This window comes from Pelagibacterium sp. 26DY04, from assembly GCF_031202305.1.
GTDB lineage: Bacteria > Pseudomonadota > Alphaproteobacteria > Rhizobiales > Devosiaceae > Pelagibacterium.
The window spans coordinates 2385034-2494499 of the sequence record NZ_CP101731.1 but is presented as its reverse complement, the minus strand read 5'-3'; the positions used below and the strand labels follow the sequence as shown (position 1 = coordinate 2494499).

The following is a 109466-nucleotide window of genomic DNA, read 5'->3' as shown; positions in this document are numbered from 1 at the left end:
TTACCGCCGATTTCGGTTTGGCCAACGCCGCCATTCATGTTGCCATTGGTAAAACCGCTCATCTGCAGGGCGCTGGTCGAAAGATTTTCGATGCGCAGACGGCCGTTGTCATTGGAGGCGCGGACTGAACCCTTGAGGTCGGGATTACTGTTGAGCGCGTTGACGAAATCGTCGACGGTGCGGGGGCGGGTGCTGACGGTGGTGCCGGCGCCGTCGGCGATGCCGGTGGCGGTGCCAGTGTAGTTGCTGATCTCAATGTCTGCGGTACTGGCAGCGTCTGCCTCGGTGGTGGTGAAGACGAGACCGGTTGCCCCGACCGTAACAGCGGCTCCGACGTTCTGGTTCTGCAGCTTGGTGTTAATCAGCGCGGCCAGTTCGTCAGCCGTGACAGCGCTGGGGTTGTTCACAGCACCGGGAGAACCGATGTCGGCATCGGTAACAGTGATGGTAACCGGCGAGCCGCCGTTGACGGCGATCTCGAAGGAAAACTGGTCGCCCGCAGTGTCCATATCCACACCGGCGGGAGGAAAAGCGCCCGCCTCGAGCTGGCTCTGCGCCTTATAAAGATCGATATCGAAATCTGCGCCTTCGGGAAGCGAACCGCCGGACAGGTTGAGGACGGAGTCGCCATCCGGGTCCTCAGGCGTGGTGACGTTGTAGCTCTCCATCTTGAAGGAGTTATCTTGCCGGGCCTGACGCAAGACTGACTGCATGGATTCGAGCGTCTTTGTCATAGAGGTGAGGCCGTTGTCGGCGGCCTCGATGGTGCGGATGCCGCTGCCCATGGCATCGAGCAGGGCCGAGATATCCGCCGCCCGGCCATTCAGCGAGGCGGCGGTGAAGAAGTTCGTCGGATTGTCGAGGGCCGAGTTGACCTTCTTGCCTGTAGCCAACCGCTCTTGGGTCACGTCCATCATCTTGGCGGTGTTCTGAAGATGCAGAAGATTGGAGCGGACAGCTTTCGACAGCGTCACATCAGACATGATCAGAACCCCCGTCTGAATGGCGTTAAACAGAATCACTCCGTTAGGAGCGCGTTAACCATAGAGTGCGGGGTGAAGTGCTACCGAATGGTTAACAAACCCTAATCATCGATCTGCAAATTAACGATTGGACCTAGGCCTTGCGGTCGCGGAGGGGGAGGCTGGAGAGGGGCGGTTGCCATGGGGCGGCGCGCAGGGGCGTCGCGGTGAAACCGGATTGTTCGGCATTGACGAGCGTCGAGGCGATGAGGCTCGCTTCCAGGAGCGTTGCGGGCGCGACGCGGGGTTCAACCCCTTGCTCCGGCTCGTCGTTTTGTCGGCGAGGGCGATAAGCGGTGGCGCGGTTTGGGAGGGAGGCGCAGAGGCGGGGGCCGGTGGAATCGGAGACGCGCAGCCGATCTCGCGCCTCCGGCTTTTCAACCGGGCGCGTGACGCATGCAGCGACCCCGTACAGGCCCTGTTGCGGTGAAAGGGCGCCTGTCACCTGTTAACCACTCTCCTACCCAAAGCGGCAAAATCTGCCGGGCAGAATGTGCCGGCAGGGGTGGAGGGCAAGTTAGGAGGGAGGGTGGAAATTGATGCAAATGCGGGGCTATCGATGCGCCAACCTCTCCGTTCGTCATTGTCGGGCTCGACCCGACAATCCGCAACGTTGCTGCAATCGCGGTAGGCGTTTGGGGCATGAAGCGGAAGCGAGACCCACCTCTTCTGCGGTTGCGGAAGCCTTGCGTGTCTCCGGGTCGAGCCCGAAGACGACGAGGTGGAGAGGGAGAGGTTAGCTACGAGAGTTGCGCGGCTCCATGCAATCAAAGCGCCCGGTTGATCGAGATGCCTTTCATGGCGTCGGCGGACTGTTGCGGGGCCTGGCCGGAAGCGCCGTAAATTTTGGGCTTGGCGGTGTTGCCGGCGGCGCGGGCGACGTCGGAGAGGAGGTGCTCGGTGACCGTTTTGGCCGTGGCGAGAACGCGGAGGTTTTCGGCCATCTGGGTGGCGAGGGCCTCGTGGCCTCGGCGCAGGGCGTCGACGCGTGTAGGCGCTTCGGCCTTCAATCGCGGCGCGGCGCGCTGCACGGCGCGAGCGAGGGCCACGTAATCCTGGGCGAGCTGGGTCTTTTCGCCGGTCAATGCGGTGGCCTCGCGCACATGGCCGGCACGCAGGAAGGTGGTTTCGCGGTTCATGACCTCGACAAGGGCAGCCAGAGCCGTTTCGGCGCGGGAGCAAAGGGTTTCGGCATCGAGCGATTCAAGCGCGACAAGGCGTTCGGCTGCGGTCATTTGTTGTAAGCTCCCATGGATAAGAGGTTCGGCTCTGCGGCCATGGACCCCTGCGTTTCGATAAGGGCGGCGACCATCTGATCGGCAATGCCGATGCCGCCGGCCCGGGCCATTTCAGCCGCATATTCTTCAGCCATCATGCCGCGCCAGGTTTCTTCGGCATGGCCACCGCCGAACAGCGAGGTATCGGTTTCAAGACCCTTGAACATTTCCGAGACGAGGGTGTTCAGGAATACGCCCTCGAGTTCCACAGCCTTTTCGCGCAAGGCGGCATAGCCGGACATGGTTGTGTGGGCGGGGTTGATCGCGAAGGCCATCAGATCACCTCGATTTCGGCCTGAAGGGCGCCGGACGCCTTGATGGCTTGCAGGATGGCGATGAGATCGCGCGGGGAGATGCCCAGCGCATTGAGGCCATCGACCAGCTCCTGCAGCGAGATCGATTCCGGCACCACGGCGAGTTGGGTGCCGTCTTCGGTGACCTCGATCTGGGTGCGCGGCTCGACGGCGGTGACGCCGTCGGTAAAGGGCTCTGGCTGCACGATATTGGGGTTCTCGGCAATCGAGATGGTGAGGTTGGCGTGGGCGATGGCGACCGCGGAGACGCGGACATCGCGGCCGATGACGATGATGCCGGAATTCTCGTTGATGACGATGCGGGCGGCCTGGTCAGTCTGGATGACGAGCTGTTCGATATCGGTCAGCAGGTCCACGATGTTGCCGTTGAAATTGTTGGGCAGCGACAGGCGGACATTGGCCGGATCGGTCGGGATGGCGACGGGGGTGCCGATCAGATCGTTGATCGCTAGGGCGATGCGGCGCGAAGTGGTAAGGTCGGGGTTTTTCAGCGACAGGCGCACGGAATGCTGGGCGCCAAGGGTGAAATTGATCTCGCGCTCGATGAGACCGCCCGAAGACACCAAGCCGGTGGTGGGAACGCCGGAGACAACGGAAGCGGCTTCGCCTTCGGCGGAAAAGCCGTTGATGAGCACCGAGCCCTGGGCGATGGCATAGGCTTCGCCGTCAGCGCCGAGCAGGGGTGTGACGAGCAGTGTGCCGCCCTGCAGCGATGTGGCATCGCCCATGGCGGAGACGTTGACGTCTATGCGGGTGCCCTGGGTCGCAAAGGGCGGCAAATTGGCGGTGACCATGACGGCGGCGACATTGGCCGTGCGCAGGGTTTCGCCGCGGGTATTGACCCCCATGCGTTCGAGCATGGCCGTGAGCGATTGGCGGGTGAAGGGGGAGTTGTTGAGGCTGTCGCCGGTGCCGTTGAGGCCCACGACGAGGCCGTAGCCCACGAGTTGGTTGTCGCGTACGCCTTCGATATCGACGATATCCTTGATGCGGGCCGGCGCGGCATGCGCCGAGGCGATGCCGGCAAACCCGATCGCGGCGGCGGCCAGTAGAGTCAGTGTCCTTTTGAACAGTCCTGTGGTCATCAACCCGATTCCCCGTTTCCGGGCGGTGCGCTTCGTCCCCACGAAGGCGCGCCGCGTTGTGCAAAGGGGGTTGCGAAAAGCGTGCCAAGTGCGCGTGTTCCGAGAAAATACGTTGATTTACACGGACTTGGTGGGGCGGTTGTGCGGCGACGCTCATTATGGTGGGCAGTGTTTGCCGGGTGGTTAAGGTAAAATTAACGTATGGCGGCAAAATCTGCCGACAACGAAATGTTAACCACGAGCAGCCGGCACGATGCGGATCGACGGAACAGGGCGGATCATCACGACGAACCGGCCGGGAGCGGCGGGCAAGGCGTCGGGCGAGGCATTCCGGCTCGATGGCGGACAGACGGCCGGACGCGCGACGCAGACCTCGGCGCCGATCGCGGCGGGGGGAATCGATGCGCTGCTGGCGCTGCAGGCGGTGGACGATGCGACGACGGGGCGGCGCAAGGCGGTCAAGCGGGCCAATCTGCTGCTCGATGCGTTGGAAGATATCCGGGCCGACCTTCTGGCCGGGCAGGTGAGCGAGGGGCGGCTCAATCGCGCGATCGCCCTGCTGCAGCAGGCCAAGGGGCAGGTCGATCCCGAACTTGAGGCGGTGGTGGCCGATATCGAGTTGCGGGTGCGGGTGGAGCTGGCAAAGCTCGGGCGCTTTCCGCCGCTGTAATCAAACTGCAGCATTGGCCGCATCATATCGCGCCCGGACGCGGTGGTGCCGATTCGATTGCTGTTGCAGAACTGTTATGCGCTCACGGCGAAGTTAACAGAGGGTGCAAAATACAATTGCCCGGTCCTTGCGTCCCCACTATATAGGCGGCACCTGTTGCCAAGGGGAGTGAGTCTTACGATGTCGGTAGAGGCCCTTGCTGACGACTATCGTCCCTCCGAGGACGAGGAATTCATGAACGCGCGGCAGCGCGAATATTTCCGCAAGAAGCTCAATGCCTGGAAGGACGAGATCCTTCGCGAAAGCCGGGCGACACTGGAAAATCTCCAGGAAGAGAGCACCAACCACCCGGACATGGCCGATCGCGCATCGTCGGAAAGCGATAGGGCGCTCGAATTGCGCACCCGCGACCGGCAGCGCAAGCTGATTGCCAAGATCGACGCGGCTTTAAAGCGTATCGAGGATGGGTCGTACGGCTATTGCGAGGAAACCGGCGAGCCGATCGGCCTGGCACGGCTCGATGCGCGACCGACCGCCACGCTGAGCCTGGAAGCCCAGGAGATGCACGAACGACGCGAGAAGGTTTATCGCGACGATTGATTTGATGAGTCATTCAAAATGATTACGGCGGTCTGTTGAAGGAAAACTTCAGCGGGCCGCTTTTTGTTTGGCAGATGAGTTCACGTCAGCGCAACCTCACGCGTCACGCCGATCGCTTCCAGGAACGGGCGGTCGTGGCTGACGACGAGCAGGGCGCCGTCATAGGCGGAAAGCCCGACCTCGACGGCCTGTATGGAATCCAGGTCGAGGTGATTGGTGGGCTCGTCAAGAATCAGGAGCTGCGGCGGGGTTTGCGTGCCGAGCACGCAGGCGAGGCCGGCTCGCAGAGTTTCACCGCCCGAGAGCGTATTCACGATCTGAAGAGCGGCCTCGGCGCGGAACTTGAACCGGGCGAGGGCGGCGCGGCAGGCGTTTTCCGTCGAGCTGGAGTTGAGGGCAAGAAAGTTGTCCCGGATGGTCAGTGCTGGATCGAGAATAGATACCTGTTGATCGAGGAAGGCGTGAGGGACGTGGATGCTCACAGTGCCCGAGATCGGCGCCAGGCTTCCGGTTATGAGCTTCAAGAGCGTGGTTTTGCCCGACCCATTGGGTCCGGTGATCGCGATACGCTCGGGACCGGTGATCGCAAGTGAGAAATTCGACAGAACAGGTTGGCTAGGATCGTAGCCGGCCGAGACGGCATCGAGGGTGAGCACCTTTCTGCTCGGAGGCAGATTGGCCGGCGGGACCGAGATGGTAACGGGCTGGAGGATTTCGATCTTCTCGCGCGCCGATTGGGCGTCTGCCTGGGCCTGCTCACGGCGACGATCGGCGAGGCGGGCATTTTCGCCGGTGGTGTTCTCGGCATTGTTCTTCATGCCGCCCAGCAGAATACGCGGCAGATCGCCCTTGGCCTTCTTGCATTTGCCGGCAGCGTCGGAGCGGGCCTGACGCTCTCTGGTTTGCTGGGCCTTTCTTTCGACTTCGGTGATGCGGCGTTCGGCGGTGGCCAGATCATGCTCGGCGGCGGCGATTTCGATGGCCTTGCGTTCGCGATAAAAGGTGTAGTTGCCGCCATAGGCGGTGGCGCCGAGGCTGGTGAGTTCGACAATCGCGTCCATCGTATCGAGCAGTTCACGGTCGTGGCTGACCACGACCACGCCGCCCCGCCAAGAGGTGAGAAGGGTGAGCACCGCGTCACGACCGTCGCGGTCGAGATTGTTGGTGGGTTCGTCCAGGAGGAGGAAGTCCGGTTCCGCGAAGACTAGGGCGGCGAGCATGGCGCGGGTGCGCTGGCCACCAGAGAGGGTAGCGAGCGAGGTATCGGCATCAGTGGCGAGACCGAAGCGGGCGAGGGACCCGGCAAGGCGGGCGTCGAGGGTCCAGTCGGCATCGGTCAGATCCTCGGCGCTGGCGGTGCCAGCTTCGGCGCGGGCAAGGAGCGCCAGGGCGTTGCGGACGCCGAAGAGGTCGGCGATCGTTTCACTTGGGCCGGCCTGGAGCGACTGGCGCAGCATGCCGATAGTGCCATCCACGGTGACCGCACCCGACTGAGGAGCGAGGGCGCCGGTTATGAGCTTCAGGAGAGTCGACTTGCCTACGCCATTTCGGCCCACAAGGGCGGTACGCTGGCGGGAGAAGGCGAGATCAAGATTGGAAAAGAGCTGGGTGCCGTCAGGTGTGGCGTAGCTGAGGGCGGAAAGCGTGATGTGTGCGGGCATGGGAAATGGTCTGCGTGCTGACGTTGCGGAAAAGGGCTTGCGTCAGACGGAAATCCATTTGGGCACACATCCTGTTGGTGTTGCGGATGAACGGAAGATAGGGGTTGAGGGCGCGGTGTCAAGTTCAGGTAGCTACCGTCAAAGACACATTTTGCGATGCGCAGAGCCAGAATCTAATAACGGACAGATGACGTTTGAACAGCTCTACTTTATCGTCGGCGGCCCGCTGATCGCGGTGGCGCTGGTCTATGCCCTGTCGAAGGTTTTAAAGCCCAAACACCCGCATCCCGGCGAGTGATTGCGGAGACCCTGCGCGCCCGAACATTGCGGATCGGCGCTTTTGCTATCGTGGGGAGCCAGTTGCTCACCCGTACCGCTTCTTTAAGTGCGCGATGAAGATGTCGGGGTTGAGCGTTTCGCCGGTGGCACGCTTGAGAAGGTCCGGCGTGGAGTAGCGGGAGGCCTGTTGCCAGATGTTTTCGGCTCGCCAGGCGTTGACGCCGGAGAAATCGCCCGCAGCGATCTGATCGAGGACATTAGGCATGGCTTTCTCGATCGATTGCCATTGCTGGGCGGCGATCAGGGCGCCCAGGGTGTAGGAGGGGAAATAGCCGAAGAGGCCGGCGGACCAATGGACATCCTGCATTGGGCCGTCCTTGGGATTGTCGATGGTCGAGAGGCCGAGATATTCGGTCATTTTCGCGTCCCATGCCTCGGGGACGTCGGTGACTTCGAGCGTACCGCCGATCAAAGCCTGTTCGAGTTCGAAGCGCAGGATGATGTGGAGCGGGTAAGTCACCTCGTCGGCATCGACGCGAATGTAGCCACGTTCGACCTTGTTGACCTCGGCCACTACGTCCTCGACATCCCAGCTCGCCAACGCCCCTTCGCCCAGATGAGTGGCGACGATGGGCATGGCCCACTCCCAGAATCGCGGGGCATGGGCGAGTTGCTGTTCGACGAACAGAGATTGGCTTTCATGCATGGCCATGCCGCGGGCTTGCCCCACCGCCATATGGGAAAGCGCCTTGGGGAGACCCTGTTCGTATAGGGCGTGGCCGGTTTCGTGCAGCACACCCATGAGCGAGGTCAGGAACTCGTCGGTGCGATAGCGCGTGGTCATTCGCACATCTGTGGGAACGCCGCCGCAGAAGGGGTGGTGGGAGACGTCGAGCCGGCCATGGGTGAAATCGAAGCCGAGGGCCTGCATCATCGAGAGGCCGAGTTCGCGCTGTTTTTCGATAGCGAACGGGCCTTTGACCGTCTTCGGCGGGCGCGCCTCGTGGCGGCGGGCCTGGGCCTCCAGTGCCTCGGGCACGAAATCGATGAGGAAGGATTTGAGTTTTTCGAGCACCGGAGCGACGTCGGCGACGCGGTTGCCGGGGTCGAACTGTTCCATCAGCGCATCGTAGGGCGCAAGGCCGAGAGCATCGGCGCGCATTTGTGCTTCCTCGCGGGCCAGCGCCACGACGCCTTCAAGCGCGGGGGCGAAATTGGCCCAATCGTTTTTAGCGCGCAAGTCGCGCCAAAGCTGTTCGGAGCGCATCTCGGCCTGGGACTTGCGGCGCACGAAATCGGCGGGCAGGCACGTGGCGTTTGTGTAGACGCGCTTGAATTCGCGCAGGGCGAGTTGCTGCTCCTCCGAAAGGTCCTCGCTTTCGGCTTTGGCGATCCAATCGCCGATTTCGGGCGCCGTCGCCGTCTCGTGCCGCAGGCCGTGGAGGAAGGACACGGACTCGGCGCGCTTTTCGCCGCCGCCCACCGGCATGTTGGTCGCCTCGTCCGCAGAAAGGATTGCGATGGCGTGCTCGATGGATTCGAGCTTGCGGCCAAGAGCTTCGAGATCGGCGAAGGACATGAGGGGGCTCCAGTAAGAATTCGCATTCTTGTAGCGATCCAGGTGAGCCAAGGGAAGCGCCGCAGGTTTTGCTTCCGCAGGCGTCAGGGAAATGTCAGGCACAAAGGCGTAAAAAGCCGGGATGGCGGGATCAAAGGAGTATGCAATGACAAACATAAAGTTCGCTCTCGTCGCCAGCCTGTTGATCGCAGCGCCCGGCGCGGCGCTGGCCCAGGAAGCTCCCGAGACCTGCGAGCCGCAGACTGTCGCGCAATGGCTCGGTCTCGAAACTATTTCCGGCTGCATCGATGAGGGAACCGAAGATGGCGATGAGACTGCCGAATCGGAAGGACCGCTCCAAGGGCTTCTCCAGGCCCATGAATCTTCAGGCGGCAAATCGACTGCCGCGCTGGAACACGCCAACTCCATGAGCGGCGGGGCCGTACTCGCGGCACACTCGCAGGCAGGTGCGGAGGATGAGGACGAAACCGAGGACGACGAAGAGACCGAGGACGAAGAAGATAATGGAAACGGCCGGCCCGACAATCCTGGGCGTCCAGATGGCGTCGGCGGTGGGCGTCCTTAACCGGGATTGCTTCGGCTTTTCCCATGCATGAGAGCCGAAACAGGAAAGGCGCAGCGGGGAGCTGCGCCTTTCTCATATACGGTCCGACGGGGAGGACGGACCGGGAGCCGGCTGCCGCAAGGTTGGGGAACGGCAGGCGGCTGGGGAGGAGCCGAGGATGAGCTAGGGGCTCACCCCGATCTTGTTTAGAACGGCAGGATAGCGTCGAGGATCTGCTGGCCGTAGCGGGGTTGCTGGACATCGGTGATCTGGCCGCGGCCGCCATAGGCGATACGGGCCTCGGCGATTTTCGAGGAGTCGATGGTGTTGTCCGAGGCGATATCCTCGGGACGAACGATGCCGGCGACGATCAGGTCGCGCACTTCGAAATTGACGCGCACTTCCTGGCGGCCTTCGATGACGAGGTTGCCGTTGGGGAGCACCTGGGTGACCACGGCGGCGACCTGGGTGGTCAGGCGTTCCGAGCGGTTGACCGAGCCATTGCCCGAATTGGTGATGCCCGAATTGGTGCCGATAGCGGCATCGGCGGTGACATCGGCGGGGGCGACGGAGTTGAAGATCGAGCCCAGAGCTCCGCCCAGACCGGCCTCGTTTGACGACGAGCGGGTGGCGGTGGTGGTGTTGCCGATCTGGGCGCGGTCGTCGATGGTGACGACCACGGTGAGGATGTCGCCCACCTTGCCGGCGCGCTGATCCTTGAAAAAGCCGCGGGCATCGGAGCGGAACAGCGAGTTGGGCTGGTAGACGGCGGGCTCGGCGGCGGGCATGGGCATGGTGACCGGACGATAACCGGCGGTGACCGTGGGGTCGACGATTGGGCTGAGGGCCGGAGCGCGGCCCACATTGGCGAGGCGATCGGAAGTGGTGGCGCAGCCGGCGATGGCCGAAACCAGCATCAGGCCAGCCATGATCTTGAAAAATGCGTTCATTTTGGTTCCCCGTTGGTAGAGCCACGCTTCCCCAAGCGCGGCGATTGCAAGGTTAGAGGCCAGCGACCTGCTGGCTGCCGGAAACGACGGTGACGGTGCCATCCTGCGTGGCGACGCCTTGCAGGACTTTGTTGCTCATGGTGTTGAGCACGGTGACGGGCTCAGAAAGGCTGGCGGCGTTGAGGGCCTTGCCGGTGGTGGTGAGGGTCAGCGCGCCCTGCTGATAGATGACGGTCACATTCTCGTTGCGCGAGATGATCTTGGGCGCGGCGATATCGGAGGGGCGCAGCATGACGCCGGCGCGGGTCTGGCGCTGGAGTTCCTTGCCCACCAGTTCCTCGACGGCGACCAGGCCCGTGGATTCCGCATAGGCCAGCGGGATCATGCGCATCTCGACATCGTCATGCGAGAGGATGGTGCCCTGGGGCAGGGTGCGGGTGAGGTGGGGGGCGGCGACCAGCAACTGGATCTGGCCCGAAAGATCGAGCGGACGATCGATGCCGGAAATCTGGAAGCGTGCCGAAAAGGTGGATGAACCCGGCATGTAGCGCAGGATGGTGAGAGTCGCGGGCGTGGCGGTGTCGGTAGCGACCAGTTCGGGCAGGGGGACATCGAGCGCCAGATCCATGTCCATGTTGTCCGAGAGGATGCCGCGGGCGCGCAGATCGTCGGCGATGAGGTCCGAGAGAAGGGGCAGGTCGACCTGAGCACCGGCGCGAGCGACGCGGATGGTATCGAGACCGGCGGTTTCGAACTCATCGACACCGGCCGAACGCAGAGCCGCGGTGATGTCCTCGACCGATAGCACGCCCGAGGTGCCGGGGGCGGGTGCGCGGAACACGGCGGTTTCGGCCATAAGCCCGGCATTGTCGAAGAGATCGCCGACCGTGACGATGGCGGCGTTGACGGTGACGTCGCCGCGCAGGAGCGGTTCGGCCTGGGTGGTGGTGGCCAGCGCGGCGAGGGTGAGGGCGAGGCCGGTGCGTTTGAGAAGCGAAGCGATCATCGTTCTTTGTCCCTATGCCGGATCAGCGGAGTTGGGCGGTGGCCTGCATCATCTGGTCGGCGCCAGAGATCACGCGGGCATTCATTTCGTAGGCACGCTGGGCGGAGATGAGATCGGCCATCTCGGTCACGGCGTTGACGTTGGCGCTTTCGAGGTAGCCCTGGAGCAGGCTGCCCATGCCTTCCTGGCCGGGAAGCCCGACCTGGGCTTCGCCCGAGGCGGCGGTTTCGAGAAAGAGGTTGTCACCCATCGATTCCAGGCCGCCCTTGTTGACGAACCGGGCCATCTGGATCTGGCCGAGCTGCACGGGCTCGGTGGCGCCGTTGATGAAGCCCTCTACGATGCCGTCGCGGCTGATGGAGACCGAGGTGGCATCGGCGGGAATGATGATGCCGGGCTCGATCTGGTAGCCATCGGTGGTGACCATCATGCCGGTGGCATCGCGCTCGAATGTGCCGTCGCGGGTGTAGGCGGTGCGGCCATCGGGAAGGGTGACCATGAAGAAGCCCTCGCCATTGATGGCAAGATCGAGCTCCTTTTCTGTGATGGCGGCGCTGCCCTGGCTCATCACGCGGGAGGTGGCCGAAAGGCGTACGCCCGAGCCGATCTCGATGCCGACCGGCACCTGGGTGCCGTTTTCAGAGGTCGAGGCGCCGGAGCGGCGGTAGGATTGGTAGAGCAGATCCTGGAATTCGGCGCGCTGGCGCTTGTAGCCCGTGGTGCGCATGTTGGCGATGTTGTTGGAGATGACCTCGACATTGCGCTCCTGGGCGGCCATGCCGGTCGATGCGATATAGAGTGCTTTCACGGTAGCTGCTCCTTGGAACTATGCCTGGGTGTCGCCGAGCCGCTGGATGGCGGAGCGACGCAGTTCGTCCTGCTTGTTCATGAGGTCGGCGAGCGAGGAGTAAGCTCGCGTCACGCGGATCATTTCGGTCATTTCACCCACCCCCGAGACATTGGAGCGCTCAAGAGCGCCCTGGACGACCGCCGTGGCGGTGGCCGGGAGTGGCGTGCCGCCGGCAAACATGGTGTCGCCGGTGCGGGTGAGTTCCTGGGCGTTTTCGAATTCGACCACCTGGAGAGCGCCCTTGTTGCCGGCGCTGGAGGTGACGGCCCCTTCGGGGGTAATGGCGATGTCGATTTCTTCCGGCGCAAAGACGATCTGGTTACCGCCATCGGTGAGCACCGGATAGCCGTTCTGGGTCACCAGCACGCCGTCGGAATTGATTTCGAAGGCGCCATTGCGGGTATAGCGGATGCCCTCGGGAGCCTGGACGGCAAAGAAGCCTTCGCCGGCGAGCGCCAGATCGAGCGGATTGCCGGTCTGGGTCACTGCGCCCGGGGCGAGGTCGTGCATGGTCGCCCAGTCCTGCACGTAGGAGAGTTCCTGACTGCCGCGCGGAAAGGTGCGGTCGGCGGCGACCGGCATGATGTATTCTTCGAAAAGGATCGCCTCGGCCTTAAAGCCGGTCGAGTTGATGTTGGCCAGGTTGTTGGCCACCACATCCATCTGCCGCTGCAACGCCATCTGGCGCGACAGTCCGATCAGTTGCGCGTTCTCGATCATGCGCGGTTCCCCGTTGTTCGTCGTAAGCCACCTGCTTCCCCAAGCGGGCGGCTCGTTCGGGACAATGCAGGGAGCATGCCAGCTTAGGAAATGCAGCGATCTCAAATAGTTAGCTGATGGGAAGATTGGTTTGCGCTGGAATATGGTTAACCGGCGGGAAAAATCTACCCGGCAATAACTGCCGCCCCGTATCCAAATCGTAACCATTCGTTAACCCTGTGGGCATTAGCTGGGCGAACGGAAAAAGCGCCGGAAACCGGGGGATTCGGAAGGCCTGCCATGAGCGATGTGACCGAAACGGACGTTAACGCCGCATCCGCTGCCGGCAAGAAGGGCCTGCCCCGGATCGCCTTGATCGGCGGCGGGGTGGCGCTGGTGCTGATCCTGGGTGGGGCTGGCGCTTTCTTTTTCACCCAGTTCGGGTCGTCCGGCGGCCATGAAGAAGCAGCCGCCGCGGCAGCGACGACGGCGTTCTACGACCTGCCCGACATTACGGTAAATCTTAATACCGATGACGGTGCGCCCACATTCCTGCGGCTCAAGGTGGCGCTGGAAGTGCGCGACGAAGCGATGATCGCGATGATCGAGCCCAAGATGGCGCGGGTGCTCGATGCCTTCCAGGTCTATCTGCGCGAGCTGCGCCGCTCCGACCTGGAAGGATCGGCGGGCATCTACCGGCTGCGCGAGGAATTGCAGCGCCGGGTCAACCTCGCCGTCTATCCGGCGAGCGTCGACAATATCCTGTTCAAGGAAATCCTCATTCAGTAGGGCATGATGGCCAACGAAACCGGAAATGGAGACGGCGGCGGGCTGGGCGACGATTGGGCCGCCATGCTCGAAGCGGAAGCGGGGGGCGGCGACACTGCCGGCCGCGTGCTCAACCAGGACGAGATCGACTCGCTCTTGGGCTTCGACGCGAGCGCGAGTTCGAGCGTCGAGTTGACGGGCGTGCGCGCGCTGATCAATTCGGCGCTGGTCTCTTACGAACGCCTGCCGATGCTGGAAATCGCCTTCGACCGGCTGGTGCGGCTGGCGACGACGACGCTGCGCAATTTTACTTCCGACAATGTGGAAGTCTCGCTCGATTCGATCACTTCAGTGCGGTTCGGAGACTATCTGAACTCCATTCCGCTGCCGGCCATCCTGTCGGTGATCAAGGCCGAGGAATGGGACAATTTCGGGCTGCTGACCGTGGACAGCTCGCTCATCTACTCGATGATCGACGTGCTGCTCGGCGGGCGGCGTGGAACGAGTGTCATCCGCGTCGACGGGAGGCCCTATACGACCATCGAGATGGCCCTGGCGCGGCGAATGATCGAGCACATTCTCGATGACATGCGCAAGGCGTTCGAGCCTTTGGCGCAGGTGACGTTCAAGCTCGACCGGATGGAAACCAATCCGCGCTTCGCTGCCATCTCGCGGCCCGGCAACGCGGCCATCCTCGTCGAGCTGCGGATCGACATGGACGATCGCGGCGGCAAGATCGAGATCATGCTGCCCTATGCCACGATCGAGCCGATCCGCGAACAATTGCTCCAGATGTATATGGGCGAAAAGTTCGGTCGCGATCCGATCTGGGAAGGGCATCTGGCGACCGAGATCTATGCCGCCGATACCGAGATATCGGCGGTGCTGCATGAACTCGAACTGCCGCTCTCCAAGGTGCTCAAGCTCGCCGAGGGCGATACGATCATGTTCGACCGCACGCCCTCTGATCCGGTGACGCTCAGATGCGGCGATGTCGATCTCACCAAGGCGGTGATGGGGCATATTGGGAAGAACGTTTCGGTCCGGGTGACCCGACCGCTCAACCCGCCAAAGGTGACGATGGCGGCATTCGAGGCGATGGAAGAAAGCGCGGAAGGCAAATAAAATGGGGTTGCCGCTGGGATTGATGATCGAGATTGCCGTTGCTGTTCTGCTCGCGACGACAATTGGTTACTGCGTGGTTCTCAACAGGCGAATCAAGATGCTGCATGCCGATCGCGCGGCCCTGCAGCAGATGATCGCCGATCTGGTGCAAGCCACCACCATGGCCAACGGGGCGATCAAGGGCCTCAAGGAAACCGCGATCGAAGCCGACGAGCGGCTCAATCAGCGTTTGAACGATGCCGAGCGCTTCGCCATCGAACTGGCCAATCACGTCAATGCCGGCCAGGCGGTGATGGACCGGATCGCCAAGATCACTCAGGCGGCGCGCTCGCCCAATGGCGGTGGTGACGGCAACCGTGCGGGCTCGGCACTGCGCACGCTGCAGGAGCATCAGCGGCGGCGGGAGAGCGCGGCGTGAAGCAGATCCGGCTACTCCCCGTCGTCGTCCTGGCCGCTTCGGCGCTGCTGGTGCTCAAGACCTTCGGCATCGTGTCGGGGCAGGGGTATATTCTCGGCGGGGTGAGTGCGGCGCAGGCCGCGGGCGCCGGAACAGCGCAGGCAGAAGTGGCATCCGAATCCGTCGAGGCCGAGCATGGCGAACTCAGTCCATCCGAAGCGGCGGCTGAAGCTCTTTTCGATGCGGTGCCATCCCATGTCGCGCAGGATGGCGAAGTCAATATTCTCGAGGCGGCCAATGACGGCGCGGCTATGCCGGTTGATGCCCTTGCAGGATCGAGCGAGGCGGTGATCCTGGAGAGGCTCACGGAGCGGCGGGCCGAACTCGATGCGCTGGCCGCCGAGCTCGAAACGCGGCTCGCCGTGGTCGAGGCGGCGGAGCTGCGTATTGAGGAGCGCATGGCGGAACTGAGCGCCATGGAGGCTGAAATCAATGCCTTGGTCGATGCTCAGGAGACGGCAGAAGCCGAGCAGTTCGCAGCTATCGTCGCCATGTATGAGAACATGCGTGCCGGCGATGCGGCGACGATCTTCAACGATCTCGACCGCGATGTGCTCGTGCGCGTGGGCCGCGCAATGAGCCCGCGCAGGCTGGGTCCGATCATGGCGGAGATGGACACGTCCAAGGCGCAGGAGCTGACCGTGCTGCTGGCTCAGACCGGGCCGACAGGCCCCGCTGGCCTCGCCGAACCGGCAACACCCGACTATGCCAATCTGCCGCAGATCGTTGGGCAATAGCCGGCTTTTCCGGTAAGGCCATCTTAAGCGCTGGTGACTAGTCTGCCTCCGAAGTTAGGGCGGCAGGCAGAATGCTTTCGACCACACAGAAACGTGGACGCTCAAATATTGTGATTTTCGACGCCGCGAGAGCTATCTCGCTGGCGTTTTTGTTGCTGGCCGGGTTTCTGGTTTCGACAGCGGCGCGTGCTGAGGAGAGAATTACGCTCGAAGCGCAGCGGCACGAGAATTACGGCCGGCTGATCCTCACCTTTACCGACCGGCTGACGCTGCCCGAGCATGCGGTGTCCAGCGACAACGGCGTGCTGGTGATCGAGGCGCCTGGCGAGCCGATGAGCGGGTTCCTACCCGATGTGGGCACGATTCTGAGCGAATATGTCGCCGTTGCGCGGTTCGACCCGGACCGGACCAGCATTCGGATGGGGCTGCAGGGCAGTTTCCAGGTCAATACCATCGCCGCCGGAGAACAGCTCTATATCGACCTTCTCCCCGCCGATTGGGTGGGGCTGCCCCCGGCTCTGCCGCCCGAGGTGGTGGCGCGGCTGGCCGAGCGGGCCGAAGAGGCGGCACGGATCGCCGAGGAGCGGCGGCGGGCCGAGATGGCCGCCGAATACGATCCGCAGCCGGAAATCCGGGTGGGGCGGCATCCCACATTCTCGCGTATCGCGTTCTCCTGGAATGTGGGTACCAAGGCCGAGTTTATCCGCGAGGGCGGCGCGGCCTCGGTGCGGTTCGATTGGCCGGTGCCGGTCGATCTTTATCCGATCCTTTCGGACAAGCCGGTCGAGTTGGGAGAAGTCGAAAATATCGTCCATGGGGCCGATACCGAAATCACGTTCGAGGTGGCTGAAGACGTCGAGGTCCGCTTCTATGAGCAGTCGAGCAGTGAGTTCATTCTCGATGTCGGCATTCCCGGAAGCGATGAGGAGACCTTCGATATCGCCGCGATAGCGGCGGAGCTCGAGGGAACTGCAGGACCCGACGCGCAAGGTGCGACTGATCCGGCGGATTACAGCGAACCGGAAAATTCGGGCGTCGTGCGACCGCATGTCAGCACGGTCGGGGCAACGGTTCGGGTGGTGTTCCCCTTCACCGAGGAAACGCCCGCAGCCGTGTTCCGGCGCGGCAATGTCGTGTGGATGCTGTTCGACACACGGACCCAACTGGCACGGCCGGACGAGCAATCGAGCGAAATCCTGGACGGGATGGCGAGCGACTTCACCGTCGAAAGCACCGGGGCGGCCTATGTGGTGCGCATGGTTCTCAATGAGAACCGGCTTGCAACCCTGGCCTCCGAGGGCAGGGCATGGGTGCTTTCGCTGGGGGACATCCTGCTTTCGGCGACGCGGCCGGTGACTCTGGAGCGGCGCAAATCGCCCCAGGGGTTGTACGAAATGCTGGCCGATCTCGAACGGCCCGCGCAGGTGCATCAGTTGCGCGATCCCGAGGTGGGCGACATTCTCGATGTCGTCACCGTCTATCCCCCGGCGCGAGGCGTCGTGCGCGATCTCGAATTCGTTGATTTCCAGGCGCCTCGCTCGGTGCATGGGCTGGTCGTCAAGCCACTGCATGAAGGCGTGAGTGTTTCGATCGAGGACCGATACGCGGTGATCGCCGCCGACTCCGGGCTGATACTTTCGGCCGATGACGGGGTGCGCTATCGCACGCCGGAACCATCGAGCCAGAGCGCTCTCGATCTGGTTTCCGTCATGGCGCTCAATCCGGAAGCGTTCAATACGGCGCGTAACGACCTCCTGGCGCAGATTTCGCGAGCCGAGGGACGGGCATTGGACCGGGCACGGCTCGATCTGGCCCAGTTCTACCTGGGCAACAACCTGACTTTCGAAGCCATAGGCGTTATCGAGGTCATGGAGCGGGAATTGCGGCAGGAGGCCCTGACCACGCAGATGAATGCGACGCTCGCGGCGGCAAACGCGCTGGCCGGAAGGGAGGAGGACGCGCTGGCGCTGCTCAATAGCAATGCAATGCGCGACGAAGCCGATGCCATGGTGTGGCGCACCATCGCCAAGGTCGAAAGCGGTGATTTCGCCGGCGCGCGGCTCGATGCGTTCGGGGCCGACACCGTGGTGGACAACTATCCCAACTGGATCCGTTCGCGCTTCCATCTTGCCGCCATCCGTGCGGCGGTGGAGGAGGAAGACGTTGAGATGGCCACCGACATGTTGGGCATCGTCGATCTCGCGACGCTCTCGCGCGATCAAGTGGCCGAATATGAGTTGCTCGCCGGCCGGCTCGACCAGCTCAACGGGCGCTATGCGGAGGCGCTGGAAAGCTATGGACGGGTGATCGCGTCGGACCGGCGCATGGCGTCGACCGAAGCGGTCCTGCGCACGATCGAGCTGCTCGATGAGATGGGCAGTCTCGACATGGCGCGCGCCATTGATACGCTTTCGGTGCAGTCGACGATCTGGCGCGGCGATCAACTCGAGATCGACATCGTCACAAAGCTCACCGATCTGCAATACCGCAACGGGGACTATCGAGACGCGTTCGTCCTCACGCGGGAAATGGCCGACAGTTTCGAGGACGCAAGCCTTCTCGATCCGTTGCTGGCACGGGCACGGGTGGAGTTTTCCGGGCTGTTCCTCGATGGACAGGCGGATTCGCTCGACCCTGTCGCGGCGCTGGCCATCTACTACGACTACCGCCACCTCACCCCGCCGGGTGCGGAGGGCGACATGATGATCCGCAACCTGGCCCAGCGGCTTATCGAGGTCGATCTGCTGGCGCAAGCCGCCGAATTGCTGCGCTATCAGGTGGACAATCGCCTGGAGGGCGCGTCACGGGCCCAGGTCGCGGCCGATCTGGCCGTGGTCCACATCGCCAATCGCGATCCCAATTCGGCGTTGCGCGCGCTCTACGATACGCGGCTGGCGGGGCTGCCGCCGGGATTGCAGCGCCAGCGGCGGGTGCTGGAGGCCAGCGCGCTGATCCAGGCCCACCGGCAGGATCTGGCGCTCGACTTGCTCTCGAGCCTTTCGGGGCGGGACATCGAATTGCTGCGCATCGATGCGCTCTGGAAGGCGCGGCGCTATTCGCAGGCGAGCGAACTCATCGAAGCGCTTTATTCCCCTGATCTCGCTAACGGCGAACTCAGCCCGGTGGGGCGTTCCAACGTGGTCAAGGCGGCGGTGGGCTATGTTCTGGCCAACGACCAGATCGGCCTCTCACGGCTGCGCAGCCGGTTCTCGGGCGTAATGGCGACCACGCCGGAATGGCCAATGTTTGCTTTCGTCTCCGAAGAGGTCAACTCGGAGGGTTCGACCTTCCGCGAGATTGCGCGGCAGGTGGCCGATACCCAGGCGATCAACGGATTTCTGAACGCTTATCGCGAGATTTATGCCGGGCAGGACGCGGTGACACCGCTGCGAGCCGCACCAGAGGCAGGAGCGGTGGCGAGCTTGTAAGGGATTCGGTCCGGCGCTGATCCGGCCATCGCTTATGCTTCGATTGACCTCGCTTTGCGAGGTTGGGCCTCACCCCGTAAAGCTCCGTATCAGCGATCCCGCCACCAAGTGCCAGCCGTCGACGAGGACGAAGAAGATCAGCTTGAAGGGTAGGGAGATGATGACCGGGGGGAGCATCATCATGCCCATGCTCATGAGCACCGAGGCCACGACCATGTCGATGACCACGAAGGGCAGAAAGAGCAGGAAGCCGATCTCGAAGGCTCGGCGCAACTCGGAGATCATGAAGGCCGGGATGAGGATGCGCAGTTCGAGCTCTTCGGGATTTTCCGGGGCAGGGGTCTCGGTGAGATCCATGAACAGCATCACGTCCTGCTCGCGGACATGGGTGCGCATGAATTCGTGCACAGGGCCGGCGCTCAGCTCGAGCGCTTCGGCCATCTCGACTTCGCCGGCAATCAGGGGAGCGATGCCAGCGTTATAACTGGCTTCGAGGGTCGGCGCCATGATGAAGGCGGTCAGAAACAGCGCGAGCGAGATCATCACCGAATTGGGCGGCGCTGTCTGCAGGCCGATGGCGGTGCGCAGCAGCGAAAGCACAACCACGATACGCGTAAAGCTCGTGACCATCACCAGGATGGAGGGAGCCAGCGCGAGAACGGTGATGAGCGCGATCAACTGGATCGCGCGCTCGGTCAGTGTGGTCTCGTCGCCGAAATCGATCGAGATGTCCTGGGCGAGGCCCACGCCAGGAAGGAGGAGAAGGGAGGCTGCGGCAAGTCCGAGGCCCAGCAGCAAGGCCGCGCCGGGGCGAAGGCCACGGCGCGCTGGCGCGTCAGGACTTGGAGGTGGCGTCCTCGTAATCTTTATCCCTCGCCTCAAGCAGCGGTTCGGGTTCCACCGTGGTGGTCGCCGTCATCGCTACGCTTGTAGCTGAGTCGGAAGAGCCGCGGCCCGGTTTGTCGGTCTTTCCCCCATCGAGTTGGGGTTCGGTATCGACCGGGCGCAAAAGGCCGGTGTGGCGCAGGGAGCTAGTATTAGGCCGAATGGGCGCCACGGGCTCGGGTGCGACGACGGGAGCATGTTCTGCCGGCTTGCGGCGCTGAGGACGCTGAACCTGCTGGACCGGGGGAGCGGAAAAGCCGGATTCGACCACCAGATCGTTGGGGCCGCCGATGACGATCAGGTGCTCTGTTTCGTCGCGGCGGACGATCACGGCCTGGCGCTTGTTGTCGATGGCGATCGAATCGATAACGGCGAGGCGCCGGTTACGGCCGCGTCCCACATTGCGCGAGGCATCGCCCACCAGCTTGATCAGCCACACCGCGAGCACGATGAGGACCACCACGATGGCAAGCGCGATGAACATGGTGACGTAATTGGTTTCGCCGCCGAACAGGCTGGTCAGAAATCCCACAAGCAAGCTCCAAATGATTGGCCCCTATCGCCCGACACATAACGGCAGGCGCGATGGCGGGCAACACTTGCCTAGCATAGGACACCATAGGGCCAAAATAGGGAGAATTCGGCAGCGCATATGATCCATGGTTAACGGCTCATTAACCATGTGATGGGCAGAATTTGCCCAGTTAACAAAGTCTGACCGGATTCGCACTTTCCATGGCCATTGGCGACCTGCCGATTTTTGCGGCGCTCAGGAACAAAATGCAATGGCACCAGACGCGCCAGACGCTTTTGGCCGAAAACGTCGCCAATGCGGAAACGCCTGGCTATCGCGGGCGCGATCTTACGGCTTTCTCCACCGATGATGCAGTGCGCGGGACGGCGAGCGTTACCACGCTCGCGACCAATGCACGGCACTATGCCGTGGGCACCGACCCGTCGCGCGCAATGGGTGCTCGGACGATGAACAGCTTCGAGATCATGCCCGAGGGCAATGGGGTGACGCTGGAAGAAGAGATGATGAAGGTCACCACCAACCAGATGGATTACCAGGCGGCAACGACGCTTTATTCGCGCTCCATGCGCGTGATCAAGATCGCGCTCGGCAAGCAGGCGTAAGGAATACCCAATGAATGACTTCATGACATCGATCAAGATTGCCGGCTCGGGGCTCAACGCCCAGACGGCGCGCATGCGGGTGATCGCCGAAAACATGGCCAACGCGGATTCGGCTGCCCGGACGCCTGACGAGGACCCGTATCGGCGCAAGATTCCGACCTTTCACGCCATGCTCAACCGCGAGCTGGGTGCTTATGAAGTGAGCGTAGGGCCGCTTTCGCCGGATATGAGCGATTTTTCCTCGCGCTACGAGCCGGGACATCCGGCAGCCGACGAGAACGGTTATGTAAGCTATCCCAACGTCAACACGCTGATCGAGAGCATGGATATGCGCGAGGCGCAGCGGACGTATGAGGCCAACCTCAATGTGGTGACCGTAGCGCGGCAGATGCTGGGCCGGACGCTGGACATTCTGCGCGGGTAGGGCGCCGTGCCACCCGGCAGCGCGACAAGGATCCAAGGGGATTATTAAATGGCAACTCCGTTCAACGCCGCCGCCGCGGCTTATGGCAATGTCTCGCGGCTGATTTCCGATCAGGCGGCGGGCAAGCTCCCTGCGCCGAGCGCGGGCGCGGCGGGACCTGATTTCGGCCAGATGCTGACCGAGCAGCTCAACTCGGTGACTGAGGCTGGGCAACGGTCCGACCAGCTCGCCATCGACATGGTGAACGGCAAGGCCAATGTCATCGACGTGGTGACGGCACTGGCCGAAACCGAGACGGCGATGGAAACCATGGTGACGGTGCGGGATCGGGTGATTTCCGCCTATGAAGAAATCATGCGGATGCCGATTTGAGATTGCGTGAGGGTGGGCTGCAAATGGCGTCCACCTGCGCTTCCGGTGCTCACGTACCTCAAGTACGCTCCGCTCCGGTCCTCGTTGGACACCATTTTCGCCGCACCCTGACGCAATCTCGGCCTCACGCGACTGCACTGACGCGGCGGACTGTCAGGTGTAAACTCTTGTTAACGAATCGCGTGGGGCCGAGATGACAGGGGCAGAGACGCTCGACATTGCTACGTCCGGCATCTGGACGCTGATCATCATTTCGGCACCCATGATGATCGTGGGGCTGGTGATCGGCGTGATCATCGCGCTGTTCCAGGCGCTGACCCAGATCCAGGAAATGACGCTGGTGTTCGTGCCCAAGATCATCGCGATCTTCGTCACCATGCTTTTGACGCTGCCGTTCATGGGGGCGACGATGGCGGCCTATATGAACGAGATCGTCGATATGATCATCATGGGCTTTTAACGGGCCATGACGGTCAGTCTGGGTCCCGAGATCGCCTATTATTTCTTCCTGATCTTCGCGCGGCTCGGGACAATTCTGATGCTGCTGCCAGCGCTAGGGGAGCAGACCATTCCGGCGCGGATGCGGCTGACCTTCGCGCTGGCCTTTGCCGTCATCCTCTATCCGCTCGTCGCGCCGCAACTGGGTGGTGTGCCCGAAACGGTGGCCGGACTAGCCGCCGCGGTAGGTCATGAGCTTGCCGTGGGCTTCATCCTTGGCGGGCTCATCCGGCTGATCCTTTCGGCTGCCCAGGTGGCGGGGGCGGTGATCGCCTTCCAGATGGGCCTCTCGATGGCGCAGACGACCGACCCCACCCAAGCGGGCGTGCAGGGCGCGGTGGTGGGAAATTTTCTCGCCATGCTTGGGGTGACGCTCATCTTTGCCACCGACCTGCATCACATGCTGCTTGCCGGCGTCTATGCCAGCTACGACTATTTCCCGCCCGATGCGCCGTTGATGCTGGGGGATGCGGCGGAGATGGCCGTGCGGATCATCGCGCAATCCTTCGTTATCGGCATACAGATGAGCGCGCCGCTTCTAGTGTTCGGGCTGGTGTTCTATCTGGGCCTCGGCATCCTGGGGCGGCTGATGCCGCAGATCCAGGTGTTCTTCATGGCCATGCCGGCCAACATCATCATCGGGTTGATCATCTTCGCGCTGCTCCTGAGCCTCACCATGACGCTCTATATCGGCCACCTCGAAGATCATTTCGCGCAGTTTCTGGGGTAGTCCATGAGCGACGACAAGCCGGAACAAAGCGAAAAGACGGAAGACCCTTCCCAGAAACGTCTCGAAGACGCGCACAAAAAGGGCGACGTGGTCAAAAGCCAGGAGGTGACGACCTGGTTTATGGTGCTCGGTTCGGCGCTGGTCTTTGCGTTCGTCGCGCCGATGACCAGCGGATCGATCCTCTCGACGCTGAGCGAGTATCTGGCACGGGCCGACCTCTATGAGGTGGGTGGTCCAGGGTTCAACCAGTTCGTTTATGGCGCGACGACCACGCTGCTCGGCGCGCTGCTCGTGCCGATGACGCTTCTGGCGCTGTGCGGCGTGATCGGCAACATGGTGCAGCACCGGATGGTATTCTCGGCGGAAAACCTCAAGCCCAAACTGTCCAAGATATCGCCGCTCGCCGGCTTCAAACGGCTGTTTTCCACCGAAGGGCTGGTCAATTTCGCCAAGGGTCTGTTCAAGCTCGTCGTGTTCTCCACCATCATGGTGATGGTGGTCTGGCCCGACAGGGACCGGCTATCGACCATCATGACCGCCGACCCGATCGTGATGCTGGAGCTGTTCCAGGAGATCGGGATCAAGATCTTCATCGCCACGCTGATCGCCATCACCGTGGTGGCGATGCTCGATTATCTCTACATGCGCCACAAATGGTGGCAGCGGCAGATGATGACGGTCAAGGAAGTCCGCGACGAGTATAAACAGATGGAGGGCGATCCGCAGCTCAAAGGCCGCATCCGCCAGATCCGGCTCGAGCGTAGCCGCAAGCGCATGATGGCCGCCGTGCCCGAGGCGACCGTCGTGGTGACCAACCCCACCCACTTTGCCGTGGCGCTCAAATATGATCGCGAGATGGCCGCGCCGCAGGTGGTGGCCAAAGGGGTGGATTCGATTGCCCTACGCATCCGTGGGCTGGCAAAGGATCACGATATCCCCATCGTCGAGAACCCGCCGTTGGCGCGGGCGCTCTATGCCGGTGCGGAGGTGGGGGAGACCATTCCGGCCGAACATTTCAAGGCGGTGGCGCAGATCATTGGCTACGTGATGCGGCTGAAACAGCGTTCGGGGTGGAAGAGCGGAGGGTGATGCAGGGTCCCAAAACGTCGGGGCTGCTGTGCCGGGCAAAGGCTGCTGGATTCCGGATTTATTCCCCGAATCCCGTGCAGCATTTGGCGCGAATTCAACCTGGATTGTTAATACGAGGTTAATCCGCACTACCCAAGCCAAAGGCGCGTTTGCTACCAATAGAAGCCCGATTCGCCGGGTGAGCGTTTGAGACGAGGAACAGAAGAGATGGCGATGGCCCGGATGGACGAGGACAGCTATCCCGAGCCCGTGGTGGCGCGGCCATCCTCGAACGCGGCCTTTTGGCGTGTGGTCATCCTTTCACTGTGTTTCATTGCGATCGCTGTGGCGTTTTCCTTTATGGGAGAAACCATCTCGCCCGAGATGATCGTGCTATTGCTCGGCATTCTCGCGGTGATCGGCGTCTTCTCGCTGTTCGCACTGGCGGCCGGGCTGTTCCGGTTCGTGGGCGGCACCGAAAAACGTACCCTGGCACGAGCCATAGTCGACAGCCTGCCCTACGGGGCGGTCGTAACCGACAGAGAGGGCAAGATATTTTACGCCAATGCCCAATATTCGGAGTTCTCGAAGGGAATTTCCAAGGGCATTCCGGTGGGCGTACCGCGGCTTTTCGCCAGCCAACCCGAGGCGAGTGAAGCGGTTTACCGCCTGTCGCGCGCGGCGCGGGATGGGCGATCGATCGTCGAGGACATCCGCATCGCGCGCGGGCAATCTGCGGCGCACTGGTTTCGGGTGACGGTCCGGGCGCTGCCCGACTACGATGGGGCGCCAGGGAAATCGGTGATCTGGACCGTCGAGGACGTCACCCGCGATCGCGAGGCGCAGGAGAATTTCTACGTCGAGCTGCAAAAGGCGATCGACTATCTCGATCATGCTCCGGCCGGGTTCTTTTCGGCCAATGCACGCGGACGCATTCAGTACATTAACTCGACCCTTGCCGACTGGCTGGGCTATGACCTTGCCGCTTTCGAAGCCGGCGATCTCGATTTGGGAGAGATCGTCCACGGAGACGGCGCCGGCCTGCTGATGGGCGGCGGGCAGGACGGGGCGGTGAGGACCGAGATCATCGACCTCGATCTGGTACGCCAGGACGGCACAAATCTGCCCGTGCGGCTGCTGCATCGCGCGGCGCGGCTGGCGGAAGGCGAGTTGGGCGAAACGCGCACCCTGGTGCTCGACCGCTCACGCGGGGTGGATGGCGAGGAAGCGTTGAGGGCGGCCGAAGTGCGGTTCTCGCGGTTCTTCAACAATACCCCGATCGCCATCGCGGCGCTCGATGCCAGCGGCAGGGTGGTGCGCACCAACGCGCCGTTCACGCGAATTTTCGGCCTGACTTCGGGTGAGCGGGGCATCGAAGGGCTCGAAGTCGCGACCCTCATCGATACGGACAATCGCGAAAAGCTGGCGGCGGCACTGTCTGATGCGCGGGCGCATAAATCGGAAATCGCGCCCGTGGATGCGACCATTCCGGGCGAAAAGGCGCGCAGCGTCCGCATGTTCATTTCCGGGGTCGAGCAGGGCGGTGAGAGCGACGAGGCGGCAATCCTTTATGCCCTCGACATGACCGAGCAGCGTCAGCTTGAAGAGCAGTTCGCGCAGGGCATGAAGATGCAGGCCGTGGGCCAGCTTGCCGGCGGGGTGGCGCATGATTTCAACAACGTTTTGACCGCCATCATTGGGTTTTCGGACCTGTTGCTTTTGAAGCACAAGCCCTCCGATCCGTCGTTCTCGGATATTATGTCGATCAAACAGAGCGCCAATCGCGCCGCTGGGCTGGTGCGACAGCTCCTCGCGTTCTCGCGGCGGCAGACATTACGCCCGCAGGTGCTCGAAGTGCCCCAGCATATCGACGACCTCACGGTGCTGTTGAAGCGGCTCATCGGCGAAAAGGTGACGCTTGATGTCGAGCATGGGCGTGAGGTTTGGCCGATCCGCGCCGATCTCGTTCAACTCGAGCAAGTGATCATCAACCTTGCGGTCAACGCTCGCGACGCAATGCCCGAGGGCGGACAGATTACCCTCAGAACGCGCAATGTGGATGTGGCCGAGGCCGAGACGCTGACTTATCCGGGCTTTGTACCCGCAGACTACGTGCTGATCGAAGTGGCCGATACCGGCACGGGCATGACGCCGGAAATCATGGAAAAGATCTTCGAGCCGTTCTTTTCCACCAAGGAACTGGGCAAGGGCACCGGGCTGGGCCTTTCGATGGTCTATGGCATCATCAAGCAGACCGGCGGCTATATCTATCCCGAATCCGAAGTCGGGGTCGGAACGACGTTCCGCATCTTCCTGCCGCGTCATATTCCGATCGAAAAGGAAGAAGTGGCCAAGGCCGCGGCTGCGCCCGTCAAGGATCTCACCGGTAACGAACGCATCTTGTTGGTCGAGGACGAGGAAAGTGTGCGCATGTTCTCGGCGAGGGCCCTTTCCACGACCGGCTATGAGGTGTTCGAAGCGGGATCGGGCGAGGAGGCCCTGGAGGTGATCGAGGAAGTCAATGGCGAACTCGATCTCATCATTTCCGACGTGGTGATGCCGGAAATGGACGGGCCGACGCTGCTTACCGAGGTGCGCAAGCGCTATCCGGAGCTCAAGGTGATCTTTGTTTCCGGCTATGCCGAGGAAAGCGTGCGGCAGGGCCTGGAAGACGACAGGAGCGTGGAGTTCTTGCCCAAGCCCTATACGCTTGACCAGATCAATTCCAAGGTCAAGGAAGTGCTTTCAGGCAAGCGGGAGTCCCGGGACGACTAGGATTTGTCCTCAGGCTCGTCGGCTTCCCCGTTCGTTGCCGTGAAGGACGCGCCGAGCCCGGCTCCGATGGCGACGCCAATGCCGATACCCAGGGCAAGATTGTCGAGCGCTATGCCGATGGCAGCGCCGATGGCGATGCCCAATGCAATGGCAGTTCCCATATTCATCCTCGATCCTTTCCACGGCTTTGACGAGGCAAACCGTCGACACGGCTGAGATGTTCCCTAGGGTACAATGTTCTTATTTTGTCCCTTGACACAACTGAAACAAAATGGGAACAAATCAGACATGGGAAATCGATGTCGGCCGCGTTGCACGGGCGGGGCTTTGGTGGAATAAGGAGAGCGAGAAATGGCAGTTTCACAGCTTCGCGTTGTAGACGGGGGTTCGATGGACAAGAACAAGGCGCTCGAGGCGGCACTGGGCCAGATCGAGCGCAATTTCGGCAAGGGTTCGATCATGCGGCTGGGGGAGAACACCTCGGTCAATGTCGAATCGATCTCCACCGGCTCGCTCGGGCTCGATATCGCGCTGGGCATCGGTGGTTTGCCGCGCGGGCGCATCGTTGAAGTGTTCGGGCCGGAAAGCTCGGGTAAAACGACCCTGGCGCTGCATGTGGTGGCCGAGGCGCAGCGGGCTGGCGGCATTTGCGCGTTCGTAGACGCCGAACATGCTCTTGATCCTGTTTATGCGCGCAAGCTGGGCGTCAACGTCGATGATCTCCTAATCTCCCAGCCTGATGCCGGCGAGCAGGCATTGGAAATCGCCGATACGCTGGTGCGCTCGGGCGCCATCGACGTTCTGGTCGTCGACTCGGTTGCCGCGCTCACGCCGCGCGCCGAACTTGAAGGCGAGATGGGCGATTCTCTGCCGGGGCTGCAGGCGCGCCTGATGAGCCAGGCGATGCGCAAGCTGACCGCTTCGATTTCCAAGTCGAAGGCGATGGTGATCTTCATCAACCAGATCCGCATGAAGATCGGCGTGATGTTCGGTTCGCCAGAGACCACGACCGGGGGGAATGCGCTCAAGTTCTATTCCTCGGTTCGCCTGGATATCCGCCGTATCGGTTCGATCAAGGATCGTGAGGAGGTCGTGGGCAACCAGACCCGGGTCAAGGTGGTCAAGAATAAGCTGGCTCCCCCGTTCCGTCAGGTCGAGTTCGACATCATGTATGGCGAAGGCATCTCCAAGACCGGCGAGTTGCTCGACCTCGGGGTCAAGACCGGGATCGTTGAAAAATCGGGTGCCTGGTTCTCCTATGACAGCCAGAGGCTCGGGCAGGGGCGCGAGAATGCGCGCCAGTTCCTCAAGGACAATCCCGAGATCGCCAACCAGATCGAGAACGGGGTGCGCGAGAGTGCGGGCCTTTTGGCTGCGGAACTGATTACCGCCGGCGAGGATGGCGGCGACAGCGACGATTGATGTCGGTGAAGAAGCGGAAACGTCGAGTGGTTGAAATCGAGTGGTTCCGACTCTACCTTTAGCGATGACCTCCTTGGCGCCGGGCGACCGGCGCCTTTTCTTGTTTGGGTGGACGCCTGTTCGCATTGCGCTTGCCCAGTGCACGCGTTATTAGGCTTGCTCAGGTTTTCGGGCCGGCAGGCGGAGGCGAAACTCCTTCTATCCGGCGCGCATAGAACAATAATTTCGGTGTGGCGCGTTCTGCCGCAGACAGGTTCCGGGCTCGATCATGACAAGCGTAAACGACATTCGTTCGACCTTCCTCGACTTCTTTGCCAAGAATGGTCACGAGAAGGTCGCCTCGAGCCCGCTGGTGCCGCGCAACGATCCGACGCTGATGTTCACCAATGCCGGCATGGTGCAGTTCAAGAACGTCTTCACGGGCCTTGAAAAACGCCCCTACAGCCGTGCGACCACCTCGCAGAAGTGCGTGCGCGCCGGGGGCAAGCACAACGACCTGGACAATGTAGGGTTCACTGCACGGCATCTCACCTTTTTCGAGATGTTGGGCAACTTCTCGTTCGGAGATTACTTCAAGGAACAAGCGATCGAACTGGCCTGGAACCTTGTGACCAAGGAGTTCGGCCTGCCCAAGGACAAGCTGCTGGTTACCGTCTATCATACCGATGACGAAGCAGCCGAATATTGGAAGAAGATTGCCGGCTTTTCCGACGACAAGATCATCCGCATTCCAACATCGGACAATTTCTGGACGATGGGCGACACTGGTCCGTGCGGTCCTTGCTCGGAAATCTTCATCGATCGTGGCGAGCACATCTGGGGCGGTCCTCCGGGCAGCCCGGAAGAAGATGGCGACCGGTTCCTCGAGTTCTGGAACCTGGTGTTCATGCAGTACGAACAGTTCGGCGACGGAACCCAGGAGCCGCTGCCCAACCCGTCTATCGATACGGGCATGGGACTGGAGCGCATGGCCTCCATCCTGCAAGGTGTTGAAAGCGTCTTTGAAACCGACATGTTCCGGCACGTCATCGATGCGACGGCGTCCGCCGTCGGCAAGGCGCCGACCGCCGAGACGGTTGCCTCTTATCGCGTGATCGCCGACCATTTGCGGTCCATGTCGTTCTTGATCGCCGACGGCGTCCTGCCGGCCAATGAAGGGCGCGGCTATGTGCTGCGGCGTATCATGCGCCGCGCCATGAGGCACGCCACTCTGTTGGGCACCAACAATCCCACGATCTACAAACTGGTCCCCGCTCTAGTGCGTGAAATGGGACAGGCCTATCCCGACCTCGTTCAGGGTGAGGCGATGATCTCCGAGACCATCCGGCTGGAAGAAGAGCGCTTCCTCAAAACCTTGAGCCGCGGACTTCAAATTCTGGAAGAAGAGACCGCTGGGCTGAGCCAGGGCGATACGCTTGCAGGCGATACCGCGTTCAAGCTCTATGACACCTATGGCTTCCCGCTCGATCTGACCCAGGACGCACTGCGCCTGCGAGGCGTTTCGGTCGATCAGGCCGGATTCGACCTGGCGATGGCCCGCCAGAAGGAAGAGGCGCGCAAGAGCTGGTCGGGTTCGGGAGATGCGGCGACAAGCGCCGTCTGGTTTGCGGTGGCCGACAAAGCCGGGCCGACCGAATTTCTCGGCTACGAAACCGAGGAAAGCGACGGCGCGGTTGTAGCGTTGGTCAAGGACGGTTCGCGGGTCGATACGCTCAATGCCGGTGAAGAAGGATTCATCGTTCTCAACCAGACCCCGTTCTACGGGGAGAGCGGCGGTCAGGTCGGCGATACCGGCGCGATGCAGAGCGAGGACGGCGCACGTGTCGCGGTGCTCGAGACCACCAAGCAGGCTGGCGGGGTTTTCGCTCATCGGGTCAAAGTCGAGAATGGATCCGTGGCGGTCGGTGATGCCCTGACGCTCAAGGTCGATCATGGCCGGCGCTCATCCATCCGTGCCAACCACTCGGCCACGCATCTGTTGCACGAGGCGCTGCGCGAGGTGCTGGGCACACATGTCGCCCAAAAGGGGTCCTTGGTGTCGCCCGATCGCCTGCGTTTCGATTTTTCGCACACTAAGCCGATGAGTGAGGCTGAAATCGCCGAGGTCGAACGCCTGGCCAACGCGATCGTGCTGCAGAACGCACCTGTCGAGACCCGCCTTATGGCGGTAGACGATGCCGTCGAGGCCGGGGCGATGGCGCTGTTCGGCGAAAAGTACGGCGACGAGGTGCGTGTCGTGTCCATGGGCACGGCACTTGAAGGCGCAAAAGCGGGCAAGACGTATTCGATGGAGTTATGCGGCGGCACGCATGTGCGGCGCACCGGCGATATCGGGCTGGTCAAGATTGTTGGCGAAAGTTCGGTTGCCGGCGGCGTGCGGCGTGTCGAGGCACTGACTGCCGATGGCGCGCGCGCTTACCTCAATGCCCAGGACGATCAGCTTAAGGCAATCGCCGCCTCTCTCAAAGTTTCGCCGCGCGACGCGGCGGCGCGGGTCGAGGCGCTGGTCGAGGAGCGTCGCGCGCTTGAGCGGCAACTCGCCGAGACGCGACAGAAGCTGGCGATGGGCGGCGGCGCTGCTGCAAACGGGGCGGCAGGCGAAACCGTCAACGGCGTGACCTTCATGGGGCGCGTGGTCGAAGGGCTGCAACCCAAGGATCTGCGCGGCCTCGTCGATCAGGGTAAAAAGCAGCTTGGGTCAGGTGTCGTCGTGATCGTAGGAACCACCGAAGACGGCAAGGCGGGTATAGCGGTCGGGGTAAGCGATGACCTCGTGGCGCGCTACAGCGCCGTTGATCTGGTGCGCGTGGGTTCTGCCGCGCTGGGCGGGCAGGGCGGCGGCGGCCGGCCGGATATGGCCCAGGCCGGCGGTCCCGATGGTGCCCAGGCGCATGCCGCAGTGGATGCGATCAAGGCGCAGCTCTCCGCCTAACGGTAGCACAGACGCGGGTGAGCGTCGGGGCGGGGATCATCGCGTGCGCTGGGATTGGCAGTGGGCAGAAATATACTTCTGCAACCTCGTCGGCCCGCGCTCGTAATCGGTGGGCTGGTCCGACGCCTCATCGATTACTGTTGCCGTCATGCACGCGTAAGAGTTGGCCGCGGGTTCAGAAAAGCCAAGTCCCAGAAAGGTCCGCTCCCAATTTTTTCGTGGAATTTCCTCCACGTTGACGGTGATGCCGAGGACTTCCGCGAACGCGGCGGCGACGTCGCGCGAGGTATAGCGTTGGGGCCCTTCGACATGGATGATGCCGACGTCTGTTGCCGGGGTCAGCAGGCGGCGCGCGGCAGCGGCGCCGAGATCGTCCGGCGCAACCATGGGAATGGCGAGATCGGCAGGAAAGAAGCTGGGTAACGTTCTGCTCTCGCGCACCGCATCGAGCATCCCGATCCAGTTGCTCATGTAATACGCGCCACGATTGATGGCGACGGGAATAGGCAATGCTGTGATGAGCTGCTCGAATTCATAGAGCACCGTGAGGTCGCCGCACCGCTCGCCGGGCCGAGCGCCATAAGTGGAGGCGAGGACGATCTTTTCAAGCGCGGCGCCTTGGAGCGCTTCGGCGATCGCGGCGATGTTGGCGCGTTCTTCGGCGTCGGTGTCGGTCGCCGGATCGGCAGGCGGGTTGAGCAGAAAGGCGCGGGTGGCGCCGGCGAACAGATCACGCAGCCGTTCAACGTCGCGAATATCCGCCTCAACGATAGTCGCACCTTCGGCTTTCAGCGCCGCTGCGTGAGCGGCATTCCGCGACAGGATGGTGGCAGGCTCGCCATGTCGCAGCAATGCTCGCGCGGTTGCGGAGCCGACTTGCCCCGTTCCTCCGATAATGATGTTCAAGGCGATTCTCCTTGGTTCCTATAGCGCCGGAATAGCCGCCAGCGATGTCAGGTTCCGTCAGGAGAAGCGACGAGCACAAAAGAAAATGCCCCAAAGAGGGGTCATTTCCGCTTCGCTCCGGGAGGAATCAGAACGAAGCTTTGAGACTGGCGCTGATGGCCAGAACGCTGCCGCGATCCCAGCTTTCGCCCAACATGTTGGTGCCGTCGGCAAGGGTCGAATAGGATATGCCGCCGGAAAGCTCCATGCTTTCGGCGAAAGTATAGGCGCCGCCCAGCGTCACGCCCCACCGGTCGGTCAGCGTGCCGTTTTCAAGGACGCCATCATCGTTGACCTTGGACGTGCCGCGATCCCAAGTGACGGTTCCCAACACCGTGAAATCTTCGGTAACCGCATGACCCACGCCGCCGGTGACGGTCCAGCCATCGCGGTAATTGAGGGTCGTCGAAATCGGCGTGGGGGAAACGGAAGTGACGTCTAGCGTGTCAAGGACAGACCAATCCACCCATTTGACCGACGCAAGAGCAAGCCAGCCGGGAGCGATGCCCGTCTGTGCCTTGATCTCGAGCGATTGCGGTGTGGTCACGCTTGCGCTGGCCGGAGCACCGAAAAACGATCCATCGAGATCATAGTCGATGGGTGCGTTGTAGATGGCGCTGACGCGGAGGGCGATTTCCTCCATTTCATAGGCGATGCCGGTGCGCAATCCGACACCTGAGCCTGCCAAATCGAGAGGGGAGGTGTCGGTGAGACTGATCGGAATGTCAGCGTCATAGCCCAGCGTCTGAGCCGAAATGCCGCCGAGAACGCTAAAGACGCCGCCGCCAACATCGAAGCCGTAGCTACAGGTAAGGCCGGCGTCGAACGAGGTGACGCGCTCGCTTGCAGCCTGCCTGGTAAGCGCTGCATAGGTGATGTCACGATCGGTGCCCGATCCCCAAGGGTTCTGGGCGGAAATCATGCAGCTTGCCGCTTCGTTGAAGTCCGCTTTGACCGCGAGGTTGTAATGAATGCGGTTAGCCGATGAGGACACGGTGCCGGGCACCATGAAACCCAATGGCGGTAGGGGATTGGGATTGCTCACTTCGTGATCGATATTGACATGGGTGATCGTGCCCTTGGCTGCATATGTTGCCGGGTCGAAGATCAGATCCCAGTTGTAGCCATTGGCTTCGAGACCGCCGGCATGGGCCGACGATGTCACCATTGCCGCCAATGCGGCAATGGTGAAGACGCGGGTGCGCTTAAGCCTCATAGATTATCCTCCTCCATTGTGTTCGGAGCGCTCCTCCAGCGCTCGCGTCGCCAGCCATGCCTCACCTTTGAGGAGGGCTATTGACGTTTGCGTCAACGATCACCGTATTCGCGCCTGCGGTCAATCCGTGCGACGTCCAATAACGACGAAAATGTGACAGTGAAGCGCAACTGCAACAGGCTGGACACGGCATGAAAAAGGCGGCGTCCCGGAGGACGCCGCCTTTTCGGTTTCCGGTGAGAACCGCTACTGGCCCATGGCCTTTTGCAGGTTCTGGTCGATGGCGTCCAGGAAGCCCATGGTGGAGAGCCAGGGCTGGTCTGGACCCACGAGAAGGGCGAGGTCCTTGGTCATCTTGCCTTCTTCGATCGTGTCGACGGTCACCTTCTCGAGCGTTGCTGCGAATTTGGCGAGTTCGTCATTGCCATCGAGCTTGGCGCGGTGCGCCAGGCCACGGGTCCATGCGAAGATCGAGGCGGTGGAGTTGGTGGAGGTTTCCTTGCCCTGCTGGTGCTGGCGGTAGTGACGGGTCACCGTGCCATGCGCGGCTTCTGCCTCGACGGTCTTGCCATCAGGGGTCATCAGCACCGAAGTCATCAGGCCAAGCGAGCCGAACCCTTGCGCGACGGTATCGGACTGCACGTCGCCATCATAGTTCTTGGCGGCCCAGACATATCCGCCTGACCATTTGAGGGCGGCGGCAACCATGTCGTCGATCAGGCGGTGTTCGTACCAGATCTTCTTGGCTTCGAACTGCTCCTTGAACTCGGTGTCGTAGATCTCCTGGAAGATGTCCTTGAAGCGCCCGTCATAGACCTTGAGGATGGTGTTCTTGGTCGAGAGGTAGCAGGGGACGCCGCGATTGAGGGCGTAGTTCATCGACGCGCGGGCGAAATCGCGGATGGAATCGTCGAGATTGTACATGGCCATGGCGATGCCGGCACCAGGGGCCTGGAACACTTCGTGCTCGATCTCGGATCCGTCCTCGCCCACGAACTTGATGGTCAGCTTGCCCTTGCCGGGAAATTTGAAATCGGTGGCGCGGTACTGGTCGCCAAAGGCGTGACGGCCGACGATGATCGGCTGGGTCCAGCCGGGAACGAGGCGGGGCACGTTCTTGCAGATGATGGGTTCGCGGAAGATCACGCCGCCAAGAATATTGCGAATGGTCCCGTTGGGGGACTTCCACATCTTCTTCAGCCCAAACTCTTCGACGCGGGCTTCATCGGGGGTGATGGTGGCGCATTTGACGCCGACGCCGTGCTTTTTGATGGCGTTGGCGGAATCGATGGTCACCTGATCGTCGGTGGCGTCGCGGTTTTCGACCGAGAGATCGTAATATTCAAGATCGATGTCGAGATAGGGATGGATCAGCTTGTCCTTGATGGCCTGCCAGATGATCCTTGTCATCTCGTCGCCGTCGAGTTCGACGACGGGGTTTTCGACTTTGATCTTGCTCATTAACGTCTCCTCGGTGGTGCTTTTCGCTCGCGCCCCTATAGCATTGGCCGAACAAAGCGCAAAGCTGTCCGAGAGGTCTATTTGGGCGGCAGGCTGGAGGCGAAGGCGAGGCATTCGTTGAGCCAGGCGATGAGCGCCGCGTCGTCCTCGATCACCTCGGCAGCCACGGCGACAAACCCCGACATCGTCTTTCCGCCCATGGTCATCGGCGTGCAGCCGGGGCGGGCGAGGGCGGTGTCATAGCCGTCCTTGCCAACGCGGGCGAGAAGCGCACCCTCCTTCATCACGGCGACCACCATGTTGCCATCCAGCATGAAGGCGCTGCCGCCGAACATCTTCTTTTCGGCGAGGCCCGGCAGGGGCGCGAAATGCTCGCGGATGCGGTCAGCCAGGGTATGGGAAGCTTCACTCATGGTTTCAAAACCCGTTGGCGTCGCGATAGGTGTCGTAGCGGGGCAAAGCCGGGTCGAGCACGTCCCAATCGAGATGGCTGCGCGAAAAGATCGCCTGGGTGGGCGCGAACCAGGCGGGATCGTCGAAAAGTCCCGCGGGCAGCAGGATCAGCTTTGGTGCACGGGCGGTGCGTGCAAAGAGGGGAGTGCCGCAATGGGGGCAGAAAGAGCGGGTAATTTCGGAGCCCGAGGCTGCGATGCGGGTGTGGCCCTTCACCTCGCCGGAGATCGTCACGGCTTCGGATGGTACCAGTACAACCGTCGAGTGACCGGTGCCCGATGCTTTGCGGCAATCGCGGCACGAACAGACGAGCATCGATAGTACTGGACCGGCGACGGTCATGGTCACGGCGCCGCATGCACAGGTCGCGGTTTCATCGAGCGATAGGCGTGTCATGGCGAGAGGCTGGCACGGCACGGGGCGGCAGGCAATCTTGATTTGTCGGCGGGTCGCGCGTAAGCGGGCGGCAAACCTATTTGGAATGGGATCATGGCCGGTACCGACACCAGCAGGGAATTCGTTTTCCGCCCCACACCCGCGATCATTCTCGTCGAACCGCAACTGGGCGAGAATATCGGCGCGGCGGCACGGGCCATGGCCAATTTCGGGCTTTGGGACCTGCGGCTGGTCAACCCGCGCGATGGCTGGCCCAATGAAAAAGCCGTCGCCGCGGCATCCAAGGCCGATCACGTGATCGAGCGCACGCAGGTGTTCGATACCCTCGCCGAGGCGATGGCGGATCTGCATCTGGTTTATGCCACGACGGCGCGCAGCCGGGAGATGTTCAAGCCGGTGATCGGGCCCGACGAAGCGGCGAACCGGCTGTCGGCGCATATCGGGGCGGGTCACAAGGCGGGAATTCTGTTCGGGCGTGAGCGCTGGGGGCTCAACAATGACGAGGTGGCACTGTCGGATGCCATCGTTACCCTGCCGGTCGAACCGGCTTTCGCATCGCTCAATATCGCCCAGGCCGTGCTGGTGCTTGCCTATGAATGGCGGCGGGCTGCCCTTTCCGATGAACCGCTGCCCTTTGCCGGCGAAGAGGGCGAGCCCGCGCCGCGCGAACAATTGGTGGGCCTCACCGAACAATTGGGTGAAGCGCTGGATCGGGCCGGTTTCTTTAAGACGCCGGATAAGCGTCCGGGCGTAATGAACAATATCCGCTCGATGTTCGCGCGCGCCGGGTTCAATGCCCAGGAGGTGCGGACGCTGCGCGGTATCGTGGCGGCGCTGGATCGGCGGCACGAACGGGCCAATCCGACGCGTAACCAGCCGAGCGACGAACCGGATCTACAATAGTCCGCACGGTTGCAGCGGCGCATTGCCGCCGATAGGCTGCGGTCAAGGAGAACCAGCTCCACCCCGCCTCAAACCTTCTCTCCAGGTCCGTCCATGGCAGCGCCCACATCGTCGGCTTCGAGCCCGAGCATCGGCACACCGGAAAGCGGCATGGCGTTCATGATCGTGGCGGTGCTGCTGGTGCCGCTCAGCGATGCGCTTTCGAAAAGCCTGACCGGATTGCTCAACCCATTCGAGATCGCCTTCTGGCGCTTTCTGTTCCAGATGCTGGTGCTGGGCATGGTGATCCTGATTATGCGCCGGCGGCTGGTGCGAGGGCCCTGGCATCTGCTGATCCTGGGCGGCCTCACCTCGGCGGCGACGCTGGCGGCGCTGATCGGGGCGTTTGTTACGATGCCGATCGCGACGGCCATTGCGATCTTCTTTGTCGAGCCTTTGATCCTCACCGTGCTTTCGGGATTTTTTCTCGGCGAGAAGGCCGGCAGCCGCCGCTATATTGCGGTTGGGGTGGGGCTGGTTGGTGCGGTAATCGTCATTCGGCCAAGCTGGGACATCTTCGGCTGGAGTTCGATCCTGCCGCTGGTGGCGGCGACCGCGTTTGCCGGCAACGCGATCGTTATCCGCAAGTTATCGCCGGTGATGGATGCGATTTCGATCCAATTCTGGTTTGCGCTGGTGGCGGTGGTGACCATCGGCGGAGGCCTTCTGGCTCTGGGGCGATTCGACCTCATCAGCCTTACCGGCGGCTTTGATCCTGATGGGCCTTGGGGGCAGCTCTTGTTCATGGGCACGCTTTCAGCGTTCACCTTTTTCCTTTTTTCCGAAGCCTTTCGCCGTACCCCTGCCTCTACTCTGGCGCCGTTCCAATATATCGAGATCATCGGCGCAACGATCGTGGGCTATGTCTTCTTCGGCGATTTCCCCGATCTATGGACGTGGGTGGGGACGGCAGTGATCCTGGCTTCGGGGCTCTATGTGTTCCAGCGCGAGCGCAAACAGAGCCAGATCGATGCGCGCGCGGCCCGTGCACGGGCCAAATAGCCGGTTGCGCTTGACTTTGCCGCAATTGACCCATAGAACCCGCCCATCCTGATCGGCTAAGCCATCAGGAAGCACCCGGGACCGTCGGTTTGCGATTTTCCGGTTCGGCCAAAAGGTTGAGCCAGAGCTTTTACGTTTTTCGCACGGTCTGTCGGCTCCGCTTCACAAGCGGAGCAGAGGAGGGCGCTGTCTTTGATCGTTATTAGAAAGGACATGCGATGTCGAAACGTCATACGCAGAAGCACAAGATCGACCGCCGCCTTGGCGAAAACATCTGGGGTCGTCCCAAGAGCCCGCTCAACGCCCGCGCCTATGGTCCCGGCCAGCACGGCCAGCGCCGCAAGGGCAAGCTTTCGGATTACGGCATTCAGCTCCGCGCCAAGCAGAAGCTGAAGGGCTACTACGGCTCGATCACCGAAAAGGCCTTCCGCCGCGTTTACGAAGAAGCCGCCCGTCGCCGTGGCGATACCGGTGAGAACCTCATCGGCATTCTCGAAAGCCGCCTGGACGCCATCGTCTACCGTGCCAAGTTCGTGCCCACCGTGTTCGCCGCGCGTCAGTTCGTGAACCATGGCCACGTGACCGTCAACGGCAAGCGCGTCAACATTCCGTCCTACAACGTCAAGCCGGGCGACGTCGTTGCGATCCGTGAGCGCTCCAAGCAGCTCACCATCGTGCTCGAAGCCACCCAGCTCGCCGAGCGTGACGTGCCGGACTATGTCGACGCCGATCACTCCAAGATGACCGCGACCTATGTGCGCGTCCCGAACCTGGGCGATGTGCCGTACCCGGTTCAGATGGAACCGAACCTGGTCGTCGAATTCTATTCGCGCTAAGCGAAAGCCAAGAGTTCAAGAAGAAGGGCCGCCGGTTGGGCGGCCCTTTTTTGTTTCAGGCAACGATTTCGGTATGTGGACGCGGGCTTTGGGGAATGTCGGCATCCACGATCAGCGGTGTGTCGGGTGGAAGATGGCTCTCGAAAGCCTTCAAGCGCTTATGAATGGAGAGCAGTTCAACCACTGTCGGCCAGGACGAAGCGAAGAACTGGAACGAGGCCGCCACACGGTTGAAGGCGAGAACCACCTGTTGGTAAACGCCCAGCGTCATGGCCCCGCCCACGATTGAGGGAGCCATCACCAGCATCGGCACGAGGCTGGCGGCATTGCCATAGGAATAGCGGGCAAGGTTAAAATAGGTGTAGTGCCAGTAGAGCCGGAAGTAGTTCTTCTGCACTCCGGCGAACAGTTCCTTGACGGTGGGCGGCTGGGCTCGTTCGGAATGATCTTCGCCGTAGACCAATTCCTTGCGAAGCGCCGCTTCGACGCGCTGGTTGTGGAACTCGAGGCCAGGGAGACGGAAGCCAACGATCGCCAGAAGCGCGGTGCCGAAGGCGGCCGAGACCAGTGCGACCCAAACCAGAGCCCCATCGACCTCGCCGAATATCGGAACCTCGGTGATGTTGGCTGAAAGCCCGTAGAGCAGCGGCAGGAAGACAACGAGCGTGAGCATGGCGTCAAAGAAGGACACCATAAGCCGCTCGAGAACCGATGCCAGACGCATCGTGTCTTCTTGAATACGCTGCGAGGCGCCTTCGATATGGCGTAAGCGCTCCCATTGGCTCATGAAATAAAAGGTCATGGCGCGGCGCCAGCGGAAAACGTAGTGCGATGTGCCGAAGGCGAGCAAAACAAGTAGAACGATCGATGGCGCCATGACAAAGGCGTAGATAAGCGCTTGTTCCATGATCTGGTCGACAGTAACAGCCCCCGGTTGGGTCAGGGCGGTCTGGATGAGGTTGAAGAACACCCCGTTCCACTCATTGGTCCAAGCGTCGATCTGGACCGAAAAGAAAGTCGCCAGCAGAATGGTCACCGAACCGAAAACCGACCACCAGTACCAATAGTGCCGCTTGTAGAAATACCAAAAGGCGCAGAACGAGTAGCCGGTCAGCAGGACATATTGGTAAAGCCAGACCTTATCGGAGGAAAAGAATGGTGCAGGTTGGCCTTCGGCAGCCGGTACGCCCAGCCATGGCCCTAGACTAAGCACCGATTGCAGCGCGCCGCCAAACAGGAACCAGATGGCCATGGAGGCGATCACCCAAAGAAGGGCTGATGGAAAGAAGATTTTGGGTTCGGGAAAAAACGATCGGAACATCGCGACCTCTAGTCAGGGGCGGCGCCGCTGGCGTGGCGCCCGAAGTGTATGATCTAAGCGCTGCTTTTGCTTCCATGACAAGCATGTGAAAGCGCTGGCTCACCCCAATAGCGGGCAATTGATCGGATTTTAAGGCGAATCCCGAGGGGCGGGTTCAAGGCAGGGCAAGGGTTGGCTGTCAGGGTGAATGTGGACCGAATGGCTCTATCAAACGGAGAGCGGTCCAAAGGTTCAATGAACCTTGTTCTGCGTCACTTAGAAGTCGTTCAGCATTTCTCGAAGCGCTGAACGACTTTCTTTCTCGCCTGCGCCTCTTTCCCCGATCGGTGGCTGCATGTATCAAACCCCTGCGTCGGCCCCCCTGGCCGGAGCATGAAGGGTGTTGAGATGAGCATTGCCGAACCGATCGCCGAAATCGACGAGTCCTGTCCAGCGCTACTGCGGAATGCGCCGGGAAGCGTCGAATTCAACAAATTGCGGAAGCGGCTGATCCGCCAGGTGCGCGAGACACTCGACACCTACGGCATGGTCAAGCCCGGGGCCAAATGGCTCGTGGCGCTCTCCGGCGGCAAGGACAGTTATGGGCTGCTCGCAGTGCTGATGGATCTTCAATGGCGCGGACTGCTGCCCGTCGAGATCCTCGCTTGCAATCTGGATCAGGGACAGCCGGGCTTTCCCAAGCACATCCTGCCCGATTTCCTCAACCGCAACGGCATTGCGCATCGCATCGAATATCAGGACACCTATTCGATCGTTACCGACAAGCTGCCTCAAGGCGCGACCTACTGCTCGCTGTGTTCGCGGCTGCGGCGCGGGCATCTCTATAGGATCGCGCGGGAAGAGGGGTGCTCGGCGCTGGTTCTGGGCCACCACCGCGAGGATATTCTCGAGACCTTCTTCATGAACTTCTTTCATGGGGGCAAGCTTGCGGCCATGCCGCCCAAGCTGCTCAATGACGAGGGGGACGTCGAGGTGTTGCGGCCGCTGGCGCTTTGCGCCGAAGCCGATCTCGCCAAATTCGCCGAGGCGCTGGCGTTTCCCATCATCCCCTGTGACCTCTGCGGCAGCCAGGACGGCCTGCAGCGCAACGCCATGAAGGCGATGCTTGAGGATTTCGAACGCAAGATGCCGGGGCGCAAGGATGTGATGATCCGCGCGCTTGGCAACATCAATCCAAGTCATATGCTCGATCCGCGACTGTTCGATTTCGCGGCTCTTGCTGCGGGGGAGCAGGGCAAATGAATATCGATCGCCTCACCGCAATCTTGCGTGAAGCCGCCAAGACCGAAATCATGCCGCGCTTCCGCAAGCTCGATGACGGCTCAATCCGCACCAAATCGCATGTGCACGATCTGGTGACCGAGGCCGACGAAGGGGCTGAACGTGTCATCACGGCGGCGATCAACGCGGCCGCACCGCATATGGTGGTGATCGGCGAAGAGGCGGTAGCGGCCAATCCCAAGCTCTTGGAAACCCATTACGAGAACGAGACGGTGATCTATGTCGATCCCGTCGACGGCACCTGGAATTTTGCCGCCGGGTTGCCGCTATTCGCGGTAATGGCGGCGGTGGTGCAGAAGGGCGAGACGGTCGCCGGAGTGATTTACGATCCGATCGGTGACGATTGGATCATGACCGAGCGCGGCTGCGGATGCTTTCAGGTTTTTCCTGACGGCCGGATGGTGCGGCAGAAATTCGCCGAGCCCACGCCATTGGCGGAGATGGCAGGGACGGCATCGGTATCCTATATCGATCCCGACCAGCGCCCGGCGATCCTGTCCAATCTCGCCAAGATCCACACGCTGGCCGCGTATCGCTGTGCGGGGCACGAGTATCGGCTCGGGGCAGGCGGTAGTCTGGACTTCCTGATGTACAACCGGCTGATGCCCTGGGACCACGCGGCGGGAACGCTGATGATGGAAGAGGCGGGAGCCTATGTCGCCCATTTCGACGGTTCGGCCTATAAGCCCACCCATCTGACGGGCGGACTTCTGATCGCCTCGGATCAACAGTGCTGGGATGAACTCCGGCGCGAGGTCTTTACGATTTAGCGCCGGAGCGGCGTTTTAGTGTACGTCGGCGGGCGGGCCGTCCTTGTATTCCTCGCCCACGCCGAACAGCTTTCCGTTTTCAGCAATCAGCACGCAGCCGATGGCGAGCAGGCCCATAACGAAATAGCCCGCCGCGATAGGCACGATGGTGCCGTTGAAAAAGCTGCCGGTAATGGTGCCCAGAATGGCGCCGCCCACGGTCTGGATGAAGCCAAAGACCGAAGAGGCCGTCCCGGCGACCGAGCCGAGCGGTTCCATGGAGAGCGAGTTCATGTTCGAGGCCGTCCAGCCGAACATGAACATAATGACGCACAAAAGCGTCATGAACAGCCAGAGCGGCATGGGAACCGTAAGCGCCAGGAGCAGCCACAGCCCGCTCATGGCGGTGAACACCAGAATGGCTGTGTGACTCAGCCGGCGCATGCCGACGCGGCGCACCATGCGCGAGTTCGTGTAGGACGAAACCGACATCAGCGAAGCCTGAAAGGCGAAGGCGAGCGGAAAGAGGGCTCCGAGGCCATAGACGTCCACATAGATCTGCTGGGACGTGTTGATGAACCCGAACAGCGCGCCAAAAATGAAGGTGCCGGCCAGCCCGTACATGATGGCCATGCGGTTGGTCAGAACGATGCGGAAACCATCCAGAACGACAGCCGGGCTCAGGGGGCGGCGGTTCTCTTCAGCGAGCGTTTCAGGCAGGCGCATGAAGGCCCAGGCGGTGATGACGAGCCCCAGGCCACCCATGAACAGGAAGATGTATTCCCACGGCCCGGTCAACAGGATCACCTGGCCGATGGCCGGGGCGATCACCGGGATGATCATGAACACCATGAAGACCAGCGACATGACCTCTGCCATCGCGCGACCGCCGAATTTGTCACGGACCACCGAGGTCGCAATCACGCGCGTACCAGCGGCACCAAGGCCCTGCACGAATCGAAGGGCCAGGAGCGTTGCAAAATTGGGAGAGAACACGGCTGCGAACGCCGCCACGATATAGACACCCATACCGATGAGCAGGGGCGCGCGGCGACCGAAGCGGTCTGAGAGCGGACCGAAAGCCAATTGGGCGACGCCAAAGCCGAGCATATAGGCCGTCAGCACGAAATGGCGGTCATTCTCGTTCATGACGCCCAAGGCCTCGCCCATATAGGGCAGGGCGGGAAGCATGACGTCGATCGCAAGCGCATTGAGCGCCATCAAGCCTGCAATGAGGGCAATGAATTCGGGCCGGGAAATATCCCGGGTCGCTGAAACTGTGGTCGTCATGGGAATACCTTGAAATAGCAAGGCCGGGACTCGTGGCCCGGCCTTGTGGCTAAAACTTGAACCCCAATAATGGTTTTGGCAACCCCTAAATCGTCATCAGGCGATAGAAGGTGCCTGCGGTGCGATGAATGCCGGGGCGCGGACTTCCTTGATCGGGATGTGTATGGCAGCCGAGAAGAGGCCGATGAGGATACCCAGATACCAAACAAGATCGTATGAACCTGTCATGTCAAAGGATACTCCGCCCAGCCAGACGCCGAAGAATGAGCCGATCTGGTGCGAGAGGAATGCTACCCCATAGAGCATGCCCATATAGCGTGGGCCGAAGAACAGGCTGACCAGCCCGGCCGTCAGCGGCACGGTGGCCAGCCAAAGCATGCCGAGCGTCGCGGCGTAGATATAGGCACTCACCTCGGTGATGGGCAGCAAAAGGAATGCTGCGGTGCCGATGGCGCGAAGGAGATAGATCACCGAGAGGAGGATCTGCTTGGGTAGACGATCGCCCAGCCAGCCAGCGAGCAGCGAGCCGGCGACGTTGAACAGCCCGATCAGCCCCAAGGCCCAGGAACTGGCTTCCGGCGTCAAACCGCATTGGACGAGGAAGGCCGGGAAATGGACGGTGATGAAGGCCAGGTGGAAGCCGCAGACGAAGAAACCGATGACCAGCAGGCGATAGGAGCCATGCCCCATGGCCTTGGCGAGCGCCTGCATGAAGGGCATATCCGCTTCGCCCGGCGCGCTGTTGGTGCGGCCGCGCAGCATGGTCGAGAGCGGTACGACCATCAGGATGATCAGGCCGAGATAGACCAATGCCATCTGCCAGCCGAAATTGGAAATAAACGCCTGGCCCAGCGGGGCGAAGACGAACTGGCCGCCCGATGAAGCAGCCGTGGCGATACCGAAGACGAAGGAGCGCTTTTCCTGGGGAACCACGCGGCCGAAGGCGGCCATAACGATGCCGAACGATGCCGTGCCGATGCCGACGCCCATGAGGACGCCGCCGGTGAGCATGAACAGGCTTTCGGTCGGTGTGACCGACCATAGGAACAGGCCGGCGGCATAGACCACCGCACCGATGGCGAGCGTGCGTCCAGTGCCGAATTTATCGGCAAAGCCCCCCGCAAACGGCTGGGTGATGCCCCAGACGAGATTCTGTATGGCGAGGGCCATGGCGAAACCTTCGCGCGACCAGCCGAGGTCCTCGGTCATTGGCAGCAGGAACAGGCCCGACGAGGAGCGTGCTCCGAACGTCACCATGGCGATGAAACACCCGGCGATGATGATCACCGGCAATGGCACCGGCAGGGCGGCGGGACGGGGGGAGGTGATGGCTGACATGGTCGGAGTTTCCGAGTGATCGTCGGATGACGATAGAGCGTCCAGCATACGCCGCAAAACGAAAAAGCAAAATACCAGCTATCAAAGGGATTGATGATGGGCCGGAATAGCAAAGGCCCGCGCGGTGCGCGGGCCTTTGCACGAACCTCAAAAGCGGATCAGGCGGTCTGCTTGACCGGAATGCCGGCCTGCTCGAAGTGAGTCTGCAACTCGCCGGCCTGGAACATCTCGCGGATGATGTCGCAACCGCCCACGAACTCGCCCTTGACATAGAGCTGGGGAATGGTCGGCCAGTTGGAGTAATCCTTGATGCCCTGGCGAAGATCGTCGCTTTCGAGCACATTGGCCGAATTGTAGTCGACGCCGAGATAGTTGAGAATCTGGACCACCTGGCCCGAGAAGCCGCATTGCGGGAAATCGGGGGTGCCCTTCATGAACAGGAAGACGTCGTTGGACTTGACCTGCTCATCGATGAAATTGGCGATGTCGCTCATCTGAATTTGTCCTTTCGGCCCGGCGGGAGGGCGTTTATCGGCTTTTCCCGATAGATAGGGGATGATCGGGGCGATGTCGAGGCCAATGCGGGGACTATAACGGGTCCGCACAGCGCGTGGATAAGTCGTTGCTAGGAACGCATCGCGCCCAGGCCATTGAGCACTTCGCGGGGAATGGCGAAGGCGGCGATCACGTCCTGGTGGCGCTTGAAGCCGCAGAGTTCGCGCTGGACGAAATAGGCCCAGACAGCCTTTTGCGCCGCCATAAGTTCTTGGGTGCGCTCAGTTTTTTCTGAATGATTGTAAGCGGCAACCGTCTTGGCGACGCGCTGTTCGGCAGCGCTCAACGAGGACGCGCGCTCGGCGAGGATCTCGTGCTCGAGAACGGCATATCCGCCTTCGGGATTGACGGCCTTGATGAGATCGAGGCTGTCGCGGAGAGTCATTGGCTCAGTCCGGAGCGCTGGTTTGCAGGGCGAGGGCGTGCAATTTGCCGCCCATGTCGCCCTTAAGGGCTTGATAAACGAGCTGATGTTGCTGCACCCGCGACTTGCCCCGGAACGCCTCTGAGACCACGCTGGCAGAGTAGTGGTCACCGTCGCCGGCGAGGTCGCGGATCTCGACTTTGGCGTCGGGAATCGCGGCCTTGATGAGGCTTTCGATTTCGGCGGCATCCATGGCCATGGTGAGGCTCCGCTTCTTGTGGCTGTCAGTTGATTGTACTGCCCATGAAGGCTGGAAACCAGCCTTCGTAGGCATCGCGCAAATCCTTGATGGATATGGGTTTTGTTTCTCCCAAGGTCAAGGTGTCGCCGCCGGTAACCCCGATCACGACGGCGGAAACCGGCGAGTCGGCGACGATCTTTTCGGCTTCTTCACGCGATGCCGTGACGATGTAGCGGCCCTGATCCTCACCGAACCATGCTGCCTGTGTTGAGGGTGATATTGCCTGTATTGAAGCGCCGATTGAGCCCTTGATTGAACATTCGGCGAGCGCGAGCGCCAATCCGCCGTCCGAAAGGTCGTGAACCGAGGCGACACGACCGGAACGGATAAGGGAAAGAACGTAGAGGCCGGTCTTCTTCTCGTGATCGAGATCGACATGGGGGGCGGTGCCCTCGCGGCGGCCGAGCACGTCACGCAGATATGCGGATTGGCCGAGATGGGTGCCCCAGCCCTCCGGCGCGCCGATCAGAACGATGGCGTCGCCCTGGCGGGTGAAGCCGGAGCGGGCCATTTTGGCATGGTCTTCGATGAGGCCAACGCCGGCGATGGTGGGGGTGGGCAGGATGCCCCGGCCGTTGGTCTCGTTGTAGAGCGAGACGTTGCCCGAAACGATGGGGAACTCGAGCGCCGTGCAGGCTTCGCCGATGCCTTTGATGGCGTGGACGATCTGGCCCATGATCTCGGGGCGTTCGGGGTTGCCGAAATTGAGATTGTCGGTGGCAGCCAGCGGTTCGGCGCCGGTGGCGATGAGGTTGCGCCAGCATTCGGCGACGGCCTGCTTGCCGCCCTCATAGGGGTCGGCTTCGCAATAGCGCGGGTTGACGTCGGAGGAGAAGGACAGGGCCTTGGTGGGGTGGCCTTCGACGCGGATGACGCCGGAATCCCCGCCGGGGGTCTGGAGCGAGTTGCCCTGGATGAGCGTGTCGTACTGCTCATAGACCCAGCGGCGCGAGGAGTGGTTGGCCGAGCCCAGGAGCTTCAGCAGAGCATCGGCGATATCGCCATCCGGGATGGTGGCCGGATCGAGCGGGGCAGGGGGCGTGGGCGCGACCCAGGGGCGGTCGTATTCGGGGGCCTCGTCGCCCAGCTCCTTGATGGGCAGGTTGGCGACTTCCTCGCCCTGGAAGAGCACGCGGAAGCGGAGGTCGTCGGTGGTCTTGCCGACGGTGGCGAAGTCGAGCTCCCACTTTTCGAAGACGGCGCGGGCTTCGGCTTCCTTTTCGGGGTGAAGGACCATGAGCATGCGCTCCTGGGACTCGGAGAGCATCATCTCATAGGGCGTCATGCGCTCTTCGCGGACCGGGACGGCGTCGAGATTGAGCTCGATGCCGAGATCACCCTTGGCGCCCATTTCGACCGCCGAGCAGGTGAGGCCCGCCGCGCCCATGTCCTGGATGGCGATGACCGCGCCGGTGGCCATCAGCTCGAGACAGGCTTCGAGCAGGCGCTTTTCGGTGAAGGGGTCACCGACCTGAACGGTGGGGCGTTTTTCCTCGATGTCGTCACCGAATTCGGCCGAGGCCATGGTCGCGCCGCCGACGCCGTCGCGGCCGGTCTTGGCGCCGAGATAGACGACGGGAAGGCCGACGCCTTCGGCCTTGGAATAGAAGATCTTGTCGGCATCGGCCAAGCCCGCCGCAAAGGCGTTGACGAGGATGTTGCCGTTATAGCGGGCGTCGAACTGGACCTCGCCGCCGACGGTGGGCACGCCGAAGGAATTGCCATAGCCGCCGACGCCAGCGACGACGCCGGAAACGAGGTGTTTGGTCTTTTCGTGGTCCGGTTCACCGAAGCGCAGCGCGTTCATGGCCGCGACGGGCCGGGCGCCCATGGTGAAGACGTCGCGCAGGATGCCGCCCACGCCGGTCGCCGCGCCCTGATAGGGTTCGATGAAGCTCGGGTGATTGTGGGATTCCATCTTGAAGACGACCGCCTGGCCATCCCCGATATCAACGACGCCGGCATTCTCGCCCGGACCCTGGATGACGCGCGGGCCCTTGGTGGGCAGCGTCTTGAGCCATTTCTTCGAGCTCTTGTACGAGCAGTGCTCGTTCCACATGGCCGAGAAGATGCCGAGCTCGGTGAAGGTCGGCACCCGGCCGATGAGGTCCAGGATCTTCTGGTACTCGTCGGGCTTGAGCCCGTGGCTGGCGACGAGGTCGGGCGTGATTTCGATATCGTTGCGAAGGGTCATGGGGGCGGTGATCGGCAATCAGTGCTGCGGTGCGTGGTCGGGCGTGGGCTTCTTTTCGGTGTCGAACCCGACGGCAAAGACCGAAAGCATCAGGAACGCAGCGATGAAGGTGAGATAGTTGATGGCAACGGCGCCCCAGCCATCGGCGGCAACGTTGAGAACGTCATAGGCATAGATGCCGGTGACGGTGCCGAGCAGCAGGGTCCAGCAAATGAAAAGGGCCGGGAACAGCAGCCAAGGCGCGACGTGGTGCAGGCGCAGCGAACCGGTGGTGAGATAAACCATCCAGTACGAGACGAAAAGCGTCGGGGCGACATAGCCGAGAGCCACGTTGGAGATGAGCGCCAAGCCTTCGGGGTGGAGCTGGTCGGCCGCAACGAGATGGTAGAACAGCATGGCAAAGGCCATGGCGGTCGCGGTCATGCCCTGCATGCCCTTGGTGCGGAAGGCCGAGAGCGCTGCCGCATTGGTGAGTTCGCCAGCATAGACGAGAACCGCGAGCAGATTGGCAATGACCAGGAGCGAGGTCACGTAGCCGATTGCCGCCTCCGCACCGCCGGCCGAAACGGCGACGACCAGTTGGAGCACCAGGGCGGCAGCGCCGAGGATAAGACCGAGGAGAGCGAGGGGCTTATGCATGAAAAATACTCCTAAAGAACAGGCGCCGCCCTTAGCTCTTATGGGCGGGAGGCATAGGTCCGCTTAACCGAGAAGTCCCGAGAAAATACCCTTGCCGTCCTCGCCGCCATGAGCGGGCTCGATGAGGTTTTCCGGGTGGGGCATCATGCCCAGGACATTGCCCTTGGCATTGGTGATGCCGGCAATGTTGTTGATCGAACCGTTGGGATTGGTTTCGGCGGTGTAGCGGAATACGACCTGCCCGTTGTCCTCGATGGATTTGAGGGTGTCGGGCTCGGCGAAATAATTGCCGTCATGGTGAGCGACGGGGCAACGGATCACCTCGCCCTGGCCGTAGCGCTTGGAAAAGGGCGTGTTGGCGTTGGCGATCTCGAGCTTGACTTCGCGGCAGACGAATTTGAGCGAAGCGTTGCGCATCAGGACACCAGGGAGAAGGCCGGCTTCGGTCAGAATCTGGAAGCCGTTGCAGACGCCCAGAACATGGACACCCTTTTCGGCGCGCTCACGGATCACGTCCATCATGGGCGAGCGGGCGGCGATGGCGCCGGCGCGAAGATAATCGCCATAGGAAAAGCCGCCGGGAATGACGATGAGATCGACATCGGGAAGCTCGGCGTCCTTGTGCCAAACGACGGCCGGCTTGGTGCCGCCGATCTTTTCGAGCGCGGCGACCATGTCGCGCTCGCGGTTGAGGCCGGGAAAGACAACGACTGCGGACTTCATCGCGCGGGGTCTCACTCTCGAATGTGGGGCTGTGCCGGATTGGCCGCTTGTCGGGATTCTGGGATCAAATTGCAAGGGGAATCTGGGAAGTGCGCGATTTTGCGCGGGTGAGCGGTGCCTGGGCTGGAGGTGTGGACACTCTTCCGATGAGGTGCGGGAAGCCTGGCGGGCCCGAAGATGGCGAGGGGGAGGGGTGGAGACACGTTTTGAGAACCGGGTTTGCGGCAGCTCTGCGCACCCTCATCCGACCTTTCGCTTTCAGCGAAAGCCCACCTTCTCCCTCAAGGGGAGAAGGGTGCCGGGCAAGGGTTGCGGCAAGAACTTCTTTCTCTCCGTCATCCCCAATCCCTCCTCATCATGGTCGGGCGTGACCCGACAATCCGCAAGATTTCCGGTGCTGCGAGAGAGGTAACGGTAGAGTGAATTCTGGCGATGCGCTCACTCCGCAGGGGCGGGGACCGGACGGCCTGCCCATCGGCTGCCGGGGGCGCCGGGGAGGTGGGCCCAGGAGGGGCGCTCGAAGAGGAACTTGCCGAAGCCGATACGGCTGATGATCCAGTAGACGATGATCGGGCTGACCACCGAGACGATCAGTGTCGCAAGGCTGGCAAGGCCGGCGTCGATATTCGGCATCATCGCGAGCAGGACCGTGCGGAAGCTGCCCATGGGAATGACGAAGCTGAGATAGATGACGATGGAATGAGCGCCGATCCAGCGCAGCCAGTGGAACCCGGCAAGGCGGGCGAGGAGGACCGAGGCCGCGCAGATGGCCAGGGCGCCGGCCATGGCCATCACGAAATTGGCGCCGGGAATGTGAGCGGCGCCGCTGGTGACCACGCCATAGGTCACCGAATGGCCGGGCGAAAAGACCAGAACGGCATTGAGCACTGCCCACGCGGCCAGGCCGAGCAGGGCAAGACCGGGCCGGGCTTCGACTTTGCCGGCGAAATCGAAGATGGCCGAGGCAAGGGCGTAGCCGGCGTAGAAATAAACGAAATACTCGGCGACGTAATTGACGATCGAGACCGGCGTGGCGATCGGGGCGATGGAGACCGCCGCGGCGACGAGCAGCACGGGAATGTGCGGGGCGCGCAGGTGATAAAGCAGCTTGGCGATCAGTCCATAGACGGCGAGCGCATAGATGAACCACAGGATGGAATAGGGTTCGTAAATCGCGCTCGCCAGAAGCGCTGCCGCCCCGGCGGGATCGCGATCGATCAGCAGGTGCTTGAAGCCGATGAGGATCACGGCCCAAAGGGCATAGAAATAGAGATAATGGACCACGCGGCGATCGGCGAAATGCAGCCAGGGCCGGGCGATGACGGCCGAGAGGAACAGGCCCGAGACCAGGAAGAACTCCGGCATGCGGAATGGAGTGGCAAAGCCCAGCACATAATGCATGAAGCCAACCCGCTCGGTGGCTTCGCCGACCCCATAGGTCGAATGCATCATCACCACGAGGATGATGGAGATGCCCTTGGCCACATCGACCCAGGCGTGGCGTTTTTCGGCAGAGCCGGTCATGTTCGCGTCCCCCAAAGCGAGAAATCAGGGGCGATCCTAGCCGGATTGCCGGTGCGGCGTGATTAACGGACGGGCGGAATTGAAAGCGTGGTTAAAAACGCGAAAAGGCCGGATGGAAAATCCGGCCTTTTTCTCCGCCTGGAGGGGCGAGGAATCAGTTTTGTCTCAGACCACCGGCACGGTGCCGTAGGCTGCGATCATCACGCCCAGGGCGAGAAAGAACAGGGCCGAAAGGGATACGGTCTTCAGCATTTCAGGACATACTCCAAGAGCGCGCTCACGCACGCAATTTGTGCAAAAGTTAAGTTAAATGGGAGAGGTTAACCGATAATCTCTACAGCGAAATTTTCGATCACGGTATTGGCGAGAAGCTTCTCGCACATCCTCTCGATTTCTGCTTTGGCGGTAACGGCATCGGTGGCCGAAAGTTCCAGATCGAACACCTTGCCCTGGCGGACAGACTCGACGCCGGCAAAACCAAGACCTTCGAGGGAGCCTTCGATGGCCTGACCCTGCGGGTCGAGCACACCGTTCTTCAAAGTGACGATAACACGAGCTTTCATAACGATCCGTTCGGTTGTGTGGACATTCAGGTGATGGCTGGCTGCAAATGGCGCCTTTCTGCGCTTCCGGTACTCACGTACTCAAGTACGCTCCGTTCCGGTTCTCTCCGTCACCATTTTCGCTTCGCCCTGACCTGACTGTCCACACAACGTGCCTTTCGTGGCCAGGCGGGCAGTTGATTTCATTATTGCACGAGGCGCGGGCCGGTGGTCAGCGCGTTGTCGGCCTCCACAAGAATGCCCAGGCGCTGGGCGACTTCGCGATAGGCATCGACCAGGCCGCCGAGATCCTCGCGGAAGCGGTCCTTGTCGAGCTTGTTGCGGGTCTTGATGTCCCACAGGCGGCAATTGTCGGGCGAGAGCTCGTCGGCAAGAACGATGCGCATCAGATCGCCCTCATAGAGGCGGCCGCATTCGATCTTGAAATCGACGAGCTGGATGCCGACGCCCATGAACAGGCCGGTGAGGAAATCGTTGACCCGCACGGCCAGCGCCATGATGTCGTCGAGCTCCTGGGGAGTGGCCCAGCCGAAGGCGGTGATGTGCTCTTCGGAAACCATGGGATCGCCCAGGGCATCGTCCTTGTAATAGAATTCGATGATCGAGCGGGGGAGCTGGGTGCCCGATTCAAGGCCCAGCCGCTTGCAGAGCGAGCCGGCGGCGACGTTGCGGACCACCACCTCGATCGGAATGATCTCGACCTCGCGGATCAACTGCTCGCGCATGTTGATGCGGCGCACGAAATGGGTGGGGATGCCGAGCTGGTTGAGCTTGGTGAAGATGAACTCGGAAATCCGATTGTTGAGCACGCCCTTGCCGTCGATGATCTCGTGCTTGGCGCCATTGCCGGCGGTGGCGTCGTCCTTGAAGTGCTGGATCAGGGTGCCGGGCTCGGGACCCTCGTAGAGCACCTTTGCCTTGCCTTCATAGATCTTGCGACGACGGTTCATTTCGCGGGTATCCCCGTAGAGTTTCGCGCGGTTAAGCGGGATCGGAATTGGGCGCACTCATGCGCCTTTTTGGGTGGCCAATGCAAGCCCTTTCATGGGACGCGGGGCCACGCACGGCACCTACATATAGCGATTCCGCCCCCTGTTGCGCAAAAACCATCCAAAAGGGTTTACGGGGAAGGGGCACGGCGCGCTCGCACGTTGATTTCGCAAGCCGAACCGCATATTTGGGGGACTGGATAACCCAATCAGGCTGAGGGATCGACATGTCTTCATTCGACGAACGCGAAAAAGGCGAGGAAGCCAAGTTCGCCCATGACGCATCGCTGCGGTTCAAGGCCGAAGCGCGCCGCAACAAGCACCTGGCCCATTGGGCGAGCGCGCAGATGGGCGTCGAGAACGCCGACGAGATCGCCAATTACGTCGCCGAAGTGATCGCGGCCGACATGGTCGAAGGCGGGCATGGGGACGTGGTGCGCAAGATCATGGCCGATTTCGAAGCCAAGGGCGTTTCGGTGGACGCGAACGCCGTCGAGGCCAAGATTGCCGAGTTCGACATTCAGGCGCGCCGCGAGATTCTGGCGGAAATCTGAGCCTTTACACGGCGATTTTAACCCCGCGCTTTAACCGCGGGGTTTTTTGTTGCATGACAGATAAGTGTATGCTTATCTGTTTGCATGGATGACGATTCGATCTTCAGGGCCCTGTCCGACCCGACGCGGCGGGCGATTTTTGAGAAGCTTGCCAATGGCAGCCGCAACGCGAGCGCCCTGCGGGAGGGCTTTGGCATCAGCCAGCCGGCGATGAGCCAGCATCTGGGCGTGCTGGTCGGTGCCGGATTGGTGCGGCAGGAGCGGGAAGGGCGGTTCGTCAACTACGAGGTCGACCCCGAAGGGGTCGGGCGGATCGGGCGGTGGCTGGCGCGGTATCGGGCTTATTGGCCGGCGCGCATGGCCGATCTGGGTGAGGTTTTGAAGGAGATGGACCAGTGAGCGACGAGATCGACATGGAATTTACCTTCGACGCGCCGCCGGAAAAGGTGTGGCGGGCGGTATCCATCGCGCAATATCGCGAGCGCTGGCTGCCGGGCACCGACCTTGCCCAGGAGGAACCGGTGGCGGTGGAGGAGGGAAGCGCGGTGAGCTATCGCATGCGCGATGCCCTGCCGCCGCATGAAGAGAGCGTGGTGACCTTCTCGGTCACCGCCGATGGACGGGGCGGAACGCGGCTGGGGATCGTCCAGCAGATGAGACCGGCGCCGGCGAACGCCAACGATACGGTGATGCTGGCGGCTTAGGGTGTGCCGATCTGAATCTCAACACACCCTACTAAAATCGAAACAAGGCAATGGAGGGTCGCCCATGCGCGACGCGATGCAACTCGTCCCCATGGTGGTCGAGCAGTCCCAGCGCGGCGAGCGCGCTTTCGATATCTATTCGCGGCTGCTGCGCGAGCGGATCGTTTTCGTCAATGGCGAGGTCAATGACGATATGGCGGCGCTGGTGTGCGCGCAGCTTCTGTTTCTGGAGGGCGAGAACTCGAAAAAGCCGATCCAGATGTACGTCAACTCCTATGGCGGCGTGGTGACGAGCGGGCTCGCCATGTACGACACCATGCAATTCATCCGCGCGCCGGTGCATACGCTGTGCATGGGGACGGCGCGATCGATGGGCTCGTTCCTGCTCATGGCGGGGGAGCCGGGCTATCGCGCGGCGCTGCCCAATGCGAGCCTGCACGTGCATCAGCCGCTCGGCGGCTATCAGGGTCAGACGACCGACATGCTGATCCATGCAGGCGAGATGGAGCGGACCAAGAAGCGGCTGATCGAGCTTTACGCCAAGCATTGCGGGCGGAGCTACGAGGAGGTCGAGCGAACGCTGGACCGCGACCGGTTCATGACGGCGGAAGAGGGAATGGAGTGGGGGCTGATCGATACGATCATGACCGAACGGCCGCCATTTGAGGCGTAGCGTTAAATCCGGCTCATCAGGCGGGTGAACATCAACAGGCCCTCGGGCCAGGGGCCGTGGCCGGATTCGACGTTGATGTGGCCGGCATCGCCGGCGATGTGGAAATCCGAACCCCAGCAGGAAGCGAATTCGGCGGCACGTTCCACGGTGCAATAGGGGTCATTGGCGGACGCCACCAGCATGGAGGGGAATTTCAGCGGGTCGCGCGGCAGGCCGCGAAAGGGCGAGGTTTCGGCGGGCACATCGGGATGCTCGTCCACATCGGGCGGGGCGACGAGGAAGGCGGCCTTGACCTTGGTGTCGGTGAGCGTCTGGCTGGCCGCGACGATGGCGTGGACGCCAAGCGAATGGCCGACGAGCACCACGGGCCGGGTGGCCATCATGATCTCACGCTGAAGCGTTTCAAGCCAGCCGGCGAGCGTGGGCGCGTCCCACTCGTCCTGTTCGACGAAGCGGGCGTTGCGAATCTTTTCGACCCAGCGGTGCTGCCAGTGCCCGGGGCCGGAATGGCCCAACCCGGGAACGATGAGGATGTCGGCGTCGGCGGTTTTCATAGCTCGCTTACTTGGGGGATTTCGGAGGCCGGCGCAAGGGCCGATCACTGCTGACACAAAATGTCATCATGTTGCTGTTATGTTCTTGTTCCAACGGAGGACGATGAGATGGTGGACTGGACCGCAATCCCGGCAGAGGGGAACAAGGGCAGCAGGATCGAGGCCGTGGTCGGCTGGATCAGACGCCGACCCGGACGGACGAAACGGCCCCAGGCGGTGCCCGATACGCTTAGAAACGATATTGGTCTGGAGCGTGCTACGCCTCCGCGGCCGGGGTGGTGGGAGTATCGGTAGGGCAAGGAGTGCTCACGGCGGTTCTTTTCGCAAGCTCAGCGCCCCCTCATCCGCCCCTTCGGGGCTGCCATTCGAGCCCCCGCCTTCGCGAAGGGCACGCTCCGCTCTCATGGCCTTCTCACCTCCAATCGGGCCACCGGCACGATTGGCCAGACGGCTCGAAGTCTCCCACCAGGGGAGAAGGGTAAGAGGGGCAAACGCTAGCGCAGGATTTTGGGCCAAGGCGAGCATGGGGTTCCGGGCTTCTCTCAGGGTATGCCTCAAGAGCCCTTCTCCCTTGGTGGAGGGGGCTCGGCATATCCACGGCGCCTTGGGATTGTTGGAGCTCAGCGCACCCCTCATCCGACCCGGCTTCGCCGGCCCACCTTCTCCCTCAAGGGGAGAAGGGTAGATTTGGCAGCGCTTCGGCATGAACTCGGGCGGTGTAAAAAGAGTCCTTCTGCCTTGGTGGGATGGGGATAAGGCAGGCGCTGAGCTGGCGGCGAGCGCGGAACTCTCTGTCGCTACTCGCCGAACACCCGGCGGAAAATGGTGTCGACGTGCTTCAAATGATAGGCGTCGTCGAAGCTGGCGTCGATTTGCTCGTCGGTGAGCTTTGCGGAGACTTCCGGATCGGCCTTCAAAAAGTCGGGGAAGGCGCCTTCGCCGCGCCAGACTTTCATGGCGTTGCGCTGGACGGCCGAATAGCTTTCCTCGCGGCTCATGCCGGCCTGGGTCAGCGCCAGAAGGAAGCGCTGGGAATTGTGGAGGCCGCCGAGCTTGTCCATGTTGGCCTTCATGTTCTCGGGGTAGACGACCAGGTTTTCGATGACGTTGGTCAAGCGCGCCAGCGCGAAATCCAGCGTCACGGTGGCGTCGGGGCCGATCATGCGCTCGACCGAGGAGTGGGAGATGTCGCGTTCGTGCCAGAGGGCGACGTTTTCGAGCGCGGGGGTTACCATGCCGCGCACCAGGCGGGCGAGGCCGGTGAGGTTTTCGGTCAGCACCGGGTTGCGCTTGTGCGGCATGGCCGATGAGCCCTTCTGGCCCTTGGAGAAATATTCCTCGGCCTCGAGCACTTCGGTGCGCTGCAAATGGCGGATTTCGACGGCGAGGCGCTCGATGGACGAGGCGATGACGCCGAGGGTCGCGAAATACATGGCGTGACGGTCGCGCGGGATCACCTGGGTCGAGACAGGCTCGACGGCAAGGCCCATCTGTTCGGCGACATATTCCTCAACCGAGGGGTCGATATTGGCGAAGCTGCCCACGGCGCCGGAGATGGCGCAGGTGGCGATTTCTGCCCGCGCATTGACCAGCCTCTCGCGGCAACGGGAGAATTCGGCGTAGGCCTGGGCGAGCTTGACCCCGAAGGTGGTGGGTTCGGCATGGATGCCGTGGCTGCGGCCAATGGTGATCGTGTCCTTGTGCTCATAGGCGCGCTTCTTGAGCGCTGCGAGCAGGGCGTCGAGATCGGCCAGCAGCAGGTCGGCGGCACGCGAGAGCTGGACCGAGAGCGTGGTGTCGAGCACGTCGGACGAGGTCATGCCCTGATGTACGAACCGCGCTTCGGGGCCGACGATCTCAGCGAGATGGGTCAAGAACGCGATGACATCATGCTTCACCTCGCGCTCGATCTCGTCGATGCGATCGACATCGAACTTGGCATCCTTGCCCTTGGCCCAAACCACTTCGGCAGCTTCGGCCGGAATAACGCCGAGCCTGGCCTGAGCGGTCGCCGCATGTGCCTCGATCTCGAACCAGATTTTGTACTTGGTCTCGGGAGACCAGATATCGACCATCTGGGGGCGGGAATAACGCGGGATCATTGGCTTAGGGTCCGTTGGTTCAGAAATTGATTCAGGTCGTTGCAGCAGCGGCGTCGCGAATGGCCTCGATGCGCGCGGCGTAGGTGGCCGGATCGTTGCCTTTATAGATAGCCGAACCGGCAACCAGGGCCGTTGCGCCGGCAGCGGCCAGCTTGCCGGCATTGGTGGGATCGACGCCGCCATCCACCTCGATCTCGATGGGGCGATCGCCGATAAGCGTGTTGGCGTCGCGCACCTTGCTGATTGCCTCGTGGATGAAAGCCTGCCCGCCGAAGCCGGGATTAACACTCATGATCAATATAAGGTCGAGCTTATCAAGGACGTGCTGGATGGTCGAAACCGGTGTTGCCGGATTGAGCGCGACGCCGGCCTTCTTGCCCAAAGCCTTGATGGCCTGGAGCGAGCGGTCGAGATGCGGGCCGGCTTCGGCGTGAATGGTGATGATATCGGCGCCAGCCTTGGCAAAGGCTTCGAGATAGGGATCGGCCGGGGCGATCATCAGGTGCACGTCGAGGATCTTCTTTGTTACCGGGCGGATGGCCTCGACGATCAGCGGGCCGATGGTGATGTTGGGGACGAAATGGCCGTCCATGACATCCACATGCACCCAGTCGCAGCCAGCTTCGTCGATGGCGCGGACTTCCTCGCCCAAGCGGGCGAAATCGGCTGAAAGGATCGAGGGGGCGATCTTGATGGGATGGACCATGATGAGTTCCGCGCTGCCGGTGGGTTGGGCGCTTCTTAGTATGCGCGGGCGAGGAATCCCAGTCCCCAAAGGTCTAAATCCTCAGCGTTTGCGGCGCTCGGCGGCGAAAAGGGCCAGAGCGACGCCGCCGAGGATGCCCGCAGAGGCAAGGGCAAGGCGCAGAGTGATCGGTTCGGCGAGCAGCAGCACCCCGCCCAGCGCAGCGATTGCCGGCACCGTGAGCTGCACGGTGGAGGCGGTGATGCGGGAGAGGCGGGGCAGGGCGAGATACCAGACAGCATAGCCGAGGCCCGAGGCAATGGCGCCTGAAAGCACGGCGTAAAGAATGCCTGGGGCCGAGGGCGTTGCCGCTGCCAATCCGAGTGCGAGAAGAAGAAGAGCGAGGGGCAGGCAGCGGATGAAATTGCCGGCGGTGTCGATAAGGGGCGATTTCGAGCCGCGTCCGATGAGGGAATAGGCGGCCCAGGCGGCGCCCGCTATCGCCATGAGTAAGGCGCCCAAGGGACTGGGCGCCGTGAGGCCGGGGAAAACCAGATAAGCGAGCGCGGCGATGGCCAGTCCGATGCCGAGCCATTCGAGGGCGCCGGGCCGGTCTCCCTTGGCTATCGCCCAACCGAGCATGGACATCTGGACGCTGGCAAAAAGGATCAAAGCGCCCATGCCCGCGCCTACCATGAGGTAGGCAACGGAAAAGGCGATGGCATAGGAAAATAGGGCGGCGGCTCCCGCCCAACTGCCGCCCAAGGGGCGGAGGCTGCCGTTGCGTCTGCTGAACTGGACCATAGCGAAGAGGAGAAGCGCGCCGGAGGCGAGGCGGATGCCGGTGTAGCTCAGCGCATCGATGGAGTCGGAGGAGAGGGCAAGGCGCGCGAGCACGGAATTGGCTGCGAACGCAACCATGGCAATGGCCGTGAGCAAGACGATGTGCATGCGATTCTCCCTCGTGGCCAGATTACAGGGCGGGAGAGGGATGGGCTATCGGTGCGTATGGATTCACTTAGCCGCGATGCGACCGGGCTACGCATTGCGGATTCCGCTCAACCCGATAGAAGTGCGGCCAGCTTTGACGCGGGAGCAGTTATGTTCGGATTCGAATTGCCGGTGGTGTTCGGGGCGGGGATACTGAGTTTCCTTAGCCCCTGCGTGCTGCCTCTGGTGCCGGCCTATCTCACCTATATGTCTGGCGCGACCTTCGAGCGGCTGCGCGAGGAAGGGGTGGCCGGCGGCAGGCTTTACGGGCGGACGGCGATCACCGCGCTCGCCTTCGTGCTCGGTTTTTCCTTGGTCTTTATCGCGTTCGGCGCCACAGCGACGTTCTTCGGGCAAGCGCTGCGCCGCGCGCTGCCGGTGCTGATGCCCCTGGCGGGCATCGTCATCATCGTCATGGGGCTGCATTTTCTCGGAATCTTCCGGATTTCCTGGCTGTATCGCCAGTTCCGGCTGGAGGGGCCGAAGATGGCCAGCGGACCGCTCGGAGGCTTCCTGCTCGGGCTGGCGTTCGCCATCGGCTGGACGCCGTGCATCGGCCCGGTGCTGGCGGCGATCCTGACCGTGGCGGCCAATCAGCAGACAGCCTGGGAAGGGGCGGGGCTGCTGGCGGTCTATTCGGCGGGACTTGGCGTGCCGTTCATTCTGGCCGCTCTGGCACTGGGACCATTCCTATCGTTTTTCGATGGCTTCAAGAAGCACCTCGAAACCGTCGAAAAGGTGATGGGGGCGCTGCTCGTCGTTGTGGGCATCCTGTTTCTCACCGGTAATTTCACGCGGCTGGCCTTCTGGATGCAGGCCAATTTCGAGGTGCTGAACCAGTTCGGGTGAGGCGGCTATCGGTCCTCGGTTGAGCGGTGGATTCCGCCAAGCGCCTCAAGCCGTTGCAATCAAAACAATTTCATGCCGCGCAATGATGTGTGGGTGGATTTGCCCACGATGATGTGGTCGTGCACCGTAATGCCGAGCGGGCGGGCGATATCGGCGATCTGGCGGGTCATCTGCACGTCGGCCGAGGACGGTGCGGGATCGCCCGAGGGGTGGTTGTGGACGAGGATCAGCGCGGTGGCGGAAAGCTCCAGCGTGCGCTTGATGACCTCGCGCGGATAGACCGGCGTGTGATCGACGGTTCCGGTCTGCTGCACCTCGTCGGCGATGAGCTTGTTCTTCTTGTCCAGGAACAGGATGCGGAACTGCTCCACCGTTTCATAGGACATCGAGGATTTGCAGTAATCGATCACCTCGGTCCATGAGCCCAGAACCGGGCGGTTGTGGATGGCGTCCTTGCCGATGCGCTGGGCGGCCGCGAGGATGACCTTGAGATCGGTGATCGCCGTGGGCCCAAGGCCGTCGATCTCCTCGAGCAGATGCGGCGGGGCGCCGATGGCTTCGGAGAAACTGCCGAAGCGGTCGAGCATCGCCTTGGCGATGGGCTTGGTGTCGCGGCGGGGCAGGAGGCGGAAGAGCAGCAACTCCAGCAGTTCGTAGTCCTGCAAGGCTTCCGCGCCGCCCTTGGCGAAGCGCTCGCGCAGGCGGTCGCGATGCCCGTGATAATGCGGCCGGGCTTCCGCAAGTCCGTCCATTTCGGCCGCCCCCCGCTTCCGCGTCATCGATTCTGACGGGCCGCCAATGGGTTGAACAGACCGCGCGGGGAGAGCGTGAAGATCTCGTTGCCGGTTTCGGTGATGCCGATCGAGTGCTCGCACTGGGCCGAAAGCGTGCGGTCGCGCGTCACGGCGGTCCAGCCGTCGTTGAGGATCTTAACCTGCGGCCGGCCGAGATTGATCATCGGCTCGATGGTGAAGATCATGCCCGGCTTGAGTTCCACACCGGTGCCCGGATTGCCGAAGTGCATGATGTTGGGTTCGTCATGGAACAGACGGCCCAGGCCGTGCCCGACGAAATCGCGCACGACCGAAGCGCGCTCGCCTTCGGCGTAGCGCTGGATGGCCGCGCCGATATCGCCGGTGGTGTTGCCGGGCTGGGCGGCTTCTATGCCCAGCCGCAGGCTTTCATAGGTGATCTCGATCAGCCGCTCGGCCTTGCGGGAAATCTCGCCCACCGGATACATGCGGCTCGAATCCCCGTGCCAGCCGTCGACGATCAGGGTGACGTCGATGTTGACGATGTCGCCCTCGCGCAAGGGGCGCTCGGACGGCATGCCGTGGCAGACGACATGGTTGATCGAGGTGCAGGTGGAATAGCGATAGCCGCGATAGTTGAGCGTTGCCGGCATGGCGCCGTTGTCGCGGGCAAATTCGTAAATGAAGCGGTCGAGCTTGGCGGTGGGAACGCCCGGTTCGACCATCGGGGTCAGAAGATCGAGCGCTTCGGCGGTGAGAGCGCCAGCCTTGCGCATGCCGGCAAAGCCGTCTTCCCCGTGCAGGGGAATGACGCCGGGCATGCGCTTTTTCTTGGCTGTCGCTTCGACATAGGTGGTCATGGGATTCTCCAAGAGCTGGAGGAAAGGTAATCGCCTCAATGGCTGATGGGAAGAGGCTCGCCGAGCGTGATCTGCTCGTTGCTGATCACCGTTGCGTAGCAGAGCGCTTCGACGCCGGCGGCGCGGGCGGAGGTTAAGGCGGCGGCATAGGCCTTGTCGATGTCGGCGGCGAGGCTGAACCGCGTGCAATCGCCGCGCTGGACGAGGTAGAGCATAACGGCGCGGTGGCCGGCCTGGACCATGCTGGCGAGGTCTGCGAGATGGCGGGCGCCGCGCAGGGTCACCGAATCGGGAAACTCGGCAAGGCCGGCGGCGCGGACGAGGTGGACGTTCTTGACCTCGAGATAGCAGTCGGGCAGGCCCTCGCCGGTCAACAGGAAGTCGACGCGGCTTTTTTCGGCGTATCGGACTTCGGGACGCACGCAATCATAGGCGGCGAGCTCGGGAATGGCGCGGGAGGCCAGAGCCTCGGCGACGATGCGGTTGGGGTGGGCGGTATTGATGCCCACGATGCCGGTCGGGAGTTCCACCAGTTCAAGGGAATAGGCGAGCTTGCGTTTGGGATCATCGGACTTTGAGAGCCATACGGGCAGGCCGGGCATGTTGAGCCCGGTCATGGCGCCGGGATTGGCGCAGTGAGCGGTGATCGCCTCTCCGGTTTCGAGGATCACGTCGGCCAGGAAACGCTTGTAGCGTTTCACCAGAGTTCCGCGCACCAGAGGACTGGAAAAGTGCATAACTTACCGATTTGCTTGATTTTGCGGGGCGGGAAGGGCATCCATGGCGCTTCATCTAGAGCATCGTGTCCATGAATGAAACCGTAGTGACTGCCGGCCTCGTGGTCGTTGGCGATGAAATTCTTTCCGGTCGCACCCGCGACGTCAACATTGCGACCACTGCCCAGTTCTGCACCGATCTGGGGATCGAACTGCGCGAGGTGCGCGTGGTTGCCGACGAGATCGACGCTATTGTCGAGGCGGTGAACGCGGTGCGCGAGCGCTATACCTATGTGTTCACCACCGGCGGCATCGGGCCCACCCATGACGACATCACCGCCGATGCCATCGCCAAGGCGTTCGGGGTGGACCTGCCGATCAACGAACAGGCACGGGCCATGCTCGAAGCGCGGTGGGCCGAGATGGGCACCGAGCCGACACCGGCCCGATTGCGCATGGCGCGCGTTCCGGTGGGTGGCGAGTTGATCGTCAACGGGGTCACCGCGGCGCCCGGCTTCAGGATCGGCAATGTGCATGTGATGGCTGGCGTACCCAAGATCATGCAGGCCATGCTCGAAGCCATCGCTCCCACGCTCAAGGGCGGCCGCAAGGTCGAGAGCCGCTCGGTGCCGGCCGGAGTGGGCGAGGGGGCGATCGGTGATCCGCTCGCCGAAATCCAGTCGCGTTACCCCGACGTCAAGATCGGCTCCTATCCGCAGATGGGCCATGCGTCGGTCATGACCTTTCTGGTGATGCGCAGCCATGACATGGAGCGCCTTGAAGCTGCGACTGCCGAGGTGCAGGCGCTTGTGGATCGGCTGCACGCCCAAAAGAACATCGTTTTGCCCAAGGAACCCTACGCATGACCCCCCAGAACAAATCCTTCCCCGTTTCCTGGGACCAGTTCCACCGCGATTCGCGTGCGCTGGCCTGGCGGCTCACCAGCGAGGGGCCGTTTCACGCCATCGTCGCGATCACGCGCGGCGGGCTGGTGCCGGCGGCGATCATTGCGCGCGAACTCAACATCCGTGTGATCGAGAGTGTTTCGGTCAAATCCTACGATCATCAGAACCAGGGAAAGATCAACATCCTCAAATCGATCAACTCCGATCTTCTGGCCGCCGACGCGGCGGGCGAGAAGCTGCTGATCATCGACGATCTCGTCGATACCGGCGCGACGGCCCGTGTGGTGCGCGACATGCTGCCCAACGCCCATTTCGCCACGGTCTATGCCAAGCCGCAGGGACGCGAGATGGTGGACACCTTCATCACCGAAGTGAGCCAGGACACCTGGATCTTCTTTCCCTGGGATCTGGACTTTACCTATGCCGCGCCGATTGCCGGTGGCACCGACTAGATTTGGGTGAGGCTGGGCTGCAAGCGGCAGTTTGCTTTCGCCTCAGCCTGACCCAAATCTCCTGAGAGGGACAACCGACATGCTCATCAAGCTCGAAGTGCTCGAGAAGATCAAATCGGGCGAGATCACGCTGCAGTTCCGGCGCTGGCGGCGGCGGACCGTCAAGCCCGGCGGAACGCTCAAGACCAAGGTGGGCGTGCTGCAGATTGGCGACATCACACCCATTACCGCCGACGAGGTGACCGAAGCGGATGCCAAACGCGCCGGATTCAGGGACGTCTCGGACTTCCTCAAATGGCTCGACACCATGAAGCCGGGCGAGCTCGACCGGATCGAGGTCAGCTACAAGGGCGAAAGCGCCTGACGGTCATTCAGGCCCGCAACGGCTGGAATGCCGCGTCGCGGCAAAGCCTTGAGTCGTAACCCTCGAGAACCGCAGGGCGCTCGTTGCCGCGCAGCATGACCACCACGTCATAAACCCCCGATGCAGCCCTTGGGGCGAACAAATCCTCCACCTTGCTCTGGATGGTGCCGGATTCGTCGGGGGTCCCCTTCGCCTTGATGCCGCGGATGCAGACATACCAGCGCTGCGGGGCGAATGGTGTTTCGCCGATCATGGTGCGCGGCTGCGAGACTTGCAAAAGGACCGTCCGTTTCGCGGCCCTGTACCGCGTCGGCCGCTAACTCGAGGTGGTTTTCGGGCAGCGGCTCGGCGTCGAAATTGAACTGCAGCGATCCTGTGCTGTGATTGACGGTCGAGCAAGCCGACAAAAGGGAAGTCGCGGCTATGGCGGCGAGAATGGCTCTCATCGTGTCCCCCGGATCGTGCGTCCGGGGGAACCATAGGAAGCATCTCACGTGAGCACAACCTGCGTTGGCCTGCCAATATTGCATGGCAGCTTCCAGGCGGCGGCAATCTCAGCGCAGCGCGAGTTCCGAGAGAGCCTCCATATCCGACGGCAGGGGTGTATCGCCGGCTTCCAGCCCATTTTCGCTGAGGATGAAAGCCACGAGATTGGCGTAGGTTTCCGCGCTCAAGCGGCCAGGCCGATCAGGGGGCATGGCCGCTGACGTGAAGCCGTAGAGCCCGGAGGCGGGAAGATCGAACCATTTGTCCCGGAAATTGACGCCGATCAGAGGAGGTCCGCCGAATTCGCCGTCGTCCAGATTGGCGCCATGGCAGTCCTGGCAACTCCGGGTGTATTCGCGTTCACCGGCGGCGACCTGTTCTGCGGTGAAGCTGGCGATCTGGGCCGGCTCGTCCTGCGCCTGGGCCGAGAGCGGCAGCCAACTTGCCAAACACAGGCCAATGCCGAAAACGGCGTGTAATTTCATAGTTTTTACTCCCATCGAGCGCTGCTTCCTCAATTTCCCGTGCCGCGCGAATTTCATCCTGCTCGATAAAACAAGACGCGGCAAGTCCCCGCGATGTCCGTCCATTTTGCGGTGCTTTCATGGATTGACCGGCCAGAGAATTCGGGTGCAAGATTGAAATCCCGGTCCTGGAGGGTGCCGGTTTCTGGAGGAGAAATTGCTATGAAAACTGTGCTTTTGGCCTCATCAGCATTGATGATCGGCCTGATCCAGGCTGGGTATGGTCTTGCCCAGGAGGACAGTCCACTGTCGTCCATTTCCGATGTGACGGACGAAATGCTGCTCAATCCCAGCGACGGGGATTGGCTGCATTGGCGCCGGACCTACAATGGATGGGGTTATAGTCCGCTCGACGAGATCAACCGCGACAATGTCGGCGATCTCACGGTCGCCTGGAGCTGGTCGCTGACCCCGGGGGCCACCGAAACCACGCCGATCGTTCATGATGGCGTGCTGTTCATCCACAACAACCTCGACAAGGTCCAGGCGCTGGATGGCGCGACGGGAGACCTGCTCTGGGAATATGTGCGGGACCTGCCCCAGGAAGTGATCGATGCGGGGACGGGCAATACCGCAACCAAGCGCAACATGGCGATCTATCAGGACAAGCTGATCGTCGCGACCACCGACACCCATATCATCGCGCTGGACCTCGCGACCGGGCAGGTGGTCTGGGATGTGGCGGCCGCCGAATGGAGCGACGGGTTCCGCTATTCATCGGGACCGCTGATCGCTGACGGCGTGGTGGTTCAGGGAATGACCGGGTGCGGCAACGCGCAACCGGGCGGGTGCTTCATCACCGGCCACGATCCCGAGACCGGCGACGAGCTCTGGCGTTTCAACTCGATCGCCCAGGAGGGCGAGGAAGGCGACACCTGGAACGGACTGCCGATCGAAAGCCGCCACGGTGCCTCGGTATGGTTGGCGGCGACCTATGATCCGGAATCGAACACGATTTTTTCCGGTGTGGGCCAGCCCTATCCCTGGATTGCCGAGATGAGTGGGCTGCTGCCGCTCAGCGAGGAGGAGGGGATCACCAACGATGCCCTTTATTCAGATTCCACGCTGGCACTCGATCCGCAGACCGGCGAACTCAAATGGTACTTCCAGCACCTGCCGAACGATACATGGGACCTCGATTACATCTACGAGCGCATTCTTGTCGACCTGCCGGTTGATGGGGAAATGCGCCAGCAGGTGGTGACCACCGGCAAGCTCGGCATCATCGAGGCGTTGGACCGCAATGACGGAAGCTGGCTGTGGCACGTGGAAACCGTGCCGCAGAACGTCGTGGAATCGATCGATCCGGAGACGGGCGAAAAGACCATCAACGAAGAGTCGGTCCCCCACATCGGGGAGACCACGTTCAACTGCCCGGCTGATCCCGGCGGACGCGGCTGGCCGGCGACCGCATACAGCCCGCGCACCGAAACGCTCTATCTGCCGCTGGCCGAGTTCTGCTCCAACACCACCCCGCAGCCGCTCGATCCGGGCCAGGCCTATACGGGCGGTGGGCGCGCCACCTTCGCGCGTGTGCCGGTCGAGGGCAGCGACGGCAATATCGGACGGCTCGATGCGATCAATCTCAACGATCAATCGACCGAATGGAGCTATCGCCAGCGTGCGCCGATCACCAGTGCCGTGTTGCCGACAGCGGGCGGACTGGTGTTTGCCGGTGACTGGAACCGGTGGTTCTATGCCTTCGACGACGAAACCGGCGATGTGCTCTGGAAGATCCGCACCAACAATGCGGTCAACGCCTTCCCCATCAGCTATGAGGCCGATGGCAAGCAGTATGTCGCGGTGGCGGTCGGTAACGGGTCGAGCCAGGCTCGCGCTCTGGCAACCCTGACACCTGAATTGCTCAACCCCACGGCCGGTTCGGTGCTCTGGGTCTTCGCGCTACCGGAAGAATAATCGGAAACCGGGGCTGCGGCTGTTGCCGTAGCCCCGGCTCAACGGCAGAGTGTGATGGTGCATCGCCTGTTCTTTGCTGCCCTGCTCCTTGCCTTTGTTCCCTTGGCTGGCATTGGGCAGGACCGGCCGTTCCTCTACAATGAGGAAGAGTTCGGGCAGCCCTCCGATGCCAACGAACTTCGCATTTGCATAGACCCGCGTGATCCGGCCTGGGAAATCGATCGGGCGATCGCCGAAGAGATCGCCTCTGTGTTGCTGCTCGAGCCGGTGATCCACATGATCGAGGACACGCGGGCCAGCGTGCCGCTCGACGACGTCTATTACTATCTGCGCGCCAATTGCCGCGTTTATTTCGGGTTCCGCCTCATCGCCGATCTCTATCCGACATGGGCAATGGCAACGCGCCCCTATTACGAAGCCCGATATGTGTTCGTCACCGACGACGCTGACTATTCGCGCCTGGCCGATCTGCCGGCAGGTGCTCCCATTGCGGCGACCCTGGCATCGAGCGCCGATTTTCGCTTCACCCAGTTCAATAACGCGCTGCCGGCGGCTCAACGCTGGAGACGGGTGCCGTTCGGCACCGACACGCAATCCCTCGATGCGCTCGAACAGGGTGTCGTGGAGGCAGCGCTGATCTGGGGACCGGCCCTTTTGGCCGAGCAGCGCCCTGGGCTTGCGATCATGTCACCCGAGCCGCTGGCTTTCGACCCCATGCCTGTGGGCGGATTGCTGCTTTCCACCGACACGTTCCTGCGCACCAGCATCGATGATGCCATTGCGGCCTTGAGCGCGGCGGGGACGCTGGAGCGATTGGTGCGGGAGTATCCTTATCTCTCGCCCCCTTGAGCCGGGGAATGGTGCGGACGACGGGACTCGAACCCGTAAGCCCATACGGGCGACAGATTTTAAGTCTGTAGTGTATACCAATTCCACCACGTCCGCATGCCGGCCGTTCATCTCATAAGTTTTTCGGCGTGGCAATCGGCAACGGCTGGCGCGACTACTCGCAGCGCGAGAAGATCGTCGCTTCGGTGCCCCGGTCGGGCCAGGTAATGGCAATGTCCTCGCCGGCCTGGGCGATGGAGATGGGTTCCTCGACCGTATCGCCCTCGGCGGTGCAGGAAAGCTGCGCGGTGACCCCGCCTTCCGGCGTCGGCTCGATCTCGCTCATGTCGCAGACATTCTCCCGGCCGTTGAACTCGGTCTCGGTGATTGTGATGGGAAAGCCCTCGGACTGGTCGGTGCACCAGGCCGGATCGGCAGCCCACTCGCCGACATAGAAGGGAGCAGGCTCGGGAGAAGCGGCGGCTGCGTCGGCTTGCGAAGGCGTTTCGGAGCTGTCCGAGCAGGCGGCCAGGCTCGCCGCGAGCGCCAGGGCGAACAGGATGGTCTTGGGCTTGGTCATCTCGGTGCTCCTTTTTGCCCCACCGGTTTATAGAAAATCGACCGCCCCGCGCAAGCGGAACGGCCGATCGGGAGGAGGTCAGTTGTTGGAGCCGCCACGGCCCGTGCAGGTGCGGCGGCTCCCTTCCGGCTTATCGAAGCGCTTTGGGCTCGCGCTTCGGCAAGCCCGAAGCTTTATTGCATCGGGGCAGCTTCGGGGGCGGCCATGCCATCGGTCGCCGGCGCAGCCGGGGCCGCGGGGGCTTCCGTGGCCGGGATCAAGGCAGCGAATTCTGTGTCGGAGAGGGCGCCGCTTGCATCGGTATCGAGCATCGCGAAGCTCTCGGCGGTGAGATCGGGAATCGCGGTCTGCAGCTCTTCCATGCTGATTTCGCCGTTTGCATCGGCATCGAGCGAAGCGAAATCGAGGCCCTGGGCGAAAGCACCGCCGGTGGCCGAAAGTCCGATAAGGGCAGCAAGAGTGATAACGGTCTTGTTCATGGGTTTCTGTGCTCCATGTGATCCTGGCGCCGGCCGAAACCGGGCCTTTTCCGTCCGACCGACGGCGGTCCCGCCGGTCGCCGATCTCGCCTGATCGCGAAACCGTGAGGAGAGCGTGAGCGTGTCGGGTGGCGAGGTTGGGACCCGCAAGGGGCCGCCCGAAGGAAATTGTTTGAGGATTTTTAGGCCGCAACCAGCGAGTGTGGCAGCAATTCGATCACGGAAACGTGAGCAACCGCCCGTCAACGGTTGATGAAGCAGGCATCGCCTCGGGAAATGCGGCGGAGCGATGGCGCAGGGCGCCAAATTCTTCAGGCGGCGAGGCCGGCCGGCTTTCCATCCGCTTCGGCGATGGAGAGGCTGCACATGGGCTGGGCGAGCATATCGCACAGCAGTATCAAGCCGCGTGTCCAGCGTGCGAGGGCGACGGGATCGGAAGGGGGAACATTGCCCGAGCGGGCGTGATGGACGATCGTGGCCGCCTCGGCGACGGGCAGCGCCATGACGTTGCAGTAGAGCGTTAGCGCATCCCCGTGCGGCTTTGCCGCCGCTTCCACCCGCTGATCGCGGAACGCCCATACCAGCATCAGCGCCAACTCGTTTCGCGTCAGGGTCTTCACTGTCGCTTCTCCCCAAAGGACGACTGATGGACAGCTCCAAGCTATGCCTTGGATTCTCCCAACCGGTAAACACAGCCCGCCTCGCGGTCCATTATCGGGCAGCACGGTAAACGGGTGGCTGAGGGAAACGATAAATAGAATGGAAAGGGTGCCCCATTGTAAAAGAGCCGCGGCGAACCGCGGCTCCTTGTCAGTCTTCCTCGACGAACACCTCTTGGCGCTTCCTGCGGATGGAAGGCAGGACCGCGACGAGAATGGCGGCGACGGCCAGGGCGAGCAGCGTTGCTGAGATCGGCCGTTCGATGAAGACCATCGGGTCGCCGCGCGAGATGATCATGGCGCGGCGCAAATGTTCTTCGAGCAGCGGCCCAAGCACGAAGCCCAAGAGCAGCGGAGCGGGCTCGCAGCCGAAGCGGATGAGCAGGTAGCCGACGATCCCGAAAAAGGCGATGGCATAGACATCGAACAGGTTCTGATTGATCGAATAGCACCCGATGCAGGCGAACAGCACGATGGCCGGGAACAGGATGCGGTAGGGGATGGTCAGCATCTTCACCCACAGCCCGATCAGCGGCAGGTTGAGCAGAACCAGCAGGATGTTGCCGATCCACATCGAGGCGATGATGCCCCAGAACAGCGCGGGCTGTTCGTTGATGACGTTGGGGCCGGGTGTGATGCCCTGGAGGATGAAGGCGCCAACCATCAGCGCCATCACCGGATGGGCCGGGATGCCGAGGGTCATAAGGGGAATGAACGAGGTTTGCGCCGCGGCGTTGTTGGCCGATTCCGGGCCGGCAACGCCTTCGATGGCGCCCTTGCCGAATTCCTCGGGGTTTTTGGAAAGCCGCTTTTCGGCCGAATAGGAGGCGAAGGCCGAAAGAATGTGCCCGCCGCCCGGAAGAACCCCCAGCAGCGAACCCAGCACCGTTCCCCGCACCACCGGGGCGGCGATGCGCTTGAAATCGTCCTTGGTGAGCCAGAGGTTCTTGACCGTCTTGACCAGCACCTGGCGGGTCTGCTCGTTCTCCAGATTGCGCAGGATTTCGGCGACGCCGAACACGCCGACCGCGACCGAGACGAAATTGATGCCCTGGAACAGTTCGCGGAACCCGAAGGTGAAGCGCGGCGTGCCGGTATAGATGTCCTGGCCGACCATGCCGAGCAGCAGGCCGACGACGATCATGGCGAGCGCCTTGAGGATCGAGCCATGCGCCAGGGCGATCGAGACCAAAAGGCCCAATACGATCAGCGAGAAATACTCAGCCGGCCCGAAATTCAATGCGGCTCGCGCGAGAGGTGGCGCGAAATAGGCGAGCAGCAGCGTGGCGACGGTGCCGGCGAAGAACGAGCCAAGCGCGGCGGTGGCCAGCGCCGGGCCGGCGCGGCCCTGCCTGGCCATCTGATAGCCGTCGATGGCGGTCACCGCCGATGAGGATTCGCCGGGCAGGTTGATGAGGATCGCTGTCGTCGAGCCGCCATATTGAGCGCCGTAGTAGATGCCGGCGAGCATGATGAGCGCCGAAGCCGGGCCGAGCGTAAAGGTGATCGGCAGCAGCATGGCGATGGTGGCCGTCGGGCCGATGCCGGGCAGCACGCCGACCAGCGTGCCCAGCAGCACACCGATGAAGCAATAAAGGATGTTGACCGGATCGAGAGCGACCGAGAAGCCGAGGGCGAGGGAAGAAATGAGATCCATGGTCGCGCTCCTAGAACTGCAGCCAGGGGCCGAACCAGGGCACGATGAGCCCGAGGCCAATAACGAAGATCAGAGTGCAGAGCACCGTCAGGGCAATTGCGATGATCGCGGCCGAGAGCCAATTGTTGTCGCGGCTCGAAAGCGCCGTCGCAAAGGCCGCCAGGAACACGGTGGGCAAAAAGCCCAGGCCACGCAGGACCGCGGCGAAAAAGACGATCGAGCCCAGAATCAAAATGATGCCGCGCCAGGGGAAGGGTTGCGGCGCGTCCGCATCGGGGCCACGCAGGCCGACGACGGCGATGGCGAGCCCTAGAACCACGAGTACCGAACCGAGCAGCACGGGCATGAAGCCCGGTCCCATGCGCAGCGGCGTGCCGAGATCGTAATTCATCGCCTCAAGGGCGAAATAGGCGCCGATCGCCACGAACATCGCGGCCGCGCCCAAATCCTTGCGTGATGCTTGTAATGCCATTGGTATTCCTCCGGAGCGCCTGGATTGGACAGGCGACTTCCATGATCGGGTGGCCCGCGGGCCGGCCCTTTCGCCCCGTACGGCAGTCCCCGGCCCGAGGGGCCGGGGACCAGCTTGGACGGGATCCGTAGATTGTTACTGCGCGGTGACGCCGGCGGCGGCGATCACTTCGCCCCAGAGCTCGATCTGGCTCGAAAGCGTCTCGGCCAGACCTTCAGGTGTCGCTTGACCTTCGGTCACCGGAGCGGTGCCCAGCTCGGCAAAGCGGGTGATGACGGTCTCGTCGACCAGGGCAACCTGGAGCGCTTCGGTCAGACGCTCGATGATCGCCGCATCGGTTCCGGCGGGAGCATAGAGTCCGTGCCAGATACCGACCTCGAGATTGAGCCCGCCTTCGCTGGTGGTGGGGATATCGGGCAGATTGTCGAGGCGCTCCGGCGAAGTCACGGCGTAGGCCTTGATCTCGCCGGCCTGGATCTGGGTGGTGGTGTTGGTGGTCTGGTCGCACATCATGTCGATCTGGCCGCCGAGCAGGTCGGTCATGGCCGGGCCGGTGCCCTGATAGGGCACTTCGGTCATCCGCACGCCCAGGGCATCCTGAAGCAGCAGGCCGCAAAGCTGGCTGGCCGCGCCGATGCCGGCATTGCCGTAAATGACGTTTTCGCCGTTTTCCTGAATGTAAGTGACGAGCTCTTCGAGCGTCTCGGGCTCGAAATCGGCGCGGGCCACAAGGGTCATGGGCACTTCGGTGATCAGACCGATCGGCTCGAAATCCTCGATGGGATCGAAGGGCAGATCGGCATAGAGCGCCGGGGCGGTCGACATGCCGATGTGATGCAAAAGCAGGGTGTAGCCATCTGGCGCGGCGGTCGCGGCCTGGCCGGCGCCCAGGGTGCCGCCGGCGCCGCCCACGTTCTGGACCAGGATCTGCTGGCCGAGTTCATCGCTCATCGCCTGCGCGACAAGGCGCGCCACCGTATCGGTCGGCCCGCCGGCCGAGAACGGCACGATGAAGGTGATGGGCTGGGTGGGGTAGTCCTGCGCAAAGGCAGAGCCGGCCATAAGGCCGAGCGCGGCGAAGGTCGCAAGCGCGGTGCGTGGAAGCAGTGACGTCATCGAAATTCCTCCCAGGAGTACGGACATCAATTCAGCATTTTTCCCGGCCGCTCCTCGAGGCCGGTGTGCTATTGAAAAGGGGACCGGATAATGGCGTCTGGCAACCGGGCAGGCAGGAGCAAGCCGAGTTTTTTAACGTGGGCGCAACAGCGATGGGTGGAAACGGTAACATTTGGGCGCTGTGGTGGGTGGAAATCCCCACATGGACCGCGTGAATTAGATGTCGCTGTCTTGCCCGCCGAAATATCGGGCGCGGTCGAGGCCGTATTTCTGCATTTTTTCGTAGAGCGATTTCCGCGAAAGCCCAAGTGATTCATATACCGGCTTGAGGCTGCCGCCATGGGCGATCAAAGCGTTCTCGATGATGCCGCGCTCGAACGCGGCGACCCGTTCCGCAAGCCTGGGGCTGGCGTCGGGTCCGGCATCGTCCTGCGGAGTGTCGAGGAAGGGCAGCCCCAAATCGAGGATGAACCGATCGGCGGCATTGCGCAGTTCACGGACGTTACCGGGCCATTGCTGCTCGCCCAGCGCCGACAGCACGCGCGGCGGGACGGAAACGGGATCGCGCCGGTAGCGCGAAGCGGCTTCGGATACCAGTTGCAGAAACAGAAGCGGTATGTCCTCCCGGCGCGCGTCCAGCGGGGGGATTTCGAGAGTGATGACGTTAAGCCTGTAGAGCAAATCGGCGCGGAAGCGTCCCGCAGCCACATCGGCCTCCAGCGGAGTGCGCGAAGTGGCAATGAAACGGACATCGAGCGGCAGCGGATCGTTCGAGCCCAGCCGCGTGATGGTGCGATCCTGAATGACGCGCAGCAGGCGCCCCTGAACGTCCATGGGCATCGAGCCGATGTCGTCGAGCAGGATGGTGCCGCCCTGGGCCAGCTCGAACTTGCCGAAGCGGGCGCGCATGGCGCCGGGGAAGGCGCCGACTTCGTGGCCGAACAGCTCGCTTTCGATGAGGTTGGCGGGGAGGGCCGCGCAGTTGATCGCGACGTAGGGCTTGGAGGCGCGCTGGGAGAGGTCGTGCAGCGCGCGGGCGGTGACCTCCTTGCCAGAGCCCGTGTCGCCGATGATCAGGACGTCGGTGTCGGTGGGGCCGATGGTGCGGATCTTGCGGCGCAGTTCCACCATCACGTTGGAGCGGCCCAGAAGGCGCTGTTCGAGATCGTCGCTCTGGCCGGCGGCGGCGCGGAGCACGCGGTTTTCGAGAACGAGCCGGCGATAGTCGAGCGCCCGTTGGGCCAGTTCGGCGAGTTGGCTGGTGACGAACGGCTTTTCGAGGAAATCATAGGCCCCCTCGCGCATGGCGCGGACGGCGAGCTGGACGTCGCCATGGCCGGTGATGAGGATCACAGGTATGTCGCGGTCGAGCTCGTGCAACCGGTTCATGAGCGTCAGCCCGTCCATCCCCGACATGCGGATGTCGGTGATCACGATGCCACGGAACCCGAAACCGGCCAGGTGAGTGGCGCGTTCGGCCGAAGCGAAATCGAGCACGTCGAAGCCGGCCAGTTCGAGCGCTTGCGCGGTGGAGTGGCGCAACTCGTCTTCATCGTCGACGAGGATGATCTTTTCGGCGCTCATTGGGCGGCTTCCGTCATGAAGTCCCCGGGCATGGCGCGCAACTCAACCGTAAAGAGCGCCCCGCCATCGGGATGGTTCCCGACGCGAAGATCGCCGTCGAAATCCTTGATGATGTTGTAGGAAATCGAAAGCCCGAGCCCCAAACCCTTGCCGACGCCCTTGGTGGAGAAGAATGGATCGAAAATACGCTCGGCAAGGCCCGGAGGAATGCCGGGGCCGTGATCGCGGATGATTATCGCGACCCGTTCGCCCTGGCGCCTGGCGGCGAGCGCGATCCGGCGATCGGTGCCGGTCTCGACGGCATCGATCGCGTTGGTAAGGATGTTGACGAGCACCTGTTGCAGCCGCACCGGCCCGGCCACGACCTCCAGCGGCTCGCCGGGCAGATCGACGGTCAAGTCCACGTCTGCCGCCTTGATGCGCCAATTGAGGATTTCCAGCGTATCGCTCACCACCTGTTCGAGCGGGACCGGGGCGAGCTTTTCGTTGGGCTTGCGTGCGAAGTTCCGCAGATGACGGGAAATGGCGCTCATGCGATCCATAAGGCCGGAGATGCGGTTGACGTTGACCCGTGCATCCTCGATCCGGCCACGTTCGATCAGCACCAAGGCGTTATCGGCATAGTTCTTGGCGGCGGCGAGGGGCTGGTTGAACTCGTGGCTGAGGGCGGCCGACATCTGCCCCAGAGCCGCGAGCTTGCCGGCCTGGACGAGATCGGACTGGGTCTTGCGCAGCATCTGCTCGGTGGCGCGGCGCTCGGCGACCTCCTCTTCGAGCTTGAGGTTGACGCTGGCCAGTTCGGCGGTGCGCTCGGCCACGCGGCGCTCGAGCAATTCCTTGGTTTCGCGTTGGAGGTGCAGGCGCTCGCGCAACCGGGCGCGGCGCTGGATATAGATGGCGGCGGCCAGCGTTCCGAGCGCGATGGCCAGAACCGCGATGATAGTGGTCGTCGCCGCCTGGGCGCGGGCCGAGGCGGTATCGAGCAGCACGCTCACCCTCCAGTCGGCCTCTGGCATGGCCTCGGAAACCACGAGATATTCGCCCGCGGTCTCCGGCTCCTCGATGCGCATCAGGCGGTGCTGGTCGTCGTTGGCCTCGGTGTAGGGCAACTCCCGCAACTCGGTTTCGGCGTAGCGGCGGGTTTCAGCGGTGCGGGCAATGCGCTCGGGGGTTAGCGGCAGCAGGGAATTATAGAGCCAGCCGGGATGGCTGCTCATGAAAATGATGCCTTCGGGGTCGGTGACGACGATCTCGAAATCGCCTCCGCGCCAAGTCTCTTCGATTGAATCCACATCGGCCTTGACCGCCACGACGCCACGCGGTTCGCCATCGATCACCACCGGCGCGCCGAAATAATAGCCGCGCTTGAACGACGTGGTGCCCAGCGCGAAGAACCGGCCCTCGCCGCCGTCGATGGCATCGTAGAAATAGGGGCGATAGCGGAAGTTCTCGCCTACGAAGGGCACGGGGGTGTCGAAATTGGAGGCGGCGATAGTCGTCCCGTCATCGGCCATCAGATAGATGTCTGAGGACTCGAACTGGCTGTTGATCTCCTTGAGGTAGAGATTGACCTCATCGATCAGCTCCGGATTGTCGGGATCGGCGATAAGCGCCTCGATCTCCTCGAAATTGGCGATGACTTCGGGCAGGTTTTCATAGCGCGCCGTCTGTCCGCGCAGCACGGCAAGCGCCAGACGCAGCGTGTTGGTGCCGCGCGCATTGGCCTCGTCGAGATAGAAGCGATGCGCGTATCCGCTGCCCCATATGGCCACGGCCGCCATGGCCAGCACGGCAAAGCCCGCAGCGGCAAGCCAGCGGCGTTTGTACGGCTGTTGCCAGGGAGCGCTGATGGCTTGGGCGAGGGTCATGGGACCATATTAATTGCCGTCCAGACTTTGCGAAACCATTTCTTGATGTAAGGGTTGACCCTCGGCCGCACGCAAGGAGCACACATATGAAGTTCGGACGAAGCACGTTGACGATGGCTGCCGCGCTGGCCCTGGGATCGGTCGCCGCGCCCGTCGCCGCCCAATCGCCCGAACCTCCGATCTGGGTGGTCGAGGACGAGGATTCGACCATCTATATGGTGGGAACCGTGCACATGATGCGCGACGGGGTGGATTGGGAAAGCCCCGAGCTTACCGCCATCCTCGAAGAGGTCGATGAGGTCTGGCTCGAACTCGACAGTTTCGAGCCGCCAGCGAACATCGGGACGCTGATCATGCAGTCGGGGGTGTCGCCGGAGCGGCCGCTTTCATCGCTTCTGAGCGAAGACGAGATGAGCCAGCTCGAAACCATTCTTGCCGGGCATCAGGTGCCGCTCGAGAGTTTCGACGCCTTGCGTCCGTGGTTCGCCTATCTGCAGATTTCGGCGCTGATGTTGATGGAGGCCGGCTTCGATCCGCAGGGCGGCATCGACCTCCACATCAAGGGCCGCGCCGACGAGATGGGCATTCCGGTCAACGGGTTCGAGACGTTCGAGGAGCAGTTCGAGGTGCTCGCGGGCATGCCCGAGGACGTGCAGCTCGATGTGCTGCGCGAGACCATCGTCGAATATGACGAGGCGCGGGAGGATCTGGTGGTCCAGCTCGAAAGCTGGATCGATGGCGATCTGGCCGGGCTCGAAGCGGAGACTGCTGAAATCGCCCAGGAGATGGAAGTCTTTTACGAGGAGCTGTTCGTCAACCGCAACCACGGTTTTGCCGACGGCATCGAGGACATCCTGGGCGGCGAGGGCAACGCGCTGGTGGCGGTGGGGCTGGGCCATTATGTGGGCCCGGATTCGATCCCGACCCTGCTCGAAGACCGCGGCTATTCGGTCGAGCGGCGGTAGCTCAGCGCCTTTTCCGCCTGATCGACGATTTCGTCTATCGACAGCGCGACATCGAGCACGATGCCGTGCTCGTCGGCGGCGAAGGGCTCCAGCGTCGCGAACTGGCTTTCGAGCAGGGCGGCGGGCATGAAATGGCCGGGGCGATTGGCCTGGCGCGCGGCAATCACCGCTTTCTCACCATGGAGCAGCAGGTAGGCAATGGGCTCGCCCGCCCGCGTGGTGAGACAGTCGCGATAGGCGCGCTTGAGCGCCGAGCAGGCGCAGACGACACGGCCATTCGTGTCGGCGGTGTTGCGCATGGCGTCGGCGACGATTTCGAGCCACGGCCAACGATCGGCATCGACCAGCGGCGTGCCGCCGCGCATCTTTTCGACATTGGCGCGAGGGTGGAGATTGTCGGCGTCGATGAAGGGAACGCCGAGCCGATCGGCCAGGGCCTCGCCGATCGTGGATTTGCCCGCGCCCGAAACACCCATGACGACGATGAGGCGAGGCTGGGCAGCGGGCGTGGGGGTCATGGCCATCCGATCCGATTGAGGGACGTCAGAGTTACTGGCATGCGAGGGGGCATGGCAGCAAGGCCACAGACGCGCGGCAACCGTATGAAGAGGAAAGGTTTTCCCTTTATGGCCTTTGGCAATTATGCTGGCATACGACTTACAAGAACACTGTTGAGAGGCGCTGGGCATGGCTGAGGCTGATATCGGGCTGATCGGGTTGGGAGTGATGGGCGAGAATCTGGCCCTCAACATTGCCGACCATGGCTACAAGGTAGCCGTCTACAACCGCACTGCCGCGAAGGTGGACGCATTTCTCGCCAATGCCGGCGAGCTCGAGCCCAACGTCATGGGCAGCGGAGATCTTGGGACTTTCGTTTCCATGCTCAAGCAGCCGCGCTCGGTCATCGTCATGGTGCAGGCCGGCGAGCCGGTCGACCAGGTGATCGCCGAGCTCAAACCGCTCCTCGACGAGGGCGATGTGATCATCGATGCGGGCAACGCCAATTTTCACGATACGGTCCGCCGGTTCTCCGAGCTCGACGGCACGGGTATCGGATTTCTCGGCATCGGCGTCTCGGGCGGCGAAGAGGGCGCGCGGCACGGTCCTTCGATCATGGTGGGCGGTTCCGAAGCCCAATGGGAGAACGCAGAGGCGGTGCTGACGGCGATCTCCGCCAAGTTCAATGGCGAGCCCTGTTGCGCTTATCTCGGCACGGGCGGCGCCGGGCATTTCGTAAAGACCATTCACAACGGCATCGAATATGCCGACATGCAGATGATCGCCGAGATCTACGGCGTCATGCGCGACGGGCTGGGCATGTCGCCGTCCGAATGCGCCAAGGTTTTCGCCGATTGGAACAAAGGGCCGCTCGATAGCTATCTCATCGAGATCACCGGCCATGTGCTCGACGCGGTGGACGCGGATAGCGGGCAGCCACTGGTGGAGGTCATCCTCGATGCCGCCGGACAGAAGGGCACCGGCCGCTGGTCGGCCATCGAAGCGCTTAATCTGGGCGTCTCGGCCACCACCATCGAGGGTGCGGTGGCGGCCCGGTCGATCTCGGCGATAAGGGACGAGCGCGTCCGGGGCGAGGAGATTTACGGCGCCGGGGTCAAAGGCAATGCGACCATCTCGCTCGAGGCTTTGGAAAAAGCCCTGCTCGCCGGCAAGATCGCGGCCTATGCCCAGGGCTTTGCCGTGATGGCCAAGGCGTCGGAGGAAAACGGCTGGAATCTGCCGCTCGATACCATCGCGAAAATCTGGCGCGCCGGCTGCATCATCCGCTCGCGGTTCCTCGACCAGATTTCACAGTCTTTCGCTGGCGGCACGTCATCGAACCTTCTCACCCAGCCCGCCTTTGTCGACATGATGAAGGAAAGCAACGGTGCGCTACGGGCCGTCGTTGCCACCTGCGCCATCAATGAGTTGCCGGCCCCGTGCCTATCCTCGGCGCTGGCCTATTTCGATGCCTACCGGCAGGGAAGGGGCACGACCAATCTCACCCAGGGCCAGCGCGACTTCTTCGGTGCGCACGGTTTCAAGCGGCTCGATCGCGAGGGCGATTTCCATCACGAATGGCCGAGCCTGAACCAGGCGGAAAAGGCCGAGGCTAGTTTTTCGTAGCGGGGGCTTCGGCCTCCGCCTCGTCCCCATTTCCATCCTCGTCCTCGGGAATTTCGGTTTCAGGCGGGTTGACTGCCTGCCCACTCGGCTGGGGATACCGCGGCTTTTCGCGGCGCTCGTCGAACGGGCGGTGCCGCAGGTCGAATTTGATCGCCGCGAAGATGAAAAGCGCCATGGCCGCGGCGACGATCAGCCCGGCGGCAAAGAACGGGGCGCCGGGAAAGGTGATCGGGCGCAGCGGATTGTCGGTGAAGAATGAAAAGAGCTGCGTTGCCGCAAGCGGCGCGATGATCGCGGTCAGCGAGTTGGAAGCATTGACCGCCCCCTGCAGTTCGCCCTGCTGATTGTCGCGCGCATTGTTGGCCAGAAGCCCGGTAAGGGCGGGGGCGGCAATGCCGGAAAACGATCCGATGACAAGGAACGTCCAGAGCCCCAGTTCTGTGTGGATCATCGAAACACCGATAAAGGCCACGGCGGCCAGAGAGAGGCCGATGATGACAGTGGCCGTGACCCCGAGATAGCGGGTGGCGAACCCCACCAGCAGCGCCTGGGAAATGGCGAACAGGATGCCGAATATGGCCAGCGAGCGGCCGACCTGGGCCGGGCCCCAGCCGAATTCCTCAATGGTGAAGAAGTTCCAGACGTTGGGGTAGGTCTGGCCGGCCAGCGAAAACAGGAACAGCGCGCCCAGCAGCACGAAGATGACCGGCGCGTGCCGGAAGGCCCAGAGGGCGCCGAACGGGTTGGCGCGCTTCCAGTTGAAGCGCCGGCGACGGAATTTCGAAAGGCTCTCGGGCAGGACGAAGAACCCGAACACCACATTTGCGGCTGCAAGCGCGGCGGCAAGGTAGAATGGGGCGCGGGGGCCGAATTCACCCAATTCACCGCCGATCACCGGCCCGACAATAAACCCGAGCCCGAAGGCCGCGCCGATCAGGCCGAAGCGTTGCGAGCGCTTCTCCTTGGGGGTGATGTCGGCGACATAGGCGGTGGCGGTTCCCATTGCCGCGCCGCAAATCCCGGAAAGAATGCGGCCCACGAACAGCCACAAAAGCGTGGGCGCCCAGGCCATGATAAGATAATCGAGAGAGAGCCCGACCAGCGAGAGCAGCAGGATTGGCCGCCGGCCCCACCTGTCGGAAAGATTGCCCAGGATCGGCGAGAAAAAGAACTGCATCGAGGCATAGACGAAAACGAGATAGCCGCCGATGACCGCGGCGTTGGTAACGCTTTCATGCGTCAGCTCGCGGATGAGCCCGGGCAGGACGGGGAGGATGATGCCCAACCCCACGATGTCGAGAAACACCGTGATGAGGATGAAGACCAGCGTCAATCTCGACTGGGGGCTGACTCGCATTGAATTTCGCTTGCCGCTTTTGAGAGGGGTTCAGTTGGCACATCGGCTGGGAGAAAGGCAAGGACAATGGCCGAAGTTCCGTTACGAGCCCAAGACGTGATCAGTCTGACCCGCCGGGATCGTAGCCATAAAGCCAATCGAGGCGCTTGAAGTGCCCGCGCGGCCCTTCCATGCGGATCACGGCGTTGCGGGCGAGCTTTGAGGGAAAGCGCATGTGGAACACCTTGCCGTTCTGGCGGGACACCTCCTGCACACGCCGAACGCGCTGGTGCCGGAGCGCGAAAAACCGCTTAAAGGCGTGCTCGGCGTTGGGGGACGCGGCGAGCAACGGAGCAAGAATGGCTGCGTCCTCGATCGCCATGGCCGCGCCCTGCGCCTGAAAGGGCAGCATGGCGTGGGCAGCGTCGCCGATCAGCCCGACGGCCCCCTTGTGCCAATTCTCGAGTTCCACCGTCGAGAGGACCCAGGGCGTCCAGCCATCTCCGACGGCGCCAAGGATGGCTTCAAGGCGGCGATTGCCTTTGGCCCGAACGCGTGGCGCACGCTGATCGAGGACCGCCAGGTCGCTTTGTGCTTCCTGTGTAAAGAGCGCCAGATTGACGGCGCCGCGATGGGGCAGGGGATAGACAACCATGTGGAAGTCAGATCCCAGCAACAAGCTGGTGCGGTCGAGACGCACCGAACCTTGCAGCCGATCCGGCGGAACAAGCGCGCGCCAGGCGACCTTGCCCATATACCGTGCCTCGGGGCCATCCAGCACGTCTGTCCGGGTTTGCGACCGCACGCCATCGGCGCCGACAAAGGCAAAGGGCTGGGTGCGCCGCATCTTGCCGTCGGGCTCGGCGGCGGTGACGGTCACTGCGCCGCCCTGAGATTGTACCGCGATATCGGAGACCCCGAAAACCACGTCGATATTGGCAAAGCGCCGCGCGGCGGCATGGAGGATTTCGACGAGATCGGCCCGGTGCATCACAGCATAGGGCGCGCCGAACCGGTCGGCGATTTCCGATCCCAGCGTAAGGGTCTGGAGCGGTACGGCGCGCCCGTCCGGGAAGATGTCTATTCCTTCGGGAACAAAGCTCTTTTCGGCAATCGCTTCGCCCAGCCCGAGATTGTCGAGCACCTTGCGGGCATTGGGGCTGATCTGCAGCCCCGCGCCGAATTCGCTGATCGCGCTATTGCGTTCGAGAACGACGACCTGCAAGCCGAATTTGGCTAGACCGAGCGCCAGTGTGAGGCCGGCTATCCCCGCGCCGGAGATGTATATGGTGCGAGGAGTGCCCACGGGCTGGAAGGCCCTCAGGCGTGTTCGATGTCGTAGACCGCGCTCGCCGGATTGGCCGCGCCGAACGGCAGGCCCGGATTGAACACGTACAGCGTCGAGCAATAGGGGCAGACCGCTTCGGAATCGGCGCCCATATCGATGAATACGTGCGGATGATCGAAGGGCGGCTTGGCGCCGACGCACTGGAATTCCTTGGCGCCGATCTCGATACGGGGCAGACCTTCGGTATTGTGAAAGTGCGGTGTTGCGTGCTGTGCCATGGAGCGACATCCGGCTGGTTCGGAATCTGGCCGGACCATAACCACTTGGCCCTGTCATGACCAGAGGAGATATCGGTCCGGTTGGCTGCTCTCGTGCGGCTTGTTAAGACAGGGAAATTCCAGAGTCGAAAGAGTCTCTTATGCCCAGTTTTCAATCCGAAGGTTTCGAAATCGCCTACGAGATTTACGGCGAGGGGCCGCCTATCATCGCCGTCCACGGTTTCGCCTCCTCGGGTACGGTCAACTGGGTCGCCACCGGCTGGGTCGATACGCTGACCGAGGCCGGCTATCAGGTCATCACCATCGACAACCGGGGGCATGGCGCTTCGCAAAAGCTCTATGAACCCGATGTTTATGGCGCTCGGGACATGGCCCGCGACGTCGTCAATCTCATCGACCATCTTGGCTTGGAAAAGGTCGCGCTGATCGGCTATTCCATGGGCGCGCGGATCAGCGCCTATGTGTGCATCCAGAACCCTGAAAAAGTCGCCTGCGCCATTTTCGGCGGGCTGGGGGCCAATATGCCCACGCCCATGCTTGATGCTCCCGAGATCATCGAAGGGCTCAATGCCGGCTCACTTTCCGAGGTCACGCACCCGTCGGCCCGGCAGTTCCGCATTTTTGCCGAGCACACGAAAAGCGACCTCAAGGCGCTGGCGGCGTGCATGGCCGGATCGCGGACCCTGGTCGCGGTGGAGGACTTGCAAAAGATCGACGTGCCGGTTCTCGTCGCCGTCGGCAGCGAAGACACGGTAGGCGGCCCCGCCCAGCCTCTGGCCGATCTGCTGCCGCGCGGCGAAGCGCTGACCATCGAGCGCCGTGACCATATGCGCGCCACGGGCGATCCCCAGTTCAAGCGCGGGGCGCTGGAATTCCTGGGGAGGGTTTATGCTTCAGGATCGGTGTAAGGCGATGATTGACATCTGTCAGGTCTTTCCTTACATAAGCGCATGATCAGGTCGTTTCGCAGCAAGCCGCTGCAGCGCTTCTTCGAAACAGGAAGTCCGCGCGGCCTGAGCGTTCAGGACAGCAAACGCGTGGCGCGCATATTGCTGGCCTTGGACGCCGCGCCTAACCCTGAGGCCATGGATTTGCCCGGTTACCGCTTTCATGCCCTGATTGGCAAAGACAAGGGCCGCTATTCGGTTCGTGTCACGGGAAATTGGCGTATCACCTTCGGCTGGGACGATGAAGGCGCGATCGAAGTCGATCTGGAGGACTATCACTGATGGCCAGGAATGCGATAAAGCGCGGTTTGCCCGCGATGCATCCAGGTGAGCTTTTGCGCGAGGATATCCTTCCCGCTTTGGCACGGCCGAAGACGGAAATCGCTGGCCTCCTCGGTATCTCCCGGCAGACGCTCTATGACATTCTCGATGAGAAGCAGCCAGTAACCGTTCCCATGGCCTTGCGTCTCGGTAAGCTCATTGGCAACGGGCCGGTGTTTTGGCTCAATCTCCAGCGCAGTTACGATCTGGAGAAAGCGGAACGCGAAGTCGACGTTTCGGCAATTCCGACCCTGGATGTGGCTTGATACCCTCGTTGAGGCAAATGTGAACCAATTTGCCACTGAACCCTTTGTTTGAGACAATGGGTTCGCCTATACCTGTCCGTCCGAAAGTCCCGTTCGCGGAGTACATGATGTCGTCCAGCGCCAAAAAGCCCGGCACACTCAAGACCGTCGATCCCATCTGGGATGCGATGACCGCCGAGGCCGAGCGTATCTGCGCGGACGAGCCGTTCATGACGCAGATGGCGATTTCGGGCGTGCTCAATCATTCCGGGCTCGAACCGGCCTTAGCCTATCGGCTGGCGGCTCGGCTCGGCCATACGGACGTGCCGGCCGATCTCATTCGGCAGGCCTTCGAGGAAATGCTGGACCGCCATCCCGAGATCGGGGCGGCGGCGCGTGCCGATCTGGCCGCCACGCTCGAACGCGATCCGGCCTGCCATCGGGTCATCGAGCCGTTCCTGTTCTTCAAGGGATTTCAGGCGATTCAGACGCATCGGTTCGCCCATGCGCTTTGGCATGCGGGGCGGCGCGATTTCGCGCTTTACCTGCAGAGCCGGTCGAGTCAGGTGTTCCAGGTGGACATCAACCCTGCCGCCCGGATCGGCAAGGGCATCATGCTCGATCATGCCACCGGCTTCGTGGTGGGGGAAACGGCGGTGATCGGCGATCACGTCTCGATCCTGCATTCGGTGACGCTCGGGGGCACCGGCAAGTCCGACCAGGATCGCCACCCCAAGATCGGTAATGGCGTTCTGATCGGGGCGGGGGCCAAGATCCTGGGCAATATCCGGGTGGGCGATTGCTCGCGCATCGCTGCCGGTTCGGTGGTGCTCAAGGAAGTGCCTGAGCGCACCACTGTCGCCGGCGTTCCCGCCAAAGTGGTGGGCGAAGCCGGCTGCAACCAGCCCGCGACGGTCATGGACCAGATCGTCATGGTTCCGCGCGATTAGAGCATTTCCGCTTTTCTTCGAATCGCTCCAATTGCTCTAAGTCCTTGTTTGGTCGCGTGTCCGAACCGCAAAACCGTTTCCACTTTTGCTGGACACGCTCTAATTTCGGGCAGAGCGGGGAAATCTTTTCCCTGTCCTTGCGTTATGGTCTGTGATGGCTAAAGTCGCGCCAATTCAAACCATGAGATCGCGTTTTGGCGGCGGGACAGAACGGTTTCGCCGGTCGATAGCGCGCAACGGAGAATTTTGTGAAGCACGAAGAAATCATCAAGCTGCAGAAATACCTGCAAAAGAAGTTCGGCAATCCGGCCATCGACATACGGCCGCGGCCCAAGCAGGACGACTCGGTCGAGATCTATCTGGGCGATGAATTCTTCGGACTGATCTATGTGGACGAGGACGAGGGCGAAAAGTCCTACATGGTCCAGATCTCCATTCTGGACATCGACCTCGACGAAGTCTGAGGGTTCACAGTCGAACAATTAGGGGCTCCCGGCGGGGCCCCTTTTTATTTGCGCAGGGACATCAGGGCCTCTTCGATCCGCGCATCGAAAAGCCGCCAGTTGCCGAGCGCTGACGGATCGAAGGAGACAACCGCCGTGTTGCGATCCGAGAGTGCCAGGACGCGCAGGCAGGTACGGGCATCGATGTTCTCTGCAACCGGCGTCATGCATTTGGCGACGAACGGGTTGGCGGTCAGCGGATCGTACCACACCGTCTCGCCCTGCGTTCCTGCGTCGTTTTCAAGCGGCTTGCCCACCAGCCCGGCTATCCCTGAACGCTGGGCACCTGCGAATTGATGCACATAGACGCTGTCGAGAAGGGCAGCGCTGGTCCGCATTCGGCCGCGCGGCATAATGGTGATGGCCACTTCGCTCAGCCCATCCTGGGCAAGCGGAAGGGCGAGAACGAGATCGAGCCGCTCGGCAAATCCGTCCCGGCGCTGCATCGGATCGGCCATGAGCGCGGCGGGCACCACATAGGGCTGGGCGCCAACCGTAATGATATGGCTGGCCGTCAACTCAGGCTCCACTGTTCCAGTGGCGACGGCGTCGAAATAGGCGCGCGCGCCATAGGCAAGGCCCAGACCGGCCAGGGAAACGATCAGCGCGACGCCGGCGATGGCGTAGAGTACCGACCCCAGGGGGCGGGCAGGCGGCGGCAGGGCAGGTTGGCTGTTCACATTAACCATCACAGCGCTCGGGCGATGACAGCCAGTTTGGTGCTGGCTATGCTTAACAAACCGTAAATACCGCGCTTTGCCGGAGGAAGAGACGTGAGCGAACTGGTGCTGGCTGTGTTTCTCGTGGCCATCGGCATGAGCGTTGCCGGAACCGGCACGCATCTCTACCAGCAGGTCGCCCGCAAGGTCGCCGAGTTCCGCGTCGACAGCCGCAATGCGATGGCGAGCGTCGTCAGCCTTTTCGTGGTGTTCATCTGCGGTCCTTACATGATGCTGCGCCTTGGGTGGCGGGCCGATGCGAACGGGCGCGCCTCGGCCATCAACGTGCTTCTGGCCGCGTTCATCGCCTTTAGCTGGAGCTTCGTCACCGGCCTCATGGTGATGGGCACCTATGTCTCGATGCTGAGGGCGGCCGCCTGAGGCCATGTGCCACTCGCATGGCTGATATAGGCTTGCGTCGATTCCGGTTTGCGTTCAAACAGGACGCACGAACCTCGGACCCGGTGAAAATCCGGGTGGCTCTTCCGGCCGCCGATCCGCCGGACAACTAAATCACCTCCAGCCTTTCTGGAGCAGGGCGAGCCCTGCTGGTTTGGTTTTCATTTATTCGGAAAATTTCATGTCCTCACTCAGCGCATACCGCGCCCAGTGGTTCTCCAACGTGCGCGGCGATCTTCTCTCCGGGCTCGTCGTCGCCCTGGCGCTTATCCCCGAAGCCATCGCCTTTTCGATTATTGCCGGGGTCGACCCCAAGATCGGGCTCTATGCCTCGTTTTCGATTGCGGTGATCACCGCCATAGCCGGTGGCCGGCCCGGCATGATCTCGGCTGCAACGGCTGCAACGGCGGTGCTCATGGTGACGCTGGTCCGGGACCACGGATTGCAATATTTGCTTGCCGCAACCGTCCTGGCCGGCCTGATCCAGATCGGCATGGGCATGCTCAAGCTGGGCAATCTCATGCGGTTCGTTTCGCGGTCGGTGATGACCGGCTTCGTCAACGCGCTCGCCATCCTCATTTTTATCGCGCAACTGCCTGAGTTGATCGGCGTTCCGATGCTGACCTACATTCTGGTCGCCGGCGGGCTGGCCATCATCTATCTCTTCCCCATGCTGACCAGGGCCATTCCTTCGCCATTGGTCTGCATCCTGGTGCTGACCACGCTGTCGCTCGTCCTGGGCTTCGATGTGCGCACCGTGGGCGACATGGGCGAATTGCCCTCGACCCTGCCGGTCTTTCTTATTCCCGACATTCCGCTCAACCTCGAAACGCTGATGATCATCCTGCCCTATTCGGCGGCGGTGGCGGTCGTGGGCCTTCTGGAATCGCTGATGACGGCACAGATCGTGGACGATCTGACCGATACGCCTTCCGACAAGAACCAGGAATGCATCGGACAGGGGCTCGCCAACACGGTCACGGGCTTCATGGGGGGAATGGCTGGCTGCGCCATGATCGGGCAGTCGATGATCAACGTGAAGTCGGGCGGCCGCGGGCGCCTTTCCTGTTTTGCGGCCGGCGTGCTCTTATTGTTCATGATCGTCGTCCTGGGCGATCTCGTGTCGCAAATTCCCATGGCGGCGCTGGTGGCGATCATGATCATGGTTTCGATCGGCACATTCTCCTGGTCCTCGATAAAGAATCTGCGGACCCACCCACGCTCGTCCTCGATCGTGATGATCGCGACGGTGGCCGTAGTGGTTTACACGCACAATCTCGCCATCGGCGTGCTGGTCGGTGTGCTGCTCTCGGGCATTTTCTTTGCCTGGAAGATCGCACAATTGTTTGCGGTTTCCTCGGTTCTCTCCGAAAATGGGCGGCATCGGACTTATATCGTGGAGGGCCAGTTGTTCTTCGCTTCCTCGGACGACTTCATGGCGGCGTTCAATTTCAAGGAAGTGCTCGACAAGGTGACCATCGACGTCAGCCGTGCTCATATCTGGGATATATCCAGCGTGGCTGCGCTCGACATGGCCGTGCTCAAATTCCGGCGCGAAGGCGCCGAGGTCGAGATCGTGGGGCTCAACGAGGCCAGCGAAACGATCGTCGACAGGCTTGCGGTGCATGACAAGCCCGGCGCGCTCGACAAGCTGATGGCACATTAGGAGGAGGGATCATGTCTGATAAACTTTTGGCTCTGGTCGATGGCTCCATTTATTCCAGGAGCGTTTGCGATCACGCCGCATGGCTTGCGGATCGGGCAGGGTGGGGTGTCGAAATCCTTCACGTCATCGGCCGCCGCGACATTGGACATCTCGATCTGAGCGGTTCGATCGCGCTCGGTGCCCGATCGGCGCTTCTGGCCGAGTTGAGCGAACTCGACGAAACCCGGGCCCGCCTTTCGCGGGAAAAGGGCCGCGCCATCCTCGAAGATGCCGAGGCGATCGTGAGGCAGCATGGGGTCAGCTCCGTCAGCTCGCGTCTCATGTCGGGCGATCTCGTCGAGACGCTCGTGGAGGCCGAAGCGGGTGCGGCTATCGTGGTCGTGGGCAAGCGGGGCGAGGCGGCCGATTTTGCGAAGATGCATCTGGGCTCCAATGTGGAGCGGGTCGTGCGCTCCTCCAGCCGCCCCGTGCTGGTTGCCTCGCGTGCCTTCCAGCCCATCCAGTTGGTGCTCGTGGCGTTTGACGCCGGCCCTAGCGTCATGAAAGCCATCGACCATATCTGCGGCAACAGAGCCTTCGCCGGCCTTGATATTCGTCTGCTCACCGCGGGCAACGAAAACGCGGAGGTGCGGGCCAAGCTCGAAAGCGTTTCGGCAAGGCTGCGGGGGGCCGGTCATTCAGTGGTCGCGGAGGTCAAGCCCGGCCAGCCCGAACAGGTGATTGCGGACGAGGTCGAAAAAAGCGGCGCCGACCTGCTGGTCATGGGGGCTTATGGCCATTCGCGCATCCGCAATCTCTTCATCGGTTCGACCACGTCCGAGATGATCCGGTCGTGCAAGATTCCGGTTCTTCTGTTCCGCTAGCAGGAAAAAAGGGCCAGCACTCGAAAACGAGGCTGGCCCAAAGTTTCACTCCTGTCGGGGAGTGGATCTGTTGCCCGAATAAGGGCTGAATTCCTCAGTAGCCGGCGGTCGCGGTCACGGTCACGTTCTGGCCGTGGAGAATGTCGACCCACTGGCCCGCATGGGCCTGGGACTGGCGCTTGAGGAAGGTATAGGGCGTATCGTTCCAGAGCTTAATCAGCCCTTCCTGGTTGTCGAGAACCAGATCGCCACGGTCGGTGCGCACCATGAGCACGGCATGACCTTCGCCATTGGGCTGGCGCACCACGGAAATCAAAAGGTTGGCCGGTTCCCAGCCACGCTCGATCAGCGCCTGGCGCTTGGCCAGCACGAAATCCTCGCAATCGCCATAGCCCGAGGTGGGGTACGTCCAGAACTCGCCGACGCCGTAGAGGTCCTGATCGGAAACGGCGGTGACGGTGGTGTTGAAATGGTTGTTGACGTCCTGAAGCTCGCGCCACAGATCGTCATTGAGGGCCACCGGCGTTGCCGAGGCCATAGGCTGGCAGTCATAGGGCCGCTTCTGGCAGTATTCGAGGTGGCCCACAGGGATGGAGGTCTGCACGGCGGCCACTTCGGCATAGGCGGTCTGGATGCGGGCCTCCTGGGCGGCCGCTCCGGTTGCTGCGATGAGGGCGACAAGGCCCGAAATTAGGATCGATGTTTTTTTCATTATCGTGATCTCCCCGACGAAGATCACGATAGGGGGCGGCAATTGCCCCGATCGAAAAATTGCCACGCAGTTTTTATGCGTGTTTTATCGGCTTGATTTACAAGCCGTTAGGCATAAATCCTGCGGGATCGATTCAGCGCCGCGCGTAAAATGCGTTGCCGCCCGCCACCAGCACATAATGCATGTTGCGGTAGGGGAAGCTCAGTCCGGCGGTGTGGAAATACATGGCGTCATAAACGCCGGGATGGCGCTCGCCGCGCAGCACGCGCGAAGCCATCTGCGATGCCAGCGCCACGGAACGCTGCTCGGTCATTTTCCGCTGTAGCACGCCATCGGCGAATTGGTTCTTCTGTCCAACCACCGAGCACACATCATTGGGGAATTGGTGCGAGGCGACGCGGTTCATCACCACGGTGCCAACGGCCAGCATCCCGTCCGGGCTCGAGCGATTGGATTCGAAATACATGACGCGCGTCATGCACTCATGGGAACTCTTTGCGCCCAGCCCGAACAGCGAAACGCAGCCGGAGAGCGAGGTGAGGGCGGTAAGGCTGACCAGTACGGCGGAGGCCTTTTTGGAGATACGCATGACTAAAACCATCCAGAATACGCGGGTGGTTGCGCCGTCCGAACCCGCCCCCGCGACCGGACATGCGCGACTGGCAGCTACAATACGAGCGTCAGGGTTAAGGATCGGTTCACTACGAATCGCTCGTTGCACCGCCGGCCCGTTGCTCTAAAGTCTTGAGTACGGAGGAGGCGATGATTGCATCCGCATACGTTCGGGTCGGGATCGTGTGGGTGGCCATGGTCGCCATCTGGTTACTGCTGTCGGCACTGCGCGACATCATCTGGGGCACCGGCCCGGCTGGCTATTCGCTTGGCGGACACGTAACAAGCGCAATTCTTGCCACCCTATTGGCCGTTCCGATGGTCGTTATGGCTCGTCTTGTGGTCGACGGAAAATCGGTGGCCAGCCTGGGGCTGGATCTGTCCCCCACCGCATTTCGCAACTTCATCGTCGGCGCGCTGGCGTTCCTGCTGCCATCGGCGCTCGGTTTTCTCATTGTGTTGTCCACCGGATGGGCGAGCATAACGCCGACCGCACCGATCGGCGAGATCGCGCTGTTCGTGCCTCTGCTCATCACCCTCGTCTTCCTCTACGAGGCCTTGCCCGAGGAACTGGCGTTTCGCGGTTATATCCAGGTCAATCTCCAAGCCCGGCTCGGCTATTGGGGCGCCATTTTCGCGCAGGCCGCGCTGTTTGCCCTTTGGGGCGCCGCGCTCTGGACTGTCGGGACAGGCGCTCCCGCGCTCGACCGGTTGGTCCTGTTCTTCTTTATCGCCCTTGTGCTGGGAATGGTGCGTGGCGCTACGGGATCGGTCTGGACCGCGATCGGCCTGCATGTGGCGTTCCAAACGGTCGCTCAGCTTCTCCTCAACGCGGAGCGTGGGCATTTCGCTGTCGAGGGCGCCGACATGCTTCAACTGATCGCCCTCGGCGTGGTCCCGTTCTCGCTGGCCTTGATGGTGGTTGACGCTTTGAACCGTCCCGCCCGGAGCCAGGCGGAGGTCAGGTAATCCGCAGGTTCTGCTGCACCACGGTCAGCATCTCCTGCACCGAGGCGAATTCCACGGCGATGCCATCGGAGAAATGACGGACCACGCGGGCCCGCATGCGACCCAGCGTGATGGGCGTGCCCAGCGCCGGACGCACATCGATCTCGACGGCGGCCCCCGAAAGCGAGATGTCGGTGATCTTGCAATTGTAGCGCCGGCCATCCTCGAGCAGGATGGAAGAGTGGCGAATGTCGGGCACCACACGTTCGTGCCGCCGATCTTCGGGCAGGTTCAGGAGGTCCTTGTTGGCCAGCCAGGTGAGCTGTGCGGCAATCTTCTCGCGCTTGCGGGGCGAGGCGACCACGTCCATGCGGAAGCCGCCATCGGCAAGCTCGAGGATCGTGCCCTCAACGCGGCCCAGATGATCGAGATAGATGATGATCTTCTCACCTACCCGGCCGGAAACCGGCGCGACGACCAGCGCGTCGCCGGGCGACATCTCGATGATCTGGCAGGGAAATTCGCGGCGGTCGACCAGCATGTAGCGGCCCAGGATCGAGACGCGCACGCGCTGGAAACGTCCATCGTCTTCGCCGGTCGGCGAGACGACGGGATTGGGCCCGTGCGCCGTATTGTCGATGAGCATTGCCGCGTCCGCCCTGATCGCTGCTGGTTTTCGTTCCAACAATATCCGTCACAGCGTTAACGGACGGTAAGGTCTCTGGCGCGTCAGGCTTTGCCGCCGTCGATCACGGCCAGATGGGCATAGCGGCGCGCCGAAAAGCCCGAGACGGTGGAGGGTAGGGGAGTATGGGTGTCGTTCACCACCGCGGCAATATCGTCGGCCATAGCCTTGCGATAGCCCTCGGGGGTCATCGTGTCCCTGTCATCTGGCCAGATGAGCCGCAGTCCGGTGATGCGCTGATCGATTATGGGGTGGATGCCCAGCCAATAGGGCGCATCGAGCGCCGTGAGCCCGCCGAGCATGCGGGTGGTGGTGACACCATTGTGCCGCAGCGGGAACAGCGCCATCTCGAAGCCGAGCTTTTCGCCGCGTTCGGTCTGGCCCTCGAACGTCACCAGCGCAACCGCGTGATCTTCGGTCACGGCCCGCATCAGGGTTTCCAGCGCATCATGGTCGCCCAGGGCCCAGAGGGACGAAAAGGGGCGGGTCTTGAGCTCGCGGCAATAGGTGGCGCAGATATGGCTGCCGGCAAGCCGGAAGGAGAACTCGATGCCGTCGATCGATTCGAGGATGAAGGTGTGGGCCAACGCGTCGCGAATCCGTGTAGGGTCGATGTCCCGGCGTTCGGGAGTCGAACGGGCGCCACGGATCTCGTTCCAATAGGAGTAGAGCGTTTTCGTTGAGCGCTGTTGCATTTTAGTCCTGGCTGGTCCCTGGATCGATGGCACGGGAGCCCTTAGATGAGCTCTCGCCGATGTAACGCAACACTGCCAAATTCGCTGCGCAAAAGCGCTCTTAAACAATCATTAAGGTTAATTTCCACGCCACCCATGTGGATAAGCGGTGGAACCTTAGGCAAGCGACCGCAATATAAGGGAATTTAGATGTCCGACAGTCCCGATCCGTCGAGCGAACCGCGCCGGGAGCCCATCTTCAACGTGCCCGGCATCGTCGCGGTCCTGGTGGGGCTGATGTGGGCCATTCACGTCGCTGCCGATCTCGTGCTGGACGAGTACGGACTGGGCAATCTGCGCATCTGGTTCGCCTTCATTCCCGACCGGTTCTTCAACGCCGCGCAATGGCCTGGCGGGGCGCTGCCTCTGCTCTGGACGGGATTCACCCACGCCTTCCTGCATGTCGACTACATGCACCTGGCCATTAACACCGCCTGGCTCGCCATTTTCGGCACGCCCGTCGGGCGGCGCTACGGGGCGGCCGGCGTGCTGATCGTCTTTTTGCTCGGCGCCTTGGCGGGGGCTCTTGTGCAGACGCTGGCGCTGACCTTTTCGGTCAATCAGTTCGCGGTCCTCTTGGGAGCCTCGGGAGGCGTCTCTGCGCTGACCGGCGCGGCCATGCGATTCATCTTCGAGCCTGTGATCTGGGGCAGAAACGCCGAGACCGATGAGCCGATGCCGCTGGGCCGGCGCACCGCCACACTTTCAGGCGTGTTCCGCAATCCGCGCAGCCGCGTCTTCATCATCTTCTGGATGGGGCTCAACCTCTTGATCGGCTTCGCCCCGATGATCCTTGGCGCCAGCATCGCCATCGCCTGGGAAGCCCATATCGGTGGATTCCTCACCGGGCTGCTGTTGCCCTCGGCATTGGACGCCGTGGCGCGGCGGCGTCAGGGGCGGTAGGGAACATTCGTGCCTGCCGCAAAGGCTTCTGCTGGAATCGGGGATCAGCGGCGGTAAACGTCCGCTGGATCGAACAGGCGCGGCTCACCGGTGTCCACCAACCGAACCTCGCCATCAGAGCCCTCGACCTTGCGGTAGAAACAGCTCTTTCGCCCCGTGTGGCAGGCCGCTCCGTGCCCCGTCTGCCGCACGACAAGGATAATGGCGTCCTGGTCGCAGTCGGTGCGCATTTCCACCAGCTCCTGGAGTTCGCCCGAGCTTTCGCCCTTCTTCCAGAGCTTTGCGCGCGAGCGCGACCAATAGGTGGCGTAGCCTGAGCCGAGCGTTTCGGCGATCGCCTCGGCGTTCATATGGGCCACCATCAGAATCTCATTGGTCCCCGCCTCGACAGTGATGGCGGTAACCAGCCCGTTGGCATCGAATTTCGGCGCGAAGACCGAGCCGGATTCGAGCTCGGCCTTCGAGAGCGTTGCGGGATCGGTAAACTGCATGGGGAACTCAGCGCCCGGCCCGGATCAGGGCAAAGAACCGGTCCTGCTCCTGGCGGTCTTCCGCGAAGACGCCGGTGAAGCGGTGGGTGACGGTCGAAGAGCCATGCTTTTGCACGCCGCGCATGGACATGCACATATGCTCGGCCTCCAGCATCACTGCCGCGCCGCGCGGGTTGATCGCTTCGTTGATCGCCTCGATGATCTGGGCGGTGAGGTTTTCCTGCGTCTGTAGCCGTTTGGCGAAGACGTCGGTTACCCGAGCCAGCTTGGAAAGGCCTACGACGCCGTCATGGGGCAGATAGGCGATGTGCGCCTTGCCCACGAACGGCACCATGTGGTGCTCGCAATGGGAGGAAAAGGGAATGTCGCGCACCAGCACAATGTCGTCATAGCCCCCTACCTCGGTGAAGGTCGTTTCCAGAATCGCTGCCGCATCCTGCTCGTAGCCGGCGAAAAACTCGCGATAGGCGTCGGCAACGCGGCGCGGCGTGTCGAGCAGGCCCTCGCGGTCGGGATTGTCGCCAGCCCAGGCGATAAGCGTGCGCACTGCAGCTTCGGCTTCTTCCCGGCTGGGGCGCTCGATCACCCGATCGAGCGCGGTCGGGGCGAGGGGTTTGGGCTTGACGTTCATTTCCATCGGGAAGTCCCCTGCTGTCGGTGCCTTTCGTCCGCAGGCGCCGAAGGGTTGCATCTGGGCCCAATGGGTTTGCAGGCCCGCGCACGGCTCCTTATATAGTTTTGGCGTGCCTTTCGACAAGAAAACAGATTGGCAAGTTTGAGTGAACGATGGTCGATTATGACCTCGAACCGGGCCCGAGATGGAATTTTCCGACCTCTACAGCAACCGCATCCTCGAAATTGCCGGCGCCGCCCGCCAGATGCCGCGACTCGATGCGCCCGACGGGTCGGCGCGCAAGGTCTCCCGCGTCTGCGGCTCGGCCATAGAGGTCGATCTCAAGCTGGCCCATGGGGCCGTCGCAGCCTATGGCGCCTCGGTCAATGCCTGCGCGCTGGGCCAGACCAGCGCGGCGATCGTGGCCGAGCACATCGTCGGCGCAACCCCCGCCGAGTTGCGCGCCCTGCGCGAGCAGATGATCGCCATGCTCAAATCCGACGGTCCGGCGCCAACCGGGCGCTGGGACGATCTCAAATATCTCGCGCCGGTTCGCGGATTCCCCGCCCGTCATGCCTCGACGCTCCTGGTGTTCGACGCGGTGGCCGAGGCGCTCGACAGGGCAGGGGCGTGATGGATCGGATCTGGGCGGTCATCGACTGGCCCTTCAAATGGTCTGCCTATCTCCTGATTCAGGCCTACCGTTACACACTCTCGTCCGTCATGGGCCGCCAATGCCGGCATGCGCCGTCCTGCTCGGAATTCACCCGCGATGCCATTCTCAAGCACGGCTTCTGGCCAGGCGGCTGGATGGGCGCAGGCCGCATCTGGCGCTGCCGGCCGGGCGGCACGCACGGCTATGATCCAGTGCCTGAGACTGTGCCTGGCGCGGCACGGTGGTATGCGCCGTGGCGCTATGGGAAATGGCGCGCCGAGCGATGAACCTGACTTTTCGCTGACATGTGCGTCAGTAAAAAGTCAATTTAAAATCAATGACTTGGATTGGAACCGACCGGCAGTAAGCCCGTTATTGCAGCGTCGGTACGACAATACAGTGTGCCCCCGGCGCGCTCCATCAACCAGAGTCCCCCGCTCCGGTCGGGGGCACACTTTCCTCGACCAAGGAAGTTGCTCCCATGCCCATCGAACGCGAAACCATCATCGAAACTCCCACCGAGCGCCAAACCGTCGTTTCCGGCGGCGGAGGCCCTGCCGGGGTGATCGCCGGCGTCGTGCTGTTTATCCTGGCTATCCTGTTGGCGTTCTGGATCTTCGGCGCCGTATTCAACGGCGGTGGAGGCGGAGCGGATAGCGTGTCCGTCGATTTGCCCGAAGTGACGGTCACCGAATAAACTCAATCTTGTCCGTTCGGCCAGCAAGGCGCCGTGTCATTGGACGACGGCGCCTTTTGCTTGCGTATTGGGATCGCCAAGAGGGCTGGAATTGCCGCTCAATCGTGCTAATCAACCCGCCTCCATTCAACTTAAAGTTGATTGGGCATCCGCCGATTGTGGCATTTATGGAGATTGAAAAATGGCGATCAAGGTGACGTTCCCCGATGGTGCAGTGCGTGATTACGCATCGGGCACCACCGGGACCACCATCGTCGAGGGAATCTCCAAATCTCTGGCGAAAAAGACCGTCGCCATGCGCTGGAACGGCGTTTTGTCCGATCTCTCCGATCCGCTCGAAGCGGATGGGGCGATCGAGTTCGTCCTGCGCGACGACGAAGCGGCGCTCGAACTGATCCGTCACGATACGGCCCACGTGCTTGCCGAGGCGGTGCAGGAGCTTTGGCCGGATACGCAGGTGACGATCGGCCCGGTGATCGAAAACGGCTTCTATTACGATTTCTACCGCGCCGAGCCGTTCTCGGAAGACGATCTGCGCGCCATCGAAAAGAAGATGGAGGAGATCATCGATCGCGGGGCCGAGTTCACCAAGGAAGTCTGGAGCCGCGACGAGGCCAAGAAGGTCTTTGCCGCCAAGGGCGAGCAGTTCAAGGTCGAACTCGTCGATGCCATCCCCGAGGACCAGGACGTCAAGATCTATAAGCAGGGCCAGTGGTTCGACCTTTGCCGCGGCCCGCACATGCGCACGACCAAGGATGTGGGCAAGGCGTTCAAGCTCACCAAGGTGGCCGGCGCCTATTGGCGTGGGGATTCCGACCGCGAAGTCCTGAGCCGCATCTACGGCACGGCCTGGGCGAGCAAGGACCAGCTCGACGCGCACCTCCACATGATCGAGGAGGCTGAAAAGCGCGATCATCGCAAGATCGGGCAGGAGATGGATCTTTACCACTTCCAGCCCGAGGCGCAGGGATCGGTGTTCTGGCACCCCAAGGGGTTCGTCATGTACAATCAGATGGAGGAATATATCCGCCGCCGTCTGAACGATGCCGGCTACAAGGAAATCAAGACGCCGCAGCTTCTGGACAACAAGCTCTGGGAGAAATCGGGCCACTGGGGCAAGTTCCGCGAGAACATGTTCGTGGTGCCCGACGAGACGCCCTCGACCGAAGGCGACCAGCCGGAGATTTCGGCCGATGCCAACCTTCTGGCGCTGAAGCCCATGAACTGTCCCGCGCACGTGCAGGTCTTCAACCAGGGCATCAAGTCTTACCGCGATCTGCCTTTGCGGCTTGCCGAATTCGGTTGCTGCCATCGCAACGAGGCGCATGGCGCCCTCCATGGCCTGATGCGTGTGCGACAGATGACCCAGGACGACGCGCATATCTTCTGCCGGGTGGATCAGATCCAGGCCGAGACCGAAAAGTTCTGCGCGCTGCTCGATTCCGTCTATGCGGATATGGGCTTCACGGAAGTCAAAATCCTGCTCGCCACGCGGCCCGAAACCCGCGCAGGTGACGATGCCGTTTGGGATTTGGCTGAAAAGAGCCTGGGCGACGCGCTCAAGGCCACCGGCCGTGGCTTCGAGATCGCCGAGGGCGAGGGGGCTTTCTACGGCCCCAAGCTCGAGTTTCACTTGAAGGATGCGATCGGCCGCTCCTGGCAGTGCGGCACGCTGCAGCTCGATTTCGTCATGCCCGAGCGGCTGGAGGCCTCTTACGTGGCCGAGGACGGCTCGCGCCAGCGCCCCGTCATGCTGCACCGGGCGATCCTCGGCTCGCTCGAGCGCTTCATCGGCATGATGATCGAAAGCTATGCCGGCCGCATGCCGCTCTGGCTCGCCCCGGTGCAGGTGGTCGTCGCCACCATCGTCTCGGACGCCGACGAGTACGCACGTGAAGTCGTTGCCGAGTTGCAGGCGAGGGGCATCCGTGCCGAGCTCGACACCCGCAACGAGTCGATCAACTACAAGGTGCGCGAACACTCGGTCGGCCGCGTGCCGTTCATCTTCGTGGCCGGGCGCCGCGAGGCGGAAGAAAAGACGGTTTCCATCCGCCAGCTTGGCAGTCAGGGCCAGACGGTCAAGCCCGTCGCCGACGCGATCGCCGAACTGGCAGCCGAAGTGACCCCGCCGGATTTGAAGCGCAAAGCGGCGTAAGTCTTATCCCCGGCAATGCGCCGGGGATTTCTCCGCGCCGGCGCGGATATCCGTGCCGCTTGCGGCCCGGCTCAAGGCCTGGATAACACGGGTGGAGGTGAGGCAGGGGGGCAACGCTCTCCCTCGTTGAGATACCTGCTAACCTTTCCCCCCTTCGTCGTCTTCGGCCTTGACCCGGAGACCTGCAAGGCTCCCATGCTGTTCAGCAGAAGTGCGTCCCCAACCTCTCCCGCACCACAGGCAGCGTTGCGGATTGTCGGGTCAAGCCCGACAATGACGCGAGGAGAGGTTGGAGACGAAGAGCGACGAGTTTCTTGCTGCAACGCTTGCGCCAATCGCCCTTCTCCCCTTGAGGGAGAAGGTGCCCCGGAGGGGCGGATGAGGGGTGCGCTGAGCCTCAACAATCACCGCCGGTGGCCGCTGATATGCCGAGCCCCCCTCATTCGCGGCCACCTTCTCCCACCAGGGGAGAAGGGTAACGGGGGTACACACAAGCACAGCGCTCCTGGTTTCTCTCAGGAACATGCCCCAAGAGCCCCCTTCTCCCCTGGTGGGAGAAGGGCCGGGGATGAGGGGGGCGCTGAGCTGGCGTCATGGCAAGAGCCGGAAACGGTGCGCATACCTTGCCCCGGGTCAAGCCCGGGGCGACACGGTGGGGTTAGGCAGGGCACCGCCCCCGTCTCCGGACCGCTCCACGCTCTACTGCGGAGGCCTCCAGCAGCCTTGAAGATACCCACCATCACCCCACCCACCGTCATCCCGGCCTTGAGCCGGGATCCAGTACACTCAGCGCTTGAGCCCCAGCCGCAACGTTCCCCCAAGAGCCCTCCTCCCCTTGAGGGAGAGGGGTAAGAGGGGCAAACACTAACACCGTGCTTGTTATCCCCAACGCTCCCCCAAGAGCCCCCTTCTCCCCTGGTGGGAAAAGGGCTGGGGATGAGGGGGGCGCTGAGCTGGCGTCATCGCAAGAGCCGGAAACGGTGCGCATACCTTGCCCCGGGTCAAGCCCGGGGTGAAACCGTCGGGGTAATGTCGTCGATTGCTCCCAAGGCAGGCTTTGCAAAAAACTTATCCCCGCCCCCTGCGCTTGCCCCATACTCCCCCTCACGACCCCGCGCATATGGACGCAAGCGCTACGAACGTTTGGGCGGGATCGGTTCGGGTTCCTCACGGGTCGCCGTGGGGGAGGCCCAAAGCGGACAGATGGCCGGATGTGGATAACAGGTGTGAGCGGACCACCAATCCAATCACTCCCACGTCGCACCGGGGAAACTCGGAGGGGCAGCGGGAAACGCCAGAAGTGGTGGCTTCCCAACAACCCCCAGCCCGAGAAGCCGCCATAAGCCCAAAATCCCGGACGCATGGGGCGATGATCGCTTCATACTAACAAATACAGCACGAGGCGTTCATCGCCCCATGCCGTCTATCCATCAGCAAACCGAGGCCCAAGGCCGTCGGGCGCTTGTGCACGCGGAGAGGAGCCCATCAGTAAACCGTCGTCAAAATCTCCACTTCCCGAGGGCTGCCGGGTACGATTTCGAATTCGCGGTTGTAGACGTTCTCGCCCAGCTTGGCCAAAGCCAGATAGTCGCCCTCGGCCAGAACGGTGGCCGGAAAGGCGCCGATATCGGAGAAGATCGTTTCCCCCTCTGGCGTCTGGATGGTCCATTCGACGTCCGCGATGGCTTCCCCGCCTTCTTCGGAAACCAGCCGCAACGCCACCTGGGCGGCCTTGTGATAGAGCGTGGCTTCGGTGATCTGGCCCGATTCAACGCGCAGTTCGGAGCGCACGACGGCGTTGATCGGCCCGAACCGCGAGACGATCGAATAGATCCCGGCATTGAGGTGGATCAATTCGTTCGGGCTCACGTTCTCCGCGATCGTTACGCGCCCGTTTGGCCCATCCGAATAGATGTCGAAGCGCAGAAGTTCGTCGGGGATCGGAACGTCGCCGGTGATCATCGCCGCAAGTTGCAGGCCGCCCACCTCGAAGACCATGGTGTGGGTGTTGGGGCCGGGCTCGACGAACAGCCTGTCGCTCGCCTGCGCCCGTCCATAGGCGACATGCATTATATATTCCCCGGGGGGCAGGCTCAGGCTGGCCGTTGCCTCCTCCGATTTGGCGACCAGGGCCAGTTCGCCATTGGCGTCGGTGCGCGTGTCGAACACACGCCACACCAACCCATCGGGTATGAAGGGTCCATCGTCCGACAGCCGTGCGGAAAGCGTCACGGGCTGCGGATCGGTGATGCCGGAAAAATCGGGTTGCGCGTCGGGACCGGCATCGAGCTCGGTTCCGTCGATGACGATGGAGGGATCGTCGCCGGAGTCCTCGTCTGCCGCCGGAGCGGAACCGCCGAATTCGGCAGGGCGGGGAGGGGGAACAGGAGCCACGAGATCTTCGTCGATCTCCTGGGCAAATCCCGGAACGGCACCAATGATGAGAACGCACAGGAAAAAAAGTTTACGCAGGTGCATCAGCCCACTCTTTGCCGAACCTCCCGCCACGAAATGGCGGCGATTCCTATTCTTGGATTGGGTAAAAGCTGTGTCATAAGGGAGCGCGATGAGCAAGTTAGGACCCAATTTCCGTTATGACCGTCAATACCGCCCTGCGTGACTATCTCAGCTCCCGGCGCACCGTTACCGCACCGTTCCTGGCGGAACCTGGACCGACCCAGGACCAGCTCGCCGAACTCCTCACGATTGCGTGTCGCGTTCCCGACCACGGCAAGCTCGCCCCTTGGCGATTCGTGATTTTTGCGGGCGCGGCGCGCGAAAAAGTGGGGCAGCGCCTTTACGACATTGCCCAGCGGAAATGGCCCGAGCGCACCGAGGAACAGCTTGCCATAGAGCGCGATCAGTTCCTGCCCGCGCCGCTCACCGTTGGGGTGATCTCGACCGCTGCGCCGCATGTCAAAATCCCCGAGTTCGAACAATTGCTGGCCGCCGGCAACGTCGCCTTCAACCTTTGCCATGCCGCCAACGCGCTCGGTTTCGGCGCTCACTGGGTGACCCGCTGGTTCGCCTATGACGATGAGGCTGTCGCGATGCTGGGCGCTCGAGAAGGCGAGCGGTTCGTCGCCTTTGTCCATATCGGCACGCCGCAGACCCGCCTCGAAGATCGCGACCGCCCCGATCCACAAGCGCTCACCACCTACTGGGAGGGTTAACCGAGCATTAACCGCTGGTAGGGTTTCATTAACCATAATCACCCGAGTCGGACGTTCATGGCCTCGCCGATTTCCTCGATTCCGCAACCCATTGCCTATGCCCTTGACCGGGCAGGGACGCGCAACGGCGTGGATTTCGACTATCTGCTGCAGACGGCGATCCGGGAAAGCAGCCTCAACCCGGCCGCCAAGGCGCCAACCTCGTCGGCGACCGGGCTTTTCCAGTTCATCGAGAGCACCTGGCTCGAAGTGATGAAATCCGAAGGCCCGCGCCTCGGCTACCAGGACTTCGCCGATCAGATCCATGAGAATGACGGCGAATTCTTCGTCCCCGATCCGGCGGTGCGCCAGCAGATTCTCGACCTGCGCCACGATCCGCAGGTTTCGGCCGACCTGGCGGCGGCTTTCACGCGGCGCAACGGCGATTATCTACTGGAGAAATTCGGCCGCATGCCGAGCCCGGGCGAACTCTATATCGCCCACTTCATGGGCCCCAGCGGCGCCGAGCGGTTTTTCGAGCTGGGACTGCAGAACCCCGAAGCCATTGCGGCAACAGCCTTTCCGCGCCCGGCCGCGGCAAATCCGACAATCTTCTACGATGGCGGACGGCCGCGCACCGTTCGCGAAGTCTATGAGGTGTTGGTCGCGCGCCATGGCGGCGCACCCACCAATGCAGCCTTCGAGGTGCAGCAATTGGCCAGCCAGCAGGCGCTGCCTTCGCGCGTCGAACTCGATAGCCAACCGTTGATCCCGCCCGGCGTGTCGTTCACTTCGCTGTTTTCGACGGAGGTAGCTCCACCCGCCGCGTCGCCGGTCGAGCCGCCCGAGGCCGTACCGGGCAGGGCGCTGTTCAGCGGCTTTTATTCAGGCGAGTAATCCCCGCGCAGCCGACCGGCGTTATGGTGAACCAATCCTTAAGCGTTGCCCGCTAAGGTCCGGCGCAGGAAGGTTTGGGGTTACAGATGGTCGCCTATCAGCGTTACGTGCAACTGTCGCAATCGCGGAACAGCGAGGAGCGCGGGCAGGCGGCACATATGGCTGCGCTGGCTTATCTGGGGCACAAGGGGCCGGCCGACGAACAGGCGGCGCTCTATGCGGCGCTCATGAATTTTCTCGACGACCCGTCCGTCAAGGTGCGCGCCGCGCTCGCCTATGGACTGCTGCATTCCGAACGTGCTCCGCGCCCCATCATGCTGGCGCTGGCCCAGGACGCGCCGGTCATTTCACGGGCCGTCGTGCAGTTTTCGCCGGTTCTGCTCGATTCTGATCTCATGGGCATCATCCGTTCGGGCGATCCCGACATGCTTGTCGCGATGACGGCACGGCCCGCACTCAGCCAGCGGGTCGCGTTGGCCCTCGTCCGTCAGGGAGAGCCCGACCTTTGTGTCCGCGTCCTCGATCGCGCAGATATCGGTTTGCCTGAAGATGACTACATCGCCTTGGCGGACAAATGGGGAGATGATGCCAGGGTGCGCGGCGTTTTACTCAAGCGCCGCGACCTGCCGGGAATTGCCCGGCTGCATCTCGTGGAGCGGGTGCGCGCGGCCTTGTCCGATTTGCGGATCGTAAAAGGCTCGGTCCAGCCTCGCCGGCTTGAGCGTCTGCTGCGTGACGGGTGCGACAACGCGGCGACCGCTATCGGCGAACGCGAGGCGGGCAGGGGCGCGCGCGGCTATGTCGCCGCCATGGCAGAAGGCGAGCGGATCAACGCGCGTTTGATGCTGCATGCGCTGGTGCATGGGCATGTGCTGTTTTTCGCAGATGCCCTGGCCCAGCTTTCCGGCACCCCGCGCGCCAAGGTCTTTACCATTCTCGACGGCGGCAGCCGTGCCGCGCTGCATGCGCTCTTTACCCGTTGCGGGTTCACGCCGGCGGTGCGCAATTTGCTGGCACGGATGGTCGGCCACGCACGCAAGGCCGATCTCGCCGACGATATCGCGGCGCGGCACTACGTGGTTTCTCTCCTCATAGAGGAACTGATTGCCGAACATGACGGCGTTCTGCCGCCCTCTCTCGATGAGGCGTTCGCCTATCTCAACGAGCAGAACATCGCTTTGGCGCGCACTGCAGCGCGCGGCGTCATGCCGGCCTTTGCCGCAGAGGCTCCCGACGAAATCATGCTGCCGGACATGAGCGCCGGCCGCCTTGCCTTGCCGGCCGCTTAATAGCGGAACTGCTCGATGAGCACCCGTTCGTCCAAGCTATGGCCCGGATCGAACAGCAGGGTCGCCGAGTGCCGCCGATCCTCGTGCACCCGCACCTCGATCACCTCGTTGAATTCCACATTGTCGGCCACCGCGCTAAGCGGGCGCTTTCCCGCTTCCAGCGTGGTGAAGCTGATATTGGCGCGATTGGAAAGGATCGCCCCCCGCCAGCGACGCGGGCGGAACGGGGAAATCGGGGTGAGCGCCAGGAGTGGTGCGGTGATCGGCAGGATCGGTCCATGAGCCGAGAGGTTATAGGCCGTCGATCCGGCAGGGGTCGCAACGATGATGCCGTCGCAGATGAGCTCTTCGAGCCGGACATCGCCATCGATGCGGATCTGGATCTTGGCCGCCTGGTAGGACGAGCGAAACAGCGAAACCTCATTCAGCGCCAGCGCTTCGGAAACCGTTCCCTCTGCGTCGGTAACGCGCATCTTGAGGGGATGAATGGTGGTCGGCATCGCGGCCCTCAACCGCACGTCGAGAGCGTCGGGGCTGTACTCGTTCATAAGGAAGCCAACCGAGCCGAAGTTCATTCCATAAACGGGAATGTTGCGGTCCATCACCCGATGCAGCGTTTCGAGCATCAACCCGTCGCCGCCGAGCGCGACGACGATCGAGGCATTCTCGATACCGGCGTCGCCGTGCCGGGCGACGAGGATTTCGCGTGCGGCGCGCGCCTCGGCCGTGTCGGACGACACGAAGGCAACCTTGCCGTCGGTATAAAGCGCCAAGCCTATTCTCCCCGGCCGCAGACAAATCACATTGCCGTCCGGGGATTTAGCATGCAGGCCGTGGTCTGGCCAGCGTCAGTGCGCCGAGGCCGGGGTGGACAAAATGCCGTAGATGAGCGCGGCGACCGCGATGACCATCAACACCACCCCGCCAGCCATCGAGCCGCCCAAGGTCATGGCATAGAGCCCGAGCAGCAGAAGCGGGACATGGATCAGGAACCATTTGGTGAGATGGAGAAAGCCGTTATAGGTCTTGGTATGCTCGGTATATTCGGCGTCGAGCTGAGCCGGGGTTGGCTCTTCGATTGCCGGATCGACGCTGACGAGTTGTGCTTCGCTCATGGTCTGCCCTCCATAGGCTGGTACTCCCTAAACGGCAAAGCTGCCGGGAGGTTTCCGCATAAGGCTCGCTTGCATCGGCGATGGACTGGTGCTAGCAACCTCGCCGATGCCGGTATAGCTCAGTTGGTAGAGCATCTGATTTGTAATCAGAGGGTCGCGGGTTCAAGTCCTGCTGCCGGCACCATCAGAACCCCCGGCCCGTGGGCGTTTCCGCCTATTTCTCCCGATAGCTCTTGGCCCAACGGTTTCCAATTCTGGTTGCCGGTTTCCAATTCGCGTTCTGTTCCTGTTCCAGGAATCGGGGCGCCACGCTGTCCCAATTCTCCTCCAAACGCTTCATCGCATTGACCGCAAGGCGCCTCTTACTCACGTCTTTGCCGTAGTGCTGAACCATCTTGGGGCTCATGTTGGTGATCGAGCCGACCTCAGCTTCGGTGCACCCCACCTCCAGCAAGTTGATCACGGCGTTCTTGCGCAGGCCGTGGAAAACGATCCGCTCCTCGCGGAAGCGATGGAACGGCGGCGTATCCATCATCTTCTGCCATTCGGTGCGGAAGCCATCGGCGGCCTTGTAGGGGTGCCCCTTCACGCCCAGGTGCAATGCCTTGCTGACAATCGCTGGCTTGTCGGCGGCGACCCTCGCTTCGTTCGCTGCGGCGTACATCGCCTCCGCCCTTTGGAGCCATGGTCTATAACCTGAGTGAATGGGCACCCAGACCGTGGTCTTGGTCTTTTGCGCCGTAACGGCGATCACGCCTTCCCCCAGCTTCGGCCTCTCCATTCCCAGCACATCGGTTTGTCTCTGCCCCGTGAACAGAGCAGAGATGGCGGGCATCAGCATGTTGAAAGGCGCATGCTCGAAAAGCACATCGAACGCCCAATCCGGCCAAGGCGTCCAAGGTTCGCCGCCGGGTATCTTGTCGGTGAACTGAACCGGGTTGCTCGTGCTGAACCCCCGTGGGACACCCCAAGCCATCAGTCTAGACAGGTAGGCCCTAAACTGGTTGGCCGTGGCCGGCGTATCCGCCAGGGCATCAATGGCCTGCTGGGCATCTACCGCGGTCAACTCTGACGGAAGATCGAACGCCCAGGCTGCCTTTATCATCTCGCCGGACCGGCGATAGTTGAGGCGCGTTGACTTGGCCAACTTTGCCCAGGTTGGATTGCTGTCGTCGTTGAACTGATCGACAAGAGCGGTGAAGTCCTTGGCGTCCTCATGCTGGCGCCTATGCCAAGCCGCATGGACCTTCTGCGCGGTTAGCCAGAAATCTTCGGCCTTGTGGTCGGGCAGGGCAGCGCCGTGAAGCTTCCAGCCGTCATCCTCGCGCTCAAGATGGCCGCAGATGGATATGGCGTCCTGGAACTCGCGTGTCAGGGGGTGCGGAACACCGATCGAGGGCCATGCCTCGGGCGTGTTGCGGTGCCGGGTGTAGAAGTAATATTCCACCGGATCCTTGCCCTTGCGGCGCTTGATGATCCGGTGGACGTAGCGAGGCAATTCAACCACGCCCGACTTCCCTGACCTTTTCACGGAATCGCTCTCCCATCCCTGTCGGCGCCTGGACTATGCCAAGGGCGCGCTCGAGATCGGCACGATACCAAAATTTCCTGCGCTTCGATTCGACAACGCGGGGCTGTGGATAAATCTCTCCGACGCGTTCAAGGAAGTCCTCGACGTGCCGCTCGCCACAGAATGCGGCGGCCATGTCCGCAAGCATGCGCGGCGGCCATGCATCTGCCGGGAATGTCGGTGGCCTTCGCCTCATGGCTCACCACCCCATAGCCCATGCAGCGATCAGCGGGCACCACTCAGGCTTCATTGGAGCGCTCCTTTAGGGCTGCGCGAAGATCGTCGTTGCTTTCTCCGACATGAAGGTTCCACAGAAGCGAAATCCGCTCGGCGGCATCCCACATTTCGGCATCGGACAGGAGATAGGAATAGGCCACCGTCGCAAGTCCTTCCCCGGACCCGAACCGAATTGATCGGTGACCGTCCCACTTCGCGCCTTGATGGTGCATTGGGTTGTTGTGCCCGAACAGCGGGTTGTTACTGGCCATCCGTTATCCCTCCCTTTCTGGGTGAAGGGCTTCGCGGGCAGCGGCATGGCAATGCGTCACCTGATACAACGTTTGGATTTCACCCAACGCTGCTCGTAGCCGGTCCCGTTCCTTCCCCATCTCGGCAACGCGGGCTTCGGCGGCTTCGGCACGTTCGACCAACATGGCACGCGCTGCCTCGGTCGAAATGCCATGACCCTTCAACTCTATCCATTCAGGATAGATCGCCCAGAAGGAGTCCTTCGCTTCGTTCTCGGACTCTTCTGCCGCAGCAATTGCAGCCTGGGCGTCGGTGAGGCGGACGAGAGGTGTGACTTCGGATAGGTGCCCGAGTTCTATTGAGCGGGCATCAGGCTCAAACCGAAAGTCTACATGGCGCTGGCCGATGTATGTCCAAGCTGTCGCCACCACTTCCAGTTCGGCTGGCGCTGGGGCAGCGGCGTAGGGAGCGACTGTTTCGGCGTGGGAGGGGGAGGGGGCGGGCTCGATGGCGGATAGAGCGGCGACCGCAGCACGGCCATATTCAATCAAGTCGCCGTGGTCGAAGTCGTAAGCATTGACGGGTTCAAAATCGTCCCATTTCCGTCCTATCCCATGCTCGGCAATGGCTTTGGCTGCAATCATTACGCGCGGGTCATCTTCAGCAACATCGGGCCATTCAGGCTCATCTACCCTCACCCCAGAGGGCAGAGCGGCTTCGAGGGCGGCACGCATAGCAATTTTGTTGCGCGGATCGTGAAGCCCATCAGGCCAAGCTTTGATTGCCCGCTCCACCATTTCATCCGTCACTACCGGGGACTGGTTCTGTTGGGTCATGGCTTCATACTCCTTCCACGCCTCGCAAGTATGGCAACCGGCCTCGTATTCAGGGCAGCGTTCACCCCAATGCTCGATGATCGCCTGTTCGATAAGGCTGGGTTCGGCGCTCATGCGTCAGTCCTTTCCCGCTTGATGATTGGGCGTGTTGCGCTGCGTTGAGGCTCGGCCTTAGCGAAGCCCCGTGACTGGAATTTCGACCGCTTGGCTGTCTTGAGCCCCGCCGTCACCAAACGGTCCCTTTTGGCCTTGCTGGCGGCGTCTGTGGCGGTCTTTGACTTATGGCAGGGAATACAGACCACCCGCAGGTCTTCATCGGCGTCAGAGCCTCCGAGAGCCAGCGGAACGGGGTGTTCGATCTGGTATGAATCCACCCCGACGCGGAGCTTGCGCTTGCAGAGATAGCACTGGCCCTGCTCGCGAAGGAAAATCTTCGCTGCCCTGGCCTTCGTCATCTTGCGGCGCTTGGTGTGGGGGATGAGTTCGAGGTCAGGCATCGCGCATGCCCTCCACGGTCAGCCGAAAGGCCGGCACGTCCGCCTCAATGGCGTACAGCCGCTTCTTGCGTATCAGCCCCTTTAGCGTGTCCATGATGATGGGCTCCGCAAGGGCTTCATCGCTGGGGCAGTAGTAGCCCCCATTGGCCGCGATGAGGTCGCGGGCGCGCTGTTCGTCGGGGCTCAGTTTGCGCATGTGACCTCCTGAGCGATCAGGGCCTTGAGCAGTGCTTTGATGATAGCCAGTGGCGCGGTAGGCGCCTCAGATCGCGGCTCCGATATCCATGAGCCAATCGACGCCTCGGCCATCATCCCGTAGTCATGGATGTTCAACTGCCAGTTTGGGAACTTGCGGTTCACGAGCGCCTTTGATGCGTCGATCGATGCTGTGTAGAGCGGTGCAGTAATGTCCGCGGCTATGAAGCTCCCGCCGTTCTCCTTGGTGTTGTACATGCGCGATCCAATGGACTCGACGGTCTGGTCGTGGATCAAGTGATCCAACTCCCGATCCGGCCCAGTCGCTTTCTCCACCCGCTCAAGCAGCGCTTCCAGCTTCGCCTTATCCATAAGTCTCGCTCCTCAGCTTGGAGAGGTTCGCCGCCTTGATGGCAGCGATGTGGGGCTTGGTGGCCTTGTGGTCGCGCTTAGCGGCCCGGAACTTGGTCAGGGCGTCATCGCAGCCAAGGGCCCTGGCAAGCTTGCGCTGCCTATAGGGGGCGATAAAGTAGCGGCGGATGATGCGGGCGGCGTCTCTGACGTGCTTGGAGATGGTCATGACGCACTCCTGCGGCCCGGTGTCGGATCTTCGTCGGTCTCGCCATGGGCATACGCCAAGAGCCTGTTGCGCCACTCCCAAACCCAAGCGGGCAGGGAGCCGTCATCGTTTTCAAGGCTGGCCACGAAATCATAGAGGTGCGGTGCAGCGCTCAAGAGGTCGCGCGTGGGCTTGTGCGGGATGCTCTCGGCAATCAGGTATTTCCGCTCGCCTTCCGGCTCTGTGAAGCCACGATAGACGGCGGGATCAACCTCTTGGGGGTGGTCGGCATAGATGGCCGAACCGATCGCCCGATACGGTCCCTTTGTGAATTTCCCTCTCATGGCTCACCTGCCCAGCCAGTGCTTGACGGTGTGGCGCACGTCCTCGTCCATGTCCTGGCGGGACATCCACTCGAGGTAGCCGCGATCGGTTCGGGCCAGTTCCTCGTAGGACTTGCCACGATGCTTACCGAAGGTGACGGTGCGCAGAAGAACCGGGCTTTCGGTGATCGCCACCAGATCGAGCGCCCGGCGGTGCTTGAGGCATTCGATCAGGATGTGCGCCGTGACATAGGCGTCGGGCAGGGCGCGGTGCGGCGGCTCGGCCAATGTCTTGTCAAGAGACAGGCCAAGCTCGTAACGGCAGGCCTGATTGCTGTGGCTCTCAAAGTCGGGCCAGATCGACATGGCCGACTTGTGGGTGCAGACCCAACGGTGTCCGAACATGCTCAGGAAGTGACGCTCGAACTTCGCGTTGTGGGCGCAGAACAGGTCATGCTCGGATAAGCCCTTGCTGATATAGGGCATCACCTGGGCGAACGCCGGAGCTTCGGCCACTTCCTCGTTCGTGATGTGGTGGACCGCCATGGTCTTCGGGGTGATGGGCTTGGAGGGCTTCACCAGCGTCGACCATTGCCGAACGATCGAGAGGTTGTCGAGCAGGACATCGACAAAACCGACCTCCACAATCTCGGCGCCCTCATCATCGGGAAGTCCAGAAGTTTCGAGATCAATCACGCGGATGATACGGGGCTCATCAAGCCCAAGGGGAAGTGCGCTCATTGTGCTGCGGCCTCCATAGCGTCGGCCTCGGCATCCCATGCCATAAGCCATGCGGTCTTTTCGGAATCGGTAAAGTCGTCGGGCGCTTCGCGCGGCTCGCCAGCATGGAAGGCGCGCCGGCCTTCCCGCTTCGCCTCGATCACGTCGCCATCAGCGTTCGGCAGGTCGCCGGGGAAATCCTCGAAGTCACGGGCGGGCGTTTCGGCCTCGGCGGGGGATTGATTCGTCTCGGGCTCTTTCGCCGCTCCTGAGCTATCTGTGGCGTCCAGGGTGGCGCCCACATTGTCGGCGTTGAATCCGTTGCTTCCA

General features: G+C 62.2%; 121 protein-coding genes, 2 tRNA genes, 1 pseudogene and 1 other annotated feature (2 of these 125 only partly in view). Of the genes and pseudogenes, 52 read left to right on the top strand and 72 right to left on the bottom strand.

Translation table 11 applies throughout. From position 1 onward, the window contains the following. The 4 genes from NO932_RS12405 to NO932_RS12390 form a co-directional block, all read right to left on the bottom strand. On the bottom strand, nt 1-983 hold the 5' portion of the coding sequence (locus tag NO932_RS12405; RefSeq protein WP_309207629.1) for a flagellin. Its footprint begins 526 nt before the window's first position; the window shows 983 of its 1509 coding nt (coding positions 1-983); the start codon lies at nt 981-983; its stop codon lies off the left edge, out of view. A gap of 806 nt (nt 984-1789) precedes the next feature. Continuing rightward, the gene (locus NO932_RS12400) at nt 1790-2257 is read right to left on the bottom strand and encodes a hypothetical protein (RefSeq protein WP_309207628.1); all 468 of its coding nucleotides are present in this window, start codon (nt 2255-2257) and stop codon (nt 1790-1792) included. After that, complete coding sequence (locus NO932_RS12395; protein WP_309207627.1) at nt 2254-2574, bottom strand: rod-binding protein; 321 nt, start codon at nt 2572-2574, stop codon at nt 2254-2256. The genes NO932_RS12400 and NO932_RS12395 overlap by 4 nt, the downstream gene beginning before the upstream one ends. Continuing rightward, a complete protein-coding gene (locus tag NO932_RS12390; RefSeq protein WP_309207625.1) occupies nt 2574-3698 on the bottom strand; it encodes a flagellar basal body P-ring protein FlgI in 1125 nt (374 codons plus the stop codon). The genes NO932_RS12395 and NO932_RS12390 overlap by 1 nt, the downstream gene beginning before the upstream one ends. A 253-nt stretch (nt 3699-3951) precedes the next feature. Between NO932_RS12390 and NO932_RS12385 the strand changes: the two genes are divergently transcribed. Then, complete coding sequence (locus NO932_RS12385) at nt 3952-4368, top strand: flagellar assembly protein FliX (RefSeq protein WP_309207624.1); 417 nt, start codon at nt 3952-3954, stop codon at nt 4366-4368. A gap of 180 nt (nt 4369-4548) precedes the next feature. Next, nucleotides 4549-4968 (top strand): RNA polymerase-binding protein DksA, encoded by a 420-nt coding sequence (dksA, locus tag NO932_RS12380; protein ID WP_309160679.1) that lies wholly within the window; start codon nt 4549-4551, stop codon nt 4966-4968. A gap of 80 nt (nt 4969-5048) precedes the next feature. On the opposite strand, the gene NO932_RS12375 is transcribed toward dksA, so the two are convergent. Beyond that, nucleotides 5049-6629, bottom strand: coding sequence for an ABC-F family ATP-binding cassette domain-containing protein (locus NO932_RS12375; RefSeq protein ID WP_309207622.1), 1581 nt, complete (start codon nt 6627-6629; stop codon nt 5049-5051). A gap of 364 nt (nt 6630-6993) precedes the next feature. Continuing rightward, a complete protein-coding gene (locus NO932_RS12370; RefSeq protein ID WP_309207621.1) occupies nt 6994-8487 on the bottom strand; it encodes a carboxypeptidase M32 in 1494 nt (497 codons plus the stop codon). A 145-nt stretch (nt 8488-8632) separates the two neighbouring features. On the opposite strand from NO932_RS12370, the gene NO932_RS12365 reads away from it, so the two are divergent. Continuing rightward, nucleotides 8633-9052, top strand: a complete 420-nt coding sequence (locus tag NO932_RS12365; RefSeq protein ID WP_309207620.1) for a hypothetical protein — start codon at nt 8633-8635, stop codon at nt 9050-9052. A 185-nt stretch (nt 9053-9237) separates the two neighbouring features. Here the strand turns inward: NO932_RS12365 and flgH are convergent, their stop codons facing one another. The 4 genes from flgH to flgF are packed head-to-tail and all read right to left on the bottom strand — an operon-like array spanning nt 9238 to nt 12557. Next, nucleotides 9238-9981: a flagellar basal body L-ring protein FlgH gene (gene flgH / locus NO932_RS12360; protein ID WP_309207619.1), complete on the bottom strand. Its 744-nt coding sequence runs from the start codon at nt 9979-9981 to the stop codon at nt 9238-9240. A 52-nt stretch (nt 9982-10033) separates the two neighbouring features. Further along, nucleotides 10034-10987, bottom strand: coding sequence for a flagellar basal body P-ring formation chaperone FlgA (flgA, locus tag NO932_RS12355; RefSeq protein ID WP_309207618.1), 954 nt, complete (start codon nt 10985-10987; stop codon nt 10034-10036). A gap of 22 nt (nt 10988-11009) precedes the next feature. Then, nucleotides 11010-11795, bottom strand: coding sequence for a flagellar basal-body rod protein FlgG (gene flgG / locus NO932_RS12350; RefSeq protein ID WP_309207617.1), 786 nt, complete (start codon nt 11793-11795; stop codon nt 11010-11012). A gap of 18 nt (nt 11796-11813) precedes the next feature. Next, complete coding sequence (gene flgF / locus NO932_RS12345; RefSeq protein ID WP_309160686.1) at nt 11814-12557, bottom strand: flagellar basal-body rod protein FlgF; 744 nt, start codon at nt 12555-12557, stop codon at nt 11814-11816. Between the two features lie 279 nt (nt 12558-12836). On the opposite strand from flgF, the gene NO932_RS12340 reads away from it, so the two are divergent. The 5 genes from NO932_RS12340 to NO932_RS12320 all read left to right on the top strand — a co-directional run bounded on the left by NO932_RS12340 (nt 12837) and on the right by NO932_RS12320 (nt 19051). Further along, entirely contained in the window at nt 12837-13325 is a 489-nt protein-coding gene (locus NO932_RS12340; protein WP_309207616.1) for a flagellar basal body-associated FliL family protein, read from the top strand. 3 nt (nt 13326-13328) lie between these two features. Next, entirely contained in the window at nt 13329-14429 is a 1101-nt protein-coding gene (gene fliM / locus NO932_RS12335) for a flagellar motor switch protein FliM (protein ID WP_375142743.1), read from the top strand. Between the two features lies 1 nt (nt 14430). Further along, nucleotides 14431-14847 (top strand): DUF6468 domain-containing protein, encoded by a 417-nt coding sequence (locus tag NO932_RS12330; protein ID WP_309207615.1) that lies wholly within the window; start codon nt 14431-14433, stop codon nt 14845-14847. Next, the gene (locus tag NO932_RS12325; RefSeq protein WP_309207614.1) at nt 14844-15623 is read left to right on the top strand and encodes a hypothetical protein; all 780 of its coding nucleotides are present in this window, start codon (nt 14844-14846) and stop codon (nt 15621-15623) included. The genes NO932_RS12330 and NO932_RS12325 overlap by 4 nt, the downstream gene beginning before the upstream one ends. Before the next feature lie 110 nt (nt 15624-15733). Then, a complete protein-coding gene (locus tag NO932_RS12320; RefSeq protein ID WP_309207613.1) occupies nt 15734-19051 on the top strand; it encodes a hypothetical protein in 3318 nt (1105 codons plus the stop codon). 69 nt (nt 19052-19120) lie between these two features. On the opposite strand, the gene fliP is transcribed toward NO932_RS12320, so the two are convergent. Further along, complete coding sequence (fliP, locus tag NO932_RS12315) at nt 19121-19849, bottom strand: flagellar type III secretion system pore protein FliP (protein WP_309207612.1); 729 nt, start codon at nt 19847-19849, stop codon at nt 19121-19123. Between the two features lie 37 nt (nt 19850-19886). Next, complete coding sequence (locus NO932_RS12310; protein ID WP_309207611.1) at nt 19887-20468, bottom strand: flagellar biosynthetic protein FliO; 582 nt, start codon at nt 20466-20468, stop codon at nt 19887-19889. A 203-nt stretch (nt 20469-20671) separates the two neighbouring features. Here NO932_RS12310 and flgB point away from each other — a divergent pair, with 203 nt between their 5' ends. The 7 genes from flgB (at nt 20672) to cckA (ending at nt 26940) form a co-directional block, all read left to right on the top strand. Further along, nucleotides 20672-21073 (top strand): flagellar basal body rod protein FlgB, encoded by a 402-nt coding sequence (flgB, locus tag NO932_RS12305; RefSeq protein ID WP_309207610.1) that lies wholly within the window; start codon nt 20672-20674, stop codon nt 21071-21073. A 10-nt stretch (nt 21074-21083) separates the two neighbouring features. Then, a complete protein-coding gene (flgC, locus tag NO932_RS12300) occupies nt 21084-21497 on the top strand; it encodes a flagellar basal body rod protein FlgC (RefSeq protein WP_309160695.1) in 414 nt (137 codons plus the stop codon). Nucleotides 21498-21545: 48 nt separating this feature from the next. Continuing rightward, nucleotides 21546-21869 carry a flagellar hook-basal body complex protein FliE gene (locus tag NO932_RS12295; RefSeq protein WP_309160696.1) on the top strand — a complete coding sequence of 108 codons (324 nt, stop codon included), beginning with the start codon at nt 21546-21548 and terminating at the stop codon, nt 21867-21869. Between the two features lie 193 nt (nt 21870-22062). Further along, nucleotides 22063-22329 carry a flagellar biosynthesis protein FliQ gene (fliQ, locus tag NO932_RS12290; protein ID WP_309160697.1) on the top strand — a complete coding sequence of 89 codons (267 nt, stop codon included), beginning with the start codon at nt 22063-22065 and terminating at the stop codon, nt 22327-22329. A 6-nt stretch (nt 22330-22335) separates the two neighbouring features. Then, a complete protein-coding gene (fliR, locus tag NO932_RS12285) occupies nt 22336-23097 on the top strand; it encodes a flagellar biosynthetic protein FliR (RefSeq protein ID WP_309207609.1) in 762 nt (253 codons plus the stop codon). Nucleotides 23098-23100: 3 nt separating this feature from the next. Further along, entirely contained in the window at nt 23101-24186 is a 1086-nt protein-coding gene (gene flhB / locus NO932_RS12280) for a flagellar biosynthesis protein FlhB (RefSeq protein WP_309207608.1), read from the top strand. Nucleotides 24187-24393: 207 nt separating this feature from the next. Continuing rightward, entirely contained in the window at nt 24394-26940 is a 2547-nt protein-coding gene (gene cckA / locus NO932_RS12275; protein ID WP_309207607.1) for a cell cycle histidine kinase CckA, read from the top strand. Here cckA and NO932_RS12270 read toward each other — a convergent pair. Beyond that, nucleotides 26937-27107, bottom strand: a complete 171-nt coding sequence (locus NO932_RS12270; RefSeq protein ID WP_309211104.1) for a hypothetical protein — start codon at nt 27105-27107, stop codon at nt 26937-26939. The genes cckA and NO932_RS12270 overlap by 4 nt on opposite strands. A 184-nt stretch (nt 27108-27291) precedes the next feature. Between NO932_RS12270 and recA the strand changes: the two genes are divergently transcribed. Together recA and alaS are read left to right on the top strand one after the other, a co-directional pair. After that, nucleotides 27292-28362 carry a recombinase RecA gene (gene recA / locus NO932_RS12265; protein WP_309207606.1) on the top strand — a complete coding sequence of 357 codons (1071 nt, stop codon included), beginning with the start codon at nt 27292-27294 and terminating at the stop codon, nt 28360-28362. A gap of 268 nt (nt 28363-28630) precedes the next feature. Then, nucleotides 28631-31294, top strand: a complete 2664-nt coding sequence (alaS, locus tag NO932_RS12260; RefSeq protein WP_309207605.1) for an alanine--tRNA ligase — start codon at nt 28631-28633, stop codon at nt 31292-31294. Nucleotides 31295-31330: 36 nt separating this feature from the next. Here alaS and NO932_RS12255 read toward each other — a convergent pair whose 3' ends face one another. The 5 genes from NO932_RS12255 to NO932_RS12235 all read right to left on the bottom strand — a co-directional run bounded on the left by NO932_RS12255 (nt 31331) and on the right by NO932_RS12235 (nt 35765). Then, a complete protein-coding gene (locus NO932_RS12255) occupies nt 31331-32200 on the bottom strand; it encodes an NmrA family NAD(P)-binding protein (RefSeq protein ID WP_309207604.1) in 870 nt (289 codons plus the stop codon). Between the two features lie 127 nt (nt 32201-32327). Next, the gene (locus NO932_RS12250) at nt 32328-33455 is read right to left on the bottom strand and encodes an outer membrane protein transport protein (protein WP_309207603.1); all 1128 of its coding nucleotides are present in this window, start codon (nt 33453-33455) and stop codon (nt 32328-32330) included. 246 nt (nt 33456-33701) lie between these two features. Further along, nucleotides 33702-34916: an NADP-dependent isocitrate dehydrogenase gene (locus NO932_RS12245; RefSeq protein ID WP_309160706.1), complete on the bottom strand. Its 1215-nt coding sequence runs from the start codon at nt 34914-34916 to the stop codon at nt 33702-33704. Between the two features lie 77 nt (nt 34917-34993). Beyond that, a complete protein-coding gene (locus tag NO932_RS12240; RefSeq protein ID WP_309207601.1) occupies nt 34994-35329 on the bottom strand; it encodes a TfoX/Sxy family protein in 336 nt (111 codons plus the stop codon). 4 nt (nt 35330-35333) lie between these two features. Next, on the bottom strand, nt 35334-35765 hold the full coding sequence (locus NO932_RS12235) for a GFA family protein (protein ID WP_309207600.1): 432 nt from the start codon (nt 35763-35765) through the stop codon (nt 35334-35336). A gap of 93 nt (nt 35766-35858) precedes the next feature. Between NO932_RS12235 and NO932_RS12230 the strand changes: the two genes are divergently transcribed. The 3 genes from NO932_RS12230 (at nt 35859) to rpsD (ending at nt 38545) form a co-directional block, all read left to right on the top strand. After that, on the top strand, nt 35859-36668 hold the full coding sequence (locus NO932_RS12230; protein ID WP_309160709.1) for an RNA methyltransferase: 810 nt from the start codon (nt 35859-35861) through the stop codon (nt 36666-36668). Between the two features lie 150 nt (nt 36669-36818). Then, nucleotides 36819-37709, top strand: a complete 891-nt coding sequence (locus NO932_RS12225; RefSeq protein ID WP_309207599.1) for a DMT family transporter — start codon at nt 36819-36821, stop codon at nt 37707-37709. A 218-nt stretch (nt 37710-37927) separates the two neighbouring features. After that, the gene (gene rpsD / locus NO932_RS12220; protein WP_309160711.1) at nt 37928-38545 is read left to right on the top strand and encodes a 30S ribosomal protein S4; all 618 of its coding nucleotides are present in this window, start codon (nt 37928-37930) and stop codon (nt 38543-38545) included. 55 nt (nt 38546-38600) lie between these two features. On the opposite strand, the gene sbmA is transcribed toward rpsD, so the two are convergent. Further along, nucleotides 38601-39866, bottom strand: coding sequence for a peptide antibiotic transporter SbmA (gene sbmA / locus NO932_RS12215; protein WP_309207598.1), 1266 nt, complete (start codon nt 39864-39866; stop codon nt 38601-38603). 387 nt (nt 39867-40253) lie between these two features. On the opposite strand from sbmA, the gene ttcA reads away from it, so the two are divergent. Both ttcA and NO932_RS12205 read left to right on the top strand, forming a co-directional pair. Beyond that, entirely contained in the window at nt 40254-41108 is an 855-nt protein-coding gene (ttcA, locus tag NO932_RS12210; RefSeq protein WP_309207597.1) for a tRNA 2-thiocytidine(32) synthetase TtcA, read from the top strand. Further along, nucleotides 41105-41917 (top strand): inositol monophosphatase family protein, encoded by an 813-nt coding sequence (locus NO932_RS12205; protein WP_309207596.1) that lies wholly within the window; start codon nt 41105-41107, stop codon nt 41915-41917. The genes ttcA and NO932_RS12205 overlap by 4 nt, the downstream gene beginning before the upstream one ends. A gap of 15 nt (nt 41918-41932) precedes the next feature. On the opposite strand, the gene NO932_RS12200 is transcribed toward NO932_RS12205, so the two are convergent. The 11 genes from NO932_RS12200 to purC all read right to left on the bottom strand — a co-directional run bounded on the left by NO932_RS12200 (nt 41933) and on the right by purC (nt 52337). Further along, nucleotides 41933-43186, bottom strand: coding sequence for a multidrug effflux MFS transporter (locus tag NO932_RS12200; RefSeq protein WP_309207595.1), 1254 nt, complete (start codon nt 43184-43186; stop codon nt 41933-41935). 96 nt (nt 43187-43282) lie between these two features. Beyond that, entirely contained in the window at nt 43283-44524 is a 1242-nt protein-coding gene (locus tag NO932_RS12195; protein ID WP_309207594.1) for an MFS transporter, read from the bottom strand. A 158-nt stretch (nt 44525-44682) separates the two neighbouring features. Further along, complete coding sequence (gene grxD / locus NO932_RS12190; protein WP_309160717.1) at nt 44683-45018, bottom strand: Grx4 family monothiol glutaredoxin; 336 nt, start codon at nt 45016-45018, stop codon at nt 44683-44685. A gap of 131 nt (nt 45019-45149) precedes the next feature. Continuing rightward, a complete protein-coding gene (locus NO932_RS12185) occupies nt 45150-45464 on the bottom strand; it encodes a DUF6665 family protein (protein ID WP_309160718.1) in 315 nt (104 codons plus the stop codon). A gap of 4 nt (nt 45465-45468) precedes the next feature. Beyond that, nucleotides 45469-45702: a BolA family transcriptional regulator gene (locus tag NO932_RS12180; protein ID WP_309160719.1), complete on the bottom strand. Its 234-nt coding sequence runs from the start codon at nt 45700-45702 to the stop codon at nt 45469-45471. 25 nt (nt 45703-45727) lie between these two features. After that, entirely contained in the window at nt 45728-47938 is a 2211-nt protein-coding gene (gene purL, locus NO932_RS12175; RefSeq protein WP_309207593.1) for a phosphoribosylformylglycinamidine synthase subunit PurL, read from the bottom strand. An 18-nt stretch (nt 47939-47956) separates the two neighbouring features. Further along, on the bottom strand, nt 47957-48577 hold the full coding sequence (locus tag NO932_RS12170; protein ID WP_309207592.1) for a Pr6Pr family membrane protein: 621 nt from the start codon (nt 48575-48577) through the stop codon (nt 47957-47959). 63 nt (nt 48578-48640) lie between these two features. Then, on the bottom strand, nt 48641-49300 hold the full coding sequence (gene purQ, locus NO932_RS12165) for a phosphoribosylformylglycinamidine synthase subunit PurQ (protein WP_309207591.1): 660 nt from the start codon (nt 49298-49300) through the stop codon (nt 48641-48643). 438 nt (nt 49301-49738) lie between these two features. Beyond that, nucleotides 49739-50824 (bottom strand): acyltransferase family protein, encoded by a 1086-nt coding sequence (locus tag NO932_RS12160; protein WP_309207590.1) that lies wholly within the window; start codon nt 50822-50824, stop codon nt 49739-49741. Between the two features lie 320 nt (nt 50825-51144). After that, on the bottom strand, nt 51145-51387 hold the full coding sequence (gene purS / locus NO932_RS12155) for a phosphoribosylformylglycinamidine synthase subunit PurS (protein ID WP_309160724.1): 243 nt from the start codon (nt 51385-51387) through the stop codon (nt 51145-51147). Between the two features lie 185 nt (nt 51388-51572). Continuing rightward, a complete protein-coding gene (purC, locus tag NO932_RS12150; RefSeq protein WP_309160725.1) occupies nt 51573-52337 on the bottom strand; it encodes a phosphoribosylaminoimidazolesuccinocarboxamide synthase in 765 nt (254 codons plus the stop codon). 266 nt (nt 52338-52603) lie between these two features. Here purC and NO932_RS12145 point away from each other — a divergent pair, with 266 nt between their 5' ends. The 4 genes from NO932_RS12145 (at nt 52604) to NO932_RS12130 (ending at nt 54307) form a co-directional block, all read left to right on the top strand. After that, nucleotides 52604-52930: a DUF1476 domain-containing protein gene (locus tag NO932_RS12145; RefSeq protein WP_309207589.1), complete on the top strand. Its 327-nt coding sequence runs from the start codon at nt 52604-52606 to the stop codon at nt 52928-52930. Nucleotides 52931-53014: 84 nt separating this feature from the next. Next, nucleotides 53015-53329, top strand: coding sequence for a metalloregulator ArsR/SmtB family transcription factor (locus NO932_RS12140; protein WP_309207588.1), 315 nt, complete (start codon nt 53015-53017; stop codon nt 53327-53329). Beyond that, on the top strand, nt 53326-53634 hold the full coding sequence (locus tag NO932_RS12135; protein ID WP_309207587.1) for a hypothetical protein: 309 nt from the start codon (nt 53326-53328) through the stop codon (nt 53632-53634). The genes NO932_RS12140 and NO932_RS12135 overlap by 4 nt, the downstream gene beginning before the upstream one ends. A gap of 64 nt (nt 53635-53698) precedes the next feature. Then, nucleotides 53699-54307: an ATP-dependent Clp protease proteolytic subunit gene (locus tag NO932_RS12130; RefSeq protein WP_309207586.1), complete on the top strand. Its 609-nt coding sequence runs from the start codon at nt 53699-53701 to the stop codon at nt 54305-54307. 2 nt (nt 54308-54309) lie between these two features. Here the strand turns inward: NO932_RS12130 and NO932_RS12125 are convergent, their stop codons facing one another. The 4 genes from NO932_RS12125 to NO932_RS12110 form a co-directional block, all read right to left on the bottom strand. After that, nucleotides 54310-54861 carry an alpha/beta hydrolase gene (locus NO932_RS12125; RefSeq protein ID WP_309207585.1) on the bottom strand — a complete coding sequence of 184 codons (552 nt, stop codon included), beginning with the start codon at nt 54859-54861 and terminating at the stop codon, nt 54310-54312. Nucleotides 54862-55658: 797 nt separating this feature from the next. Then, a complete protein-coding gene (gene purB / locus NO932_RS12120; protein ID WP_309207583.1) occupies nt 55659-56963 on the bottom strand; it encodes an adenylosuccinate lyase in 1305 nt (434 codons plus the stop codon). Between the two features lie 31 nt (nt 56964-56994). Beyond that, nucleotides 56995-57669 carry a ribulose-phosphate 3-epimerase gene (gene rpe / locus NO932_RS12115; RefSeq protein WP_309160733.1) on the bottom strand — a complete coding sequence of 225 codons (675 nt, stop codon included), beginning with the start codon at nt 57667-57669 and terminating at the stop codon, nt 56995-56997. An 81-nt stretch (nt 57670-57750) separates the two neighbouring features. Then, nucleotides 57751-58599 carry a DMT family transporter gene (locus NO932_RS12110; protein ID WP_309207582.1) on the bottom strand — a complete coding sequence of 283 codons (849 nt, stop codon included), beginning with the start codon at nt 58597-58599 and terminating at the stop codon, nt 57751-57753. A 150-nt stretch (nt 58600-58749) separates the two neighbouring features. On the opposite strand from NO932_RS12110, the gene NO932_RS12105 reads away from it, so the two are divergent. Further along, nucleotides 58750-59487, top strand: a complete 738-nt coding sequence (locus NO932_RS12105) for a cytochrome c biogenesis protein CcdA (protein ID WP_309207581.1) — start codon at nt 58750-58752, stop codon at nt 59485-59487. A gap of 59 nt (nt 59488-59546) precedes the next feature. On the opposite strand, the gene radC is transcribed toward NO932_RS12105, so the two are convergent. The 3 genes from radC to sfsA are packed head-to-tail and all read right to left on the bottom strand — an operon-like array spanning nt 59547 to nt 61836. Continuing rightward, on the bottom strand, nt 59547-60239 hold the full coding sequence (radC, locus tag NO932_RS12100; RefSeq protein WP_309207580.1) for a DNA repair protein RadC: 693 nt from the start codon (nt 60237-60239) through the stop codon (nt 59547-59549). A 23-nt stretch (nt 60240-60262) separates the two neighbouring features. Next, the gene (map, locus tag NO932_RS12095; protein ID WP_309207578.1) at nt 60263-61099 is read right to left on the bottom strand and encodes a type I methionyl aminopeptidase; all 837 of its coding nucleotides are present in this window, start codon (nt 61097-61099) and stop codon (nt 60263-60265) included. 35 nt (nt 61100-61134) lie between these two features. Continuing rightward, nucleotides 61135-61836 (bottom strand): DNA/RNA nuclease SfsA, encoded by a 702-nt coding sequence (gene sfsA, locus NO932_RS12090; protein ID WP_309207577.1) that lies wholly within the window; start codon nt 61834-61836, stop codon nt 61135-61137. 71 nt (nt 61837-61907) lie between these two features. Here sfsA and NO932_RS12085 point away from each other — a divergent pair, with 71 nt between their 5' ends. The 3 genes from NO932_RS12085 (at nt 61908) to NO932_RS12075 (ending at nt 63536) form a co-directional block, all read left to right on the top strand. After that, nucleotides 61908-62681 (top strand): competence/damage-inducible protein A, encoded by a 774-nt coding sequence (locus NO932_RS12085; protein ID WP_309207576.1) that lies wholly within the window; start codon nt 61908-61910, stop codon nt 62679-62681. Continuing rightward, a complete protein-coding gene (gene gpt / locus NO932_RS12080; RefSeq protein WP_309160740.1) occupies nt 62678-63172 on the top strand; it encodes a xanthine phosphoribosyltransferase in 495 nt (164 codons plus the stop codon). Before NO932_RS12085 ends, gpt begins: the two co-directional genes overlap by 4 nt. Before the next feature lie 79 nt (nt 63173-63251). Then, nucleotides 63252-63536, top strand: a complete 285-nt coding sequence (locus NO932_RS12075) for a hypothetical protein (RefSeq protein WP_309207575.1) — start codon at nt 63252-63254, stop codon at nt 63534-63536. Between the two features lie 7 nt (nt 63537-63543). Here the strand turns inward: NO932_RS12075 and NO932_RS12070 are convergent, their stop codons facing one another. Together NO932_RS12070 and NO932_RS12065 are read right to left on the bottom strand one after the other, a co-directional pair. Continuing rightward, complete coding sequence (locus tag NO932_RS12070) at nt 63544-63813, bottom strand: hypothetical protein (RefSeq protein WP_309207574.1); 270 nt, start codon at nt 63811-63813, stop codon at nt 63544-63546. Between the two features lie 277 nt (nt 63814-64090). Beyond that, complete coding sequence (locus NO932_RS12065) at nt 64091-64507, bottom strand: cytochrome c (RefSeq protein WP_309160743.1); 417 nt, start codon at nt 64505-64507, stop codon at nt 64091-64093. Nucleotides 64508-64708: 201 nt separating this feature from the next. On the opposite strand from NO932_RS12065, the gene NO932_RS12060 reads away from it, so the two are divergent. Further along, nucleotides 64709-66463, top strand: a complete 1755-nt coding sequence (locus NO932_RS12060; RefSeq protein ID WP_309160744.1) for a PQQ-binding-like beta-propeller repeat protein — start codon at nt 64709-64711, stop codon at nt 66461-66463. 54 nt (nt 66464-66517) lie between these two features. Next, nucleotides 66518-67312 carry a transporter substrate-binding domain-containing protein gene (locus tag NO932_RS12055; RefSeq protein WP_309207573.1) on the top strand — a complete coding sequence of 265 codons (795 nt, stop codon included), beginning with the start codon at nt 66518-66520 and terminating at the stop codon, nt 67310-67312. A gap of 9 nt (nt 67313-67321) precedes the next feature. On the opposite strand, the gene NO932_RS12050 is transcribed toward NO932_RS12055, so the two are convergent. The 9 genes from NO932_RS12050 to NO932_RS12010 form a co-directional block, all read right to left on the bottom strand. Next, nucleotides 67322-67408, bottom strand: a tRNA-Leu gene (locus tag NO932_RS12050). A gap of 58 nt (nt 67409-67466) precedes the next feature. After that, a complete protein-coding gene (locus NO932_RS12045; protein WP_309207571.1) occupies nt 67467-67871 on the bottom strand; it encodes a hypothetical protein in 405 nt (134 codons plus the stop codon). 173 nt (nt 67872-68044) lie between these two features. Continuing rightward, a complete protein-coding gene (locus NO932_RS12040) occupies nt 68045-68350 on the bottom strand; it encodes a hypothetical protein (RefSeq protein ID WP_309207570.1) in 306 nt (101 codons plus the stop codon). Nucleotides 68351-68661: 311 nt separating this feature from the next. After that, nucleotides 68662-68970 carry a hypothetical protein gene (locus NO932_RS12035; RefSeq protein WP_309207569.1) on the bottom strand — a complete coding sequence of 103 codons (309 nt, stop codon included), beginning with the start codon at nt 68968-68970 and terminating at the stop codon, nt 68662-68664. A gap of 190 nt (nt 68971-69160) precedes the next feature. After that, nucleotides 69161-70666, bottom strand: coding sequence for a tripartite tricarboxylate transporter permease (locus NO932_RS12030; RefSeq protein WP_309160749.1), 1506 nt, complete (start codon nt 70664-70666; stop codon nt 69161-69163). A 10-nt stretch (nt 70667-70676) separates the two neighbouring features. Then, a complete protein-coding gene (locus NO932_RS12025) occupies nt 70677-71138 on the bottom strand; it encodes a tripartite tricarboxylate transporter TctB family protein (protein WP_309160750.1) in 462 nt (153 codons plus the stop codon). 135 nt (nt 71139-71273) lie between these two features. Beyond that, nucleotides 71274-72254, bottom strand: coding sequence for a tripartite tricarboxylate transporter substrate-binding protein (locus NO932_RS12020; protein WP_375142740.1), 981 nt, complete (start codon nt 72252-72254; stop codon nt 71274-71276). 216 nt (nt 72255-72470) lie between these two features. Further along, on the bottom strand, nt 72471-73838 hold the full coding sequence (locus NO932_RS12015; protein ID WP_309207568.1) for a sigma-54 dependent transcriptional regulator: 1368 nt from the start codon (nt 73836-73838) through the stop codon (nt 72471-72473). Then, a complete protein-coding gene (locus NO932_RS12010; RefSeq protein WP_309207567.1) occupies nt 73835-75706 on the bottom strand; it encodes a sensor histidine kinase in 1872 nt (623 codons plus the stop codon). Before NO932_RS12010 ends, NO932_RS12015 begins: the two co-directional genes overlap by 4 nt. Nucleotides 75707-75792: 86 nt before the next feature. On the opposite strand from NO932_RS12010, the gene NO932_RS12005 reads away from it, so the two are divergent. Then, complete coding sequence (locus NO932_RS12005; protein ID WP_309207566.1) at nt 75793-76671, top strand: TraB/GumN family protein; 879 nt, start codon at nt 75793-75795, stop codon at nt 76669-76671. On the opposite strand, the gene NO932_RS12000 is transcribed toward NO932_RS12005, so the two are convergent. Then, a complete protein-coding gene (locus NO932_RS12000; RefSeq protein WP_309207565.1) occupies nt 76650-77189 on the bottom strand; it encodes a gluconokinase in 540 nt (179 codons plus the stop codon). The two genes, NO932_RS12005 and NO932_RS12000, sit on opposite strands and share 22 nt — an antisense overlap. A 169-nt stretch (nt 77190-77358) precedes the next feature. Between NO932_RS12000 and gndA the strand changes: the two genes are divergently transcribed. Then, entirely contained in the window at nt 77359-78795 is a 1437-nt protein-coding gene (gndA, locus tag NO932_RS11995; protein ID WP_309207564.1) for an NADP-dependent phosphogluconate dehydrogenase, read from the top strand. Here gndA and NO932_RS11990 read toward each other — a convergent pair. From NO932_RS11990 to NO932_RS11980, 3 genes are all read right to left on the bottom strand, one after another. Continuing rightward, nucleotides 78782-80152, bottom strand: coding sequence for a TCR/Tet family MFS transporter (locus NO932_RS11990; RefSeq protein WP_309160756.1), 1371 nt, complete (start codon nt 80150-80152; stop codon nt 78782-78784). The two genes, gndA and NO932_RS11990, sit on opposite strands and share 14 nt — an antisense overlap. A 100-nt stretch (nt 80153-80252) precedes the next feature. Further along, entirely contained in the window at nt 80253-81437 is a 1185-nt protein-coding gene (locus tag NO932_RS11985; protein WP_309207563.1) for an FAD-dependent monooxygenase, read from the bottom strand. 14 nt (nt 81438-81451) lie between these two features. Continuing rightward, nucleotides 81452-81697, bottom strand: a complete 246-nt coding sequence (locus NO932_RS11980) for a zinc-finger domain-containing protein (protein WP_309207562.1) — start codon at nt 81695-81697, stop codon at nt 81452-81454. Nucleotides 81698-81837: 140 nt separating this feature from the next. Between NO932_RS11980 and NO932_RS11975 the strand changes: the two genes are divergently transcribed. The 5 genes from NO932_RS11975 (at nt 81838) to NO932_RS11955 (ending at nt 84624) form a co-directional block, all read left to right on the top strand. Continuing rightward, nucleotides 81838-82605 (top strand): alpha/beta hydrolase, encoded by a 768-nt coding sequence (locus tag NO932_RS11975; RefSeq protein ID WP_309207561.1) that lies wholly within the window; start codon nt 81838-81840, stop codon nt 82603-82605. Nucleotides 82606-82647: 42 nt separating this feature from the next. Then, complete coding sequence (locus tag NO932_RS11970; protein WP_309207560.1) at nt 82648-82926, top strand: type II toxin-antitoxin system RelE/ParE family toxin; 279 nt, start codon at nt 82648-82650, stop codon at nt 82924-82926. Then, entirely contained in the window at nt 82926-83231 is a 306-nt protein-coding gene (locus NO932_RS11965) for a HigA family addiction module antitoxin (protein WP_309207559.1), read from the top strand. Before NO932_RS11970 ends, NO932_RS11965 begins: the two co-directional genes overlap by 1 nt. A 104-nt stretch (nt 83232-83335) precedes the next feature. Beyond that, on the top strand, nt 83336-84160 hold the full coding sequence (cysE, locus tag NO932_RS11960) for a serine O-acetyltransferase (protein ID WP_309160760.1): 825 nt from the start codon (nt 83336-83338) through the stop codon (nt 84158-84160). Nucleotides 84161-84408: 248 nt separating this feature from the next. Then, on the top strand, nt 84409-84624 hold the full coding sequence (locus NO932_RS11955; RefSeq protein WP_309160761.1) for a DUF3126 family protein: 216 nt from the start codon (nt 84409-84411) through the stop codon (nt 84622-84624). Nucleotides 84625-84668: 44 nt separating this feature from the next. On the opposite strand, the gene NO932_RS11950 is transcribed toward NO932_RS11955, so the two are convergent. Further along, nucleotides 84669-85352 carry a hypothetical protein gene (locus tag NO932_RS11950; RefSeq protein ID WP_309207558.1) on the bottom strand — a complete coding sequence of 228 codons (684 nt, stop codon included), beginning with the start codon at nt 85350-85352 and terminating at the stop codon, nt 84669-84671. A gap of 84 nt (nt 85353-85436) precedes the next feature. Here NO932_RS11950 and NO932_RS11945 point away from each other — a divergent pair, with 84 nt between their 5' ends. The 3 genes from NO932_RS11945 (at nt 85437) to NO932_RS11935 (ending at nt 88310) form a co-directional block, all read left to right on the top strand. Continuing rightward, on the top strand, nt 85437-85763 hold the full coding sequence (locus NO932_RS11945; protein WP_309160763.1) for a DUF6949 family protein: 327 nt from the start codon (nt 85437-85439) through the stop codon (nt 85761-85763). Between the two features lie 73 nt (nt 85764-85836). After that, nucleotides 85837-85892, top strand: a sequence feature (sul1 is cis-regulatory element that is thought to sense ions involved in sulfur or methionine metabolism; They are found in Alphaproteobacteria). A 70-nt stretch (nt 85893-85962) separates the two neighbouring features. Continuing rightward, complete coding sequence (locus NO932_RS11940) at nt 85963-87447, top strand: SulP family inorganic anion transporter (RefSeq protein WP_309207557.1); 1485 nt, start codon at nt 85963-85965, stop codon at nt 87445-87447. Between the two features lie 11 nt (nt 87448-87458). Next, nucleotides 87459-88310, top strand: coding sequence for a universal stress protein (locus NO932_RS11935; RefSeq protein WP_309207556.1), 852 nt, complete (start codon nt 87459-87461; stop codon nt 88308-88310). 94 nt (nt 88311-88404) lie between these two features. Here NO932_RS11935 and NO932_RS11930 read toward each other — a convergent pair whose 3' ends face one another. Together NO932_RS11930 and NO932_RS11925 are read right to left on the bottom strand one after the other, a co-directional pair. Beyond that, a complete protein-coding gene (locus tag NO932_RS11930; protein ID WP_309207554.1) occupies nt 88405-89022 on the bottom strand; it encodes a transglutaminase-like cysteine peptidase in 618 nt (205 codons plus the stop codon). 136 nt (nt 89023-89158) lie between these two features. After that, nucleotides 89159-89506: pseudogene (locus NO932_RS11925) on the bottom strand (cell wall hydrolase); the annotation flags it as partial. Nucleotides 89507-89784: 278 nt separating this feature from the next. Between NO932_RS11925 and NO932_RS11920 the strand changes: the two are divergent. Beyond that, on the top strand, nt 89785-90603 hold the full coding sequence (locus NO932_RS11920; protein WP_309207553.1) for a type II CAAX endopeptidase family protein: 819 nt from the start codon (nt 89785-89787) through the stop codon (nt 90601-90603). Here NO932_RS11920 and NO932_RS11915 read toward each other — a convergent pair. Next, nucleotides 90596-91228, bottom strand: a complete 633-nt coding sequence (locus NO932_RS11915; RefSeq protein ID WP_309207552.1) for a PilZ domain-containing protein — start codon at nt 91226-91228, stop codon at nt 90596-90598. The genes NO932_RS11920 and NO932_RS11915 overlap by 8 nt on opposite strands. Nucleotides 91229-91311: 83 nt before the next feature. Beyond that, nucleotides 91312-91962, bottom strand: a complete 651-nt coding sequence (locus NO932_RS11910; protein WP_309207551.1) for a PAS domain-containing protein — start codon at nt 91960-91962, stop codon at nt 91312-91314. Nucleotides 91963-92151: 189 nt separating this feature from the next. Between NO932_RS11910 and NO932_RS11905 the strand changes: the two genes are divergently transcribed. After that, complete coding sequence (locus NO932_RS11905; RefSeq protein WP_309207550.1) at nt 92152-92904, top strand: rhomboid family intramembrane serine protease; 753 nt, start codon at nt 92152-92154, stop codon at nt 92902-92904. Between the two features lie 44 nt (nt 92905-92948). Here the strand turns inward: NO932_RS11905 and hisI are convergent, their stop codons facing one another. Then, complete coding sequence (hisI, locus tag NO932_RS11900; RefSeq protein WP_309207549.1) at nt 92949-93395, bottom strand: phosphoribosyl-AMP cyclohydrolase; 447 nt, start codon at nt 93393-93395, stop codon at nt 92949-92951. A gap of 7 nt (nt 93396-93402) precedes the next feature. Beyond that, a complete protein-coding gene (gene folE, locus NO932_RS11895) occupies nt 93403-94032 on the bottom strand; it encodes a GTP cyclohydrolase I FolE (protein WP_309160772.1) in 630 nt (209 codons plus the stop codon). Between the two features lie 181 nt (nt 94033-94213). On the opposite strand from folE, the gene NO932_RS11890 reads away from it, so the two are divergent. From NO932_RS11890 to thrS, 4 genes are all read left to right on the top strand, one after another. Beyond that, on the top strand, nt 94214-94642 hold the full coding sequence (locus tag NO932_RS11890; RefSeq protein ID WP_309207548.1) for an iron-sulfur cluster assembly scaffold protein: 429 nt from the start codon (nt 94214-94216) through the stop codon (nt 94640-94642). After that, the gene (yidD, locus tag NO932_RS11885; protein WP_309207547.1) at nt 94642-94950 is read left to right on the top strand and encodes a membrane protein insertion efficiency factor YidD; all 309 of its coding nucleotides are present in this window, start codon (nt 94642-94644) and stop codon (nt 94948-94950) included. Before NO932_RS11890 ends, yidD begins: the two co-directional genes overlap by 1 nt. Nucleotides 94951-95144: 194 nt before the next feature. After that, a complete protein-coding gene (locus NO932_RS11880; protein ID WP_309160774.1) occupies nt 95145-95360 on the top strand; it encodes a hypothetical protein in 216 nt (71 codons plus the stop codon). Between the two features lie 181 nt (nt 95361-95541). Continuing rightward, nucleotides 95542-97515: a threonine--tRNA ligase gene (thrS, locus tag NO932_RS11875; protein ID WP_309207546.1), complete on the top strand. Its 1974-nt coding sequence runs from the start codon at nt 95542-95544 to the stop codon at nt 97513-97515. 1485 nt (nt 97516-99000) lie between these two features. On the opposite strand, the gene NO932_RS11870 is transcribed toward thrS, so the two are convergent. Then, the gene (locus tag NO932_RS11870; protein ID WP_309207545.1) at nt 99001-99993 is read right to left on the bottom strand and encodes a hypothetical protein; all 993 of its coding nucleotides are present in this window, start codon (nt 99991-99993) and stop codon (nt 99001-99003) included. 116 nt (nt 99994-100109) lie between these two features. Here NO932_RS11870 and NO932_RS11865 point away from each other — a divergent pair, with 116 nt between their 5' ends. From NO932_RS11865 to NO932_RS11855, 3 genes are all read left to right on the top strand, one after another. Further along, a complete protein-coding gene (locus tag NO932_RS11865) occupies nt 100110-100688 on the top strand; it encodes a nitroreductase (RefSeq protein ID WP_309207544.1) in 579 nt (192 codons plus the stop codon). Between the two features lie 57 nt (nt 100689-100745). After that, nucleotides 100746-101564: a transglycosylase SLT domain-containing protein gene (locus tag NO932_RS11860; protein WP_309207542.1), complete on the top strand. Its 819-nt coding sequence runs from the start codon at nt 100746-100748 to the stop codon at nt 101562-101564. Between the two features lie 86 nt (nt 101565-101650). Beyond that, nucleotides 101651-102853: a DUF2336 domain-containing protein gene (locus NO932_RS11855; protein ID WP_309207541.1), complete on the top strand. Its 1203-nt coding sequence runs from the start codon at nt 101651-101653 to the stop codon at nt 102851-102853. On the opposite strand, the gene NO932_RS11850 is transcribed toward NO932_RS11855, so the two are convergent. Beyond that, nucleotides 102850-103626 (bottom strand): NAD kinase, encoded by a 777-nt coding sequence (locus NO932_RS11850; protein WP_309207540.1) that lies wholly within the window; start codon nt 103624-103626, stop codon nt 102850-102852. The two genes, NO932_RS11855 and NO932_RS11850, sit on opposite strands and share 4 nt — an antisense overlap. Nucleotides 103627-103701: 75 nt before the next feature. After that, a complete protein-coding gene (locus NO932_RS11845; protein WP_309160781.1) occupies nt 103702-103968 on the bottom strand; it encodes an aa3-type cytochrome c oxidase subunit IV in 267 nt (88 codons plus the stop codon). Nucleotides 103969-104076: 108 nt separating this feature from the next. Between NO932_RS11845 and NO932_RS11840 the strand changes: the two genes are divergently transcribed. Further along, nucleotides 104077-104152, top strand: a tRNA-Thr gene (locus tag NO932_RS11840). 30 nt (nt 104153-104182) lie between these two features. On the opposite strand, the gene NO932_RS11835 is transcribed toward NO932_RS11840, so the two are convergent. The 10 genes from NO932_RS11835 to NO932_RS11790 all read right to left on the bottom strand — a co-directional run. Further along, nucleotides 104183-105475: a hypothetical protein gene (locus NO932_RS11835; RefSeq protein WP_309207539.1), complete on the bottom strand. Its 1293-nt coding sequence runs from the start codon at nt 105473-105475 to the stop codon at nt 104183-104185. Nucleotides 105476-105777: 302 nt separating this feature from the next. Next, nucleotides 105778-106026 (bottom strand): hypothetical protein, encoded by a 249-nt coding sequence (locus NO932_RS11830; protein WP_309207538.1) that lies wholly within the window; start codon nt 106024-106026, stop codon nt 105778-105780. A 3-nt stretch (nt 106027-106029) separates the two neighbouring features. Further along, nucleotides 106030-106956 carry a hypothetical protein gene (locus NO932_RS11825; protein ID WP_309207537.1) on the bottom strand — a complete coding sequence of 309 codons (927 nt, stop codon included), beginning with the start codon at nt 106954-106956 and terminating at the stop codon, nt 106030-106032. After that, nucleotides 106953-107339 (bottom strand): HNH endonuclease signature motif containing protein, encoded by a 387-nt coding sequence (locus NO932_RS11820; protein WP_309207536.1) that lies wholly within the window; start codon nt 107337-107339, stop codon nt 106953-106955. The genes NO932_RS11825 and NO932_RS11820 overlap by 4 nt, the downstream gene beginning before the upstream one ends. After that, entirely contained in the window at nt 107332-107535 is a 204-nt protein-coding gene (locus NO932_RS11815) for a hypothetical protein (protein WP_309207535.1), read from the bottom strand. Before NO932_RS11815 ends, NO932_RS11820 begins: the two co-directional genes overlap by 8 nt. Then, on the bottom strand, nt 107523-107906 hold the full coding sequence (locus NO932_RS11810; protein WP_309207533.1) for a hypothetical protein: 384 nt from the start codon (nt 107904-107906) through the stop codon (nt 107523-107525). The genes NO932_RS11815 and NO932_RS11810 overlap by 13 nt, the downstream gene beginning before the upstream one ends. Next, on the bottom strand, nt 107899-108114 hold the full coding sequence (locus NO932_RS11805) for a hypothetical protein (protein ID WP_309207532.1): 216 nt from the start codon (nt 108112-108114) through the stop codon (nt 107899-107901). The genes NO932_RS11810 and NO932_RS11805 overlap by 8 nt, the downstream gene beginning before the upstream one ends. Beyond that, the gene (locus tag NO932_RS11800; protein ID WP_309207531.1) at nt 108111-108437 is read right to left on the bottom strand and encodes a hypothetical protein; all 327 of its coding nucleotides are present in this window, start codon (nt 108435-108437) and stop codon (nt 108111-108113) included. The genes NO932_RS11805 and NO932_RS11800 overlap by 4 nt, the downstream gene beginning before the upstream one ends. Before the next feature lie 3 nt (nt 108438-108440). After that, nucleotides 108441-109157 carry an exonuclease domain-containing protein gene (locus NO932_RS11795; protein ID WP_309207529.1) on the bottom strand — a complete coding sequence of 239 codons (717 nt, stop codon included), beginning with the start codon at nt 109155-109157 and terminating at the stop codon, nt 108441-108443. Beyond that, on the bottom strand, nt 109154-109466 hold the end of the coding sequence (locus NO932_RS11790) for a recombinase RecT (RefSeq protein WP_309207528.1). The gene runs 632 nt beyond the window's last position; only the last 313 of its 945 coding nucleotides appear in the window; its start codon lies off the right edge, out of view — the gene reads right to left on this strand; its stop codon occupies nt 109154-109156. Before NO932_RS11790 ends, NO932_RS11795 begins: the two co-directional genes overlap by 4 nt.

Excerpts from the sequence above, each read along its gene's own strand:
- NO932_RS11845 (WP_309160781.1), bottom strand. The coding sequence starts at position 103,968 with ATGAGCGAAGCACAACTCGTCAGCGTCGATCCGGCAATCGAAGAGCCA.
- NO932_RS12000 (WP_309207565.1), bottom strand. The coding sequence starts at position 77,189 with ATGACCCCCACGCCCGCTGCCCAGCCTCGCCTCATCGTCGTCATGGGT.
- ttcA (WP_309207597.1), top strand. The coding sequence starts at position 40,254 with ATGAGCATTGCCGAACCGATCGCCGAAATCGACGAGTCCTGTCCAGCG.
- dksA (WP_309160679.1), top strand. The coding sequence starts at position 4,549 with ATGTCGGTAGAGGCCCTTGCTGACGACTATCGTCCCTCCGAGGACGAG.
- NO932_RS12370 (WP_309207621.1), bottom strand. The coding sequence starts at position 8,487 with ATGTCCTTCGCCGATCTCGAAGCTCTTGGCCGCAAGCTCGAATCCATC.
- NO932_RS12330 (WP_309207615.1), top strand. The coding sequence starts at position 14,431 with ATGGGGTTGCCGCTGGGATTGATGATCGAGATTGCCGTTGCTGTTCTG.
- NO932_RS11880 (WP_309160774.1), top strand. The coding sequence starts at position 95,145 with ATGCCCATCGAACGCGAAACCATCATCGAAACTCCCACCGAGCGCCAA.
- NO932_RS12205 (WP_309207596.1), top strand. The coding sequence starts at position 41,105 with ATGAATATCGATCGCCTCACCGCAATCTTGCGTGAAGCCGCCAAGACC.
- NO932_RS11795 (WP_309207529.1), bottom strand. The coding sequence starts at position 109,157 with ATGAGCGCACTTCCCCTTGGGCTTGATGAGCCCCGTATCATCCGCGTG.
- NO932_RS11860 (WP_309207542.1), top strand. The coding sequence starts at position 100,746 with ATGGCCTCGCCGATTTCCTCGATTCCGCAACCCATTGCCTATGCCCTT.
- flgA (WP_309207618.1), bottom strand. The coding sequence starts at position 10,987 with ATGATCGCTTCGCTTCTCAAACGCACCGGCCTCGCCCTCACCCTCGCC.
- NO932_RS11865 (WP_309207544.1), top strand. The coding sequence starts at position 100,110 with ATGACCGTCAATACCGCCCTGCGTGACTATCTCAGCTCCCGGCGCACC.
- NO932_RS12200 (WP_309207595.1), bottom strand. The coding sequence starts at position 43,186 with ATGACGACCACAGTTTCAGCGACCCGGGATATTTCCCGGCCCGAATTC.
- purC (WP_309160725.1), bottom strand. The coding sequence starts at position 52,337 with ATGAACCGTCGTCGCAAGATCTATGAAGGCAAGGCAAAGGTGCTCTAC.
- cckA (WP_309207607.1), top strand. The coding sequence starts at position 24,394 with ATGGCGATGGCCCGGATGGACGAGGACAGCTATCCCGAGCCCGTGGTG.
- NO932_RS11905 (WP_309207550.1), top strand. The coding sequence starts at position 92,152 with ATGTCCGACAGTCCCGATCCGTCGAGCGAACCGCGCCGGGAGCCCATC.
- flgH (WP_309207619.1), bottom strand. The coding sequence starts at position 9,981 with ATGAACGCATTTTTCAAGATCATGGCTGGCCTGATGCTGGTTTCGGCC.
- NO932_RS12030 (WP_309160749.1), bottom strand. The coding sequence starts at position 70,666 with ATGGATCTCATTTCTTCCCTCGCCCTCGGCTTCTCGGTCGCTCTCGAT.
- NO932_RS11935 (WP_309207556.1), top strand. The coding sequence starts at position 87,459 with ATGTCTGATAAACTTTTGGCTCTGGTCGATGGCTCCATTTATTCCAGG.
- NO932_RS11970 (WP_309207560.1), top strand. The coding sequence starts at position 82,648 with ATGATCAGGTCGTTTCGCAGCAAGCCGCTGCAGCGCTTCTTCGAAACA.
- NO932_RS11940 (WP_309207557.1), top strand. The coding sequence starts at position 85,963 with ATGTCCTCACTCAGCGCATACCGCGCCCAGTGGTTCTCCAACGTGCGC.
- NO932_RS12250 (WP_309207603.1), bottom strand. The coding sequence starts at position 33,455 with ATGAGGCTTAAGCGCACCCGCGTCTTCACCATTGCCGCATTGGCGGCA.
- NO932_RS11920 (WP_309207553.1), top strand. The coding sequence starts at position 89,785 with ATGATTGCATCCGCATACGTTCGGGTCGGGATCGTGTGGGTGGCCATG.
- NO932_RS12195 (WP_309207594.1), bottom strand. The coding sequence starts at position 44,524 with ATGTCAGCCATCACCTCCCCCCGTCCCGCCGCCCTGCCGGTGCCATTG.
- NO932_RS12270 (WP_309211104.1), bottom strand. The coding sequence starts at position 27,107 with ATGAATATGGGAACTGCCATTGCATTGGGCATCGCCATCGGCGCTGCC.
- grxD (WP_309160717.1), bottom strand. The coding sequence starts at position 45,018 with ATGAGCGACATCGCCAATTTCATCGATGAGCAGGTCAAGTCCAACGAC.
- flgB (WP_309207610.1), top strand. The coding sequence starts at position 20,672 with ATGGCCATTGGCGACCTGCCGATTTTTGCGGCGCTCAGGAACAAAATG.
- NO932_RS12385 (WP_309207624.1), top strand. The coding sequence starts at position 3,952 with ATGCGGATCGACGGAACAGGGCGGATCATCACGACGAACCGGCCGGGA.
- NO932_RS12025 (WP_309160750.1), bottom strand. The coding sequence starts at position 71,138 with ATGGCATTACAAGCATCACGCAAGGATTTGGGCGCGGCCGCGATGTTC.
- NO932_RS12340 (WP_309207616.1), top strand. The coding sequence starts at position 12,837 with ATGAGCGATGTGACCGAAACGGACGTTAACGCCGCATCCGCTGCCGGC.
- NO932_RS12365 (WP_309207620.1), top strand. The coding sequence starts at position 8,633 with ATGACAAACATAAAGTTCGCTCTCGTCGCCAGCCTGTTGATCGCAGCG.
- hisI (WP_309207549.1), bottom strand. The coding sequence starts at position 93,395 with ATGCAGTTTACCGATCCCGCAACGCTCTCGAAGGCCGAGCTCGAATCC.
- NO932_RS11975 (WP_309207561.1), top strand. The coding sequence starts at position 81,838 with ATGCCCAGTTTTCAATCCGAAGGTTTCGAAATCGCCTACGAGATTTAC.
- NO932_RS11830 (WP_309207538.1), bottom strand. The coding sequence starts at position 106,026 with ATGGCCAGTAACAACCCGCTGTTCGGGCACAACAACCCAATGCACCAT.
- NO932_RS12130 (WP_309207586.1), top strand. The coding sequence starts at position 53,699 with ATGCGCGACGCGATGCAACTCGTCCCCATGGTGGTCGAGCAGTCCCAG.
- NO932_RS12295 (WP_309160696.1), top strand. The coding sequence starts at position 21,546 with ATGGCAACTCCGTTCAACGCCGCCGCCGCGGCTTATGGCAATGTCTCG.
- NO932_RS12140 (WP_309207588.1), top strand. The coding sequence starts at position 53,015 with ATGGATGACGATTCGATCTTCAGGGCCCTGTCCGACCCGACGCGGCGG.
- NO932_RS11810 (WP_309207533.1), bottom strand. The coding sequence starts at position 107,906 with ATGGATAAGGCGAAGCTGGAAGCGCTGCTTGAGCGGGTGGAGAAAGCG.
- NO932_RS12010 (WP_309207567.1), bottom strand. The coding sequence starts at position 75,706 with ATGACCCTCGCCCAAGCCATCAGCGCTCCCTGGCAACAGCCGTACAAA.
- sfsA (WP_309207577.1), bottom strand. The coding sequence starts at position 61,836 with ATGCACTTTTCCAGTCCTCTGGTGCGCGGAACTCTGGTGAAACGCTAC.
- NO932_RS12170 (WP_309207592.1), bottom strand. The coding sequence starts at position 48,577 with ATGCATAAGCCCCTCGCTCTCCTCGGTCTTATCCTCGGCGCTGCCGCC.
- flgF (WP_309160686.1), bottom strand. The coding sequence starts at position 12,557 with ATGATCGAGAACGCGCAACTGATCGGACTGTCGCGCCAGATGGCGTTG.
- NO932_RS12160 (WP_309207590.1), bottom strand. The coding sequence starts at position 50,824 with ATGACCGGCTCTGCCGAAAAACGCCACGCCTGGGTCGATGTGGCCAAG.
- NO932_RS12045 (WP_309207571.1), bottom strand. The coding sequence starts at position 67,871 with ATGACCAAGCCCAAGACCATCCTGTTCGCCCTGGCGCTCGCGGCGAGC.
- NO932_RS12240 (WP_309207601.1), bottom strand. The coding sequence starts at position 35,329 with ATGAGTGAAGCTTCCCATACCCTGGCTGACCGCATCCGCGAGCATTTC.
- NO932_RS12085 (WP_309207576.1), top strand. The coding sequence starts at position 61,908 with ATGAATGAAACCGTAGTGACTGCCGGCCTCGTGGTCGTTGGCGATGAA.
- folE (WP_309160772.1), bottom strand. The coding sequence starts at position 94,032 with ATGGAAATGAACGTCAAGCCCAAACCCCTCGCCCCGACCGCGCTCGAT.
- NO932_RS12230 (WP_309160709.1), top strand. The coding sequence starts at position 35,859 with ATGGCCGGTACCGACACCAGCAGGGAATTCGTTTTCCGCCCCACACCC.
- NO932_RS11915 (WP_309207552.1), bottom strand. The coding sequence starts at position 91,228 with ATGCTCATCGACAATACGGCGCACGGGCCCAATCCCGTCGTCTCGCCG.
- NO932_RS12225 (WP_309207599.1), top strand. The coding sequence starts at position 36,819 with ATGGCGTTCATGATCGTGGCGGTGCTGCTGGTGCCGCTCAGCGATGCG.
- NO932_RS11820 (WP_309207536.1), bottom strand. The coding sequence starts at position 107,339 with ATGCCTGACCTCGAACTCATCCCCCACACCAAGCGCCGCAAGATGACG.
- NO932_RS12075 (WP_309207575.1), top strand. The coding sequence starts at position 63,252 with ATGCTCATCAAGCTCGAAGTGCTCGAGAAGATCAAATCGGGCGAGATC.
- alaS (WP_309207605.1), top strand. The coding sequence starts at position 28,631 with ATGACAAGCGTAAACGACATTCGTTCGACCTTCCTCGACTTCTTTGCC.
- NO932_RS11950 (WP_309207558.1), bottom strand. The coding sequence starts at position 85,352 with ATGGTTAATGTGAACAGCCAACCTGCCCTGCCGCCGCCTGCCCGCCCC.
- recA (WP_309207606.1), top strand. The coding sequence starts at position 27,292 with ATGGCAGTTTCACAGCTTCGCGTTGTAGACGGGGGTTCGATGGACAAG.
- rpe (WP_309160733.1), bottom strand. The coding sequence starts at position 57,669 with ATGGTCCATCCCATCAAGATCGCCCCCTCGATCCTTTCAGCCGATTTC.
- cysE (WP_309160760.1), top strand. The coding sequence starts at position 83,336 with ATGATGTCGTCCAGCGCCAAAAAGCCCGGCACACTCAAGACCGTCGAT.
- NO932_RS12390 (WP_309207625.1), bottom strand. The coding sequence starts at position 3,698 with ATGACCACAGGACTGTTCAAAAGGACACTGACTCTACTGGCCGCCGCC.
- gndA (WP_309207564.1), top strand. The coding sequence starts at position 77,359 with ATGGCTGAGGCTGATATCGGGCTGATCGGGTTGGGAGTGATGGGCGAG.
- flgC (WP_309160695.1), top strand. The coding sequence starts at position 21,084 with ATGAATGACTTCATGACATCGATCAAGATTGCCGGCTCGGGGCTCAAC.
- NO932_RS12055 (WP_309207573.1), top strand. The coding sequence starts at position 66,518 with ATGGTGCATCGCCTGTTCTTTGCTGCCCTGCTCCTTGCCTTTGTTCCC.
- fliQ (WP_309160697.1), top strand. The coding sequence starts at position 22,063 with ATGACAGGGGCAGAGACGCTCGACATTGCTACGTCCGGCATCTGGACG.
- purL (WP_309207593.1), bottom strand. The coding sequence starts at position 47,938 with ATGACCCTTCGCAACGATATCGAAATCACGCCCGACCTCGTCGCCAGC.
- NO932_RS12235 (WP_309207600.1), bottom strand. The coding sequence starts at position 35,765 with ATGACACGCCTATCGCTCGATGAAACCGCGACCTGTGCATGCGGCGCC.
- NO932_RS11990 (WP_309160756.1), bottom strand. The coding sequence starts at position 80,152 with ATGCGAGTCAGCCCCCAGTCGAGATTGACGCTGGTCTTCATCCTCATC.
- purQ (WP_309207591.1), bottom strand. The coding sequence starts at position 49,300 with ATGAAGTCCGCAGTCGTTGTCTTTCCCGGCCTCAACCGCGAGCGCGAC.
- yidD (WP_309207547.1), top strand. The coding sequence starts at position 94,642 with ATGGATCGGATCTGGGCGGTCATCGACTGGCCCTTCAAATGGTCTGCC.
- NO932_RS11980 (WP_309207562.1), bottom strand. The coding sequence starts at position 81,697 with ATGGCACAGCACGCAACACCGCACTTTCACAATACCGAAGGTCTGCCC.
- NO932_RS12400 (WP_309207628.1), bottom strand. The coding sequence starts at position 2,257 with ATGACCGCAGCCGAACGCCTTGTCGCGCTTGAATCGCTCGATGCCGAA.
- radC (WP_309207580.1), bottom strand. The coding sequence starts at position 60,239 with ATGGACGGACTTGCGGAAGCCCGGCCGCATTATCACGGGCATCGCGAC.
- NO932_RS12105 (WP_309207581.1), top strand. The coding sequence starts at position 58,750 with ATGTTCGGATTCGAATTGCCGGTGGTGTTCGGGGCGGGGATACTGAGT.
- NO932_RS12180 (WP_309160719.1), bottom strand. The coding sequence starts at position 45,702 with ATGGCCATGGATGCCGCCGAAATCGAAAGCCTCATCAAGGCCGCGATT.
- NO932_RS12125 (WP_309207585.1), bottom strand. The coding sequence starts at position 54,861 with ATGAAAACCGCCGACGCCGACATCCTCATCGTTCCCGGGTTGGGCCAT.
- NO932_RS12065 (WP_309160743.1), bottom strand. The coding sequence starts at position 64,507 with ATGAAATTACACGCCGTTTTCGGCATTGGCCTGTGTTTGGCAAGTTGG.
- NO932_RS12145 (WP_309207589.1), top strand. The coding sequence starts at position 52,604 with ATGTCTTCATTCGACGAACGCGAAAAAGGCGAGGAAGCCAAGTTCGCC.
- purB (WP_309207583.1), bottom strand. The coding sequence starts at position 56,963 with ATGATCCCGCGTTATTCCCGCCCCCAGATGGTCGATATCTGGTCTCCC.
- NO932_RS12110 (WP_309207582.1), bottom strand. The coding sequence starts at position 58,599 with ATGCACATCGTCTTGCTCACGGCCATTGCCATGGTTGCGTTCGCAGCC.
- thrS (WP_309207546.1), top strand. The coding sequence starts at position 95,542 with ATGGCGATCAAGGTGACGTTCCCCGATGGTGCAGTGCGTGATTACGCA.
- NO932_RS11855 (WP_309207541.1), top strand. The coding sequence starts at position 101,651 with ATGGTCGCCTATCAGCGTTACGTGCAACTGTCGCAATCGCGGAACAGC.
- NO932_RS12005 (WP_309207566.1), top strand. The coding sequence starts at position 75,793 with ATGAAGTTCGGACGAAGCACGTTGACGATGGCTGCCGCGCTGGCCCTG.
- NO932_RS12395 (WP_309207627.1), bottom strand. The coding sequence starts at position 2,574 with ATGGCCTTCGCGATCAACCCCGCCCACACAACCATGTCCGGCTATGCC.
- NO932_RS11965 (WP_309207559.1), top strand. The coding sequence starts at position 82,926 with ATGGCCAGGAATGCGATAAAGCGCGGTTTGCCCGCGATGCATCCAGGT.
- NO932_RS11870 (WP_309207545.1), bottom strand. The coding sequence starts at position 99,993 with ATGCACCTGCGTAAACTTTTTTTCCTGTGCGTTCTCATCATTGGTGCC.
- NO932_RS11930 (WP_309207554.1), bottom strand. The coding sequence starts at position 89,022 with ATGAAAAAAACATCGATCCTAATTTCGGGCCTTGTCGCCCTCATCGCA.
- sbmA (WP_309207598.1), bottom strand. The coding sequence starts at position 39,866 with ATGTTCCGATCGTTTTTTCCCGAACCCAAAATCTTCTTTCCATCAGCC.
- NO932_RS11815 (WP_309207535.1), bottom strand. The coding sequence starts at position 107,535 with ATGCGCAAACTGAGCCCCGACGAACAGCGCGCCCGCGACCTCATCGCG.
- NO932_RS12020 (WP_375142740.1), bottom strand. The coding sequence starts at position 72,254 with ATGACGTCACTGCTTCCACGCACCGCGCTTGCGACCTTCGCCGCGCTC.
- NO932_RS12185 (WP_309160718.1), bottom strand. The coding sequence starts at position 45,464 with ATGACTCTCCGCGACAGCCTCGATCTCATCAAGGCCGTCAATCCCGAA.
- NO932_RS11805 (WP_309207532.1), bottom strand. The coding sequence starts at position 108,114 with ATGACCATCTCCAAGCACGTCAGAGACGCCGCCCGCATCATCCGCCGC.
- flhB (WP_309207608.1), top strand. The coding sequence starts at position 23,101 with ATGAGCGACGACAAGCCGGAACAAAGCGAAAAGACGGAAGACCCTTCC.
- map (WP_309207578.1), bottom strand. The coding sequence starts at position 61,099 with ATGACCACCTATGTCGAAGCGACAGCCAAGAAAAAGCGCATGCCCGGC.
- fliM (WP_375142743.1), top strand. The coding sequence starts at position 13,329 with ATGATGGCCAACGAAACCGGAAATGGAGACGGCGGCGGGCTGGGCGAC.
- purS (WP_309160724.1), bottom strand. The coding sequence starts at position 51,387 with ATGAAAGCTCGTGTTATCGTCACTTTGAAGAACGGTGTGCTCGACCCG.
- NO932_RS12245 (WP_309160706.1), bottom strand. The coding sequence starts at position 34,916 with ATGAGCAAGATCAAAGTCGAAAACCCCGTCGTCGAACTCGACGGCGAC.
- NO932_RS12015 (WP_309207568.1), bottom strand. The coding sequence starts at position 73,838 with ATGAGCGCCGAAAAGATCATCCTCGTCGACGATGAAGACGAGTTGCGC.
- NO932_RS12040 (WP_309207570.1), bottom strand. The coding sequence starts at position 68,350 with ATGAACAAGACCGTTATCACTCTTGCTGCCCTTATCGGACTTTCGGCC.
- fliR (WP_309207609.1), top strand. The coding sequence starts at position 22,336 with ATGACGGTCAGTCTGGGTCCCGAGATCGCCTATTATTTCTTCCTGATC.
- NO932_RS12375 (WP_309207622.1), bottom strand. The coding sequence starts at position 6,629 with ATGCCCGCACACATCACGCTTTCCGCCCTCAGCTACGCCACACCTGAC.
- rpsD (WP_309160711.1), top strand. The coding sequence starts at position 37,928 with ATGTCGAAACGTCATACGCAGAAGCACAAGATCGACCGCCGCCTTGGC.
- NO932_RS11825 (WP_309207537.1), bottom strand. The coding sequence starts at position 106,956 with ATGAGCGCCGAACCCAGCCTTATCGAACAGGCGATCATCGAGCATTGG.
- NO932_RS11890 (WP_309207548.1), top strand. The coding sequence starts at position 94,214 with ATGGAATTTTCCGACCTCTACAGCAACCGCATCCTCGAAATTGCCGGC.
- NO932_RS11800 (WP_309207531.1), bottom strand. The coding sequence starts at position 108,437 with ATGAGAGGGAAATTCACAAAGGGACCGTATCGGGCGATCGGTTCGGCC.
- NO932_RS12060 (WP_309160744.1), top strand. The coding sequence starts at position 64,709 with ATGAAAACTGTGCTTTTGGCCTCATCAGCATTGATGATCGGCCTGATC.
- NO932_RS11910 (WP_309207551.1), bottom strand. The coding sequence starts at position 91,962 with ATGCAACAGCGCTCAACGAAAACGCTCTACTCCTATTGGAACGAGATC.
- gpt (WP_309160740.1), top strand. The coding sequence starts at position 62,678 with ATGACCCCCCAGAACAAATCCTTCCCCGTTTCCTGGGACCAGTTCCAC.